This window comes from Pseudomonas sp. GW821-FHT07G10 (assembly GCF_059418545.1).
The window spans coordinates 1-112463 of the sequence record NZ_JBWKQB010000006.1 but is presented as its reverse complement, the minus strand read 5'-3'; the positions used below and the strand labels follow the sequence as shown (position 1 = coordinate 112463).

Here is a 112463-nt window from a genome sequence, read left to right as displayed (position 1 = left end):
CCTGACTTCACCGTCGCCGCCGTACTTGGCAATGGCGAGATCGTAGATAGCTTCACCCTGTCCTCGGCCATCAAAGGCAAATACGGCCTGGTGTTCTTCTACCCACTGGACTTTACCTTTGTCTGCCCGTCCGAGCTGATTGCTCTGGACCACCGCATTCCTGAATTCAAGGCGCGCAACGTTGAAGTAGTCGCTGTTTCCATCGACTCCCACTTCACCCACAACGCCTGGCGCAACACCCCGATCAATGCCGGCGGCATCGGTCAGGTTCAATACACCATGGCTGCCGACATGAAACACGAAATCTGCAAGGCCTACGACGTTGAGTCCGAAGGCGGCGTGGCCTTCCGTGGCGCATTCCTGATCGACGACAAAGGTGTTGTCCGTTCGCAAATCGTCAACGACCTGCCACTGGGCCGTAACATGGACGAACTGCTGCGTCTGGTCGATGCCCTGCAATTCCACGAAGAGCACGGCGAAGTTTGCCCGGCTAACTGGAAAAAAGGCGACAAAGGTATGACCGCTTCGCCAGAAGGCGTTGCTGCTTACCTGAGCGAGAACGCCGGCAAGCTGTAAGCTGCGCGTCACGCATAAAAAAACCGGCTGAGAGGCCGGTTTTTTTATGGGCGTGATTTCTTCAGGCGACGTGATCAGTCGTTGAAGTCTTCCCAGCCACCCATTTGTTTCCAGCGGTTGACGATGCCGCAGAACAGCTCGGCAGTCTTCTCGGTATCGTAGCGCGCCGAGTGGGCCTCGCGACCGTCGAAGTCGATATCGGCAGTCTGACAGGCCTTCGCCAGCACGGTTTGACCATACGCCAGACCGGCCAGCGTTGCAGTGTCGAAGCTGGAGAACGGGTGAAAAGGGTTGCGTTTCATGTCCAGACGCGCGACAGCGGCGTTGAGGAAGGCCAGATCGAAGCTGCTGTTATGCCCCACCAGAATCGCACGTTTGCAGCCATTGGCCTTCAGGGCCTTGCGTACACCGCGGAAGATATCGGTCAGGGCCGTTTCTTCGCTGACCGCCATGCGCAGCGGGTGATCGAGCTTGATCCCGGTGAACTCCAGAGCCGCTGCTTCGATGTTCGCGCCTTCGAAAGGCTCGACCCGGAAAAAATAGGTGTGTTCGGGGAACACGAAACCTTTTTCGTCCATGCCGATGGTGACTGCTGCGATTTCCAGCAATGCATCGGTGGCAGAGTTGAAACCACCGGTTTCAACATCGACGACTACCGGCAGGTAGCCACGAAACCTGGCCGCCATCGGATGGCGCGAACCGCCGCCACCGTTATGGCCGTCTTGGTCGTCGTCGAAATGGTCTTCACTCACGAGTGTTTCTCCAGCAGACGCCAGCGCAGTTTTTCACCGGCGCGCAGCGGGATTACAGACAGCTCGCCAAACGGCAGGCTGGTAGGGGCGGTCCACTCTTCGCGAACCAGGGTGATGCGGTCGGTGTTTGCGGGCAGGCCATAGAAGCGCGGGCCGTGCAAACTGGCGAAGCCTTCGAGCTTGTCCAGCGCATTGCGCTGTTCGAAGGCTTCGGCGTACATCTCGATCGCAGCATAAGCGGTGTAGCAACCGGCACAACCACACGCGGCTTCTTTGGCGTGTTGAGCGTGCGGTGCCGAATCGGTGCCGAGGAAGAACTTCTCGCTGCCACTGGTGGCGGCGTCGAGCAGTGCTTCCTGGTGGATATTGCGTTTGAGGATCGGCAAGCAATAGAAGTGCGGGCGAATCCCGCCAACCAGCATGTGGTTGCGGTTGTACAGCAGGTGATGGGCGGTGATGGTTGCGCCCACATTGGCGTCCGTCTCACTGACGAACTGGACGGCCTCGCGGGTGGTGATGTGTTCGAACACCACTTTGAGTGTCGGGAAGCGTTCCACGACCCGACGCAGGTGTTCGTCGATGAACAGCTTTTCACGGTCGAAGACATCGACGTCGCCGCGAGTGACTTCACCGTGAATCAGCAACGGCATCCCGACTTCGGCCATGGCCTCCAATGCGGGAAAGATCTTGTCGATGCTGGTGACACCAGAGTCCGAGTTGGTGGTCGCACCGGCCGGATAGAGCTTGGCGGCGTGGACGAAACCACTGGCCTTGGCCTCGCGAATCTCTTGAGGCTCGGTACGATCGGTCAGGTAGAGCACCATCAACGGTTCGAAACGGCTGCCGGCCGGGCGCGCAGCGAGAATGCGCTGGCGATAGGCATCGGCTTGCGCGGCGTTGCGCACCGGTGGTACCAGGTTGGGCATGATGATGGCGCGACCAAAGGTGCGCGCGACATCCGCAACAGTATTGGCTAGCACAGCACCATCGCGAAGATGTATATGCCAGTCGTCGGGACGCAGCAGGGTCAGGCGGTCGGACATTGGGGATTCCAGGCGGGTCAAACTGAAGGGAATGCTACCGGAAAAGACTCTCTCAGGCACTCGCTATCAAGTTTTGCAGCAAGCTTCCGATATCCCATAGGTGTGCTGTAAACAAGTGATATGCCGTAAACGTGTGTCGGTCTTTTGTGTAGAAGCCAGTGGAGCCTCCCGTGCGCCAGCGTTATTTAGCCTTGCTCAGTGTGTTTGTCAGCCTGCCGGCGATGGCTCTGACTTTCCAGACGCGTCTGGAGAGCATCGAGTGGAAGGTCGAAGGCGACAAGTTCGAGTGCCGTCTGACCCAACCCATTACCGATTTTGGCTCGGGTGAGTTTGTTCGGCGTGCAGGCGAACAGGCGACGTTCCGCCTCAAGGCCTACAACTCGATGCTCGGTGGCGGCTCGGCGACCTTGTTGGCGGCGGCTGCGCCCTGGCAGCCGGGGCGCGGCGACATCAATCTGGGTTCGGTGAGAGCCGGCAGCGGCGATGTACTGTTTAACAGCTCACAGGCGCAGGCCGGTCGATTGTTCAGTGGCCTGATGGATGGTCGTAGCCCGGTGGTTCGCCATTATTCCCGTGAGGGTCGTGTTTCCGAAGTTCGTTTGTTGCCGGTCAAATTCAACAAGGCCTACAGCGACTATCAAGCGTGCACAGCCAAGCTGTTGCCGATGAACTTCGAACAAGTGAAGCATGCCGAGGTCGGCTTTCCAGGCGGTGGCATCGACCTGGATGCGCAGGCCAAGGCCAGATTGCAGGTGGTGCTGGAGTTCCTCAAGGCTGATCCAACCGTCAATCACATCGAACTGGACGGTCACTCGGACAACAGCGGCAATCGTCTGACCAATCGCGATCTGTCGCGGCGCAGAGCCTTGGCGGTGATGGACTTTTTCAAGGCCAACGGCATCCAGGAGTCGCAGATCAGCATGCGATTTCACGGCGAGAGTTATCCTCTGGCGCCCAATACCAATCCCGCCAATCGGGCCAGGAATCGCCGGGTCAATGTTCAGCTTGAGCGTGTTGCACCTGCCGAAAAGCCGGCCCCCCAGATCAGCTCCACGGGCAATACCGCGGCGACGTCCTGAAACCGCTGTAATCGTCGCTCGCTCGACATAATCTGTCGCTTCATCGTCATAAGCTGTCGCGCCTCTGTAAATTATCCGGTTTGAGCGGTAGACTAGAAAGCTTTCCGTACAACCCGGTGGAGTAATGGCATGGCGGACGTAAACAAGGTCGTTCTGGCGTATTCCGGCGGCCTGGACACTTCGGTGATCCTCAAGTGGCTGCAGGATACTTATAACTGTGAAGTGGTGACCTTCACCGCTGACCTGGGTCAGGGCGAAGAGGTCGAACCTGCACGCGCCAAGGCACAAGCCATGGGCGTGAAAGAGATCTACATCGACGATCTGCGCGAAGAGTTCGTCCGCGATTTCGTTTTCCCTATGTTCCGCGCCAACACCGTTTACGAGGGCGAGTACCTGCTGGGTACCTCCATCGCTCGTCCGTTGATCGCCAAGCGCTTGATTGAAATTGCCAACGAAACCGGTGCCGACGCCATTTCCCATGGTGCAACCGGCAAAGGTAATGACCAGGTTCGTTTTGAACTGGGCGCCTATGCGTTGAAGCCTGGCGTCAAAGTCATTGCTCCATGGCGTGAATGGGATCTGCTCTCCCGTGAAAAGCTGATGGATTACGCTGAAAAGCACAACATCCCTATCGAACGCCACGGCAAGAAAAAATCCCCGTACTCGATGGATGCCAACCTGCTGCACATCTCCTATGAAGGTGGCGTGCTGGAAGACACCTGGACCGAGCACGAAGAAGATATGTGGCGCTGGACCAAGTCGCCAGAAGACGCTCCGAACGTTGCAACCTATCTTGAGTTGACCTATCGCAATGGCGATATCGTCGCTCTGGACGGCGTTGAAATGACTCCGGCCACCGTCCTGGCCACGCTGAACCGTATTGGCGGCGAAAACGGCATCGGCCGTCTGGATATCGTCGAGAACCGTTATGTCGGTATGAAGTCCCGCGGGTGCTACGAGACACCTGGTGGCACCATCATGCTGCGTGCTCACCGTGCAATCGAGTCGATCACCCTGGATCGCGAAGTCGCTCACCTTAAAGATGAGTTGATGCCTAAATACGCCAGCCTGATCTACACCGGTTACTGGTGGAGCCCTGAGCGTCTGATGCTGCAACAGATGATCGATGCCTCTCAGGCGCATGTGAATGGCGTGGTTCGTCTGAAACTGTACAAAGGCAACGTCATTGTCACCGGCCGTAAGTCCGATGAATCGTTGTTCGATGCCAATATTGCGACTTTTGAAGAGGATGGCGGCGCTTACAATCAAGCGGATGCTGCTGGCTTCATCAAGCTCAATGCATTGCGCATGCGTATTGCCGCAAACAAAGGTCGGAAATTGTTCTGATTGCCTGAATGCGACTCAAGAAAATGGCCCTGCTGCACGCAGGGCCATTTTTTTTGCATGTTATGTTTAGTTCAGGCTGCCTTGTTCGGTGTGAACGCTTGAATGACGCTTGATGTGGCGTTGTTTTTATCCTGCCTCACGCAGAATTCGGGTTGTTCTACCCTGTCTTGATTCTGCTTTTGTTGCGTTGATCTGCCGGGTATCAACGGTGTGCCAGCGGTGCAGTGCCAAGGGCAAATGAAGCGTGTGATGTGCGAATAAATTGATATGCACAAGTGCTGCTTGTCCATGGCGTGATGAGTAGCGCGACTCCTGCTGTTGGAATATGTGGCTCTGTGGCAAGCATCCAGGCATCTATGCCGGTGGGCGAAAGTCTTTCTCCTTGTCGGCGGTGTGATTTTTCTGTTTAAGTAACTCAGGGCCTGGAGGGGTGGTTTTCACTCTTTCCGGACGAGCTGCATCGTCGATGATTTTGATGAAGTGCTTTCCTTTCTCGAAATCGGAAGGCGCGTACAGTGATTTGTAGTTGAAATTCAGCGTGGCAAAGAAAAGCAGTATCAGGGCATAGGGGAAAGTAATCAGGAACCAGACATAGACTTGACGTTCCTCGTAGTCAAGAAATGGAAATGATACGGCTGCCGAAGCTTCTGTTAGCGCTGCGAAGATCGCAATGATGGTCATTGGGTTGGTTGTTTTCTTTCGGTGTCTATTCATTTTTATCTCACTTGATAGTGTTGTTTTTTATATCCTTGGTTTCACGTTGGTGGAGACGCAAGCAGCTAGATGGCTTGATTAAATGCGGCTGCCATCCAGCTCGACGTTACTTTGGGGGTTGCGTATAAATAGGGGATTCCCTTCAAGCGTTGAAGTCGGTACGGTTTGCTCATTATCGATGCTCACGATAAGTATGGGCGTTGTGCAGGTTGGTGGTTTGTTTTTCTGTTGGGTTTTTATTGCTGCTTGTAATGATTTCAGACCCGGTTTGACAACGGGCAGAGCAGACGTAATAGATGCAAGTAGGCGTCTGGCAGGTCAGTTCAGTACAGGGAGTATCCTGTGGGTTGTGCAGTGCCCATGCAGCTAGTCCGTCTTGTATTGGAAAGTTGATGCTGTGTATTACCTTGAGTGGTGAGATGCTTGAAACGGCGGATTGTTGCCTGGAGTGAATTGTTTCTTTCCATTGCTAAATACCCGTGGTTGCACTGAAGTGCAGGTGGCTGAGTGTCATTCAATAATAATCTGCCACAAAATAACTAACGACAATTCAGCCTGAATGATTCGACGAGCTTCCATTGTGGACGTCATGTGATACAAAAAAGATCGTCAAACCAAGGTGGGTAGCAGGCTGATTAAATTTTAAGACACATCCTTTTCGGTGTTTTTTTGTAGGGTAAATCCGTGTTGTTTGTAGGTATGGTCTCTGGGTGCAGGTGACCGGGGGGGGGCACGATGCCAAGGGGGAAATGACTAGGCTATTGTGCAGACTCTAAAAAATCGAACAACGAAAATTGGACTTGCCCATGAATAAAGTGCTGATCGTGGATGATCATCCCGTCATTCGTCTGGCTGTACGCATGCTGATGGAGCGCCATGGCTATGAAGTCATCGCGGAGACGGATAATGGCGTGGACGCCTTGCAGCTGGCCCGTGAGCATGTGCCGGATATTGTTATTCTGGATATCGGAATTCCAAAACTTGATGGTTTGGAAGTTGTCGCGCGTCTGACTTCAACACCCCAGCCTTTAAAAGTGCTGGTATTGACCTCGCAGGCGCCAGGACATTTTTCCATGCGTTGTATGCAGGCCGGTGCCGCCGGGTATGTGTGCAAGCAACAAGATCTGACCGAACTGCTTAGCGCGATCAAGGCAGTGCTTTCCGGTTACAGCTATTTTCCCAATCAGGCGTTGCATACTGTGCGTTCGAGTTTGGGGAATGCCAGCGAAGCGGATATGGTCAACCGTCTTTCCGGTCGGGAAATGATGGTGCTACAACAACTTGCACGAGGAAAGACCAATAAGGAGATTGCCGATGGAATGTTTCTCAGCAATAAAACAGTCAGTACATACAAGACGCGCTTGCTGTTAAAGCTCAATGCCCGCTCATTGGTTGACCTGATTGAGCTTGCACAACGCAATGGTTTGGTTTGAATCGCGATACGCGAGAATGTAATGACCGGTGTGGCGATGGCGGGTGGCATTGCGCGTTACTCGGTCTTCATCGGTTTATCCAGGTCTACCCGAGTACTCGCACAGCACGCTTTTCACTTGGCGCCCTTGCAGATGCCACCTGTTTTCCATGACCGGTACTGCTCTATCGCCGACGGGATGTCCATGGGGAAAACGGTGGTCAAGGTGCTGGGCAGCCAATAAAAAAAGCCTCCGCTTCGGGAGGCTTTCAGGTGCTAAAGATCAAAATCGTAATCGGCCAATTGCTTTTGCAGGCGGCGCTCTTCCAGAAGATTATCAATGGTGCGGCGTTTGCTCAGATTGGTCTTTGCCACCTCCACCACAGGCTCGGCATCCTCTGCTTCAACGGCGGTGAAGTCGTCTTCTACGTCCAGTTGCTCTTTACCAGCGCTCATAAGGTTAACTCCAGGCTAAGACTGCCGTTGGCGCTCCTTATAACGATAATCCGGTGGCGGGTAAAAAAGATTTTTTCAATCGATCCATCATCAAAATCTATGCTTGCTCAATCGTCAGAGGTCTTGTGCTTGTATTCGCACAGGTCTTCTATCCGGCAGCTGCCGCAGCGTGGCTTGCGAGCCTGGCATACGTAGCGTCCGTGGAGGATGAGCCAGTGGTGCGAGTCGAGCAGAAATTCCTTGGGCACGAACTTCATCAGCTGTTTTTCCACCTCGACGACATTTTTCCCCGGAGCCAGTCCCGTTCGGTTACTGACCCGAAAAATATGCGTGTCGACGGCCATGGTGAGCTGGCGAAAGGCTGTATTGAGCACCACGTTAGCGGTTTTGCGTCCCACTCCGGGGAGTGCTTCAAGCTCTTCGCGTGTTTGCGGAACCTCACTGTTATGACGCTCTACCAGTAATCGGCAGGTCTCGATCACGTTCTTCGCTTTGCTGTTGTACAGGCCGATGGTTTTGATGTATTCCGACAACCCTTCGACACCGAGGGCATAGATTGCTGCAGGTGTGTTGGCAACCGGGAATAGTTTTGCTGTGGCCTTGTTGACCCCGACGTCAGTCGCTTGGGCGGACAAAATCACTGCAATCAACAGTTCAAACGGCGAGGAATAGGCCAGCTCGGTTTTCGGTTCCGGATTGTCCTCGTGAAGCCGGCGGAATATTTCCAGACGTTTTGCAGCGTTCATGGGTAGAGCGTTTCCTTGACGGCGGTCAGTGTGGTTTCGAAGAAGCGGCCCAGGCCTGTTTCGCGGCGATCAACAACCCTAGCAGGATAAAACCACCTGGCGCCAGAGTGAGCAGGCGTGGCCCCGTATCCTGAGCCCATAACCAAAGCTGCCAATGATTATCGGTGGATCCTGCAAACCACGACAGATGGCCACCCAGGGAACCCGTTCCCAGGACTTCTCGCAGCGTGCCAAGCGCAACCAGCAGCGCGCCGAACAGGCCTGACAGTCGTAGGCGGTCAGACATAGAGCACTGTTCGAAAAAACCGTTGAGCTCAAGCAGCACGCATTGAAGGGCAATCAGCCCAAGATAAATTCCCAGACTTTGATGCAGTTCAAAAGCCCGGACTTGCAAGGCCAGTTCTGCACAACTGACGATCGTGGCAGCCAGCACGATATTGGCCATCAGGCGCAGGCTCGGGCTGAGCCAGGTCCGAATCGCTTTCATGGCCATGCCATAGATTGCGATGATCAGAATGGACATCAACCACAAACCGGTGGCCTTCACCAACGTGTCGCTGACGCCAATCAGTGGCGCGAGCGTCAGCGAATTGCGCAGTGTCGTGGTGTTAGTCATGAGCAGGCTTTCCTGTGAGTTGCGCCTGATGCTCGTCAAAATAACGCAGCGCCTCATGAATGGCACTTATCACCGACCTTGAGGTAATCGTTGCTCCGGCCATCTGATCAAACTGGCCACTGTCCTTTTTAAGTGCCCAGCCCGAATCGGGCGGATCATTGCGTGATTTGCCGGAAAAACCCTGCAGCCAAGGGTTTGGGGTCGTTGCAATTCGGCCTCCAAGCCCTGGGGTTTCTGACTGTTTGAGGGCTTTTACACCGAGTAGCTTGCCGTTTCCCCCGATCCCGATCAACAGCTCTATAGGGCCTGCATAGCCCACCGTTTGACTGTGCAGAATCACCGCGCTGGGTTGACCGGATTGAGTCGCCAGATAGCCGCCAAGCAATCGGCTACTGCCAAGCTCTACGTCCGTGAGCGAGAGCGGCAGATCCAGTGGCTGATTGTCGTAGCTTCCCTGGGGCAGCATTTCCAACAGGTTACGGTTTTGTATTGCGCGTTGTTCTGCCGCGATGCGTGGCGTGGCGACTTGTTGCACCAAGAAGGTCGCAGTTGCACCCAGACCGGCCAGTAACACCAGAATCAGTATGCCGACATTTGTGTTCATGGCGCAGAAGGCTCCGGCTGGGGAGCGAAAAGGCGCTCTAGCGCGGGTACGGTGAGGTTCATCAACAACACGGCAAACGCCACGCCGTCTGGATAACCGCCCCAAGTACGAATCAGGTAGGTCAGCAGGCCAACGCCGGCTCCGAACAGCAACCTGGCTTTGGGGCTCCTGGCGCCAGAGACCGGCTCGGTGACGATAAAGAACGCCCCCAGCATGCTCGCGCCCGTCAACAGGTGGAACAGAGGAGAACCATGGGAGTCGGAGCCCGAGCCGTTCCAGCACAGCAGACTGATGATAAACAGGCTGGCAAGCATGCCGACCGGGGCGTGCCAGCTGAATACCCGACGTTGCAGTAGAAACGCGCCGCCGGCGAGGAATGCCAGATTGACCCACTCGGCTCCTTTACCCCCAAAGTGACCGAACGTGGCATTGCCGGCGAACAGTTCGTCCATGGTCAGGCTTTTGTTGATCCGCACACTGTCCAGGGCGGTGGCCTGGACCCAGGCGTCGGGTGCCGAGCCGCTGAAACTGAAGCCCAATACCTGTTGCAAGCCACCGAGCAGATCCATGCCGTGGGAGGCCGGCCAGTGCGTCATCTGCTGCGGAAACGACACCAGGACCAGTGCGTAACCAAGCATGGCCGGATTGAACGGGTTTTTACCCACACCGCCATACAGGTGTTTTCCAAACAACAGCGCGAACGCGGTTGCGCTCAGCGTCAGCCACCATGGGCAGTAGGGCGGTAATGCCAGGGCCAGCAATGTCGCGCTGACCAGCGCGCTTCCATCGCTCAGAGAGGGCTTGAGGGGACGCCTGCGTAAACCGAGGACGGCAGCCTCAACGGCCAGCGCTGTGGAACCGGCCAGCAGCAAGTTGATCAGCACCCCCCAGCCGTATAACCACAGCAACACGAAAATCCCCGGCAGTGTTGCCAGCAGCACCAGCTTCATTGCCTGCTGAAGGCGCTCATCAACCCTTTCAAGAGGCGACATAAGCATTGACCTGACGCTCAGCTTCGCTCAGCCGGTTTCGAGCCTTGGTCAGGAGGTCTGCTGGTGTCTCGGGGTGTCGCTCAAGCTTGCTGACATCCGCTCGAGCGTAGGCCAATTCGGTTTTCAGCTGCCGCAGGCGATTATCGATGGGCCGTTTCTCGACCCGCAGCAGATCGGGAGCGGGTTGCTCACTGGCATTCTCGGCGCGGTGCAAAGCCTGCTCAGCTTCAGCCAGGGCAGTAACCAACTGCGCAATTTGCTCGATCGAGGCTTCGCTGCTCCGCGCTTTTTGCAGTTCGGCGCGGCGCATGGCCAATTGAATTTTCGCGCGCTTGAGGTCGGCGTCCTTGGCCGGAGCCGGCTGTGGCGCGAGTGTTGCGCTGCTCTCCAGCTGCGCCAGCGCAAGTTCTGCGACCTCGAACTGTTGTTGCAGAATGATCAGTTGCGACTGCTGTTCAAAGGTTGGCGGATGCCCGAAGGCTTTCAGCGACTTGTTCAGTTGTGCGCGGCTCATTGCCAGTTCGATCTTGGCCTTTTTCAAGGCCGCATCGGCAGCGGCGGCTTTCTGCGCCTGAACCCGATCGATGGCTGCTTGAACCGGGTCGACTGACACTTCGCTGTGCTGCTGGGCGCGTGCGTGGCGTTCGGCCAGCTTTTGCTCTTCTTCGCGGCGCAGACGAGCGTTACGCTGTTCGAAACGATGACGCGCGTGATTGCGCTTCTCGGTCCGGGCGCGTTGTTCTTGCGGGCTGAACGCCAGCCCTCCGACAATCGGCACCACCGTGGCCAGCGGCAATGGATGCATTTCAATGCAATCTACCGGGCAGGGCGCCACGCAGAGGTCGCAACCGGTGCATTCGTCGATGATCACTGTGTGCATCAGCTTGGCCGCGCCGACAATCGCATCCACTGGGCAGGCCTGGATGCATTTGGTGCAGCCGATGCATTCGGCTTCACGAATAAAGGCAACTTGCGCAGGGGCCGATCCACGTTCCGTGTCCAGCTCCAATACCGGTACTTTCAGAAGATCGGCCAGCGCCGAAATGGTCTCACTGCCACCCGGTGGGCACTTATTGATCGCCTCACCGTTGGCAATGCCTTCAGCGTAAGGTTTGCATCCAGGGTGGCCGCATTTACCGCATTGGGTCTGCGGCAACAGGGCATCTATGCGTTGAATCAGACTCATGTTTTGATCAGTCCGGTGAAACCGAGAAATGCCACGGCCATCAGCCCGGCGCTGATCAATTCGATCGGCAAGCCGCGAAAGGGCAGAGGGACGTCATTATTGAGGGTGCGCTGACGCAAGTCGCTGAACAGACTCAACACCAGCCAGAAGCCCACGCCTGCGCCGAGGCTCAGCGCGATCGTATAGCCCAGGCCTTTGTCGCCCTGCGTGCTGAGCAGGACCAGGCCGAGGACGCCAGCATTTCCCACCAACAGAGGCCAGAGGCTGCTCAACGGCAGCTGTGGGAAACAGCGCGAAAGCAGGCTAAGGATTGGCCTGATCAGCAAAATGCTGAGGGGCAAAAAGACAAACAAACGCAGCGACGTCAATGCCAGCGGAACCAGCAGGTAATGGTAGAGCGCATAACCGAGAACGCAGCTGATCAGCATCAGGCAGGTTGTTGCGATGCCCAAAGCATGCACTTGCTGGCGCTCGGCACCCGGTTCGTGGATTGTCTGGAGCAGCGGATCGACGCCCAGCGGCCATTGCAATACGAAATTATTGATCAGGGCAGCGCTGATAAGCGTGAGAAGAAGGTCGGTCATGATCGTGCCGGGTTGAGCGAACAGGTCTGTAGCCTAAAGATTAGGCCTTATCCGGCAAGGAGGAAGGGCCCACCGGATATGAAAATCCCCCCGCCACGAAACGACATGGCGGGGGGATCAATCCAGCGCTGAGTCTTACTTGATACGCTGGCCTGGCTTGGCGCCGCTGTCCGGGCTGAGCAGGTAGATTTCTTCACCGCCGGGACCGGCGGCCATCACCATGCCTTCGGAGATCCCGAAGCGCATTTTGCGCGGCTTGAGGTTGGCAATCATCATGGTCAAGCGGCCTTCCAGCTCGGCCGGGTTCGGGTAGGCGCTCTTGATGCCGGAGAATACGTTGCGCTGCTCGTCACCGATATCCAGGGTCAGGCGCAGCAGTTTGTCTGCACCTTCGACCGGTTCTGCCTTGAGGATCAACGCCACTCGCAAGTCCACGGCGGCAAGCGCATCGAAATCAATCTCGGCCGACAGCGGATCCTTGAGCAATTCGCCATTACCTTGCGCAGCACCGGTGTCGGTCTGGCTGGCGGCCAGGTCCTCTTTCGAGGCGTCGGTCATGGCTTGTACTTTCACTGGGTCGATCCGTGTCATCAGCGGTTTGAACTCGTTCAGCTGATGGTTGCTGAGCAGGGTCGCGTGATCGTTCCAGGTCAGTGGTGCGACGTTGAGGAACGCCTCGGCGTCGGCAGCCAGCAACGGCAGCACGGGTTTGAGGAAAATCACCAGTTGGCGGAACAGGTTGACGCCCAGGGCGCAGATCGCCTGGACTTCGTCTTGCTTGCCTTCCTGTTTGTTCAGCGACCATGGCGCCTTGTCAGCGATCCAGGCGTTGGCACGGTCGGCCAGGCCCATGATCTCGCGCATGGCACGGGCGAAGTCGCGCGCTTCGTACGCTTCAGCGATGCTTGGCGCGGCGGCCAGGAACGCTTCGGTCAGCTCGGGTGCGGCGTTACCGGCCACCAGCACGCCGGCATTGCCTTTGTGGATGAAGCCTGCACAGCGGCTGGCGATGTTGACCACTTTGCCGACCAGATCCGAATTGACCTTCTGCACGAAGTCTTCGAGGTTCAGGTCGAGGTCGTCGACACCACGGCTGAGTTTGGCCGCGTAGTAGTAACGCAGGTATTCCGGCGACAAGTGGTCCAGGTAGGTCCGGGCCTTGATGAAGGTGCCGCGGGACTTGGACATTTTCTGACCGTTGACGGTCAGGTAACCGTGTACGTTGATGCCGGTCGGCTTGCGGTAGCCGGCGCCTTCGAGCATTGCTGGCCAGAACAGTGCATGGAAGTTGACGATGTCCTTGCCGATGAAGTGGTACAGCTCGGCGGTGGAGTCCTTGGCCCAGTACGCGTCGAAGTCCAGCTCCGGACGACGGGCGCAGAGGTTCTTGAAACTCGCCATGTAGCCGATTGGCGCGTCCAGCCACACATAGAAATACTTGCCAGGCTCGCCTGGAATCTCGAAGCCGAAGTACGGCGCATCGCGGGAGATGTCCCACTGTTGCAGACCGGCGTCCAGCCATTCGGCGATCTTGTTCGCCACGGCGTCTTGCAGGGTGCCGCTGCGGGTCCAGCTCTGCAGCATTTCCTGGAAGTCCGGCAGCTTGAAGAAGAAGTGTTGCGAATCCTTGAGCACCGGTGTGGCGCCGGAGATCGCCGACTTCGGATCTTTCAGATCGGTTGGCGCGTAGGTCGCGCCACATTTTTCGCAGTTGTCGCCGTACTGGTCTTCGGTGCCGCATTTCGGGCAGGTGCCCTTGATGAAGCGGTCGGCCAGGAACATTTTCTTTTCCGGGTCGAAATACTGAGTGATCGAACGCGTGGCGATGTGCCCGGCGTCGCGCAGCTTCAGGTAGATCTGGCTCGACAGTTCGCGGTTTTCTTCGGCGTGGGTCGAGTGGAAATTATCGAAGTCCACCAGGAACTCGGCAAAGTCGGCGCTGTGTTCAGCCTGGACGTTGGCGATCAGTTGTTCCGGGGTGATGCCTTCCTTTTCCGCGCGCAACATGATCGCCGAGCCGTGAGCGTCGTCCGCGCAGACATAGATGCATTGATTGCCGCGATGCTTCTGGAAGCGCACCCACATATCGGTCTGGATGTACTCAAGCATATGGCCAAGGTGGATTGAACCATTGGCATAGGGCAGGGCGCTGGTGACGAGGATCTTGCGTGGCTCGGACATGGGGCTCGGCTACTTGATGAAACGGAGGTCGGCCACTATAAAGCGCCGGCGCACTTTTTTCACCCCGTGGAGTGTTATTCCGGTTCCTCGCAGCAGCTGGCGAAGCCTGCGTCCGGCTGTGTAGCAGTCGCAATCTGTTGATCCCGGTTTTCCTGAAGAAACCGGGATTCAGGTTTTACGACCGCTATGCGCCCGGACGCGGGCTTCGCCAGCTGCTACAAGTTATATGTCCGGCTATATGTTCCTTGTCTCATCCTGAAAGCATGCCGTCATAGCCATAGAACAGGTAGGATAGCCCCCTGATTTTCACAGTCTTGCTATCGGAGTTGCCCATGAGCGCAGTCAATCGCGCAGCGGTGGAAGCCGTCCTTCGCCAATACACCGACCCTTATCTGAACCAGGATCCGGTCAGTGCCGGTTGTGTCCGCGCCATCGATGTCCAGGGTGATCGCGTCACCGTTGAGCTTGAACTGGGTTATGCCGCCGGACTGTTCAAGAGCGGTTGGGCGCAACTGTTGCAACTGGCCATCGAAGGTCTGGATGGCGTGGTGACGGCCAGGGTCGACGTCACCAGCGTGATTGCCGCGCACAAGGCTCAGGCGCAGATTCCGGGTCTGGCCAACGTGAAAAACGTGGTGGCGGTGGCTTCCGGCAAGGGTGGCGTGGGCAAGTCCACCACTGCGGCCAACCTGGCGCTGGCGCTGGCGCGCGAAGGTGCGAAGGTCGGGATTCTCGACGCGGACATCTACGGACCGAGCCAGGGCATCATGTTCGGTATTCCGGAAGGTACCCGACCGAAGGTCAAGGATCAGAAGTGGTTCGTGCCGATTGAGTCCCACGGCGTCGAGGTCATGTCCATGGCCTTCCTGACCGATGACAACACACCGATGGTCTGGCGTGGGCCGATGGTTTCAGGCGCGTTGTTGCAGCTTGTGACACAGACAGCCTGGGGTGATCTGGATTACCTGGTTATCGACATGCCGCCAGGCACCGGTGACATTCAATTGACCCTGGCGCAGAAAGTCCCGGTGGCCGGTGCGGTAATCGTCACGACGCCGCAGGATCTGGCACTGCTGGATGCGCGCAAGGGCGTGGAGATGTTCCGCAAGGTCAACATTCCGGTGTTGGGCGTCGTGGAAAACATGGCCGTGCATATCTGCTCGAATTGCGGTCACGCCGAGCACTTGTTCGGCGAAGGCGGTGGCGAGAAGCTGGCCGCGCAATACGGGGTCGAGCTGCTGGCTTCGCTGCCGTTGTCGATAGTGATCCGCGAACAGGCCGACGGTGGCAAGCCGACGGTCATTGCCGAACCTGACAGTCAGATCGCCATGGTCTATCAACAACTGGCACGTCACGTCGGTGCGCGGATCGTTTTGCAGGAAGCCGATGCGCCGGCGATGCCGAGCATCACCGTCAGCGACGATTAAATCGCTTCTGTAGGAGCTCGGCTTGCCGGCGATGGCGTACTCAAGCCCGCTATCGCCGGCAAGCCGGGCTCCTACAAGATCGTGATTTGACTTCAGATGCGCAAACCGCCATCCAATTCCAGGATCCGGCCGGTGTAGTAGTCGTTCTCGAAGATGTAGGCCGCCGAGTGGGCGATCTCATCAGGCTTGCCCATGCGCTTGAGCGCAATACCCGACGTCATTTTCTCCAGCGCTTCGGGTTTCATGCTCAGGGTCATCTCTGTTTCGATAAAGCCTGGCGCGATACCCGCGACACGAATCCCGTAGCGCGCCAGTTCCCTGGCCCAGGTCACGGTGGCTGCGGCGACACCGGCCTTGGCGGCGGAGTAGTTGGTCTGGCCAACGTTACCAGCGCGGGAAATCGACGAGATATTGATGATCGCGCCTTGAGTCTTCAGCTCAACCATCTTCGCCGCCACTTCGCGGGTGCAAAGGAAAACACCGGTCAGGTTGACGTCGATCACCGCCTGCCATTGAGCCAGGCTCATCCTGGTCATTTCACCGTCCTTGACCTTGATCAGCAGGCCATCGCGCAGGATTCCGGCATTGTTGATCAAACCGTGAATCGCGCCAAAATCTTCGGCTACCCGAGCGACCATGTGGGTCACTTGTTCTTCATTGGCGACGTTGCAAAGATAAGCCCGGGCTTCGACGCCGGCGGCCTCGCAGGCAGCCACAGCCAGATCGAGCTTTTCCTGGTTCAAGTCGACCAGTGCCAGCTTCGCGCCCTTGGCGGCGAAATACTCGGCCATGGAACGACCTAAACCCTGGCAACCGCCAGTGATAATGATTACTTTGTCAGTGAGTTGCATTCGCGTGCCCCTGGTAGCAGGTCAGAGTGGTTTCCTTCTACAAGGCCTCTCCTGCGCGCGTGATGTGGTTCGGCTGCATATGAGAACTGCCCCCGTTGGCGTTGCTGGAACTTTGCTCCAGGCGCCTGTCCATTTTCGACGGATTCTATATAAGGAGTCATAAATTGAGCATTGAAGCCGCTAAGCGTGCACGAGAACTGCTGCTCAAGGAATACCGCGCAGTGTTGTCGACGCACTCGAAGGCCATGCCCGGTTTTCCTTTCGGCTCGGTGGTTCCTTACTGCCTGGACGAGCAGGGGCGGCCGCTGATCCTGATCAGCCGGATTGCCCAGCACACCCACAACTTGCTCAAAGATGCCAAATGTTCACTGCTGGTAGGCGAGCGTAAAGCCGAAGATGTACAAGCCGTCGGCCGCCTGACCTATCTGGCCGAGGCCGAAAAACTCAGTGAACCCGAGGTGATCGAGGCCGCCGCCGAACGCTATTACCGCTATTTCCCGGAGTCGCGCAACTATCACAAGGCCCATGACTTCGACTTTTGGGTCCTCAAACCGGTCCGCCATCGCTACATCGGTGGCTTCGGCGCGATTCACTGGGTCGATCAGCTCACCCTGGCCAACCCTTTTGCCGGCAAGGCGGAAGTAAGTATGGTCGAACATATGAACCGCGACCACGCCAAGGCTATCGCCCATTACGTCGAGTTGGCCGGATTGCCGAAAACCGTACCGGCACAACTGGCCGGAATCGACACCGAAGGCATGCATTTGCGCATCGGTCAGGGGCTGTACTGGTTGCCCTTTCAAGAGCCTTGTAATACCCCGACACAAGTTCGCGAAGCCTTGGTTTCTCTGGCTCACGCCGAGCATTGGCCAAAGAATGAAGGTGCCGATGCTTGAATTCACGAAATGGCGACGTCATCTAATGTGAACTGGAAGGCACTCTTCCGTTGAGGAACCATTTGATGCGCCCTTTTTTGTTGCTCTTTCTGCTGTTTCCGGTGCTAGAGCTGTTTGTGTTTGTCAAAGTCAGCTCCGCCATCGGCTTCTTCCCGGCGTTGCTGTTGATCATTCTCGGCTCGATGCTGGGGGTCATGGTGCTACGTGTCGCTGGTTTGGCCACGGCTCTGCGGGCACGTGAAAGCCTGAATCGCGGCGAATTGCCGGCTCAGCAAATGCTCGAAGGCCTGATGATGGCCCTGGGCGGCGGTCTGTTGATCTTGCCGGGTTTCATCAGCGACGTAGTTGGCTTGATCATGCTGCTGCCGTTCACTCGCCGGCTGCTGGCCAACAAGATGCGTCAACGTGCCGAGGAACAGGCGATTCGTCAGCGTGCCTTTGCCGAGGACATGCAGGCTCACGGCGGGCCGACTCCAAAGCCGCCCCTGGGACGCCAGCCGAACGTGATCGAAGGTGAGTTCGAGCATCGCGATTCGTAACGGGTTTTACGTGTCGGCATGGCACCTTCGGGTGCCATGTTTGTTTTCAGGCAGATGCCAGGCGTAAAAAAATTCGCTCATCAGCCCTTGTAATAAGCTTATGCGCCCTTATCTAACGTTCACCGCAAGGTTTCTGGTGGTCACGCCAGACAGACTTCCGCGGTTCGCTTGGCGAGCCGCAACCGGCACCGCCGGATTTGCTAACCTGCCGGAATAGACACCGGCCGATGAAAACCACAATTAGGAGAGATCGACAATGAAGCTTCGTCCTCTGCATGACCGCGTCGTCATCCGTCGCAGCGAAGAAGAAAAGAAAACCGCTGGCGGTATCGTTCTGCCAGGTTCGGCTGCCGAAAAAGCCAACAGCGGTGAAATCCTCGCTGTAGGTACCGGCCGCGTGCTGGACAACGGTGAAGTACGTGCGCTGGCCGTGAAAGTGGGTGACAAGGTTGTGTTCGGCCCTTACTCCGGCAGCAACACTGTGAAAGTAGACGGCGAAGACCTGTTGGTAATGAGCGAGAACGAAATCCTCGCTGTTATCGAAGGCTGATTCCCGCTCAATTTCCCGCTACTACAAAGTATTTAAGGAATAACGATCATGGCTGCTAAAGAAGTTAAATTCGGCGATTCCGCCCGTAAGAAAATGCTCGCCGGTGTCAACGTCCTGGCTGACGCAGTAAAAGCGACCCTGGGCCCTAAAGGCCGTAACGTGATCATCGAGAAGAGCTTCGGCGCTCCGACCATCACCAAGGACGGCGTTTCCGTAGCCAAAGAAATCGAGCTGAAAGATCGCTTCGAAAACATGGGCGCGCAGCTGGTCAAAGACGTTGCCTCCCGTGCCAACGATGACGCAGGCGACGGCACCACCACCGCTACCGTTCTGGCTCAATCGATCGTCAACGAAGGCCTGAAAGCCGTCGCTGCCGGCATGAACCCGATGGACCTGAAACGCGGTATCGACAAAGCGACCATCGCTATCGTCAAAGAGCTCAAAGCCCTGTCCAAGCCTTGCGCTGACACCAAGGCCATCGCTCAGGTCGGCACCATCTCTGCCAACTCCGACAGCTCCATCGGCGACATCATTGCCGAAGCCATGGAAAAAGTCGGTAAAGAAGGCGTGATCACCGTTGAAGAAGGCTCGGGCCTGGAAAACGAACTGTCGGTTGTTGAAGGCATGCAGTTCGACCGCGGTTACCTGTCCCCATACTTCATCAACAAACCAGACACCATGGTTGCCGAGCTGGACGGTCCGCTGATCCTGCTGGTCGACAAAAAGATCTCCAACATCCGCGAAATGCTGCCAGTACTGGAAGCCGTTGCCAAAGCCGGCCGTCCACTGCTGATCGTTGCCGAAGACGTTGAAGGCGAAGCCCTGGCGACTCTGGTTGTGAACAACATGCGCGGCATCGTTAAAGTTGCTGCCGTTAAAGCCCCGGGCTTTGGCGACCGTCGCAAGGCCATGCTGCAGGACATCGCTGTTCTGACTGGCGGTACCGTAATCTCCGAAGAGATCGGTCTGAGCCTGGAAAGCACTACCCTGGAACACCTGGGTAATGCCAAGCGCGTGATCCTGTCCAAAGAAAACACCACCATCATCGACGGTTCTGGCGTTGAGGCTGATATCCAGGCTCGCGTTCTGCAGATCCGCCAGCAAGTGGCTGATACTTCTTCGGACTACGACCGTGAAAAACTGCAAGAGCGTCTGGCCAAGCTGTCCGGCGGCGTTGCGGTAATCAAGGTTGGCGCTGGTTCCGAAGTTGAAATGAAAGAGAAGAAAGCCCGCGTTGAAGACGCCCTGCACGCTACCCGTGCAGCCGTTGAAGAAGGCGTGGTACCTGGCGGTGGCGTGGCACTGGTTCGTGCTCTGCAAGCGATCAGCGAACTGAAAGGCGAGAACGCTGATCAGAACGTTGGTATCGCTCTGCTGCGTCGTGCTGTCGAAGCTCCTCTGCGCCAGATCGTTGCCAACTCGGGCGACGAGCCAAGCGTAGTTGTCGACAAGGTCAAGCAAGGTGTCGGTAACTTCGGTTACAACGCTGCGACTGGCGAATACGGCGACATGATCGAAATGGGTATCCTCGACCCGGCTAAAGTGACCCGTTCGGCTCTGCAAGCGGCATCTTCGATTGCCAGCCTGATGATCACCACCGAAGCGATGATCGCCGAGATCCAGGAAGACAAACCAGCTGCTGGCGGCATGCCAGACATGGGCGGTATGGGTGGCATGGGCGGCATGATGTAAGCCAGCCTTACCCTGTACAAAAAAGCCCCGCCTGCGATAAGCAGGCGGGGCTTTTTTATACCCGCTGACTCGTCCTGAAATAGTTTTACATCTGTTTCAGGACTAGACAGTTTTGCAAGGTCCATGTCCAAAAGCGTCAATGACAGCCCTAGCCGTGAGTCATACTTGGCCTTAAGCTGCGCGAGCCAAGATGGCCGTTACTGTGTACGGAGGAGTGCCCATGCGAATTCTATTGGTTGAAGACAACCGCGATATCCTGGCGAATCTGGCCGACTACCTGGGGCTTAAAGGCTATACCGTGGATTGCGCGCAAGACGGCTTGTCAGGCCTGCACCTGGCGGCGACCGAGCACTACGACTTGATCGTGCTCGACATTATGTTGCCTGGTATCGACGGCTACACCCTGTGCAAACGGCTGCGTGAAGATGCTCGTCGCGATACCCCGGTGATCATGCTCACCGCTCGTGATCAACTGGATGATCGACTGCTGGGCTTCAAGTCCGGCGCCGATGATTACCTGGTGAAACCCTTTGCGCTGTCTGAACTGGCGGCGCGGATCGAGGCGGTCATGCGTCGTGCTCAAGGGGGCGGGCGACGGACTTTGCAGGTGGGGGATCTGAACTACGACCTCGACACCCTCGAGGTGACCCGCGAGGGACGTTTGCTCAAGCTCAATCCGGTGGGCCTCAAGTTGCTGGCGGTGCTGATGCAAAAAAGTCCTCACGTGCTGCGTCGCGAGATTCTTGAAGAAGCCCTGTGGGGCGACGACTGCCCGGACAGCGACAGTCTGCGCAGCCATGTTCACCAGTTGCGTCAGGTGATCGACAAGCCATTCGCCAAGCCGCTGTTGCAGACGGTGCATGGTGTCGGTTATCGCTTGGCCGAGGGGCGTGATGGAGTTTAAGCAGAGCCTTGCGCAACGGATCATCATCGCCTTTGCGTTGATGAGTGCATTGGTTGCAGGGACATTCGCCCTGGGCATCGTGGCAACGGTGCATCTGGTTGAAGCGAAGTTGATTTCATCAGGCCTGGGCGGTGATCTGCAGCGTCTGCTGTTGATGGACAGCATCGAGGACTGGAGCCACCGGCCGGAACCGGATCAGCTATTTTATTTCAGTGGCGGGCGTGGCGATTTTGAATTGCCCAAGGATTTGCGCAGCCTGGATGCGGGGTTTCACGAAGTATTTCGTGAGCATTTGTCGTATCACGCCATAGTCGAGATCGTCGACGGCAGGCGGTATGTGTTGCTGCAGGACCAGAGTGGTTTTGAAGACCGGGAACGGGTGCTGTTCGCTGTGGTGTTGGTGGGCTTTGTGCTGAGTCTGGCGTTAGCGGTGTTCCTTGGCTGGATCCTGGCGCGCAAGGTAATGGCACCGGTAGTGCGGCTGGCTCGCCAGGTTCGTCATCGCGATCAGTTGCTTGGCCTCGCGCCGCCATTGGCACCTGATTATGCCGCCGATGAGGTGGGTGAACTGGCGGTGGCCTTCGACGCTACCTTGGGGCGTTTACGCCAGGCGCTGAGTCGTGAGCGTCTGTTCACCAGCGACGTCAGTCACGAACTGCGCACTCCGCTGATGGTGTTGGCCAGTTCCTGTGAATTGCTGCTGGAAAATCCCTGCATCGACCAGCGTGGTCGCGCCCAGGTCGAGCGGATTGCCCGCGCCTGTGAAGACATGCGCGAGCTGGTCCAGACCTTCCTGATGCTGGCGCGTGCCCAGCGCGAAGATGCCAGCATGTCGCCCCAGCTGACCTTGAGTCGGGCAGCCGAGGATCTGATTGGTTTGTGGCGTGAACCCATTGAGGCCAAAGGGATTGAGCTGATCTATGACCCCGACAAACCGCTGGATACCCGCTATAACGCAACGTTCCTGCATGCGGTGATGGGCAACTTGTTGCGCAATGCGCTGCACTACACTGACAGTGGTTTTATCCGCCTGACCCTGGAGCCTACCGGCTTTGTGGTAGAGGACAGCGGTGTGGGGATTCCCGAAGAAAAGCGCGAGGCGATGTTCGAGCCGTTCGTGCGTGGCAACGAAAAGCGTGGCGAGGGGCTGGGCCTTGGTCTGTCACTGGTGCAGCGTATCTGTGAAAACCAGGGCTGGAGCGTCAGCCTCAGTACAATGGAACCCAATGGCTGCCGGTTCCATGTCGAGCTGAGCCAGACCAAAGTCTGATTTTTTGTCATGCCCCGGGTTCTTCGGGGCACGCGTTTACCGCAGTTGTAACCGGGTAGCAGCCCAATGCTATCTCCTGTCGGCTTGCCCTGCTGCTGGCGTTTCAGCGGGTTACCCGCGACAGCGTCATTATCTCTCGTTGGGTCGATGGCAACTTCAAGGCCTGGAAGCGTAAGCGCATGGAGCAAAAGCGCAAGCAGGAAGCCGGGCAGCAAGGTTACCAAAATCGTTTTGTGCTATCGGCAGCTACGTAGACGAAAAATTCAAGCGAGCCGGCTTTCGCGTTCAGGAATATTTGGGCTTTTTCCCGCTCTACGCCATGTGGCGAGTTCATGTATTACGCAAGATGCAACAGGATGGCAGTGGAAGATGCATCAGAAATGGACGTCGCTCCTGAGGATCGTTTCGACTATTTCTGGAGCCAGCGCGGTTAGGGTGAGGCCGCCACAGTCGAGGTGGCTTTACTGGATCTGGAGAAGTGCCGGCAACGTTTGACCCGTAAACGTGCTGCCCTCCACGACATGAAACAGCTACGCCGCCATTCGTCGTGGCGCCCTACAGACCGGCAGAAACTCAGCTATTTTTATACGACGGCGTTTGGCAGCGCTATCAAAGGTTTAGAGTAATGAAACTGGAAATTGCGCGAGGTTTGTTTTTAGCAGGAGCCTTGGCAGTTATTTCTCTGGCGGTGGCTGTTTGGGAGCAGCCACGCACCAAAGTCCTCAGTGCAGCGCACAGCGACGCGCATTGTCCCCTGCCTCGGGTAGCAAAGGCATCAGTTGCAACCATCCCCGACAATGATTTTTTGCTGTTCATGTTCGGTCTTTCTCAAGGAAAGAGGCCACAAAGTTGAAGAGAGTAAAACCCCCATAAAAGGCCTCGTATTGCGAGGCCTTTTATTTTCGGTCGATTATTTGTCCGGCCTGGCCAGCAGGGTGTAAATACAAGGCAGCACGAACAAGGTGAACAGCGTGCCAATCGACATTCCGGTAGCGATCACCGTACCGATATCGAAACGACTGACGGCGCCTGCACCGGTGGCGATGATCAACGGCACCATGCCGAACACCATCGCCGCGGTGGTCATTAACACCGGTCGCAAGCGAATTGCCGCAGCTTCTTCTACAGCTTCTCGAGGTGACAGGCCCTTGTTCTTGCGCAACTGGTTGGCAAACTCGACGATCAGAATGCCGTGCTTGCTGATCAGCCCGATCAAGGTCACCAGTCCGACCTGGGTATAGATGTTCATGCTCGACCAGCCAAGGAACAACGGGATCAGCGCGCCGCAGATCGACAGGGGGACTGTCATCAGTATCACCAGCGGATCACGGAAGCTCTCGAACTGTGCCGCCAGCACCAGGAAAATGATGGCCAGCGCCAGGGCAAAGGTCACCCACAGTGCACTGCCTTCCTGAACGAATTGCCGGGAAGAACCACCATAATCGAAGGCATAGCCCGCAGGGGCTTCTTCCCGGGCGATCTGCCGTATGGTTTCGATGGCTTCGCCCATGCTGACGACGGGAACGCCCGAGATCGTCGCCGAATTGAGCTGCTGGAACTGATTCAACTGTCTTGGGCGGGCACGGTCGGTGATGGTGATCAAGGTCGACAGCGGCAGCAGTTCACCCTTGGCATTCTTTACATAGTAGTTGCTCAGCCAGTCGGGATTGTCGCGGTAGGCTCGCTCGACCTGGGCGATGACCTTGTAGCTGCGGCCTTCGATAGTGAAACGGTTGATTTCCGCTTCACTTAGTAATATCGCCAGGGTGCCCCCCAGATCCAGCATCGAAACCCCCATTTGTGCTGCCTTGGCGCGGTCGATATCGACCACCACTTCAGGCTTGTCAAAGGCCAGATCGATGTCGAGAAAGACGAACTTGCCGGATTCCAGTGCGCGCTTTTTCACTCTATTGGCCACTTGCAGCAGCGACTCGTAATCGTTCGGGGTGTTGACGATGAATGCGAACGGCAAGCCCTCACCGGTACCCGGCAAGGACGGCAGGTTGAAACCGAACACCTGAAGCCCGGTGACGGCAGCGAGCTTGCGCTGAACTTCCGGGAGGATTTGCATCTGGGTCCGGTGGCGTTCGTTCCACGGTTTTAGCAGGAAACCCCCGATCCCTGATTGCACGCCGTTGAAGCCATTGATCTGGAACGATGAGTAGTACTCGGGAAATTTCTTGAAGATCGCAAGGAACTCATCGGTGTAGGCGTTGAGGTAGTCGAGGTTAGTCGGTTGCGGCGCGTTGGCTATCATGAAAATGACGCCCTGGTCCTCATTCGGCGCCAGTTCGGACTTGGTGAACTTCAGCAGAACCGGAATCAGGCACAGGACAATCACTGCGAACACCACCACCACCGGCCGCGTATTGAGCGTGCCATGCAGGATGCTTTGATAGTGGCGCTTGAGTCCTTCGAAGATCATATCCAGACGATGGGACAGGCCTGAGGGGTTCTCATCGTGGCGCAGGAGCAGTGCGCACATCATCGGCGAAAGGGTCAGGGCGACGACCCCGGAGATCACCACCGCACCGGCCAGGGTCAGGGCAAACTCCTTGAACAACGCTCCAGTCAGACCTGTGAGAAAACCAATCGGCGCGTAGACCGCGGCCAGCGTAATCGTCATCGAAACCACCGGAATGGCGATTTCCCGGGCACCCTCAATGGCGGCATCGAGCGGTGTCTTGCCTTCTTCGATGTGCCGGTGGATGTTTTCCACCACGACGATCGCATCGTCCACTACCAACCCGATGGCCAGCACCATTGCCAGCAGGGTCAGCAGGTTGATCGAGTAACCCATCAATTGCATGAAGAACATCACGCCGATCATCGACAGCGGAATGGTGACCACCGGAATCAATACCGAACGCAGGGAACCAAGGAACAGGAACACCACGACAATCACGATCAGCACTGCTTCAAACAGGGTTTTCACCACCTCATTGATCGATGCCTGAATAAACAGCGTGGCGTCGTAGGCGATCTCCGCTTTGAGGTTTGGTGGCAACTGGGACTCCAGCTGCGGCATGATCTTGCGCACTTCCTTGATCACGTCCAGCGGGTTGGCGGCGGGGGTGGCCTTAATGCCGATGTACACCGACGGAATGCCGCCGAAGGAGCTGATGGTGTCGTAGTTCTCTGCCCCCATTTCCACCCGTGCCACATCGCTGAGCAGTACCCGGCTGTCGCCGTCGATTTTCAGCGGGATGGCGGCGAAGGCTTCGGTGGATTTAAGCTCGGTATTGGCGTTGATACTGGTGACCACGTATTCGCCTTTCACCTCGCCAGCCGCCGAGAGAAAGTTGTAACGGCGTACCGCATCGGCCACGTCATTGGCGCTGAGGCCGTAGCCGGCAAGTTTGACCGGGTCCAGCCACAAGCGCATGGCGAACACCTGGTTGCCGAGAATCTTTGCTTCGGCCATGCCCGGCAGCGTCGCCAGTTTGGGCTGGATCACCCGCGACAGGTAGTCGGTGATCTGCGGGTTGTTCAGGTCCTTGCTGAAGAAACTGATGTACATCAGCGCCGAGGCACCCGCAGCCTCCTTGCTCAGCACCGGGTCTTCGGCGTTCTGGGGCAGTTGGTTCTTGACCTCGTTGGCCTTGGCCAGCAGCTCGGTAAACAGCCGGTCGCTGTTGGAGCCGATTCGCGCGTAGATCGAAATCACCGAGAAATTCTGGCGACTGACCGAGGTTATGTAGTCGATGCCTTCGGCACTCGCCAGGCTCTGCTGCATCGGTTGGGTGATGTAACCCTGGATGGTCTCGGCGTTAGCCCCGGGGTAGGCGGTGGTCACCGTGATCAGGGCGTTTTCCATTTGCGGATACTGGCGCAGCGGCAGCTTGCTCCAGGCCTGGAAGCCCAGCAGCACTATCAACAGACTGACCACTGTGGCGAGTACCGGGCGGCGGATGAACGGATCGGTAAAAGCCATGGGGGATTCCTTGATCAGTAGGCGCGAGGCTGACTGGTCTGCTCGGCTGGCAAGGTCTTGTCGGCGCTGATGGCGATATGGGCGTCGTTGTCCAGTTTGATCTGGCCGGCGCTGACCACTTGTTCGCCGTTCTGCAGGCCTTTGGTGATGAGCACCAGCCCGTCGCGGTGCTCGCCGGTTTCGACAAAGCGTCGCTCGGCGATCAGCACCGGTTGCCCTTGGGCATCTTTCTCGACGCTGCCGTCGGCGGCTTTTTTCTGTGCAACCACAAACAGCGAATTGCCATAGAGGGTGTAGGTGATCGCGCTTTCCGGCACCACGATCTTCGGTTGTGGATCCGGCAGCAGGACTTGCAGGTTGGCGAACATGCCCGGTAGCAACTTACCGTCTGGATTGGCCAGGGTCGCGCGCACCAGTACATTGCGGGTGGTATTTTCGACTTTTGGGTTGATTGCGCTGATGGTGCCGGGGAAGTTCTGCGTCGGATAGGCCGCGACGTTGACCTGAACCGGCTGGCCAAGGGCTATTTTCGGTACCGACTGTTCCGGTACGTAAAAGTCGACGTAGAGGCTGCTCAGGTCCTGCAAGGTGGCGATTACTGTGCCGCTGGGCAGGTAGTCGCCGACATCCACCTGACGAATACCGATGGTGCCGCTAAAAGGCGCGACGATGTGTTTTTTCTCCAGCGAAGCCTTGAGTTGATTGACCGTGGCTTTGTTCTTTTGCAATTGCGCCGTGAGCCGGTCGAATTCACCCTTGGAAATTGCCTGGCTGCCCACCAGTTGGCTGCCCCGGCCATAGTCGAGTTGGGCCAGACCGAGGTCGGCCTGAGCGGTTTCCAGCAGGGCACTTTCCACAGCGCTGTCGAGTTGCACGATAGGTTGACCGGCATTGACCTTCTGCCCGGACTGGAACTGCACGTCCTTGACCCTCCCGGCGATCTCCAGACTCAGGTTGACCCCTTGCAACGCCTTGAGGGTGCCAACCGTCGGCAGACGGTTTTGCCATGGGCGCTCAGTCGCGGTGGTCACAGCCACACTCACCGGAGGTTTCGGTACGGAGAACACCCGGATCTGCTGATAGGTGGAGAAGGCTTTGTAACCTGCGAGCAGCAGAACGATAAGCAGGACAATGCCCAGCATGTTCAGCATGCGGCGACGCAGCATGTTCCGCTTCCTCGGAAAAATAGCTGAGAACGATGAGGTCTCGGGCAGATTACTCCGACTAGGGTGGTGATTCCAGACTCGTAGCAGCAGGCTTCGCCAGCTGCTACGGGGGTTAGATCAGATGCAGGTGGTTGTCCCAGAGCCCAGCAGGTAGCTCAAGGGGCTTTGCAACAAGCTGTGGCTGCCGACAATCGTAGAAACGGCAACGTCCCTGACCCGACGTGACGACAAAACCATCGGCCACCGCACCGACCCCGGCGCAGTCTGGCAAAGGCGCATCGAGGCGCACTTGAGCAGTGTCCAGATCCCAGATAAAGAAGCGGTTGCCCCGCGGCGCAGTGAGGGCGACCAGACGCAACTCGCTATGCACGGCGACGCTGGCGGTGTAGTGCCCCATCGCCTGCAACTGGTGTTCGGCGACCGGGAAGGCGACGAAGGGCTGACCGGGACGCTTGATCGCCAGCAGTTCGGAAGATTCGTGGGCGTCGCCCATGAACTGTTGGCCGGCGACGATGGTGCCGTCGCTGGCAACACCCAGGTGGCGCACGCTGTTCATCTGCTGGGCGAGGGTATCCTTGCTCAGCAGCGTACCGTCGCGCTGCATCAGCACCAGGCTTGGCTGCATGGCATTGAGGTTCATCTCGACCCGGCTTTCGGCCTCGGTACGGATTCCGCCATTGGCCACTACCAGGGTTTCACCATCGGGCATCCACGACACTTGATGGGGCCCGATGCCGTGGGTAGAAATCTCTGCGCTGTGCACCAGTCGCTCACCTTCGAATTTGTACACGCCGAGCAGGCCGCGACCCGGATCGGTGGTGTCGTTTTCGGTGGCGTAGAGCCAGTCGCCGCTCTTGTGAATCACTGCGTGACCGTAGAAGTGCCGGTTCGGTTGTGAGACGAGCGTTTGCAACAGCGTGCCGTCCCGAAGATCGATCAAGTAGCTCTCGGTCCCGGGGCGACGGGCGACGAACAGCGCAATCGGCAGCACAGGATGATTGATGATGTCATGGCAACGCTGACCGACCCGGGTGGCGAACACCTGGGTGCCGTCCAGACGATAACCGACGGCATAGTGCTTGCCGTCGCCATCGTTGCGCGCCGAGAGCAGCAAAGGAGTTTTGTCCTTGTGCCGAAACAGCGTCCAGCCGCCCAGCGTCACTGCGCCAAGCAGCAAACTGCCTAAAGTAAGAGCCTGGCGTCGCAGCATGGAACTTACCCTCATCAGTCACCGTCGTTGGCGTTGAAGCCCAGCTGGATGCCCAGCGCCTTGGCCAGGTCGCTTTCGTGCAGGCGGTGGACGACATTGAGACTGTCGTAAAGATCATTGAGCTGTTGGCGACCGGCGTCGTCGGTCAGCATCTCGGTCAGTGAACGCTGGTTGCTGGCGAACAGTTTCAAGGAAGCGGCGTAGGCAGCATCGATCTTGTCGGCCAGCGGTTTCTGCTCGCTCGGCAACAGGCCGCGCAGGCCCTTGTTGTCGACACCGACCCAGACGGTTTGGGCGGCAGCGAGGCTGGCTTCCATGCTTTGCAGGGAGGAATGGCTGCGCCAGGCATCGGCCTGGAACGGCTGCGCAAAGCCCTTGCTCTGGCGACCCATTGGCGTGCCGAGTTTTTTCTTCAGGGTGTCCAGTGCGGTCACTTGAACCCGCAGCAGATCGGCGATCGCTTCGTGGGAGTCGGCGTAACGCTGATTCGGGAATTTGCTCAACTGCGCGAGCATGCCGTCGTTGCTGTTCCAGCGCGACAGGATCTCTTCGGCGAGGAGTTTCTGACGCTCGCCAATGGCCTTGAGCAGTGGGCAATAGCGGGCTTTCTGCGCGCTGTCGGCCATGTCGACCTTGCTGTCGAACAGAACGTATTCATAGGCCGAGAGGCCTTGCACGACAACGCTGGATTTGGCCAGAGCGGCGGCATCGATCTGCGGCTGCGCGGTCACCAGTTGCTCGACCTGACGGCCGACCAGATTCTTCTTGTCCGGCCAGAACTGCACCTGCCAGGAACGGTTACCCTCGGCCAGCGGGCCGATCAGCAGTGGCTGCAACTCGGCCCAGGCTTTTTGTGCGTGGAGGAAATCGGCGCGAGCGGTTTCCAGGCTTTCCTTGCCTTCACAGAAAGCCAGCGCACTGATTGCCAATTGGCGGTCGGCGTCGACCCAGCGGCTGTAGCTCGGCAGGATCACTTGCTTGGCGATGGCCGCCGAGGTGACTGCCTGTGGGTCCTGGGGCGAGCAGGCACCCAGGGCGAGCGCGGCAAGGCTGGTGAACAACAGTTTGGGACGGAACATTCGTGCTCCCTTCTTTTGGGGGAAAACTTATGGAAAACGCGTTATAGAGAATTCAGGAATGCCAGCAACGCGGCGCGTTGCTCGACATTGAAAGCTAAAACCTGTTGCTGAGCCGGCTGGGCTTCGCCGCCGTGCCAGAGAACGGCTTCGAGCAAATTGCGGGCGCGGCCGTCATGCAGGAACTGGGTATGGCCGCTGACCGTCTGCGTCAGGCCGATGCCCCACAACGGTGGTGTACGCCAGTCACGGCCAGTGGCCTGGAATTCGGTGCGATTGTCGGCCAGGCCGTCGCCCATGTCGTGCAGCAGCAAGTCGCTGTAGGGGCGAATGACCTGATTGGCCAGCTCAGGCTCTGCGGCATTCGCGGCAGTGGTGAATTTCGGTATGTGACAGGACTGGCAGCCCGCCTGATAGAACAGGCTTTTACCGGCCAGCACTTGCGGCGAGCTCACATCGCGGCGGGCCGGAACGGCGAGGTTGCGGCTGTAGAACAGCACCAGACGCAGGATGTTGTCGCTGACCTCCGGCTCGCCGTCCGGGCCATTTCCGTTGGGGGCTTGCAGGCAGGCGATTTGCGCAGGGGTGCAATCATCAACCGGTCTCAGGCTGGTGGTCAGGCCCATGTCACCAGAAAACGCGTGAGCGTTTTGTTGATTGAGATTGGGTTGGCCGGCTTTCCAGCCAAAACGTCCGAGAACGGTTTTTTGTTGCGCGTCATCCCAGACCCAGTTCGGTCGCCCGGCGATGCCGTTGCTTTCGTCGTCTCCCGGATCGGCATTGTGCAGAATCGCCGCATCGGGGATGGCTTCGAGCAGACCGAGGCCAATCATCGGCGGAGCTATGCGTGCAGAGAAACGCGTGTCCGGGTGCATCGGTCCGTAGCCGAGCCGGGTGATTGCAAGCCTGGGTTTACGCAACTCGACCTCGGTGCCGTCCTTGAAACGAACCGGCACGGGGTCGTAGTCGACCCGCACTTTGCCTTCCGGCGCGACGCCAGGTACCGCCATGTCTTGAAACTGTCCGCCGTAGACTGGCTCCGGCACGACACCGAGCTGCTCGATGACTTTGGCGTAGGCGGGGGCGTTGGGGATCGACAGACGTACCAGCATCGACACGGCGTTATCCGAGTCGGGTGTTGGCGGGTGACCGCGACCGTCCTTGATGTGGCAGTTTTGGCAGCCGTTGGTATTGAACAACGGACCCAGGCCATCGCGGGCGGTAGTGGTTGACGGGGCGATCACCCACGGGCTGCGAAAGAAGCTGTTGCCGACGCTGAAATCCAGACGTCGGGTGGGTGAAAGATTGGCCGAAGGCAGGGAGAAGGCGTTCTGATCGGTCTTGCTCACTGTCGCGCTGCCGCCCGAACGCGCTTCACCGGGCTCGGCCTTGGTGAAATGCGGAACGTCATCGCAGGCGCTCAGGCCCAGGGCCATGAACAGAGCGGACAAGCGAAGAGACAACGAGGGCATCAGACATCCTGCAAGACGAGCAAAACAAGGGCGCAAAGTCTATCAGGGTAGGGGAGTTTGAATAAGAGGAATTAGCGTTTGGTTTTATGTGGGGGCAGGTTTTACCTGGAGACCGAGTCACGGCCATCGCAATACCCTGTGGGAGCGAGCTTGCTCGCGATGGGGCCATCAGTGCCAACATTGATGTTGAACGTGCGACCGCTATCGCGAGCAAGCTCGCTCCCACAGTGGTCTGCGTCAGGCAGGGACAAAAAAAGGCGACTCGAAAGTCGCCTTTTTTTCACTCAGCCAGCGGTGATCAGAACTCGTGATCAGCGTTGTCCGGGTTCAGGTCGCTGATGCCCAGTTTGCCGGCCGCCTGTTCGATCGAACCGGTCTGCTTGACCAGGGATGCAATGGCGTCGCGAACGATCTGATTGCCGGCGGTGTTGCCTGCGGCGATCAGTTGGTCATAGTGCTCACCCTTGTTGGCGTGATCGACCATAACCTGGATTTTGGCTTCGGTTGCAGCCAGATCGGCCTTCAGTGCGGTGTCGGTTGCCGGGTCGATTGCCGCCACCAGCGAGGACAGGCTGGCGCCAGTCATCTTGGTGCCGTCTGCGCGGGTGTATTCACCCAGGTAGACGTTGCGAATGCCTTTGGCATCGTAGAAGTGCGAGTTGTGGGTATTGTCGCTGAAGCAGTCTTGTTCGTCTTCCGGGGAGTTGGCTTCCAGGGAGACCTTCATGCGCTCGCCGGCGAGTTCGCCGAGGGACAGGCTACCCATGCCGAAGAGCATTTTGCGCAGGCCGCTTTCGCCTGGCTCGGCTTCCAGGGTGGCGCGGTAGTTGTCGGCCACGTTCGGCTTCCAGTTACCGACCATTTCTTCCAGGTCGCTGACCAGCAGCTGGGTCACGGCTTTGAGGTAAGCGCGGCGACGATCATTGTGACCTCCAGTGGCGCCAGCGCCTTCCAGATAGTCAGAGGCCGGACGGTTGCCGGCGCCAGGGCCGGTGCCGTTCAGGTCCTGGCCCCAGAGCAGGAATTCGATGGCGTGGTAGCCGGTGGCGACGTTGGCTTCGGAGCCGCCCAGTTCATTGAGGCTGGCGAGTGTTTGCGGGGTGATGTCTTTCACGTCGACCTTGTCTTCGCCGACCTGAACTACGGTGTTGGCGATGATGTTGGCAGTCGCGCCGGGGTTGCCCAGTGCGTGTTCGTAGCTCTTGTCGACGTAGTCGATCAAACCTTCGTCCAGCGGCCAGGAGTTAACCTGTCCTTCCCAGTCGTCGATGATGGTGTTGCCGAAGCGGAATACTTCACTTTGCAGATAAGGTACGCGCGCGGCGACCCAGGCAGCGCGAGCGGCTTTCAGGGTCTCGGCGTCAGGTTTGGCAAGGAACGCGTCGATCGCGGTTTGCAGGGTTTTCGCGGTGGATTCGGCATCGCTGAAGACGGCGAAGACCATGTCGGCGTAATGCGCAACAACGGCTTTGGTCGCGGCTTCGTCAACTTTACCAGTGGTTGCGGCAGCAGCAGGGGCTGCAGTGCTGGCGGCCGGAGCAGGCGCTTGAGGAGCGGCAGCCTTGTCTTTACCTTCGCCACAACCGGCGAGGGAAATAGCGATGGCCAACAGACTGGCGGTAGCCAGAGGCATACGAATCATGGCGAACATCCTGCTTGGATAGGGGTGGACAGGCGCGGCGGGCGCGCAAAACTGCGACATAATGCGAAAGATTTGCATTATGTGTAAAGGGGCGGCGTTGGAAATATTTCTTATTCGCGCACCTGCATATGACCTGTAGCAGCTGGCGTGTGTTAGAGGATGGTTGCGTTACTGCGTTGGGCTTGCTTCAAATAAGCGCTCAACTCCCGCGCGGGCAGGGGCTTGCTGTAGAAATAGCCCTGACCTTCGTGGCAGCCTTCGCAGATGATGTAGGCCTCCTGCTCAGCGGTTTCGACGCCCTCGGCGATCACCTGCATGCCCAGGCTCTTGCCCAATTGAATGATCGCCCGAACGATGGTGGCGTCGTCGTCGTCATCGAGCAGGTCCTGGACGAAGCTCTTGTCGATCTTGATCTTGTCCAGCGGCAGGCTTTTGAGATAACTCAGGGACGAGTAGCCCGTGCCGAAGTCGTCGATGGCAATCAGCGCCCCGGAACGACGCAAACTGAGCAAGTGCTGGGCAGCAGTGCTGATGTCTTCCATCAAGCCGGTTTCGGTGACCTCCAATTCCAGGCTGCGTGGCGGCAGGCGATAGATTTGCAGCAGGTTGTTGACCACCCGTGGCAACTCGGCGTGGTGTAGTTGCACGGTGGAGAGGTTGACCGCCATGCGCAAATCCATGAAGCCCTGGTCATGCCATTCGCGTAACTGGCGGCAGGCCTGATCCAGCACCCATTCGCCGATGGCGATGATCGTGCCGTTCTGTTCGGCCAGCGGGATAAACAGGTCCGGAGGCACCAGCCCGTGTTCGGGGTGCTGCCAGCGAATCAAGGCTTCGACACCGACTACGCGGTGATCGCGGTAGCTGATTTGCGGTTGGTAGACCAGATGGAACTGCTCGCGAGTGAGGGCTTCGCGCAGGTCTTTTTCCAACTCGCGTCGGCGACGCATTTCGCTGTCGACGCTGGCGATATAAAACTGGTAACGATTGCGCGAACGAGTCTTGGCCAGGGTCATGGTCTGCTCGGCTTTCTGTAGCAGCTTCTCGGTACTGTTGCCATCCTCCGGGAACAGCGTAATGCCGATGGTCGCGCGCAGGCGAATCTCCTGATGATCGAGGGCGAACGCTGCTTCGAGGTCATCGAGAATGCTTTGTGCCAGCTCGGCGGCTTCGTAAGGCTGTTCTATATTGGCCTGAACCAGTGCGAACTGGTCGCCGCCCAAACGGGCAAGGGCCCCCAGGCGGCCGCTGTGAGCGCGCAGGCGATCGGCCAGGGCGAGTAGCAATTGATCGCCGGTCTGGTAGCTGAATTGTTCGTTGATGCCCTTGAAGTCATCGAGGCCGACACAGAGCACTGCGACCCGCCGTTGCAGGCGGCCTGCATCCACCAGAATCTTGTCCAGTTGTTGCTGTAATTGCTGACGGTTTGGCAGACCTGTAAGGAAGTCGTACTGGGCCATGCGCAGCAGACTGTTTTCCGCTTCATGGCGCAGGTGGGTGTTGCGTTCGATCGAGGCCAGCAATTGATTGGCGGTGTTGATCCAGATGCCCAGCTCGTTTTTCTCGTGGCCCTTGAGCTGCGGAATCTTGTGTTCGCTAGGGCGGTCCGGGTTTATCTCGGTCAGGTGTTCGATTATTCGCGACAGGGGCTTGGTCAGCAGCCAGTGGTAAACCAGGTACAGCACCAGGCCCATGGCCAGGGCGCGAAGAACTCCGGAAATAAAGATGATCACCGAACTGATGATAAAGCCCTGGCCGTACGTCGCAGTGTCGAGGGTTATGCTCAGGTCGCCGTAATACTCGCTGTACGGGCCGCGGCCTACCAATTGGGTGGTAAAGGTGCGTTCCTGGCCCAGGATCAGGTCGGTCAACCAGCGGCTGGGTGATTGCTGCAGTTCGCGGTTCTTTTCCGCAAGCATGGTTTCGTTGGGATGGCCGATGGACGCCATCCGCACGGCGTCATCCTGAAACAGGCCTTCGATTACTTGCATGCCCATTTCCCGATCCAGGCTGTACACCGCCTGGGTCGATGGGTCGCGGAACATGTCGAGGATGCGCTGGGCATCGTTAGCCACCGCCTGCCGTGTCTTGTAGGCATCGAAAACGATTTGCGCGCAGCTCAGAACCACGCCGACGATCAATGCCGACAGCAGCACCACCCGGAGCAACTTCACCGACAAGCTGTTTTTGAGTTCCAGCTTCAAATGGCTTTTCCTTGTTCCGTGCGGGTAGCGTCAAGATGCCGTGAGTATTGGCAATCCCGTGATGGTCGTCAAAGGGACAATCAAGCACAGGAGATTTCGCCTGTGTGCTTGGCCAAAATGCAGTTTTTGGCTTGTTCAGGCGATTAGTACTGTGTCGGTAGCAACCCTGTGCAACTTGAGGGACGTGCGAGAATTTTCCCCGAGCTTTGATGTTAGCGCGCCATGGCGCAGGGGCAAGGGCAAATTGGATCCTTGCAGGAGCGAGCTTGCTCGCGATGGTCGTTAACGATAACGCGTGTTTTCTGAATAAACGCGTCGCCCTTCAGTCCATCGCGAGCGAGCTCGCTCCTACAGGGCCGCAGCGCTCGCTTAACTGACTGGCATTAGGGCAAACCCGCTTCCACAAGGATGGTGCAGCACCGCAGAAAATGGATATGTTCCTCACCAAAAAACCATAAAAAAACCCGGCAATGCCGGGTTTTTTTGACTGCAAGCAGACTTAAGCGGTGAAGGTTTTGCCTTCGAACTGCTCAGCCACGAACTTCCAGTTGACCAGGTTCCAGAACGCTTCGACATACTTAGGACGCAGGTTGCGGTAGTCGATGTAGTAAGCGTGCTCCCAGACGTCGCAGGTCAGTAGCGGGGTGTCGCCGCTGGTCAGCGGGTTGCCGGCGCCGATGGTGCTGGCCAGGGCCAGGGAACCGTCAGCCTTTTTCACCAGCCAGCCCCAGCCGGAACCGAAGGTGCCGATGGAGGTTTTGCTGAATTCTTCTTTGAACTTGTCGAACGAACCGAAAGCCGCGTTGATGGCTTCAGCCAGTGCGCCGGTTGGTTGACCGCCGGCGTTTGGCGCCAGGCAGTTCCAGTAGAATGTGTGGTTCCAGACCTGAGCGGCGTTGTTGAAGATACCGCCCGAAGAAGTCTTGACGATTTCTTCCAGGGTCTTGCCTTCGAACTCGGTGCCTGGCACCAGGTTGTTCAGGTTCACGACATAGGTGTTGTGGTGCTTGTCGTGGTGGTATTGCAGAGTTTCCTCTGAAATGTGCGGCTGCAGGGCATTGTGTGGATAAGGCAGCGGCGGCAGTTCGAAAGCCATGATGATTCTCCTAATCAGATCAGTTGCGGTGAGCGCAAGGCCGATCACGGGCGGCCAGACAAGCGCCGGGGAGTTTGTACTCTTTGCGGCGCAGGTTTTGGATCATAGCACCGGGGGTGCGGCATAACCACGCAACAACTGTGTGGAATAGAGGTTTGAAGGGGGGCCCTTAAGCCTTTTTGAATAATCAGCCTGCCGTGATTAATTGAATGGCCACAGTGAACATCATGATTGCCACCAGCAGGTCGAGGATTCGCCAGGTGCCAGGACGCGCCAGCCATGGTGCCAGCCAGGCGGCGCCAAGGGCCAGGGTGAAGAACCACAACAATGACGCGCTGGCCGCGCCGACCACGTACGCACTTGGCACGGTTTGTTGTGCCCCGAGTGAGCCGATCAACAGCACGGTGTCCAGATACACATGAGGGTTGAGCAAGGTCACTGCCAGTGCGCTGAGCATCACCGCCCGAAGCGAACGCACCGCCTGGTTTTCGGCCTGTTTCAGACTTTGCCGGGAAAACGCCCGACGCAGCGCCAGGCTGCCGTACCACAGCAGGAAGGCCGCGCCGCCCCAGCGTGCGATCGCCAATAGCAGCGGATTCTGCGCCAGGAGGGTCGCCAGCCCAAAGACTCCGGCGGCGACCAACAAGGCATCGCAGGTCACACACAAGGCGGCCACTGGCAGGTGATGCTCGCGTCGCAGGCTTTGCGCCAGGACGAAAGCGTTTTGCGTGCCGATCGCCATGATCAGCCCCGCCGCGACCAACAGGCCGTTCACATAGCTTTGCCACATAGGGTTTACTCCGCGCCCGCCGCCAATTGCCGCAGCACCGTCATGGCGCGTTGGGCATCGGCCTGGCCGACAAACAAATGATCGTGGTAGTAACCGGCAATCACGTTGCAACTGATCCCGGCTTGCCCCAACGCACCGGCGAAAGCCGCGGTGAGGCCGACGGCTTCGAGTGCCGAGTGCACGTTCAAGGTGATCCACGCCGCTACATAATCGAAACTGAAGCCGGCCTTTTCGGCTTGCCCGCGCTCGAGGATGAGCGTCAAACCTTCCTGCTCGCGGAAACTGCCGATGACGTCGCAGTCCTTGGGCAACTGGCCGTCGCCAAGGGTGCAGAACACGTACTCGCCAGCGTTCAAATGCGGGCTCATGCTGCGCAGCAGGGTTGCCAGAGTGGTTTCACCAGCCATGAAATGTGTCCTTGATCGAAGAGGCTTGCTGGTCATTCTCCGGTCGGAAGCTGTATAAGAAAAACCAATATTGCTGATCGCTCATTAGGAAAACTGATGTTCGACTATAAATTGCTCTCCGCGCTCGCCGCGGTGGTCGAGCAGGCCGGCTTCGAACGGGCTGCTCAGGTACTGGGCTTGTCGCAATCGGCCATCTCGCAGCGGATCAAACTACTGGAAGCGCGAGTCGGTCAGCCGGTGCTGGTGAGGGTCACGCCGCCCGCGCCAACCGAGATTGGCCGACGCCTGCTCAACCATGTGCAGCAAGTGCGTTTGCTCGAGCGCGACTTGCAAACGCTGGTGCCGGCGCTGGATGAAGAAGGCTTGCCGGAACGTCTGCGCATCGCCCTTAACGCCGACAGCCTGGCGACCTGGTGGGCAGAGGCCGTGGGTGATTTTTGCGCCGAGCAGCATCTATTGCTGGATCTGGTAGTGGAAGACCAGACCGTCGGCCTCAAGCGCATGCGTGCCGGTGAAGTGGCGGCCTGTGTGTGTGCCAGCGAGCGGCCGGTGGCCGGGGCGCGCAGCCTGTTGCTGGGGGCCATGCGTTATCGTGCCCTGGCCAGTCCGGCCTTCATCGCCCGGCATTTTGCGCAGGGTGTGCGGGCTGAGCAATTGGCGCGCACACCGGCCTTGGTGTTCGGCCCCGATGATTTTCTCCAGCATCGCTACCTGGCTTCATTGGGTGTCGAGGGCGGTTTCGAGCATCATTTGTGTCCGTCATCCGAAGGGTTTATTCGACTGACCGAGGCGGGACTCGGCTGGGGGCTGGTGCCGGAGTTGCAGGTCCGTGAGCAGCTGGAGCGCGGAGTATTGGTGGAGCTTTTGCCAGATAAGCCGATTGATGTACCGCTGTACTGGCATCATTGGCGCAACGGCGGGCAATTGCTCGGGCAGTTGACCGAGCATCTGGCACGATCATCAAAGCAATGGCTGGTGCCGTTGGCGTGATTGAAAGCGTCAGGACTTCAGGTAATACGCAGTGCGGTACGCATGAAAAACGAAAGAAATCGGAGCAAGTCATGAAAATTCTGGTCACCGGCGCAAGCGGCTTCATTGGCGGGCGCTTTTCGCGTTTCGCCCTGGAGCAGGGCCTGGACGTGCGGGTCAACGGGCGTCGGGCCGAGGGTGTCGAGCATTTGGTGCGTCGAGGCGCCGAGTTTGTCCAGGGCGACTTGAGTGATCCAGAGTTGGTTCGCGATTTGTGCCGCGACGTTGACGCTGTGGTGCACTGCGCTGGCGCGGTTGGGCTGTGGGGGCGTTATCAGGATTTCCATCAGGGCAATGTGCTGGTCACCGAGAATGTGGTCGAAGCCTGTCTGAAGCAGAACGTTCGGCGGCTGGTGCATCTGTCGTCACCATCGATCTATTTCGATGGCCGTGACCATCTGGGGCTGACGGAAGAACAGGTCCCGAAACGCTTCAAGCATCCCTATGCCGCCACCAAATACCTGGCTGAGCAAAAGGTCTTCGGAGCTCAGGAGTTTGGCCTCGAAGTGCTGGCACTGCGCCCACGGTTCGTCACCGGTGCCGGTGACATGAGCATCTTCCCGCGGCTGCTGAAAATGCAACGCAAGGGTCGCTTGGCCATTGTTGGTAATGGCCTGAACAAGGTCGATTTCACCAGCGTACAGAACCTCAACGAGGCGTTGCTCAGCAGTTTGCTGGCCACAGGCTCCGCACTGGGCAAGGCCTACAACATCAGCAACGGTACGCCGGTGCCGCTGTGGGATGTGGTGAACTACGTGATGCGCCAGATGGAAGTCCCGCAAGTGACTCGTTACCGTTCCTACGGTCTGGCCTACAGTATCGCGGCGTTGAACGAAGGGTTTTGCAAGCTATGGCCAGGTCGTCCGGAGCCGACGCTGTCGCGCCTGGGCATGCAGGTGATGAGTAAAAATTTCACGCTGGACATCAGCCGCGCCCGCCATTATCTGGACTATGAGCCCAAGGTCAGCCTGTGGACGGCCCTCGATGAATTCTGCGGGTGGTGGAAGGCCCAGGACATTCGCTGAAATAAACACTGAACCGAGTTTAGTGTTCAGGGTCGATCAATGCTGCGAGTAGCGGTTTATACTCGGGGCATTAAGCCATTACTGCGGTTCAGAAAGGTTGACTCATGTCCATGCGTAACGATGCAAACGACGACTTCGATGATGTTCCAAGCCTGCGTGCCGACACCGATGATGACTTCCCGACCACCGCTGCGGCCCGCGAGCGCACCAGCGTGCATTCGCGGCCTGCTTCGGTGGTCAAGGTCAAAGGCCCGGGCACCGGGCCATTGTGGGCATTGGTCGGGGCTTTGCTCTTGGCGTTCGCCGGCCTTGCCTGGTGGAGCTTTCAGCAGATCTCGTTGATGGAGCAACAATTGGTCGCAACTCAGGAAAGTTTTGCGCGCATCAGCGAGGAAGCGGCGGGGCGTTTGCAGGCTATTTCCGGCAAGGTGGTCGCCAGCGAATCCAGCGTCAACAGCGGCAGCGAAGCGTTGAAGTTGCAGATCAAGCAGCTTGAAGGCAAATTGCTTGAGCAGAACAAGCAACAGCAGGGCGTCGCAGGTCAGGCGACTGAGCTGGACAAGCGCCTGGCGCAAATGACTGCGCAGACCACCGAGCAGCAAGCCGCCAATACCCAGTTGCAGGCCCAGGTGAAATCCCTGAGCAGCGAACTGGCCGCCCTGAAAAGCAGCCAGACCGACACGAGTAAAGTCGACGCTGAAATCAAAGCTCTCGGCGCTGACATCGCCGCGATGAAAAAACAGGGTAACCCGAGCGCCGCCATCGAGCGCCTGGAGCAGGACATGATCGTCCTCAAAAGCCAGCAGGATAACCGCCCGGCTGCGCCTCAGGGTGGCGGTAGTACCGCGGAGTTCGACACCTTCCGTGGCCAGGTCACGCGTAACATCAACACCCTGCAAAGCCAGATCCAGAATTTGCAGCAGCAAATCAACAGCCGTCCTTGAGGTGATTCGCTGAATATCTTGTGGGTGGGGGTATTACAGCTCTTGATCCAGCAGTGATTGACCGATTGCTATCGCGAGCAAGCCCGCTTCCACACTAGATCTGCTTTGGGCACAAATTGTGTGCACACTGAAGAATTAATGTGGGAGCGGGCTTGCTCGCGATGCAGGCGATGCAGTCTCTCTATCTGACCTTATCCTCCCGCCCCCGCAACACCCTATTCGGCATGGCGATCGCCGCCGCCAGCCCGAGCAGCGACACCGCCGCGCTGACCATCAGCAAATGCCGGAAGGTCAGCAGCAACTCCCCACGCAGCGCATTTCGAGCCGGACCTGGCGCGGCTTTCAAACCATCGAGCAGGACATTCCCCGAGCTGCCCTCGGCAATCGGCGCCGAGCCGGTCAGGTGGGCGAAGCTTGCGTCTTGCAGCAAGGCCAACAGCAATGCTGACATCAATGCCACGCCCACCGCACCACCCAGCGAGCGAAACAGGTTGGTGGTGCTGGTCGCCACGCCGATGTCCCGCTGCTCCACCGAATTCTGCGCGCCCACCAGTGAGGTCGGGAACTGCATGCCGGCGGCGATCCCGCAGAGCAGCATGAACAGGCTACTGAGGACTACCGCTTGTGGCGGGCTGAAGGCCATGCCGAGAATGGTGAAGGGGGTGAGCAGGGCGCCGGTGAGGATCATCGGTTTGTAGCGACCGGTCACCGACGTCCGGCGCCCGGCGAAATAGGCCCCCATCGGCAAGCCCATGGCCAGTGGCAACAGGTGCAGCGCGGCACTGTCGGCACCCGCGCCGGTGACGCTCTGAAAGCGTAACGGCATCAGCACGATCAGTGAGATGGCCTGGAAACTGGTGGAAAAAATCGTGCACCAACAGAGGACCGCGTTGCGGTTGGCAAACAAATGCATGGGTAGCAAGGGCTCGCGTGCCCGTCTCTCATGCAGGACGAACAGCGTCAGCACCACCACGGCTCCGGCCAGCAAGCCGAGCACTTCGTTGTCGCGCCAATAATGACCCTGACCGATCTCGGTGATGCCCAGCAGCAGTGAGCTCAGGCCGATGATCATCAGGATTGTGCCAAGGTAGTCGATGACCGGTTTGCGCTGTGGCACCGGCAAGCCGACCAGCGTGCGATGGGCCACCAGCCAGGCGCCGAGACCCAGCGGCAGGTTGATCAGAAACACCCAGCGCCAGGACAGGTACTCGGTCATGTAACCGCCGAGCACGGGGCCTGCGACACTGGCCACCGCGTACATGCTGCTGAAATAGCCTTGATAGCGTCCACGTTCGCGGGGAGGAATGATGTCGCCAATGATCGCCTGACTCACCGAGATCATTCCGCCAGCACCGATGCCCTGGAGTATCCGCGCCAGCACCAACTGCTCCATGCTCTGGGCCATGCCGCACAACGCCGAGGCCAGGGTGAACAGGCCCATGCCGAACAGCATCAGCCGACGGCGCCCATAAAGGTCGCCGAGCTTGCCGTAAATCGGCACCGCCACGGTCATCGCCACCATGTAGCCGGAGATGACCCAGGCCAGCAGGCTGACATCCTTGAACTGCGCCGAGATGGCCGGCATCGACACGGCGACGATGGTTTGGTCCAGCGCACCGAGGAAGATCGCCAGCATCAGGGCGATCAACACGCTGCGAATGGCCGGTTTGGTAGGCTGGTTGAGATTGGTCACAGTGAAACCTGCGGGCAGTGGTTGACCCGCAGGTTGCTCGGCAAGCGGGAGTACGCGTTAGTGTACTCGATAGGCTCCTATTCGATAGCCTCGTAAGGAAGCCCGACATAATTTTCTGCGATGGTTTTTCGACCGGCTTCGGAGCCGACAAAATACTCCAGTTCGGTCTGCGCAATACGTTGGCTGAAGGCATCCGTGTCAGGGAAATTGTGCAGAATCGAGGTCATCCACCAGGAGAAACGCTCGGCTTTCCAGACTCGTCGCAGGCAGATCCCGGAGTACTTCTCCAGCAAGTCGACGCGGCCTTCGCGGTAGACCTTGAGCAAAATGTTGAACAACGTGCTGACATCGCTGGCGGCCAGGTTCAACCCCTTGGCGCCGGTGGGCGGGACAATATGCGCCGCGTCACCGAGCAGAAACATCCGCCCATGCTGCATTGGCTCGACCACGAAACTGCGTAACGGCGCGATGCTTTTCTCGATGGACGGGCCGGTCACCAGGTCGTTGGCTAACGCCTCCGGCAGGCGGGATTTGAGCTCATCCCAGAAGCGTTGATCTGGCCAGTTCTGGACCTTCTCTTCGGCAGGTACTTGCAGGTAATAGCGGGTTCGGGTCGCCGAACGCATGCTGCACAAGGCAAAACCGCGCTCGTGCCTGGCGTACACCAGCTCATCGTTGACCGGTGGCGTGTCGGCGAGAATGCCCAACCAGCCGAAAGGGTAGACCCGTTCGAATACCTTCAGTGACTCGGCGGGAATCGACTGCCGAGCGATGCCATGAAAACCGTCGCATCCGGCGATGTAATCGCAGTCCAGGCGCCAGGTTTCTCCGTTCTTTTCGAATGTCAGATAAGGCCGGTCGGTTTTCATGTCGTGGGGCTGAACGTTGCTCGTCTCATACAGTGTCATCGCCCCCGCGGCGTGCCGTGCGGCCATCAAGTCGCGGGTGACCTCGGTCTGACCGTAGATCATTACAGTCTTGCCACCGGTGAGCGATTGCAGATCGATGTGCACCTGGCGTCCGTCGAAGGCCAGCTCGAAACCGCCATGAACCAGACCTTCTGCGTCCATTCGCTGGCCGACTCCAGCCTGACGCAGGAGCTCGACCATGCCTTGCTCCAGGACTCCGGCACGGATCCGGCCCAATACGTAGTCCGGGCATTGGCGCTCGAGAATGACGGTGTCGATACCGGCGTTGTGCAGCAACTGACCGAGCAACAGGCCGGCCGGACCGGCACCGATAATGGCAACTTGAGTCTTCAGCATTTTCATTGTTTTTATGGCTCGCAAGCTTCACACGAACAAATCGGTGAATGGGTTCTGAGTGCTTGCATTTTTCACTTCAGACCCCGTCAAATGAAGGTGAAAACTGAGCCGATAGCTGTACATTTCGCCAATCGGTGCGATTATCGCCCAACTCTCCGAGGCCTGGATTGCAGTTATGAACAAGCCTGCCCTTTCTTCGATTCCAGTGTTCAAACTCTATGGTGAAAGCCTGGACTGGCCGACACCGGATTTACTGCACTGTGAAACCATCTCCAAACGCAGCAGTGAGCATCAGTGGGAAATCAAACCGCACCGGCATGCCGATCTGTGTCAGTTGTTGTTTGTTAATAAAGGTCACGCAGAGCTTGAGATAGAGGGTAAGCGCACACTGCTGGCGAAGTCGGCGGTCCAGATTCTGCCGCCGCTGTCAGTGCATGGTTTTCGTTTTTCGCAAGACGTCGAAGGCTATGTCGTAACCCTGGCCGCGCCGCTGGTGGCGTACCTTCAGGCGCAGCTGGGCAATTCGCTGAATGCCTTGGCGGTGGCCGAAAGTTACCCGGCAGGAGCCGACAGCGACTACCTGAACAGTCTGTTTTCGGCATTGCAAAGCGAGTACGTGGGCCATCAGCCCGCGCGAGAAATGCTCATGCACTCGCTGGTCAGCGTGATCCTGGTGTGGGTCAGTCGCCAGGTGATCCAGCGCCGTACCGCGAGCCAGCGCCCACAGCGTGCGCGCGAATACCTCAATGGGTTTATCCAGCTGGTCGAAGAGCATTATCGCGAGCACGTAAAGGTCGAAGACCTGGCGCATAAACTGGGGATTTCCGTCTCGCATCTCAACGGCACCTGCCGTGAGCTGGCCGGTCAGCCTGCCTTGCAGATCATGCATGAGCGCCAGTTGCTGGAGGCCAAGCGGCTACTGACCTACACCAGCATGACCATCTACGAAATGTCCGATTTCTTGGGATTCTCCGATCCAACCAACTTCACACGCTTGTTTCGGCGGCGAGTGGGGATCTCTCCCAAAGCGTTTCGCGACAGGTTGAAGGCCGATCAGAATAGCGAAGCGTAGGCTCTCGTTATTTGAGTGCGTTCAGGGTCGCGTTGTGCGGTATGCAGCGCTCGAAGTTGCAGCTTGCCGATGCGGCCTGCGGTTGCTGACGGGCCTGTTCGACACGGTAGGCAGCGGTTCCGTACAGCACGAGCGAAGCGGTGCAGGCGATGAAGATAGCGAGGTATCTTCGGGTTTTGATGTTCATGGCGCTGACCTCTGAACGAGTACCCACCATTTAAGGGAGTACTACTATCAGCATAGGTCAGCCGCAGTGAGTTGCTATGGAGGTGGGCCACACCTTTGACGGGTGTTTAGCGCGAATCTTCAGTCTGGCATGCACTTGTGGCGAGCGGGCAAGCCCGCTCGCCGCAGGTTATGTGTTTCGATTTTATGAGCTTAAAGCCCCACATCCCACTGCGGTTGCTCCGGAAACCTCAACACCAGAAAATCCAGCATGCTGCGCAACGCCGCCGGCATGTGTTTGCGTGAGGCGTAGACCGCGTACATGTTCATTTGCCGTGGCTCGGCGCCGGGCAGCAGGCGGACCAGTTCGCCGCTGTGGATATGCACACCGGCTTGATAGCTGGGCAGCATCGAAATCCCGGCTCCGGCGATGGTCGCTCGCAGCAGGGTGCTGGCCTCGTTGGCGCTGATGTTGCCCTGCACCGGTACTGAAACCTGTTCCCCGTCCTGCTCGAAGTGCCAAAGGCTTTTGCCGAAGTAGGAGTGGGTCAGGCAATTGTGCTGGCTGAGCTCTTCCACCCGCTGCGGCGCCGGGTGCTGGCGCAGATACTCGGGGGAGGCGCAGATTACCGAGCGGCACACGGTCAGTCTGCGGGCAATCAGGTTCGGGTCCAGGTCGTTGCTGGTGCGGATCGCCAGGTCTATACGCTCATCCACCAGGTTCACCGTGCGGTCGAGCATCTGCAGGTCGATGCTGACACCGGGGTAGCGTTTGACGTACTCGGCCACGGCGTCGGCCAGTTGCGCCTGACCGAATGAAGTGCTGACGCTGATGCGCAGCAAGCCTCGCGGGGCATTGTCCGGCTCGCTGACAGCAGCCTGCATGTCGGTCGACAAATCGAGCATCTGTCGGCAGCGCGGCAGGGTTTCGCTACCGGCGGCGGTCAGGCTCAATTTGCGGGTGGTGCGGTGCATCAACCGTGCTCCGACCCAATCTTCCAGCTCCGCCAGATACCGTGAAACCACCGGCCGCGAGAGGTCCAGATGATCGGCGGCGGCCGACTGGCTGCCGAGGTCGACCACTGTGACGAAGACCCGCATTGCTTGAAGACGATCCATGATTTGCCCGCTTTCAGAAACAAACTATGTTCAAGCATCGCATTTTTTGGAGCGAGTGAGGCAACTAAGCTCTGTCCATCGTCACACACGACGAACAGATCTCAGGAGCGACACATGATCGGATTTTCTTCAATCAAGCGTATTTTGCTGGCCACCGCGACCTTGGGTTTCGTCGCCCATGCAGCGGCGGCGGAGCCGGCGCTGACCCTGGACGTCTACAACCCGGGTACGGCGGCGATCTTCCCGGTCACTTCGGTGCTGGTCAGTGGCAAGAAAGAAGCGATTCTGGTGGACGCGCAGTTCGGCAAATCCCAGGCCGAGTTGGCTCAGCTCCCTGAAAATCATCGATGGCCTGAAACCCAAGACCATTATCCCGGGCCATTACCTGGGTGAGAGCGCCCGTTCAGTCGCCGCGGTGCATTTCACCGCCGACTACATCAATGCTTTTGATGAAGAAACCGCCAAGGCCAAGAACTCGGCCGAGCTGATTGAAACGATGAAAAAGCGTTACCCGGACCTCGGCGAAGAAAGCTCCCTGGAGCTGAGCGCCAAAGTCGCTAAAGGCGAAATGAAGTGGTGAGTCGACGTACTTGATCGTTCCCTCACTCTGCGTGGGAATGCAGCCCGTGACGCTCTGCGTCACATATCGGAACTGGAGAACTGTTCATGAGCAAGATCGCAATCATTGGTGCCACCGGCCGTGCCGGCAGCCAACTGTTGGAAGAGGCTTTGCGTCGCGGTCATAGCGTTACCGCCATCGCTCGCGATACCTCAAAACTCGGCCAGCGTGCCGGTGTCATCACCAAGAACGTTGACGTTGCCGACGGCGCAGCGTTGCAAGCGGCTGTTGCCGGTCACGATGTGGTGATCAGCGCGGCACACTTTTCGACGATCCCGGCCAACGCGATTATCGAGCCTGTGAAAAAGGCTGGCGTGAAGCGTCTGCTGGTGGTCGGCGGTGCCGGCTCCCTGCTGCTGCCCAGCGGTAGCAAAGTCATCGACGGTCCGGGCTTTCCCGATGAGTACCGGGCTGAAGCCAGTGCCGGTGGTGTCTACCTCGATACCTTGCGTGAGGAAAAGGACCTGGACTGGACCTTTCTTTCACCTTCGGCGCTGTTCGTCGAAGGCGAGCGTACCGGCACCTTCCGCGTGGGCAAGGATGACCTGCTGGTGAGCGCCGAAGGCAAGAGCTGGATCAGCTTTGCCGACTACGCGATTGCGATGATCGATGAGATTGAAACCCCCGCGCATTCCCGCCAGCGGTTTACGGTTGGGTATTGATCGTTTAGGCGCCGCGTTATCTATGTAGCAGCTGGCGTAGCCTGCGTTCGGCCGCGCAGCGGTCGCATTCCGGCAAATGCGTTTTGTCTGAAGAAACGCGATGACCGGTTTTACGACGGCTGCGCAGCCGGACGCAGGCTGCGCCAGCTGCTACAAAATACGCGTCGACTCATACCTGACGCTCCTGAGCCTGCTCCACCAGCCAATCCATCAATTCGCGCAACTGCGCCGACGGCTCCGGCCGCTCCGGGTAGACCAGATAGTAGGCCTGCCCGGTGCGCACTTTCAGTTCAAATGGCATGACCAGCCGCCCGGCGCTCAGGTCTTCGCCGATCAATGACCAATCGCCGATCGCCACACCTGTTCCTTGAGAGGCGACGGACATCGCCAGGTCCAATGTATCGAAATGCTGCCCTTTGCCGATGTTGCTGACGCGGGTTCCCGCAGCCTTGAGCCAGGCTTCCCAGTCCCGCTCATCGCGAGTGGGGTGCAGCAGCATGTGCTGTTCCAGATCGGCGTGATCCTTAAGGGGGGTCGTCCCGTTGAGCAATTGCGCTGAGCAGACCGGTGTCAGTTGTTCATCGAACAGATGATGGAAGGCCGCATTGCTCGGTGCTGCACCATAGACCACTGCCGCATCGAATTCTTCGCGACGAAAGTCCACGGCGTGCTGCACGGTGGTGGTCAGCTCCACCGGCACGTCCGGGCGTTCCTTTTGCCACTGCAACAGGCGCGGCAGCAGCCAGCGCATCATGCAGGTCGGCGCCTTCAGTTGCAGGGCTTCGCGCTTGGCGCCGATGTGTTCGACGGCTTCGTCGATCAGGTTGAAGACCTGTTGAATGCGCGGATACAACTCACGTCCTTGTGCGGTCAGGCTCAGGCCTCGGGCCTGGCGCTGGAACAACGCATAACCGAGATGGCTCTCCAGTCCGGCGATCTGTCGGCTCACTGCTCCCTGAGTAATGTGCAGCAGGTCCGCCGCCCGAGTGAAGTTGCAGCACTGGGCGGTAATCAGAAAGGTATGCAGAGCAGGCAAGGGGGGAAGACGTTTCATGGGTGCTCAGGCATGAGTGGAGGACATGCCTAGTATGACTATTTTTGGTTTGTCACCGCTATACGCCGACAGTTCCAATTGCGTCACCTTTGTGCCCCGGCGCGTGCCTGAAAACGCCATCGGGGTGCAGTTTCAGCTAATAAGAAGGGCAGCAAAAATGGCGACGTGCGGCGAAGTATTGGTCAAGTTACTCGAGGGTTATGGCGTCGAGCAGGTGTTCGGCATTCCGGGTGTACACACCGTTGAGCTGTATCGCGGGCTGGCTCGCTCGAGCATCAACCACGTCACTCCACGCCACGAACAAGGCGCCGGTTTCATGGCCGATGGCTATGCCCGCACCAGTGGTAAACCGGGTGTGTGCTTCATCATCACCGGCCCTGGCATGACCAACATCACCACCGCCATGGGCCAGGCCTACGCTGACTCGATTCCGATGCTGGTGATCTCCAGCGTGCAGTCGCGCAGCCAGTTGGGCGGCGGGCGCGGCAAGCTGCATGAGCTGCCGAACCAGAGCGCGCTGGTAGGTGGTGTGGCGGCGTTTTCCCATACGCTGATGTCCGCCGCCGAATTGCCGGGTGTACTGGCGCGGGCGTTTGCCCTGTTCCAGGCCGGGCGTCCGCGTCCGGTACATATCGAAATTCCTCTCGACGTTTTGGTCGAAGACGCCGATGACTTGCTTACCAGTCAGCCCGTCAGCATCGCCCGCGCCGGTGCAGCGCCTTCAGCCGTCGCGCAGATGAGCCAATTACTGGCCACCGCCAAACGTCCGCTGATCCTCGCGGGCGGCGGTGCCATCGATGCGGCAGCCGAACTCACTCAGCTGGCCGAACTGTTGGACGCTCCGGTGGCGTTGACCATCAATGCCAAGGGCATGCTGCCCTCGCGCCATCCGCTGTTGATCGGTTCGACTCAATCGCTGGTCGCCACTCGCGCGCTGGTGGCGGATGCCGACGTAGTACTGGCGATCGGCACTGAATTGGCCGAAACCGATTACGACATCACCTTTGCCGGTGGCTTCGAAATTCCCGGCGCCTTGTTGCGCGTCGACATCGACCCGGACCAGACCGTACGCAACTACCCGCCGCAGGTCGCATTGGTGTCCGACTCGCAAACGGCGGCGCAAGCCTTGCTGACGGAACTTGGCGGACACACGCTGGCCGAGCGTCGCTCCGACTGGGGCCATGCCCGCGCAGCCACGTTGCGTGCCGAGCTTGAGAGCATCTGGGACGCACCGACCCGCGCCCAGACCCTGTTCCTGGAGACCGTTCTGCACGAGCTGCCTGAAGCGGTGTTTGTCGGCGATTCGACCCAACCGGTGTACACCGGCAACCTGACATTCAACCCTGAGCAACCGCGCCGCTGGTTCAACTCGTCCACCGGTTACGGCACCCTTGGCTACGCCTTGCCGGCAGCCATTGGCGCCTGGCTCGGTGGCGGTTCCGAGCGCATTGCGCGCAGACCCGTGGTGTGCCTGATCGGCGACGGCGGGCTGCAATTCACGTTGTCGGAACTGGCCTGCGCGGTGGAAGCGCAAACACCGGTCATCGTGTTGTTGTGGAATAACCAGGGCTACGAAGAGATCAAGAAATACATGGTCAACCGCGCCATCGAACCGGTGGGCGTGGACATCTACACCCCGGACTTCATAGGCGTGGCCAAGGCTTTGGGGTGTGCAGCAGAAGCCATCGACGGTGTCGACGCACTGCGTGCCGCGTTGCGGGCAGCCATTGATCGTCAAGGTCCGACCCTGATCGAAATCGACCAGAGCACCTGGATGCAGGCGGTGCAAGCATGAGCAGCCAGGAAATCTTGAATGGCTTGTATATCGACGGCCAATGGCGCGCGGGTAGCGAATGTTTGCCGGTGATCAACCCGGCCACGGAAGCACCGTTGGCCACCGTGAGCGGTGGCGATGGGCAAGCGGTCGAGCAAGCGGTAAATGCTGCCAGCGCTGCGTTTTTGCAGTGGGCTAAAACCCGCGGCTCTGAGCGTGGCGCAGTGCTGCGCAAGATCGCCAGCGGCGTGCAGGCACGCCGTGAGCACTTGATGCAGTTGCAGTCGAGCAACAACGGCAAACCGCTGTTCGAAGCGGGCATCGATGTCGATGACGTGATTGCTACCTTCGAGTATTACGCAGGTCTGGCCGAGGCGATGGACGCCCAGCAGGACCGCGCCGTGGCTTTGCCGAGCGAGGACTTCGCTGCCCGTGTACGCCGTGAGCCTTGCGGCGTGGTGGGCTTGATCGTGCCGTGGAACTTTCCGATGGTCACCACCGCCTGGAAGCTCGCCCCGGCGTTGGCGGCCGGTTGTTGCGTCGTGCTCAAACCGTCGGAAGTTACACCGCTGCCGGAACTGGAATTGGCAGCGATCATAGCCGAGAGCGGCTTGCCCAACGGCGTGTTCAACCTGGTCTGCGGCACCGGCCTGGCGGTCGGTGCACCGCTGGCGGCTGATTCACGAGTGGCGAAAATCTCCTTCACCGGCAGCAATGCGGTGGGCGTTCAGGTCATGCAGCGAGCGGCGGAAACCGTCAAAGGTGTGAGCCTGGAGCTGGGCGGCAAGTCTTCGCTGTTGGTGCTCGCCGATGCCGATATCGAGTTGGCGGTGGAGTTGGCCAGTGGCGGCGGATTCTTCAACGCCGGGCAGATGTGCTCGGCCACCAGCCGTGTGCTGGTGGCCGAGGAGCTGGCGGACGAATTCCTGGTGCGACTCAAGGCGCGTGCCGAAGGAATTCGCGTGGCAGACCCGTTTGACCCGGATGTCGAGATGGGCTCGCTGGTCAATCAGGCGCAATACCAGCGGGTGCTTGGGCACATCGATCGTGGGCTGAGCGCTGGCGCCAGGCTGATTTGCGGCGGTGAGCGGCCAGAAAATGTGCCGCGCGGATATTTTTTGCGGCCGACGATCTTCACCGAAGTGCCCCTCGACAGTGCGTTGTGGTGTGAAGAGATCTTTGGCCCGGTGATTTGTGTGCGCAGTTTTGCCAGCGAAGAAGAGGCGATCGACCTGGCCAATGACAGTGAATTCGGTCTGGTGGCCAGCGTGGTCAGTCGCGATGGCGAGGCTGCCGAGCGGGTCGCCAACGCCTTGCAGGCCGGGTTGGTGTGGATCAACTCGCCGCAAGTGATCTTCCCGCAGACCGCCTGGGGTGGCTACAAACAGAGCAGCATCGGCCGCGAGTTGGGGCCGTGGGGCATGCAGGCGTTTCAGGAAATAAAACACGTGATTCGCGCCATCTGACGGCCCGAAAACGGTCCACGCATGCCTCGAAACGAGGCATGCGTTTGACACATGGCTTCAATGACAAATTTTCGATTGTTGCGCGTTCTGCGCAACCTCAGGATGAACCAGCCGACTTAGCTACACCCCGTGATCTACGGGAGTTAGAGCTAGATCGATCACCGGGCGCCTGGATGCGACCAACCTCATACCTACAACTCATACCTACAAGAAGAAAGGGAGTCCGTAATGGGCGAGCATGATCTGAACAGAAGACAGTTCATCAAAACGGTGGGAGTGGCTTCGGTTGCCGCGGCAGCCATGAGCATGCCGTTTATCCGGGCCAATGCCAGCGATACGCGCTTTCAGGGCAAGACCCTGCGCCTGCTGACCTGGTCGGATGACACCGGGCTGGCGGCACTGCGCAATATTGCCGCGACCTTCGAAGCCAAGACTGGCGCCAAGGTCATTGCTGACCGTACCGGCAGCACCTCGGAAATGGTCGCCAAACTCAAGGCCGGTGGTGATCGTCCGCAATACGACATCATCACCCTGGCGGGTGTTGGCGCTGAAGGCCTGGCCGCCGCCGGTCTGCTGGAAAAACCCGATCTCAACCGCATTCCCAACCTGGTCGACGTGCCGGAGAAATACCGCACCGGTGCCAACGGCCACGGCATCGGTTACCTGCTCTGGTGCAACAGCCTGATCTACAGCACCCGCACCGTGAAGCAAGCCCCGGACAGCTACGCCTCGTTGTGGGATGCGGACATGGCGCCGAATATTTTCCTGCCGCCGCCGAACTGGACCGAGGCCATGGACCTGATCATCATCGCCGCCAAACTGGCCGGTGGTGACGAGCACAACATCGAGCCGGGCTTCAAGAAACTGGCAGAGCTCAAGAGCCGTGTGGTGACGCTGGGCGAAAACCCCAACCAGATCGCTGAATTGTTCCGCACCGGTTCGCTGGATATGGGCGGTCTTTACGCCCCGGCGTTTTTCCCTAAACAGATTCGGGATCCGGCCTACGGTCTGGGTGCCACCTTCGGCATGAAGGAAGGCTTCTACACCGACCTGATGCTCTCTGTGATGCCGAAAAATCGTCCCGGCGATACCGATCTGGCCTACGCCTTTATCAACCACTCTCTCGACCCGCTGGTGCAGGGCAAGATGGCTGAAGATATCTTCAACGGCCCGGTCAATGCCAAGGCCATCATCTCCGCCGAAGCGCGCAAGAGCCCGTACATCCTTACGCCGGAGCAGATTGCCGACAAGGCGATCATGCACGACAACGCCTTCCTGGCCACCGTGCATGACCAATGGATTCGTCGTTACACGGAAATCTTTTCTTCCTGAGCCAATAGGTCTGGATTTGTCCCGCTGACCGCGAAGCAATGAAGATCCCTTGTAGGAGCGAGCTTGCTCGCGATAGCGGACTTGCAGTCGACATCAATGTTGACTGGTAGGCAGTCATCGCGAGCAAGCTCGCTCCTACACTGCTCAGCATCAAGACAAGTCCAGTCCCCAGGTTTCCTGCTTTCCATTGACGAGATCATTGCTATGGAACACCAATCCCTGACCCACCCGGTCGGCGCCGCGAACGTGCGCCCGGCTCGCGGTGTTTCGCCGACCACCCGCGCCTGGTTTTTCCTCACACCGTCGATGCTGTTTCTCGGCGTGTTGATTGCCGCCAGCCTGCTGGTGCTGCGCATGAGCGTGGGCACCAAGGGCGCGGAATGGACCGGCTTCAGCCTGGCCAGTTATGCCCAATTGCTGGAACCCTATTATCTGAAGTCATTGGTGCTGACCTTGCGCCTGGCCTTGTTCAGCGCAGTGATCGCGGTGTTGCTGGCGATCCCGGTGGCTTACACCATGTCGCGCCTGACATCGCCTTTGGTACGCCGGATATTTCTAGCCGCGGTGCTGTTGCCATTGCTGGTCAACCTGCTGCTGCAAAGCTACGGCTGGCTGGTGATCCTCGGGCCGGGCGGGATGCTCAATCAGGCGCTGATGGGCCTGGGCCTGATCAAGCGTCCGATCATGATGTTGTACAACCAGAACGGTGTGTTGATGGGGCTGGTGCAGACCGCGTTCCCATTGGCGGTGTTGCCGATTGCCAGCGCCATGCGCGGCGTTGCCCGCACCTACGAAGAGGCCGCCGCGACCCTGGGCGCGAGCCGCTTGCAGGTGTTCCGCCAAGTGGTATTGCCCATGAGCCTGCCGGGGATTATTACCGGCGCGACGCTGGTGTTTGCCTACAACGCCAGCAGCTTCGTGGTGCCTTTGTTGCTCGGTGGTCGACGGGTGCCGATGCTGGCGGTAATGGTTCATGACCAGATTGCGCCGCTGATGAACTGGCCTGCCGCATCCGCCGCAGGGGTGGTGTTGATCGTCACCACGTTGGCAATCATGACCCTCTCCGAATACATCACGGGCCGTCGTCGGCGCATGCTGGAGGCTTCGCAATGAGCACGCTAATCAAGAAGCGCCAGTCGCTGCTTCCCGGAGACACCGGGCGGTTCGCCGGGGTCCTTTCAGGCTTCATTCTGCTGCTGGCGGTATTGCCGATCCTGACCATGATCGTCATGTCTTTCAGTGGCGCCTCGAACCTGGACTTCCCGCCCGGCAGCTACAGCCTGCAATGGTACAAGGCGGCGTGGAATACCTTTGTTTCGCCGGACACCAGCGATGTATTGAGCCTGGGCAAAGCCATGACCACCAGCCTGATGGTGGCGTGCCTGACCATGGTTTTCGCGACCGTGATCGCGGTGCCGGCGGCTTATGCATTGACCCGTTGCGAGTTCCGCGGCAAGGCCGTGGCGCTGCAGCTTATGTCTTTGCCCTTGGTGTTCCCGATGGTGGTGTTGGGGCTGGCGTTGCTGCTGGTGTTCGACAGCCTGCCCTTCCAGATGACCACCTCGCGGCTGGTGATTGCCCACGTCATTCTGGCGTTGCCGTTCGTGGTGAAAAACTGCACGGCGGCGATGCTGTCCATCGGCAGCGAAGTCGAAGAGGCCGCGCAAATGCTCGGTGCTTCACCGCTGCGGGCGATTGTCGATGTGGTGGTGCCGTTGATGAAGTCGGGGATTCTCGCCGGGATGCTGCTGGCCTTCATCGTCTCGTTCAACGAATTCACCGTGACCTATTTCCTCTACACCATCGATGTGATGACCGTGCCGATCTGGATGTACAGCCGCACCGTGTCGTCGCTGGACCCGACCGTTTTCTCGTTCGCCGTGCTGATCGTACTTATCGACTTTGTCCTGATCTGGGCACTGGAGAAACTGGTCGGTGAAGGTGGCGTTTCCTTTTGATTTGAGGTGCAACATGACTGGACTGATTCTGGAAAACGTCGAGAAACATTACGGCACGGCGTGCGCGGTAAAGGACGTCAATCTACATTTGCCCGAGGGCAAACTGGTGTGTTTTCTCGGCCCTTCGGGCTGCGGAAAAACCACCTTGCTGCGAATGATCGCCGGGCTGGAAACCCTGACTGGCGGCGAGATTCGTCTGGACGGTGAAGACATTGGCCATACCCCGGCGCACCAGCGCAACTTTGGCATGGTCTTTCAGTCCCTGGCGCTGTTCCCGCACATGACCGTTGGCGAGAACATTGCCTACCCGCTGAAACTGCGTGGGGTCAGCAAGGCCGATCAGCAGGCGCGGGTCACCGAGTTGCTGCAACTGATTCAATTGCAAGAGATGGTCGACCGGCCAGTATCGAAACTCTCCGGTGGTCAGCGCCAGCGCGTGGCGATTGCCCGGGCGATTGCCTCGCGCCCGAAAATCCTTCTGCTCGACGAGCCGCTGTCGGCACTGGACGCCAAGTTGCGCGAATCGATGCAGGTGGAAATCCGCCAGCTGCAGCAACGCCTGAACATCACCACTATCATGGTCACCCATGACCAGCGCGAAGCCATGACCATGGCCGATATCGTGGTGGTGTTGGGCGAGCATCGGGTACAGCAGGTCGGTACGCCGATCGAAATCTATCGGCATCCGGCCAACGAATTCGTCGCCGACTTTATCGGCACAGGGAACATTTTCCCCGCTACCGCGTTGGGGAATGGGCAGATAAGTTTGCCGGGCGGCGACTCGCTCAATGTGCCGATTTGCAGCAGCATCGTGGTCGGCGAGAAGGTCAAAATGCTGGTGCGCCCTGAGGATCTGCAGCTGTCGCAACCTCAGGCGACAGCGGGCAACCGCCTTCTGGGCAAGGTGACGTTCGTTCGCGATATTGGCGCGACGATTGAAACCACGGTCGAGTGTTCCGGGGTTTCGCTGACGGCGCTGAGTACACCGTGTCAGGGGATTGGCTTGAGTATCGGCAACCCGGTGTCAGTGACGATTCCGGCCGAAGCGTGTCGGGTGTTGGGGGCGTAGCCGATAATTGTATGTGGGGCTGCTGCGCAGCCCATCGCTCCTACGACCGCAACCGCGCCAAATCCCGCAACGGCGGCGCGCCGAACAACCGGCTGTATTCACGGCTGAATTGTGACGGGCTTTCATAGCCCACCCGATAGCCCGCCGCCGACGCATCCAGCCCTTCAGCCAACATCAAGCGCCGCGCCTCTTGCAGGCGCAGTTGCTTCTGATATTGCAGCGGACTCATTGCGGTCATCGCTTTGAAGCGGTGGTGCAGGGTCGACACGCTGAGGTTCACTTCCCGCGCCAGATCATCAATGCGCAAAGGCTGCTCATAATTACCGTTGAGCCATTTGATCGCTTGGCTGATTCGATGGCTCTGGCTGTTGGCGATGGCGATTTCATACAGACGATAGCCCTGATGGCTGCGCAGTAACCGATAGAGAATTTCCCGGCGAATCAGTGGCGCGAGCATGGCGATGTCTTTCGGGGTGTCGAGCAGACGGGTCAAACGCAGCACCGCGTCGAGCATCGGTTGGTCGAGTCGCTCCACATAGAGGCCACGCCCGGTGGGGCGGGTTGGCACGCCCATGGGGCCAGCATCGGCAATCAACGCGGTAATCTCTGCCGGGTCGATATCCAGGCGCAAGGCCAGGACCGGATGCTCTGGCGAAACATCGACTATCCGACCGCTCAACGGCATCGAGACCGAGACCACCAGGTAATTGAGCGGATCATAGTTGAAGTGTTCGTCAGCAAGGCGCACTTCCTTGCGGCCTTGGGCGAGGATGCACAGCGCCGGTTGGGCAAGCACCGGAGCGAAGTCGTGGGAGCAGCTATGCCGCGACACAAACAACGAGCCGATGGCCGTCGTGTAGGTGCCATCTTCACCGGTGTTGCGGCGGATGATAGTGGCCAGTTCCGCGCGCTGTTTTTCCATGTCGGCGTCCAGCGGGGCTTGGGTGTGATCGAGCGATGACATGGGTGACATCCTCTGCGAAGCTTTTCGGATGGGCACAGCTTAAGTTTGTGCAAGGCCGGGTGGTAGGCAATTGCTGCATAAAACTTGCCTGATCCTGCTTCGGGTTAAAAATCAGAGCAGATACAACGGGTTCGGCGTGGAGAAAGTTGCTTGAAACACGACTGTCACGTTTGTAGCGTGGATTTCCCACCGACCTGCGCAATCGGAGCGCTGGCGCAGGATTGTGCAATAAGCCGGCAGGAATCGACTAACGGCCCGTGCGCCGGGCGCTTAATCTTTGATCCTGTCGCAGCCCGTCTCAAGGCTGCAGATCGTCTACACCTTGGGAGGATCAACGATGTCCACGCATATTCCCGTCAGTCATATGGTTTTTGCTCGGGCCCGCGCCGGACGCTCGATGGAGTTAGGCGTGCGTTTGAGCAGCCTGATCGAAACGACCCGTCAGGCACCCGGTTGTCTGCATTTTGCCCTGCAGCATTCATTGTGCGACCCAGAGCTGTGGCTGGTGTCCGGTTTCTGGATCAACCATCAGGCCATGACTGCCTACTTCGGTACCCCTGCCATGGAGATTTTCGCCGAGTTGGTGCAGGAGTTGGTGGTCAACAGCCTGGACTTTCATACCTTCAGTGATGTCTCGACAGCTCAGGCCCAGGTTGAGTACGCGCAACTGAACTTACCTGCGATGCACAAGCTGGCCAGTTGAAGGTTTAGAATGGCCGACTTTCAATTGGCCAGGATCCGCGACATGGCACGTAAAGAGTTTGCGCAGTTCGAAGCAGTTTCCGCTGTTGTACCGGGTGAGGGTGGTTACAGCGCCGCTATCGCCGTCAAGGCCCTGGGTGGTTCAGGCACCCCGCGTTTTCATAAAGTGCTCGAAGACCAGAAATTCAAGACCGCCCATGACGCCGATCAGGCTGCCGCGCAAAAGCTTGAACAGTTGATCGACGTGAGTGAAGACGGCGAATTGTCCTGGGAAACTATTTGACCGCCCCCGGGCGGAACATTTTGAACAAGGCCTCAGGCCCCAGCTGGAAATAATCCGCCGGCCCGCCGCCGCGCAGAATCGGCTCTGCCGCGGCGGTATCGTAGACCCCATCCTTGAGCAGCCACTTGGCGATATGCACGGCGACCACTTCGCCGAGAATCAGCCAGCTGGGCACCAGCTCCTTGTCTGAGCGTTGCAGTTGAATGATCTGCGTGACCTTGCATTCGAAGGACACCGGGCTTTCGGCTACCCGTGGCACGGCGATGACTTTCGAGGCGACCGGTGTGAGCCCGGCCAGTTCGAACTCGTTCACCTCAGCGGGCACTGTCGCGCAACTCTGGTTCATCCGCTCGGCCAGCGGACGGGTCGCCAGGTTCCAGGCGAACTCGCCGGTCTGCTCGATATTGTTCAGGCTGTCTTTGCGCCCGACGCTGGAAAATCCAATGATCGGCGGAATGTAGTTGAACGCATTGAAGAAGCTGTAGGGCGCCAGGTTCAGGCGGCCTTGGGCATCCTGCGAGGAAATCCAGCCGATAGGACGGGGGCCGACGATGGCATTGAACGGGTCATGGGGCAGGCCGTGGCCCTGGGCGGGTTCGTAGTAATGGATATCGTCAGACATCGCGCGGGGTTCCTGAGGTGGGACTGGAAGGGGAGTCGGTCATAGTGCAGGGCGCCGCAGGTTTTTTCCAGCGTAGGGGGCTTCGATTGGGGGACGGTGATCTTTGTAGAGGGTGTTCATCTTTTCTATCCCCAAAAACGATTAAGCCCGGCAGAAGCCGGGCTGTGATACCGCGATTGAGTGTTAGCTGACAGTGGCAGAGCCGGTGCGGTCGTAGCCATCGGCAGCGACGGTGGCGGAACCAGTGCGGTCGTAGCCGTCAGCAGCGACGGTGGCAGAGCCAGTGCGGTCGTAGCCATCGGCAGCGACGGTAGCAGAGCCGGTGCGATCGTAGCCGTCAGCGGCGAAGGTGTTGGCAGCCAGTACGGAGAGGATAGTGGCGATGACCAATTTGGTTTTCATGGCGGTTACTCCGGTTCGTTTGCGTGTTGTACGTTGAGCATGAAATTCATACTACGCTTGTGAACTTGATTGAAAAGTGCAAATTCATGCTTAAAGCAATCGCTTTAATAGATATATGTAGTAACGCAATTGGCCGCTTTCAGATGTGGCCTGGTCAGCTAGCGTATGGCGCTCTACGTCGACTCATATCAGCCGCAGCCTGTGGTCCGGGCATTAACTGATCATTAATTGCGCAGAAATCCTTAGAATCTGTTGTTCTATGGATTTTTCATTCCGTACTTACCTATTTTTCACTGTTACCCATTCAGTCTCCGCCCGGGCCAAAACCATTGAAACTGGCTGTCTGAAATCCGAGCTCTGGAGCACTGCATCGAATGAACAAACTTCCTCAGATCACCTTGGCGTTCTGGGTCATGAAAATCTGCGCGACGACCTTGGGGGAAACCGCCGGGGATTTGCTGTCGATGACCCTGAATGTCGGCTACGCCATTAGTTCGATGATCCTGATCAGCGTGTTTCTGCTGACGCTGGTGACGCAGTTGTTTTCGAAGACCTACAACCCGGTGCTGTACTGGATCGTGATCCTTTCGACCAGTACCGCCGGCACCACCATGTCGGACTTCATGGACCGCACTTTGGGTCTGGGCTATGCCACGGGTTCGATGATCCTGATTGCGATTCTGGTGACGATCTTCGCCCTCTGGCGTCTGAGCGGCGACTCGCTGAACGTGAGCAAAATTCAGACTTTTCGTGGTGAGATGTTCTATTGGATGGCGATTCTGTTTTCCAACACCCTGGGCACTGCCCTCGGTGACTTCCTGGCCGACGACTCCGGCCTGGGTTTTGCCGGTGGAGCGCTGTTCATAGGCTCGACGATTGTGCTGGTGGTGTTGGCGCGATACTTCACCAAAATCTCGTCAGTGCTGTTGTTCTGGATTGCCTTCGTCTTGACGCGTCCGTTCGGCGCAACCCTGGGCGACTTCCTGACCAAACCCCATGAAAAGGGTGGACTGGACTTCGGCACCGTCGGTTCGTCGCTGGTGTTGGCGGGGATTCTGGTGGTGATGATCGTGGGGGCTTCGTACGTTCAGAACAAGTACGTGCGTCAGGGCGCTGCCGAGCTGTCCTGATTGGTCTGTATGACCGAGTCGTGACCATCGCGTACGGGGACCGCATGCATCTGTAGGAGCGAGCTTGCTCGCGATGAGGCCACAACAGCCACCATCAATGGTGGCTGTCAGACCGCTATCGCGAGCAAGCTCGCTCCTACATCTACATCTACATCTACATCTACATGGACACAGGTATTTTTTTACCTGTCAGTTCGTCTCGATTCGCGAGTGTTTGCGGGTTTCTTTCATGGTCACGTACACCAGCAGCGAAACGGCGATGCAGGCGGTGACGTACCAGTAGTAACCGGTTTCCATGCCGATACTCTTGAACCACAGCGCGATGTATTCAGCGGTGCCGCCGAAGATCGATACGGTCAGGGCATAAGGCAGGCCGACGCCTAGGGCGCGGATTTCGGTCGGGAACAATTCGGCTTTGACCACGGCGTTGATCGAGGTGTAGCCGCTGACGATGATCAGCGCGGCCATGATCAGGAAGAACGCGCCCCACCAGGTCTGGACCGTGTGCAGAGTGGTGAGGATCGGTACGGTGAACAAGGTGCCGAGAATGCCGAAGGCAATCAGGATCGGCCGCCGCCCGACTTTATCCGAAAGCCCGCCAACCAATGGTTGTAGACACATGAACAGGAACAATGTGGCCGCCGAGATGGTGGTGGAGTCAGAGATGCTCATGCCAACCGTGTTCACCAGGTACTTCTGCATGTAGGTGGTGTAGGTATAAAAGGCCAACGTACCACCCATGGTCAGGCCGACCACGGTCATCAGCTCTTTGGGATGGCGCAACAGGGTGCGCATCGCACTTTCTTTGGACTTCTCCTTCCTGGAGAACGACTCGGTTTCTTCCATGCCTCGACGCAGATACAGCGCGACAACCGCACACAGCGCGCCAATGGCGAACGGGATGCGCCAGCCCCAGTCGTACAGCTGTTCGGTGGTCAGGGTTTGTTGCAGCACGATCAGTACCGCCAGCGCGATGAGCTGACCGGAGATCAGCGTGACGTACTGGAAGCTGGAGAAGAAACCACGACGTTCCTTGGTTGCCATCTCGCTCAGATAGGTCGCTGAGGTACCGTACTCGCCGCCCACGGACAGGCCCTGCAGCAAGCGGGCGAACACCAGCAGAATTGGCGCGCCGACGCCGATGGTTTCATAACCGGGGCTCAAGGCGATGATCAATGAGCCGAAGCACATCAACAGCACCGAAGCCATCAACGCCGCTTTGCGGCCTTTGCGGTCGGCATACAGGCCCATCAGCCAGCCACCGATCGGGCGCATCAAAAAGCCCACGGCGAAGATCGCAGCGGTGTTCAGAAGCTGTGCAGTGGTGTCGCCTTTAGGGAAGAACGCTTTGGCGAAGTACAGCGAGAAGGCCGCGTAGACGTACCAGTCGTACCACTCGACCATGTTGCCGACAGAACCGCTGAAAATCGATTTGATACGGCTGGAAGTGGTTCTTTCTTTTGCCGGCGCAGCCGCCGACCCAAGAGGCAGGGTGTTTGAGTTATCCATAAAGGATCCTTCGTCTAATTGTTTTTGTGGAGCGCGCCGAAACGCAGCCTGGGAGGGCTATAGCAGGAGCTGTGCCAGGACGAAGAAGCTTGGTTTAGAGGGGTTGTGGTGATTTATTGAGCGGAAATCCGCTGAAGGATGACTGGGCGATGAGCGGAAATCCGCTTATCCGGCACAGATCTCTAAAGGTTGTAGCCAGCACGGGCTAATCGCGAGCAAGCTCGCTCCTACAAGGGTACGCGATTGATCGTTCCCACGCTCTGCGTGGGGATGCCTCATTGGACGCTCTGCGTCCGCTTCGGCAGTGACGCAGAGCGTCACGGGCTGCATTCCCACGCAGAGCGTGGGAACGATCGGCCCGGGAAAATCACTCATCCTTCAAAAACATCTCTCGCGCCAACCCATGGCGCTGCATTTTTTCATTGAAGGTCCGGCGTGGCAGCTGCAATTCGGCAAGTAGCGCTTTGATATCACCTTTGTGCCGTGTCATGGCAGCCCTGAGGCAGTGTGCTTCGAAGGCTTCCTGCTGGGCAGCAAGGGACTGACCCGGTTCGATGCCTTCAGGCTCCGGTTCACTGAGCCCAAGCACCTGACGTTCGGCGACGTTAGCCAGTTCACGGACGTTGCCCGGCCAGTCGTGGCTGAGCAGACGGCTCAGTTGCGGACCGCTCAGTGGCGGGAAACTGCGCCCCAAGCGTTGCGCTGCACTGTAGGCGAAATGCTCGAACAACAACGGGATGTCTTCGCGCCGTTCGCGCAAGGGCGGCAGGCGCAATTCAGCGACGTTCAGACGATAGGCCAGGTCTTCACGAAAACGCCCGGCGCGGGCTTCATCCAGCAAGTCGGGTTTGGTCGCAGCAATAATTCGCAGATCAACCCGGATGCTCTGGTTGGAGCCCAGCCGTTCCAGTTTCTGCTCCTGCAACACCCGCAGCAGTTTGACCTGCTGGGCCAGCGGCATGCTTTCGATCTCATCGAGAAACAGCGTACCGCCGTCGGCGTATTCGAGCTTGCCGATGCGCTTGCCTTGAGCGCCGGTGAAGGCGCCGCTTTCGTGGCCGAACAGCTCGGCTTCGAACAACTGCTCGGGGATCGCCGCACAGTTCAGCGCCACAAAAGGCCTGTCAGCCCTGGGGCCAAAATCGTGCAGGCAACGGGCGACCAGCTCCTTGCCGCTGCCGGTTTCGCCACGAATCAGCACGTTGACCGGCAACGCCGCGAGGTCCAGCACTTGTCGACGCAAGGTCTGCAGGCCACGGGAAACACCGAGCAGGCTGGCGTCGAGTTTGGCGCGGTTGTCGGCCTGCTCGTGCAAGGCGCGGTTTTCCAGTACCAACCGACGTTTATCCAACGCCCGGCGCAGGCTGCTGAGCAAGGTCTCGGGGCTGAAGGGTTTTTCCAGAAAATCGTAGGCGCCGTCGCGCATGGCCTCCACCGCCATCGGCACGTCGCCATGGCCGGTGAGCAGGATCAGCGGCAGATCGGGGTCCAGCGCCTGGACCTTACCGAGCAACTCCAGGCCACCCATGCCGGGCATGCGCACGTCGCTGAGAATCACCCCGGGGAAATTCCTCGGCAGTTGCGCCAGGCACTCTTCGGCGCGACTGAACAGTTGCACCACAAAACCCGAGAGGCTTAGCCATTGCTCCACGGCGCTACGGATGCTGGCTTCATCGTCGACCACAATCACCGAGTTCAACATGGGTTTTGCGCCTCCAGAGCGATAGGCAGGGTCAGGGTGAAGATCGCGCCGCCTGGGTGATTGCCGGCAGCGAGGCGACCGCCGTGTTCGTGGACGATGGCGTAAGATACTGCCAGCCCGAGACCGAGGCCGTCACCCACCGGTTTGGTGGTGAAGAACGGGTCGAAGACATTCGCCAGATTCTCTTCAGTTATACCGCCGCCGCTGTCAGCAACCGTCAACCGCCACAGAGGTGGATCGGACTCGATGCGGATTTCCAGGCGCTTGAGCGGCTTGTCCCTCATGGCATCCAGCGCATTGCGTAGCAGGTTGATCAGCACCTGCTCCAGACGAATCGCATCGCCACGTACCCAGGCCGGGCGGGTCAGGTGTAACACGCTGCTGACGTTTTCGTCGCGCATACGAGCGTCGAGCAGGTGCAAGGATTGATCGACCACCGCCGCCAGGTCCAGCCGCTCGCGCAAACCGCTGGGGCTCTTGCGGGCGAAGGTCTTGAGATGGCCGGTAAGGGCGGCCATGCGCGTCAGCATCTCATCCAGCGGGGTGATGGCTTTATAGGCGTCGTCTATCCGGCCGTGATCCAGCAGCAGGCGCAACGTCGCCAGCTGCATGCGTTGAGCGGTCAGCGGCTGGTTGATTTCATGGGCCAGCGCGGCGGACATCTGCCCGAGGGCGGCGAGTTTGGCTGATTGCACCAGGCCGTCCTGAGCGGTGCGCAAATCGCGGGTGCGTTCTTCCACCAGTTTTTCGAGTTCTTCACGGCTGCGCTGACGCAGGCGGGCCAGGCGCCAGCGCTGGTTGAGGAACAGCAGCAAAAACACCAGTGTCAGCCACAGACCGGCCGCTGCCAGCCCGGCGTTACGGCTGTCTTCGATGGCGGCCTGCGGGCGACGCAGCAGATGCAGTGTCCAGCCTTCAGCGGTCAGCGGCAGCGATTCCCACAGGTAATCGGACGTACCGTCCGGACCCTCGACACGGGCCAGGTAACTGTTTTCGTCGAAGTGCCGCAGGGCGCGGTGTTCGAGTGGGGTCAGTGGTTGCTTGTCGTATTGGCGGGTGGCTTTGAGCTCGCTGCGGTCGCTGTCCGACAGCGGCTGCAACTGGCGATAACGCCAGCCGGGCTGGTTGGCGATGAAGACGATGCCGCGGGCGTCGCTGACCAGCAGGATGTCGCTGCCCTGACGCCATTCGCGCTCAAGTTCGGGGAACTCCAGTTTCACCACCATTGCGCCGAGAAACTCGCCGCTGTCGCCGGTCACTGCGCTGGACAGAAAATAACCGGGGATGCCGCTGGTCACGCCCACCGCATAAAAGCGACCGGCGCCCTGGCTGCGGGTTTGGCTGAAGTACGGACGGAAACCATAGTTATGGCCAACATAGCTGCTCGGTAGCCGCCAGTTACTGGCGGCCACGGCCCGACCAGTGCGGTCGAGCAGTTCCAGCGTGGAAGACTGTGCGGCGCCGTTGATGCGTTCCAGTTTGCGGTTCAGCGTGTCTTGCTGGCTTGGGTTGACCGGGCCGTTTAACGCTGAACTCAGTTCCGGATCCAGTGCCAGCACGGAGGGCAGGGTGCGATAACGTTCGATCAGGGTGTGCAGGGAGTTGGCATACAGCGCCAGTTGCTCGTTGGCGCGCACGGCGTCGTCCACCAGCGCCTGGCGTTCGGCGTGACGCATGGCCAAACCGGCGGCAAGGGCTGCACCGGCGATGATCAGCAGCGTGTACAGCGCCAGGCGCAGGGAGCGGGAAGTCACGAACATACTGGATGAACAGGTGTGATAGGAGGGGGGCACCATAACATGAGCGCAGATGAAGGCCTCGTTTCGAAACCCGTAGCAGCTGACGAGCTCCGCGAGGCTGCGTTCGGCTGCGCAGCAGTCGTAGTCCGGCAGACGCGGTTTATCTGACGCACCGCAGCGCCTTGTTTACGACCGCTTCGTCCGAACGCAGCCTCGCAAAACTCGTCAGCTGCTACGTAAGTCGCGTCGGCAATGAAAAACGGCCGGGCTGTCGATGACAACAGCCCGGCCGTTTTTTAGATCTGGAGGTTTAAGTACTTATTGCACTTCTACCGCCAGGCTTTCACTGATCTTCTTCTGCCAGATGGCAGGACCAGTGATGTGCACCGACTCGCCCTTGCTGTCGACCGCAACGGTCACCGGCATGTCTTTGACGTCGAACTCGTAGATCGCTTCCATGCCCAGTTCGGCGAAGGCCACCACGCGGGATTTCTTGATCGCCTGGGCCACCAGATACGCAGCGCCGCCAACGGCCATCAAGTACACGGCTTTGTGGTCCTTGATCGCTTCGATCGCGGTCGGGCCGCGCTCGGATTTGCCGATCATGCCCAGCAGGCCGGTCTGCTCGAGGATCTGCCGGGTGAATTTGTCCATCCGCGTCGCGGTGGTCGGGCCCGCCGGGCCAACCACTTCTTCGCGCACCGGATCGACCGGGCCGACGTAGTAGATAAAACGACCCTTGAGGTCTACCGGCAAGGTTTCACCCTTGTTCAGCATCTCGACCATGCGCTTGTGCGCAGCGTCGCGACCGGTGAGCATTTTGCCGTTGAGCAGGACAGTTTCGCCCGGTTTCCAGCTCTGCACGTCTTCCGGGGTCAAGGTGTCGAGGTTGACTCGACGAGCCGACGGACCAGCTTCCCAGACGATTTCCGGGTAGGCGTCCAGCGGTGGCGCTTCCAGCGAAGCCGGGCCGGAACCGTCGAGTACGAAGTGTGCGTGACGGGTGGCGGCGCAGTTGGGGATCATGCACACCGGCAGGGACGCGGCGTGGGTCGGGTAATCCATGATCTTCACGTCGAGCACGGTGGTCAGGCCACCGAGGCCCTGGGCACCGATGCCCAGCTGGTTGACCTTCTCGAACAGCTCCAGACGCATCTCTTCGATACGGTTGGACGGGCCGCGCTTTTTCAGCTCGTGAATGTCGATGGATTCCATCAACACTTCCTTGGCCATCACCGCAGCTTTTTCGGCGGTACCGCCAATGCCGATGCCGAGCATGCCCGGTGGGCACCAGCCAGCACCCATGGTCGGGACGGTCTTCAGGACCCAGTCAACGATCGAGTCGGACGGGTTGAGCATGGCCATCTTCGATTTGTTCTCGGAGCCGCCGCCCTTGGCCGCCACGTCCACTTCCACGGTGTTACCCGGGACGATGGAGTAGTGGATGACCGCCGGGGTGTTGTCCTTGGTGTTTTTACGAGCGCCCGCCGGGTCGGCGAGGATCGAGGCACGCAGGACGTTTTCCGGCAGGTTGTAGGCGCGACGCACGCCTTCGTTGATCATGTCGTCCAGGCCCATGGTCGCGCCATCCCAGCGCACATCCATGCCAACGCGTACGAACACGGTAACGATGCCGGTGTCCTGGCAGATCGGGCGGTGGCCAGTGGCACACATGCGCGAGTTGATCAGGATTTGCGCCATGGAGTCGCGGGCTGCCGGCGACTCTTCACGCAGGTAGGCCTCGTGCATGGCCTGGATGAAATCCACGGGATGGTAGTAGGAAATGAACTGCAGGGCGTCAGCAACGCTCTGAATCAGGTCGTCTTGCTTGATCACGGTCATGAGTCGCGCTCCTCTATAAGACGGGAACATTTAATAAGGTGTCTTCAGTCTGGTTGGATCTGGTCACTGAAAACACCTTTTAAGGCACGCCGGGCATGCTGGCGCGACGCTAAAAAGGCGCGGCAGTATACCGCGCCAAACGCTTGGGCACACCCGCCGGTAGATAAACGAAAGTCGCATAAGAGAAGCTGTGGCAAGGAATGCCTATGCTAAGGATATCCCTGTAATAGAGCGATACCTGTGATGAAGGGATACCTGTGATGAAGAAATACCTGTGTTCGACCGGCCATCCAAAATTTGAATAGTCATTTTTCAACCACGACACTAAAGTGGCACGTGGCCTGTAGGGTAGGAAACCCGGTTCAGCCTCCTTTCGCACGGTGAGTCAAAGATTGACCCATAAAGCCATACAGAGTCTGTTGCTCAAGCGCTTTACCCTGGCGGCGGGTACCTATGGGCTGGCATTGCTGCTGCTTTGGCTGGCCATTCTCAGTGGTCACTACCGCGCCCCGGTGAGCGGCGCAGTGATTGCCACGGCGCTGTTGGTACTCAGTCAAGCTGCCTTGCTCGGGGTATTTCTCAGCGAACGTAACCTGTGCTTTGCCGACCCCAGCCTGACTGAGGTGCAAATAGTGCTGGGCCTGGTCTGGCAAACCTGGTTCATTACCCAGCTCGACATGGCTCGCGGCGCGTTCCTGGTGTTCTACGTGCTGATCCTGTTGTTCGGTCTGTTTCATTTGCCACGCCGGGTGTTCGTGCGCTGTGCGGCGCTGGTTTTTTTCAGTTTTGCCGGGATCAATCTCTGGGAAGGCTACCACTTCGAATTGGCCGATCCCCCGCTGGCGGCACTGCAAGTCTGCATATTGTTTGTCGTTCTGGTGTGGCTCACGCTTTATGCCAGCTACGTCCAGGCATCCCGCCAGCGCATGCGCCAACGTCGCTTCGCGTTGCAGGCCCACCAGGACACCCTGCGCGGAATGATGCGTCAGCTCGAAGATCTGGTGGCCACCGACGAACTCACCGGCTTGTTCAACCGCCGGCATTTTCTGCGCCTGGCTACCCGCGAGTTGCATAACATGGAAGTCGACGTGATCCATGGCCTGGCATTGATCGACCTGGATCATTTCAAACGAATCAATGATGTTCACGGGCATGCAGCGGGTGATCAGGTGTTGCAGGCATTTGCCGCCGTCGCCACGGCCTGCCTGCGCGATGGAGATGTACTGGCCCGTTATGGTGGTGAGGAGTTTGTCGTGTTGTTGCCCGATTGTGATGCCGAACGCCTGACCTCTTGCTGTGAGCGTCTGCGTATCGCCTTCACCGATGTCGAGTTGGTTGGTCTGAGTGTGCACGGCCTGAGCCTATCGGCGGGGATGACCCTGCTTGAACTGGGCGATGATCTGGATGATGCCCTGCAGAGTGCGGATCAGGCGCTTTATCGCGCCAAGCGCGACGGCCGCAATCGCTGCGCTGCTGCCTGGGAAAACATCGATGCCTGAGTTACGGGTAGGTGAGCGACAGTGGTCGGTGGAGGCGGGGAGTAACCTGCTTGACGCTCTGAACCAGGCCGGTGTCCGTGTCCCATACAGCTGTCGCGCCGGTAGCTGCCACGCGTGCCTGGTGCATTGCGTTCAAGGCCAGCCCAGCGACAACCGACCCGATGCATTGACCGATGACCAGCGTCAGCGTGGCTGGCGGCTGGCCTGCCAGTGTCAGGTCGTCGAGGATTTGCAGATCGAAACCTTCGACCCGGCGCGTGATGGCTTGCCGGCTAAGGTGGTGGGTATCGATTGGTTGTCCATGACGGTACTGCGCCTGCGTTTGAAACCCGAGCGACCTTTGCGCTACCGGGCCGGGCAGCATTTGGTATTGTGGACTACCGGCAATGTGGCGCGGCCGTATTCGCTGGCCAGCCTTCCGCAGGAAGATCGTTTCCTCGAATTCCACCTGGATTGCCGGCACAGCGGTGAGTTCAGTGACGCGGCCCGCCAACTCAGGATCGGTGAGCCGTTGCGCCTCGGCGAGTTGCGCGGTGGTGCCTTGCAGTACGACCCGGACTGGCAAAGCCGGCCCCTTTGGCTGCTGGCGGCAGGCACCGGTCTTGGGCCGTTGTTCGGTGTGCTGCGTGAGGCCTTGCGTCAGGATCATCAGGGCGCCATCCGCCTTATTCACCTGGCCCATGACGCCAGCGAGCATTATTTGGCCAAGCCATTGGCCGCACTGGCTGCAAACCATCCCAACCTTACGATCGAGTTGCTGACAGCGGCTGAGCTGCCTGCGGCTCTGGCGCAACTGCGGCTGGTTTCCCGGCAAACCGTGGCCTTGGTCTGCGGGAGCCCTGACAGCGTCGACGCCTTTTCCCGGCGCCTGTACCTGGCGGGGCTACCGCGCAATCAACTACTGGCCGATGTGTTCGTGCCCCGTGGTTGAGCGCTGATTGTCAATTCGATCGTTCCACTCTGCGTGGGAATGCCTCACTGGACGCTCCGCGTCCGCTTCGGCAATGACGCAGAGCGTCATGGGCTGCATTCCCACGCAGAGCGTGGGAACGATCAGATACCCAAAACCAAAAAAGCCCCGGAGTCTGCACTGCGGGGCTTTTTGTTCTCAGCGGTCTGAGTCTCAGACCATCGGGTCGCCGACGTGCAGGATCTTCATGCCGTTGGTGCCACCGGTGGTGTGGTAGCTGTCGCCTTTGGTCAGGATCACCCAGTCGCCTTTCTTGACCACTCCGAGTTTGAGCAACTCGTCGATCGCGGCCTGGCTGACTTGCTCAGGCGGCAGCGATGCCGGGTCGAACGGTACGGTGTAGACGCCACGGAACATGGCCGCACGGGCCTGGGTTTCGCGGTGTGGGGAGAACGCGTAGATCGGGATGGACGAGCGGATCCGCGACATGATCAGCGGCGTGTAGCCACTCTCGGTCAAAGCGATGATCGCTTTCACGCCCGGGAAGTGGTTGGCCGTGTACATGGCTGCCAGGGCGATACTCTGATCGCAGCTTTCGAACACTTTGCCGATGCGGTGGCTGGAAGTTTTGCTGGTCGGGTGCTTTTCAGCGCCGATGCAAATCCGTGCCATGGCCTGGACCGCTTCGAGCGGGTAAGCGCCGGCGGCACTTTCGGCCGAGAGCATCACCGCGTCGGTGTAGTCGAGCACGGCGTTGGCTACGTCGGACACTTCTGCGCGGGTCGGCATCGGGTTCTGGATCATCGACTCCATCATCTGGGTCGCAACGATTACCGCTTTGTTGTGGCGGCGTGCGTGCAGGATGATCTTCTTCTGAATGCCCACCAGCTCTGCGTCACCGATTTCCACGCCGAGGTCGCCACGGGCAACCATCACCGCATCGCTGGCGCTGATCAGGCCGTCGAGGGTTTCGTCGTCGGCCACGGCTTCAGCACGCTCGATCTTCGCCACCAGCCAGGCAGTACCGCCGGCTTCGTCGCGCAGTTGGCGAGCGTATTTCATGTCGGCTGCGTCGCGTGGGAAGGATACCGCCAGGTAATCGACTTCCATTTCCGCGGCGAGCTTGATGTCGGCCTTGTCTTTCTCGGTCAGGGCTGGAGCCGTCAGGCCACCGCCACGACGGTTGATGCCTTTGTGGTCCGACAGTGGGCCGCCGATCAACACGGTGCAATGCAGCGCATCAACGGTCGCGGTGTCGACACGCATGACCACACGGCCATCGTCGAGCAGCAGTTCGTCGCCGACGCCGCAATCCTTGACCAGGTCCGGGTAGTCGATACCGACGACTTCCTGGGTGCCTTCGGTCAGCGGATGGCTGGTGGAGAAGGTGAACGTGTCACCGACTTTCAGCTCGATGCGCTTGTTGGCGAATTTGGCGATACGGATTTTCGGACCTTGCAGGTCACCCAGTAGCGCGACGAAACGGCCGTGCTTGGCGGCGATGGAGCGCACCAGCTTGGCGCGAGCTTTATGCTCGTCGGGGGTTCCGTGGGAGAAGTTCAGCCGGGCGACGTCCAGGCCAGCCAGAATCAGCTGTTCGAGAACTTCCGGCGAGTTGCTGGCAGGGCCAAGGGTAGCGACGATTTTAGTACGACGTACGGACATGCAGAGACTCCTGAGTTCAAGCGCAACGAGAGGCTACTATGCTCCGAAGTTGTAGTCATTGTTCGTTTGCACTACTTATTCGTTTGTTTGTTGAACGAACATTCCTGAAGATTTTCGGGTGTGGGTCGATACACTGCTCAAGACAGGAGAACCCCCATGCGATTCGTACTTATTGCCGCTCTGGCCCTCAGTGTTGTCGGCTGCACCCGTTGGTCGATGGACCACCACCTGGACAATGCCTATCGCGATTATGATCGCGGTAATTGCGAGAGCGTAATGCTCGAGCTGTCCAAGGTCGACCGCGAGAGCCGCTCACGGCGCTATGTGCAGCCCGAAGTGTCGATGTTGCGCGGGCAATGCCTTGAGCGTCAGAAACTGTTTGTCGATGCCGCGCAGACCTACCAGTTCATCATTACTCAGTACCCGTACAGTGAGTACGCATTCCGCGCCCGTGCACGGCTTGAAACCTTGCAGCAGCTGGGTCATTACCCAAGCCATAGCGCCGCGCAGGTGAGTCCGGCCACGTAGTCATGATGTTTGTCATCTGAACACCTGGCCGGCGGCGAGCGTTCAGCTACCCTATCGGATAGACAGGGTTAGCAATATTCCATCTGAACGATTGCAATGCTTGGGGCGGCAGCTGTAAGGCGACAGGGCACAAGCCGCTGTGGCACCGACATCCCGAGGAGAGCGAGCCAGGCAGGCCCGTTCCGAAGCAGTAGTGCGGTCATGCTTAATGACCTTTCTATAGCGATACTCAGCATGTTCACCGACCGCCGGATCGAGCGGCATCAACTGCCGTATTTTTTAAGAGTGTTCAACAGCGTCACTGACAAACTGATTGGTTATCTGGGCAACGTTTCCGAGGACGGGCTGATGCTCATCAGCCAGTTACCGATGATGATCGGCGCCGACTTCGAACTGCGTCTGAAGATCCCGGCCAGCGACGGCTGCCTGCAGGTGATCGATGTCACGGCCTGTTGCCTGTGGTGCCATGAAGACGCAACCCCGCATCACTACGATGCCGGGTTTGTCGTACTCCAGGCCCCGGCTGAATACAGACAACTGGTCAGCGCCTTGACGCAGTATTTCAGCTTCCATTCGTTGTCGGCTTCGGCGTAAGGGCTCGATAAAGCCCCTTCAATTCCGGCGCGCCTGCGATTAACGCGGGCGCGCTCGCTCTACTTGCCTATACCTTCACCGAATGCTCGCGATCCATCATTTTTTCGACCAGCAACAACCCCAACTCCATCAGGCTATAAATCGCCAGCGCGAGGTTGCGGTGTTTGCCCTCCAGATCTTCGGAAAGGTCCAGAGTCAGGGTGCTGGCCGAGCAGAAGGTTTCGTAGGTGTGGGCCATCAAGGCTTCGGGGTTGATGTCCGGGGCGACAGTGAAGAACTGGGGCGGACGCTCGTCGCTGGAACGCGGTTTGCCTGATAGCGGCGGGGTCAGATAGTGATCGAGGGCCCGGTGTGCGGCTTGGTGGAGATTTTTCGAATCGAGGGCTTCGTAGGGCGAAACGTTTGGGGTTTCGGGTGGATTGGGGGTTACTTTGAACATCGGTTGGTTCCTTGAGTGGGGCTGCCACCGCCTCGCTACTAAACGAAGGGGTGGCGGCTGTACGCAGGTTAGTAGACCGGGGAACCAAGCAAAGCCGGCGCGCCCGAGGGCGCCCTGCGCACAGCCACCATCAAGTGCAGGCGATAGGGAAGCCTGACTGAGTGAAGCTAATGCAACTTGCCTAATTAACCACGGGCTACTAAACCCGATCGCTGATGGGCAGCGACAGGAGAACCTTAGTGGCGTGGGGCAAGGTGCACAAGCGGGGCGATTCTGGCGGATGTGTAGGCAGTGGCGCAAGGTTGTGTAGTCGCGTTTGCGAGGGGCAAACGACATAACCCTGTATGACAGACAATGTAGCTATTAACGATTGAATGCAGACATCGCTGGTCGGGCCAGCCTGTGAACGCCTAGACTTTGCCGGTCTTTAGATCAGGAATAGCCCGTGACCTCCATCTTCTGGTACGACTATGAAACCACCGGCATCAACCCGCGCTGCGACCGCCCGTTGCAAGTGGCAGGGATCCGTACTGATGCCGAGCTCAATGAGATAGGTGAGCCGGTCAATCTCTACTGCCAGCCAAGCGACGATATCCTGCCGCATCCGGCGGCCAGCATGATTACCGGCATTACCCCGAGCCGACTGGCTGAGCAGGGCCTGAGCGAAGCCGACTTCATGACCCGGGTCCATGCGCAATTGGCGGCGCCCGGTACCTGTGGTGCTGGCTACAATACGCTGCGTTTCGACGATGAAGTGACTCGCTACAGCCTGTACCGGAATTTTTTCGACCCATATGCCCGCGAGTGGCAGGGCGGTAACAGTCGCTGGGATCTGATCGATGTGGTTCGCACCGCCTATGCGCTGCGCCCGCAAGGCATTGTCTGGCCTGAGGAGGAAGGCCGTGTCACGCTGAAACTTGAGCGTCTGACGGCTGCCAACGGCATCGACCATGGTCAGGCTCACGATGCATTGTCCGATGTACGGGCGACGATTGCCCTGGCGCGGTTGATTCGCGACAAGCAGCCGAAATTGTATGACTGGTTGTTCCAGTTGCGCAGCAAGCAACGGGTCATGGACCAGATAAAGCTGTTGCAGCCGATGGTGCATATCTCGGGGCGGTTTTCCGCTGCCCGGCATTACATTGGCGTGGTTCTGCCGCTGGCCTGGCATCCGCGTAATCGTAATGCCTTGATCGTTTGCGATCTGCACCTCGATCCACAGGGGTTGATGGATCCGGACGTCGAAACCTTGCGTCAGCGGCTGTATACACGCCACGACGATCTGGCGGAAGGTGAGTTGCCCGTACCGCTCAAACTGATTCATATCAACCGTTGCCCGGTGGTGGCACCGTTATCGGTACTGCGGGCCGAAGATCGGCAGCGCCTGCAATTGGATGTGGCTGAGTATCAGGCCAGAGCGCTGCGGCTAACTGACGCACAAGAAGTTTGGCGAGATAAAGTCCAGGCTATTTATTCCAGCGAGGACTTTGTCCCTGGCCTGGACCCTGAGCAACAGTTATACGATGGCTTTATTGGTGACAGGGATCGCCGTTTATGTGAGCAAGTCAGGACTGCCGACCCTGCTCAATTAGCGCAAGAGCAATGGCCGTTCGATGATGAGCGCTTGCCGGAATTACTATTTCGCTACCGCGCCCGTAACTTTCCAGGCACCTTGAGTGGTCAGGAACAAGAGCGCTGGCGATTATTCTGTCAGCAACGTTTGTCAGCGTCTGAATGGGGTGCGCCCAATACGCTGAACGCTTTTAATGAGGCTACCGTCGAGTTATTGGCAAGTGCTACATCGGTTCAGCGCCAAGTGCTCAATGAGTGGCACGATTATGCTCAATCGTTACGCAAGCGGTTGAGTCTTTGAAATCAGTGAGTTCACTTGTCTGAACCGCGGGTATAAAAAAACGCCAGCTAGCTGGCGTTTTTTCCTGGTCGCAAAGTGGTCCGCGACGGGTGTTTCACTTAGCCCAGCAGGGTAGCCCAGCCTTCAACCACATCACCGCCCCACTTGGCTTTCCACTCTTTCAGAGTCTTGTGGTTGCCACCTTTGGTTTCAATGACTTCGCCATTGTGCGGGTTTTTGTATTGTTTAACCTTGCGAGCACGTTTGGTGCCGGTAGTTTTCACAGCACCACGCGGAGCTTTGCTGGTTTTGGATTCTGGATCCAGCAGCGCAATGATGTCGCGCAGGGATTTTGAATATTCGCCCATCAGGGTGCGCAGTTTGCCTTCGAATTCCAGCTCGGTTTGCAGTTTGTCGTCTTGGGACAGATTCTTCAAACGGGCTTGCAGCTCTTTGATAGCTTCTTCGGTGGCGCGGTATTCGTTGATCAAGGACATGAGGACTACCTATGTTGGGCACTGGATGACAAGGTTACAGTGTCTTAATGATAGGCAGGCAGTTTCGGCAAGTAAACATTTATGCGGGGTTTTACTTAATTTAATTAGAGTGGTTAGCGAAAAACTCCCGGAATCAGTTTAATGCGGTGATTGCGTTGTCACAGATGCTCACAATAGAAGCCTTGCGCAATTTTAGGAAAAGACCTCGCGGGTTTTGAACGCAGCAAAGGGGGGGCGCAACGGTAGTCCGCGTCTGACGAGCCGATCGATCAAAACGTCAGGAATACTGCAGTTTTACCGCGCAATGGCTAGAATGACCGCCTTTGCGAAGTTCTGGAGTTTCCCCCTCATGCGCACTTTTCGGCTGGTGATTGCTTGCCCGGACCGCGTCGGCATCGTTGCTAAAGTCAGTAACTTTCTGGCATCCCACAACGGCTGGATCACCGAAGCGAGCCATCACTCGGATAATCTCAGTGGTTGGTTCTTTATGCGTCACGAGATTCGTGCCGATTCGCTGCCCTTCGGGCTTGAGGCTTTTCGCGAGGCGTTTGCGCCGATTGCCGAAGAGTTCTCGATGGTCTGGCGCATCACGGATACCGAACAGAAGAAGCGTGTGGTGCTGATGGCCAGCCGTGAGTCCCATTGTCTGGCGGACCTTCTGCACCGTTGGCACAGCGACGAGCTGGACTGCGAAATTTCCTGCGTTATTTCCAACCACAACGACCTGCGCAGCATGGTCGAGTGGCACGGCATTCCTTATTACCACGTGCCGGTGAATCCGCAGGACAAAGAGCCGGCGTTTGCCGAGGTCTCGCGCCTGGTCAAACAGCACGACGCTGAAGTCGTGGTACTTGCCCGTTACATGCAGATCCTGCCGCCCGAGTTGTGCCGTGAATATGCCCACAAGGTCATCAATATTCACCACAGTTTCCTGCCGTCCTTTGTCGGCGCCAAGCCGTATCACCAAGCTTCCATGCGCGGCGTGAAGCTGATTGGCGCAACCTGCCACTATGTGACCGAAGAGCTGGATGCCGGCCCGATCATCGAGCAGGACGTGGTACGTGTCAGCCATAGCGACAGCATCGAAGACATGGTGCGTTTCGGCCGTGACGTCGAGAAGATGGTGCTGGCCCGCGGCCTGCGCTATCACCTGGAAGATCGGGTACTGGTACACGGCAACAAAACCGTGGTGTTCTGATGATCGTTCCCACGCTCTGCGTGGGAATACCGCCATGGACGCTCCGCGTCCGCTATCGAGAGTTGACGCAGAGCGGCACAGGATGCATTCCCACGCAGACGGTTCGACGTGGGAATGATCCGAATGCACCCGGTTGTGCCTGGAGGACATGAACATGGCTGATCCACTGGATAAAGCGACGTCCAAAGCTCCGGCGACAGTAGGTGAGGGTTGTTTGAGCCGCTATGACCCGGATGATCTGAGTCCGCAGGACGGCACTGACTTTCCCGGCGCCGCCGAGTTGTGGGAGCAATTACAGGATGAACCGGCGAGGGAGCCCGCCTCTAAGCCTGTTTGAGTTTCATCAGCTTGTGCAACAACGGTCGCCCGACCATCAGCAGGAATACCGGCCCGCCTGCCAATAGATAGAAGTAGTAGGTCACGGCCCGCCAGATCAGAATCGCTGCTGCCGCAGTTGACTTGCCCACCATCGGCGCCAACAGCGCTGCCGAAGTGATCTCGGCCGCACCTGCACCGCCGGGAAGCAGGCTCAATTGCCCGGCGCTGAGTGAAAGCATCTGGACCAGAAAGCTCCAGGCCCACTGCACGTCCACGCCCAGACCACGCAAGGCCAGATACAACACGCTGTAGCGTAAGGCCCAATGCAGGCAGGTCAGGGCAAACACGCGGGCCAGTGTTTGCCACGGCAATTTGAGGGTGGCGGTGAAGGCCACCAGAAAGTGGAGCAGCTTGCGTGCCCATCGACGTCGGGTAAGGGCTTTGACTTTCATGCGTTTGAGCAGCCGACCGCTGAGGCGAATCAGCAAGCGGTGGTAGCGCGCCAGGATCACGCCGCTGCACAGCCCGCCAAACATCGAGATGGCGCTCAGGGTCAGCATCCATTCGAGGTTTTGACTCAAATGCTGGAACAGCGCGTAAATCAGAATGGCGCTCAATGCGCACAGAAAGAACAGCAAATCACTCAGTTGATCCATGGCAAACACGGCACTGCCATGGGCTGGGCGCACGCCGTTGCGCGCCAGCAGAGCCATCAACGTCAATGGGCCGCCACTGCCTCCGGGCGTCGCGCACATAGCGAACTCGGTGGACATCACCACCCCGAGACTTTTCAGGCGTCCGATCTGGCCGCGCTGCTCACCCAGCAACAAGCGCAGGCGCACCGAATTCAGTACCCAGCACAGCACAATCATGCCCGGCATCGTCAGTAACAGCGCGAGCGGGAAACGCTGCACTCGCAGCCACATATCGCTACCGCCCAGCAAGAAGGGGACCAGCATGGCCAGCAATAAGGCGACGGCCAGCCAGATTGCCCTCCTCATGCGGCATACCTGGCAATCGTGGTTTGAGCTGCCAGCCAGTTGGCCTTGGTCATCGGCACGCGACCGTCAGCCAGCAAGCGCTTGAGGGTTTGTAGCCAATAGTTTCGCGAGTACCCGTGGCGCATGTCCACCGGGTGCAAGCCGAGGCGAATAACCGCTGCTTGCCGCCAACGCTGCTCGCGTTGATCGTTGAGTATCTTCGACAGACCACGGCGCCAGGCACTGCGCGAACTCCAGACCAGCCCCGGTGCATCGACCGGAGTGAAGTCCGGCAAACGATAAAGATGCTGTGGATCGCTGGTGTAGTGCAGCGGCAGTTGGCGTAGCGCCTGGCGCGTACCCTGGCTCATCAGCCAGGCCGGCGCGACGAAACCTTCCAGTGGCCAGTGATAGCGCTGGAACAGTTCGATCCCGGCGTGCAAGCGGTCAAGGGCAGCGTTTTGCGACAGTGCGTAGAATTCGCCCTCATGGGTATAAATCCGCCGCATGAACCAATCCCGTGGATTCACCGGAATGGGACTGTCGTCGCAATGAAAATAGCCGTGCAGCGCCAGCTCATCGCCCAGGGCTATGCGGCGGGTCAGCAGGGAACGAAATCCCGGATGGGCGTCCAGCGCATTGTGCTTGTGGAAGTCGGGCACCACCAACCAGGTCATGGGCACATTGCCCAGTGCATCCACCGCTTCGACAAACGGCTGATAGTCCGCCCAGGTTTGTGGCGCAACGTCATGCAGGACCAGTAACACACTGGGGGAGTTCATGGGCTCAACCATGGGCCCGCAGCGGCTGCTGGTTGCCGAGCACGGCGCGATAGTGCCCCAACAGGCTGCTGACCACTGCGTCCCAGGCATAATGCTGTTCGACATGGCGTCGGGCCTGCCGGCCGATTGTGGCGCTGCCGAAAGTGAACAGTTCACGCACGGCATTGGCCATCGCCAGCGGGTCGTCCGGTGTGCAGAGCAGACCGCAGACGGGTGTGACGATCTCTTTGAGCGCACCGGCAGCCACGGCAATAACCGGTATTCCACTGGCCATGGCTTCGAGGATCACCAGACCGAAGGTTTCCTGGTCGCCGGCGTGGAGCAGCGCATCAGAACTGGCCAACAGCCTGGCAAGCTGTTGTGCGGGGTAGAACTCACCGACTACCGTGACGTTATTCGGCACTGCGGCCGGCATGGAGGAGCCTACCAGCAGCAGGTGATAGTGGTTGCCAAGGTGTTTCATGCAACTGAGCAGAATCGGCAGATTCTTTTCCTTGGAGCCACGCCCGGCGAAGATCAGCAGGCGGGTGCTTTCGGCAATGCCCAGTTCGGCGCGTAAAGACGGGTCTCGAGCGCTCGGGTGGAAGGTTTGCAGGTCCACACCTAAATGCTGCACAAAAACGTTTTTCACCCCAAGACCGATCAGCTTGTCAGCCATGACCTGGCTGGGTGCCAATACCCGATCGAAATTGCCATACAGCTTGCGGATATACGCTTCGACATTCGGTGTGCACCAATTGCCCATGCGGTTGCTCGCCAGCAGTGGCAGGTCCGAGTGATAAAAGCCGATCACCGGTACGTCCAGTTGACGGCGAGCGTCCAGGGCGGCCCAGGCGGTGAGGTAAGGATCGCCGACCTCAATCAAGTCCGGTTGCAGGTCGCGCAGAGCATTGCGCCAGGGCGTCAGGCGCCAAGGGAAACGGTAGCCTTTACCGAAGGGCACGGCGGGAGCCGGGACTGTGTAAATACCGTCCTGCTCACCCAGATACGCCCCGGGGATCAGCAAGCTGTGACGGATACCTGGCTGACGTCCCAGGCGACGGTGTTTGGCATCCAGATAAGTGCGCACGCCACCGCTGGCAGGGGCGTAGAACATGGTTATGTCAGCGATATGCACGATGAGCATCCCTCCTATCCGGTGTTCCCTTTAGGGTTGACCTTTATGAAGGATAGATGTTCGGTGCGGGATGTGCGCAATACACAGCCCACCTGTAGGAGCGAGGCCCGCGAAACCAGCGACACGGAATTGCTGGTACACCGCGTTATCGTTCATCGCGGGCAAGCCTTGCTCCTACAGGTGAGAGCATACCTCTGTAGGAACGAGGCTTGCCCGCGATGAGGCCCAGGAGACCGCTAGATCCGGAAGCTGCCCACCAACTGCTTCAAGCGCGCCGCTTGCTGCTCCAGGTCGGAGCACGCGCGCAAGGTCGATTGCAGGTTTTCCACGCCTTCCTGGTTGAGGGTATTGATCTCGGTGATATCGACGTTGATCGATTCGACCACGGCGGTCTGTTCCTCGGTGGCGGTGGCTACTGACTGGTTCATGCCGTCGATCTCGCCGATGCGCTGGGTCACGCTGTTCAGGCGCTCGCCGGCGAGGTTGGCAATTTCCACGCTGTCGTGGCTGTGGCGCTGGCTTTCGCCCATGGTGGTTACCGACTCACGGGCCCCGACCTGCAGTTCTTCGATCATGGTCTGTACCTGTTGCGCAGACTCCTGGGTGCGATGAGCCAGGTTGCGCACCTCATCGGCGACCACCGCGAAACCACGCCCGGCTTCACCGGCTCGAGCCGCTTCGATGGCGGCGTTGAGCGCCAGCAGGTTGGTCTGTTGGGAAATGCTGGTGATCACTTCGAGAATCTGCCCGATGTTCACCGTCTTGCTATTGAGGGACTCGATGTTGGTGCTCGAAGCGCTCAGCATGTTGGACAACTGATTCATCGCCTTGATGCTTCTGTCGACCACTTGCTGACCGTCCTCGGCCAGGCTGCGTGCATCGCTGGAATGCTGCGAGGCGAGGGCGGCGTTCTGGGCGATTTCCTGGGCGGCGGCGCCGAGCTGGTTGATCGCCGCGGCAACGCTGCTGGTACGCGAAGCCTGCTGGTCGGAGTTGAACATCGACGAGTTGGAAGCGCTGACCACCCGCAAGGCCACTTCGTTGACCTGGCCGGTGGCGGAGGCTACTTCTCGAATCGAGGTGTGAATCCGCTCGACGAAGCGGTTGAATGCGGTACCGAGGATGCCGAACTCGTCCTGCGTCTGGATGGTCAGGCGCTTGGTCAGGTCGCCGTCACCTTCGGCAATGTCCTGCATCGCGCGGGTCATTGTGTGCAGTGGCTGGATCAGGATGCGAATCAGCATGCCGAGCAGGGCGATGATGATGGCCACGGCAATAATAGTGGCAACGATTGCCGAGGTGCGGAAATTGCTGAGCTTCGCGAAGGCTTTGTCCTTGTCGACGGACAGACCGATGTACCAGTTGACCGAGGACAGTCCCTTGATCTGGGTAAAAGTGACGATGCGGGTTTTACCATTGACCTCAATTTCGCTCAGGTCTTTGCTCAGGCGCGGAGTGTCTTGCGGGTAGACGTCCTTGAGCGTCTTCATCACCAAGGCCTTATCCGGGTGCACGAGAATTTTGCCGTCGGCACTTACCAGAAAGGCATACCCCATACCGCCGAAATCCAGTGCGTTGATGCTATCGGCAATCACCTGCAAGCTCAGATCGCCGCCAACCACGCCGACGTTCTGGCCACCCTTGAGCACGCTGTCGACGATGGAAATCACTAACTGGCCGGAAGCCAGATCGATGTAAGGTTCGGTCAACGCCGGGCCACTGCTGCTCTCTGCGCTCTTGTACCAGGGACGGGCGCGCGGGTCGTAGCCGTCCGGCATTTTGCTGTCCGGGCGAATGAGGAAGGTGCCGTCCTTGTTCCCTAGATAGGCGCCCATGAAACTGGAGGTTACTGCCTTCTGTTCAAGCAGATTGGCGACGTTACCCATGTCCGGGTTGAGCGCAACGGACTGTGAAAGGTTTTCGATCAACAAACTGCGGCCGGCGAGCCAGGTCTGGATATTCTTCGCTGTGACGGTGCCCATTTCCTGCAGGTAATTTTCCAGGTCCTGGCGAATCGCACTACGCTGCAAATAGTCGTTGTACAGCGTGAAGGAGGCGAAGGCGGCAATAACGATCAGGGCGGCGGCAAGCAGTATTTTATGGCTGAAGCGCAGATTTTTGTTCATGACTTGTGGTGTCCGCTAAGGTCTTAATGTCCAGGGCGAGCGGCTATGAAAGCGCGCAAAATGGGCAATGTTGAAAGTAAGCTGATATTTCCATCTCTCCTTAGGGAATTATCGGACCTCATTTTCAGTCTTCTCTTGTCTCTCGCTTTTCTATATCGACCGTGCAGGGCTAAAGATTAACCATGGGTGACAAAATGCCTGGCTCACTGCAACTCGTTATCGGTGCCGATCTTGAGGGACAACCAATTGCTCAGGCCATGCGTCTGGCCAACCGTAACGGGCTGGTGGCCGGAGCTACCGGTACGGGAAAACCGTGACCCTGCAACGTCTGGCGCAAGCCTTCAGCGATGCCGGCGTTGCAGTGTATGCCGCCGACATCAAAGGCGATTTGTGCGGTTTGGTTTGGGTGACTGCGATGGTCCGGCGGGTTCAGGTGGCTGCACCGCAATCGCGAATCGGGCCTTTGAGTGACGCCGAGCGTGCCGCCCTGATCGCCGGCTCACCGTTGGTCGGACGTTATGACAAACCGATCGATCGTGAATCGGCACTATCAAGTGCTGATGAGCCGCAAAGGGCAGGTGCCAGAGCCCGATGCGGCGTCGGGCAAGGCGGCTGAAGAGCCGGGCTTCACTGACAAGGCCGGTGAGTTTCCGGGGACGGCGGGCGGACAAAATGTTGAAGTCGGCCATGCGTCAGGCAGCCAATCAGTCGGGCTGGCAATTGGTCCGTGGTTTGGCGTGGCTGGCCAGACGCTCCAGAGCGGCGCGCAGGTTGGGGTCGCTGATACCGTCGGCGGTGGCCTGAATGGTCTCGGCGGCGTTTGTCGACAAGTCCATGGTATGGCCGGCTGCGCCTTGTTGCACAGTGGGGGGTTGAACCTTGAACAGAATACGCGTCAGGCTGGAGAATTCGTCGAACACCTGTAACTGACGCTGCAGGCGTTTTTGCTGATAGCGCAGCCGGGTCGCCCAATGACCGTCGGTTACGATCAGCAACAAACTGCCTTCACGCCAGGAAGCCACGTGGCAGTGTTCACGAGCGGCGGGTTGCAGCTGGCTTTCAAGCAAACGCTGTAAATGCGCTAAACGTTGAGCGTGGCTGAATATCGCTTTTAAAGGCTTGGCTTCGCGAAGCAGGACGGCGGGTGCTCTGGCCGTAAGAGGGCGAAATGCCATGATCAGACACCTGAAGTAACAGAGCCGCCATGGTAGCAGAAAGTGCCGGACGCGCTTGTCCCCCATTGCTTTACAGCTGGTTTACCCATTAAATCAACGAGTAACTTCTACCGCGATTGGGTTGAAGTTCAGCAAAAAGCCCCTATTTAAAGTGAGCCCCGTCACAGCGCTGTGCCAGCATCGTGGAATAACGCCACTTTCCTCACAATCGTTTCCGGGTAGAATACTCGTTCGCATGCGGCCATAAGGGCTGCACGGGCGACTCACGGGGCCGCCCTCCATCCCTATGTGTGGAAGAACCTGTCGATATGTTTGCGCCTTTGTTAAAGAAACTTTTTGGAAGCAAGAACGAGCGCGAAGTCAAACGCATGCTCAAGACGGTACAGATCGTCAATGCCTTCGAAGAGCAAATGGTGGCCCTTTCGGACGAGCAATTGCGCGCCAAGACCGAAGAGTTCAAGGCCCGCATAGCCAAAGGCGAGACCCTCGACAAGCTCCTCCCTGAAGCCTTTGCGGTTGCCCGTGAAGCCGGTAAGCGTGTCATGGGCATGCGCCACTTCGATGTGCAGTTGATCGGCGGCATGACCTTGCATGAAGGCCAGATCGCAGAAATGCGTACCGGTGAAGGCAAGACCCTGGTGGCGACACTCGGCGTTTACCTGAACGCGCTGTCCGGCAAGGGCGTGCACGTTGTAACCGTGAACGACTACCTGGCTCGTCGTGACGCCAACTGGATGCGTCCGCTCTATGAATTCCTCGGCATGACAGTCGGTGTGGTGACGCCGTTCCAGCCGCCGGAAGAGAAGCGTGCTGCCTATGCTGCCGACATCACCTACGGCACTAACAACGAATTCGGTTTCGACTACCTGCGCGACAACATGGCTTTCAGCATGGAAGAAAAATTCCAGCGTGAGCTCAATTTTGCGGTAATCGACGAAGTCGACTCGATCCTGATCGACGAAGCCCGTACCCCGCTGATCATTTCCGGTCAGGCCGAAGACAGCTCCAGGCTCTATATCGAGATCAACAAGCTGATCCCGCTCCTGGAGCTGCATGTCGAAGAAGTGGAAGGCGAAGTCACCAAGGCTGGCCACTACACCATCGACGAGAAGACCCGCCAGGTCGAGCTGAACGAAGCCGGTCACCAGTTCATCGAAGAGATGCTGACCCGCATTGGTTTGCTGGCCGAGGGCGAGAGCCTGTATTCGGCACATAACCTGGGCCTGCTGACCCACGTTTATGCCGGTCTGCGTGCGCACAAGCTGTTCCACCGCAACATCGAATACATCGTTCAGGACGGTCAGGTTGTGCTGGTCGACGAACACACCGGTCGTACCATGCCGGGACGTCGTCTCTCGGAAGGTCTGCACCAGGCCATCGAAGCCAAAGAAGGCCTGAACATCCAGGCCGAAAGCCAGACCCTGGCTTCGACCACCTTCCAGAACTACTTCCGTCTGTACAACAAACTGTCCGGCATGACCGGTACGGCCGACACCGAAGCGTTCGAATTCCACCAGATCTACGGTCTGGCGGTAATGGTCATTCCACCGAACAAACCGCTGGCGCGTAAAGACTACAACGACCTGGTGTTCCTCACTGCGGACGAGAAATACGCCGCTATCATTGCCGACATCAAGGAATGCATGACCCAGGGCCGTCCGGTGCTGGTGGGTACTGCGACCATTGAAACTTCCGAGCACATGTCCAGTCTGCTCCAGAAGGAAGGCATCGAACACAAGGTTCTGAACGCCAAGTTCCACGAAAAAGAAGCAGAAATCATCGCCCAGGCCGGTCGTCCTGGCGCACTGACCATCGCCACCAACATGGCCGGTCGTGGTACCGACATCCTGTTGGGCGGTAACTGGGAAGTGGAAGTAGCATCCCTTGAGGATCCGACCCCTGAGCAGATCGCCCAGATCAAGGCTGACTGGCAGAAACGTCACCAGCAAGTGCTCGAATCGGGCGGCTTGCAGGTCATCGCTTCCGAGCGTCACGAATCGCGCCGTATCGACAACCAGTTGCGTGGTCGTGCCGGTCGTCAGGGTGACGCTGGCTCCAGCCGTTTCTACCTGTCGCTTGAAGACAGCCTGATGCGCATCTTCGCCTCTGATCGGGTGAAGAACTTCATGAAAGCCCTGGGCATGCAGCCCGGCGAAGCAATCGAGCACCGCATGGTGACCAACGCTATCGAAAAGGCTCAGCGCAAGGTAGAAGGTCGCAACTTCGACATTCGTAAACAACTGCTCGAGTTCGATGACGTCAACAACGAACAACGTAAAGTGATCTATCACATGCGTAACAGTTTGTTGGCCGCCGATAACATCGGTGAAACCATCGCCGACTTCCGTCAGGACGTGCTCAACGCTACCGTCAGCGCACACATTCCGCCGCAGTCGCTGCCTGAGCAGTGGGATGTAGCCGGCCTTGAAGCCGCTCTGTCGAGTGACTTCGGTGTGAAACTGCCAATCCAGCAGTGGCTCGACGAAGACGATCACCTCTACGAGGAGACTCTGCGCGAGAAGCTGATGGCCGAACTGCTGGCCGCTTACAACGAGAAAGAAGAGCAAGCGAGTGCCGAAGCACTGCGCACCTTCGAGAAGCAAATCGTTCTGCGCGTGCTGGATGACCTGTGGAAAGACCACCTGTCGACCATGGATCACCTGCGCCACGGCATCCACTTGCGCGGCTATGCACAGAAGAACCCGAAGCAGGAGTACAAGCGCGAGTCCTTCACCTTGTTCTCCGAGCTGCTGGATTCGATCAAGCGCGACTCCATCCGTGTGTTGTCCCACGTACAGGTTCGCCGCGAAGATCCAATCGAAGAAGAAGCCCGTTTGCGTCAGGAAGCCGAATCCCTGGCTCAACGCATGCAGTTCGAACACGCCCAAGCCCCTGGGCTGGAGCATCCGGAAGCATTGGATGAGGGCGTTGATCTCGATGTCGCCCTTGCCGCTGCGCCGGTTCGCAATGAGCAGAAGCTGGGTCGCAACGAACTGTGCTACTGCGGTTCGGGCAAGAAGTTCAAACATTGTCACGGCCAGATCAACTAAGATTTCCGCCAGACACTGAAATACCCGCGCCGCGACCGGCATCAGCCGTCGCGGCGTTTTTCCATTTGAAACACTGTCCTTCGTGACGACAGTGCTGACATCACATTAGAGGAGCGCTTTCATGGCTGTTGGTCTTGGTCCTTTGCCAACGTTGCACCCGGTTGCCGGTTTTGAACTCGGTATTGCTTCGGCCGGCATCAAGCGCCCGGGGCGCAAGGATGTTGTGGTCATGCGCTGCGCTGAAGGCTCCACGGTTGCGGGCGTGTTCACCCTGAACGCCTTTTGCGCCGCTCCGGTGATCCTGGCCAAGCAGCGAGTGCAAGGTCCGGTGCGTTATCTGCTGACCAACACCGGTAATGCCAACGCAGGTACTGGCGAGCCAGGACTGGCCGCTGCCGCGCGTACCTGCGCCAAACTGGCTGAATTGACCGGTGTCGACGCCAATCTGGTATTGCCGTACTCCACAGGCGTGATTGGCGAGCCGCTGCCGGTCGAGAAGATCGAAGGCGCCCTGCAAGCCGCCCTCGACGATTTGTCCGTGGACAACTGGGCAGCCGCCGCCACCGGCATCATGACCACCGACACCCTGCCAAAGGGTGCGAGCCGCCAGTTTCAGCACGACGGTGTGACTGTCACTGTCACCGGCATCAGCAAAGGCGCAGGGATGATTCGCCCGAACATGGCGACCATGCTCGGCTACATCGCCACCGACGCTAAAGTCTCCCGCGATGTGTTGCAGAACCTGCTGCTGGACGGCGCCAACAAGTCGTTCAACCGCATCACTATCGATGGCGATACTTCGACCAACGATTGCTGCATGCTGATTGCCACTGGCAAGGCTGATCTGCCGCAAATTACCGAGGCCAGCGGTCCGCTGTTCGCGGCACTCAAGCAGGCGGTGTTCGAAGTCTGCATGGAGGTGGCTCAGGCCATCGTCCGTGACGGCGAGGGCGCGACCAAGTTCGTCACGGTTGAGGTAAACGGCGGCGCTAATCATCAGGAATGCCTGGATGTCGGTTACACCGTGGCTCACTCGCCGCTGATCAAGACCGCGTTGTTCGCTTCCGATCCGAACTGGGGTCGTATTCTTGCTGCCGTTGGCCGTGCTGGTGTACCGGATCTGGACGTGAGCAAGATCGACGTGTTTCTGGGTTCAGTCTGCATCGCCAGCCACGGTGCGCGCGCAGCGACTTACACCGAAGCGCAAGGCGCGGCGGTAATGCAGCAGGAAGAGATCACCATTCGCATCGAACTGGGCCGCGGGGATTGCAGTGAAACGATCTGGACCACCGACCTGTCCCACGAATACGTGAAAATCAACGCCGAATACCGTACGTAATTACGATTTCGCCAGTACCCCGTTCCCCTTGTAGGAGCGAGCTTGCTCGCGATGGACGTTAACGATAACGCGTGTTTTCTGAGTAAACACGCCGCCCTTGAGTCCATCGCGAGCAAGCTCGCTCCTACAAGGGAGTCCCGCGATTCTCCTCATTGAAGGTGTCTGAACATGAGCTTCCACCTGATCATCGGCGACAAACTCTATTCTTCCTGGTCCTTGCGTGGTGCGTTGGCGCTTGAACTGACCGGCACTACTTACACCGAAGAACTGATCAAACTGAACCAGCCTGACACCCGTCAGTTGCTCCTCAAGCATTCGCCTACCGGCAAAGTCCCTCTACTGAAAACCGAGCACGGCACCATTGCCGACTCGCTGGCGATTGCCGAATACCTGGTCGAGCGCTTTCCAGAGGTCGATTTGTGGCCGCGTGACATCGCCGCCCGTGCCCAGGCGCGATCCGCTTGCGCGCAAATGCACAGTGGTTTCTTCGGGATGCGCGGCAATATGCCGTTCGACCTGAGCCACGATGCTCCACTGTCGCCGATGCCACCTGAAGCGCAGGCCGATATCGAGCGCATGCTGGCGCTGTGGGCTGAATGCCGCGCGGCCGCTACCGAGCCCGGGCCTTTCCTGTTTGGTCGGGTCAGCCTGGCGGACGCATTCTTTGCGCCGATTGCCGTGCGTTTGCGCACCTATCGGGTGGCCTTGCCGGCGGTCGATGCGGCGTATGTCGAAACGATTTACCAATGGCCAGCCTTCAAGGCCTGGCAGAAGGCCGGTTTAGAGGAAGTAGTACGGTGAAACGAGTACATGTGGCTGCGGCCGTTATCCGTGATAGCAACGGCAAGATTCTCATCGCCCGACGTGCCGACACTCAGCATCAGGGTGGCCTTTGGGAGTTTCCCGGCGGCAAGGTCGAGGCGGACGAAGCGGTGGAGACGGCGCTTGCCCGCGAGCTGCAGGAAGAGTTGGGCATTGTGGTCAGCGCGGCTCGACCGTTGATCAAAGTGCAACATGACTACCCGGACAAGCAGGTATTGCTGGATGTCTGGGAAGTCTCAAGCTTTACCGGCGAACCTCATGGCGCCGAGGGGCAACCCTTGGCCTGGGTGGCTGCCCGGGATTTGACGGGCTATGAGTTTCCGGCTGCCAACCAGCCGATTGTCGCAGCGGCCCGTTTGCCGGGTGAATACTTGATCACCCCTGACGGTCTGGAAACCCCGGCCTTGCTACGGGGCATACAGAAAGCCATCGCCGGTGGCATCAAACTGATTCAGCTGCGTGCGCCAAACGGCTATGACCCACAGTACCGCGACCTGGCGGTGGATGCGGCGGGTCTGTGTGCGGGCAAGGCGCAATTGATGCTCAAGGGTCCGTTCGAGTGGCTGGGAGACTTCCCGTCCGCAGGTTGGCACGTGACGTCGGCACAATTGCGCAAGTACGCCAGCGCCGGTCGACCATTGCCCGCGTCGCGCTGGCTGGCGGCTTCTTGCCACAATGCCGAGGAGCTGGCCTTGGCTGAACAGATGGGCGTGGACTTCGTCACGCTGTCGCCGGTTCAGCCTACTCAGACTCACCCGGATGGGCAGCCGTTGGGTTGGGATCTGGCGGCACAGTTGATCAGAGGCTTCAACAGGCCGGTGTTTCTGCTCGGCGGTGTTGGTCCGGCCGAGCGCCAACGCGCCTGGGAAAGCGGTGCGCAGGGCGTGGCGGGGATTCGGGCGTTCTGGCCTGAGGCTTGATTCTGTGGTGTAGCCACTGGCCTCATCGCGAGCAAACGGAACGCCGCCCCTGACTAAACCTCAGGCTTCGCCGCCGCTTCCCAAAGAATCTCGGCAACACCCTGACGTTTAGCGATCAAACGAGCGGCAACAAACAGCAAGTCCGACAGCCGATTGACATACGCCAGGCCAACCCCGGTCAGCGGTTCGACGGCGTTCAAATGCTGGCAACGTCGTTCGGTACTGCGGGCCAGGCTGCGGCACATATGCGCTTGTGCGATCAACGCCGAGCCGCCGGGCAGAATGAAATTCTTCAGCGGCCCCAGCTCTTCATTCCAGCGATCGATTGCCGCCTCCAGGCGTTCGACTTCACCCAAATTGAGTGCCTGATACACCGGCATCGCCAACTCGCCACCCAGGTCGAACAAGCGATGCTGGCAGGGCGCCAGGACTTCAATCACCTCGGTCAATCCTGGACACTCGCGGCTTTGCTCGGCCAGTGCGGCCAACAACAATCCCAGCTGGCTGTTCAAGGTATCGACTTCGCCAATGGCCTCGACTCGCGGATGGTCCTTGGGCACCCGACGTCCGTCGCCCAGACCGGTTTCACCTTTGTCGCCGGTGCGTGTGTAAATCTTCGACAAGCGAAAACCCATGCTCACCTCTCCAGTTGACTGAGTTCGTGGGAGGCGAGCTGGGTGCCCGCCAATGGCAGGCGCAAGGTGACACAGGTGCCTTGGCCCAGGGTCGACTGTACTTCCATCTGACCCTTGTGGTTGTTGGTGATGATGAAGTAGGAAACCGACAGCCCAAGCCCGGTGCCCTGGCCGATTTCCTTGGTGGTGAAAAACGGTTCGAAGGTGCGCTTGCGCACGTTTTCACTCATGCCTATGCCGTTGTCTTCAACCTGAATTTCCGCCCAGGGCGGATTCAAGCGGGTGCGCAAAGTGATCCGCCCTGGTTCTCTATCGTCTTCACGCTGGTGAATGGCCTGCGCAGCGTTTTTCAGCAGGTTGAGCAGCACTTGCTCCAGCTCGTTGGCGGTGCCCGGAACCGGGCCCATCTGCGGGTCGAACTGGCGAACGATAGCTTGGCCCTTGAAGTCGAAACCGATGGTCAGATCGAAGTCGTTGCTGGCAATTTCCACCGCTTGGTCGATCAATGCCGGCAGATCGCATGGAGCCAACTGGCGGTTGCTACGGCGGCTGAAACTGAGCATGTGCGTCACGATTTTCGCTGCGCGTGCTCCGGCTTGCTGGATGCCGTCGAGTAACTGTGGCACCTCACGGCTTTGCAGATAGCGGTTGACTGTCTCCAGCTGGATGCCGATCTGCTCGGCTTGTTCGAGGTTCTTCGGCAAGTCCGACGACAAACGGCGGCGAATGTTCTGAACATTGTGCAGGATCGCCCCCAGAGGGTTGTTGATCTCGTGGGCCATGCCGGCGGCGAGGCCTCCGACCGAGAGCATCTTCTCCGATTGCACCATCATTTCTTCCAGAGACAGACGCTGGGTGATGTCATCGATCCGGATGACCACCCCGCGTCCGGCACCGCCCATCAACGGGTAGAAGGTCAGGGCGTAGTGCCTGGCTTCATCGTCCTTGACCCAGGTGACGCGCTCGATTTTGGCCACGGTGTGCTGTTCCACTGTTTCCTTGAGTTGTGGCAGGAACGGTTTTAGCGGCTCGAACGCAAGGAAGATCGGTTGATTCAGGGCTTCGTCCAGACGGGTTCCGGAAAGGGCGCTGGCTTCCTGATTCCATTGGGTCACGTAGAGTTGTTCGTCCAGCGCGATCAGCGCCGAGGGCATCGAGTCGATGATGCTGTTGAGGTAGTTTTGGAAACCAGTGAGTTTCTTCTCGATCTTGCTCCGAACCTGGACTTCCAGTTCCAGCTTGCGATTGGTGTGACGGGTCTCTTCGGCAAGTCCCTGGGCCTGGTCATAAGCTGCCTGGGAATCGTCCCGTGCACGTTTGAGCTGTTGCTCACGGGCTTCGATCCGCGAAAGCATGGTGTTGAAGGCTTCGGCGAGGCTGCCGATTTCATCGTGATTACCGCGAGCGGCGCGCAAGGCGTAGTTTTCCTCGCGGGTCACTTGTCGGGACAGCTCTTCGAGTTGGTGGATCGGCTGGGTGATCAGGCGCTTGATTTGCTGGGCGATCACCAGCCACAGCAGCACACTGAAGATCAGAATCCCAAGACTGGCAGTCAGGGTGCCTGTGTAGAACGCCATCGGCAGTTCGCTGCTGGCCACCAATAGCAAATGCCCTGGCGGCTGGCCGGGGCGGGGCAGGGTGATCAGCTGATTGCTGCGAAACTCGGTCACTTGCCAGGCTTCAATATGCCGATAACGCTCTGGTAGTTTGAGCCGTTCGCCGTGTTGCAATTGCGCCAGGCGTGCGCCTTTGCTGTCGTAGAGCGCCGCAGCGCGTAATGGCGAATAGCTGTTGAGCTCATTGAGCAGATTTTCGGCGCTTTGTGGCGAGTCCAGCGCCTGCGCGGCCAGGCTCGGATTGGAGATCAATCGACCTATGGTCTGCAAGGCCTGTGGTGCCATGCTTTCCTGGGAGATCCAGTAGGCGGCGCTGATAAACGTCAGGTTGGCGACCAGTAGCACGGTGATTAGCAGAACCAGCAGGGCCGCGAACAGTTTCTGGCCGACGGGAAGGTTTTCAAGGCGCTGGCGCAATGGCATTGAGGTTGTCACTGAAGAGGAACAAGTGGGCAGCGTAGCCGCTGCTCAGTCGCTGGGCAATCCGCGCGTGCGCAGGTGCTCGATCAGCCGCTGTTGTACCTGATTGAGGTGGGGCAGGGTCAGCTGATGTCGAGACGCAACATTGCAGGCATGACCCAGCAGGTAGCTGATTTCGGTCCTGCGGCCGTTGGCGACGTCCTGATACATCGACGAGTAATTGGCCGCAGTCGCCTGAATGACTCGCTCGACTTCGTGTTGCAGATCTTGCGCTGCTGCCGGCTGGCCGCAACGCTCCAGTAGTTCAGTCAGCTCGGCGCAGAGGGTGGCGACCTCGCAGTGATGTTGCAGCAATCCACCGTTACGGCAGTCGTGCAACACGGTCAGCGGGTTGATGGCGCAATTGAGCGCCAGTTTTCGCCAGAGCCGAGTGAGGATATCCGCGCTCCACTCATGGGGGATGCCGCCCGCGCTCAGATCATCCAGCCAGATTGGCGGGGTAGGGTGGCCGGCATCACCGAGCCATGTATAACCGTGGCCGGCGAATACCACACGCCAATCGCCATCGCGAAACGCACCTTCGGTACTGGAAGCAAAAATGCAACGCGCCTGCGGGACCCGCGCCGCGACCGCGTCCTGACTGCCCAGACCGTTCTGTAACAGAATCAGTTCGGCATCGGGAGTCAGGCGGGGCGACAGTTGTGCGACGGCTTTTTCGGCGTCGTAAGCCTTGCAGGCTACGAGCAATCGGGTGATAGGCTCGCCACTGTCGACGGTTTCACCGGGGATCTCGTAGAACTGCGCTTCACCTTGCTCCACCAGCGTGAGCCCGCCTGCTGCCCGGTAGGCCTGCAAGCGTGCCTGATCGCGCAGAATCAGTCTGACTGGCAAGCCGGCCCGGGCCAGGCGTGTAGCCCACAAGGTGCCGAGGCTGCCTGCGCCGAGAACGTGCCAGGTGGTCGACATCAGCTTTTTGCTCTGTTTGGCACACGCATGCGAGGCTCACAGTGAAGGAGAGGAAAGACCCGTTATAATGAGCCGGCACTTTAACCGCAAGCCTGGCGTACTCCATCTATATTGAGCGGCGCCCTTTTGACATTGGAGAAATTACATGCCGTCGTTCGACGTGGTATCCGAACTGGACAAACACGAAGTTACCAACGCGGTCGAGAACGCCGTCAAGGAGCTCGACCGTCGCTATGACTTGAAAGGCAAAGGCAGCTTTGAGTTCAAGGAAAAAGATCTGGTCGTCAACATGACCGCTGAAGCTGACTTTCAGTTGGAAGCAATGATCGAAATCCTCAAATTGGCGCTGGTCAAGCGCAAGATCGATGTGCAGTGCCTCGAGCTCAAGGACGCTTACGCTTCCGGCAAATTGATGAAACAGGAAGCGACCCTCAAGGAAGGTATTGATAAGGAGATGGCGAAGAAAATCGTCGCTCATGTCAAGGACGCCAAGCTCAAGGTTCAGGCGGCCATTCAAGGTGAGCAGGTGCGTATCACCGGCAAGAAGCGTGACGACTTGCAGGAAGCGATTGCCGCACTGCGTGCCAAGGAGTTCGGTATGCCGCTGCAGTTCAACAATTTCCGCGACTAGCCAGCGTTCCGGGAACCTCCTGGCGTTATCGGCGTCCGAGGCCCGTGGAATGGCAGAATCGATTGAACTCAACTAGTTTCAATCGTTCTGCCGGTCGGTATTGCGAGCCGGGGACCCGGTAATAAGGAGAGATAGATGGATTTGAATGCTGAAGTGGACAGCCTGGTCAAGGCGTCCCAGGCCTGGATTCCGAGGGTCATGGAATACGGCAGCCGTGTGCTGCTGGCGGCCATCACACTGGCGATCGGTTGGTGGTTGATTAACAAACTGACCCATAAAGTCAGCAAGCTGCTGGCCTTGCGCAATGCCGATCAGGCCTTGCAGGGTTTTATGAGCAGCCTGGCGAACATCATTCTCAAGGTACTGCTGATCGTCAGCGTGGCCTCGATGATTGGTATCGAAACCACCTCGTTCGTCGCGGCGATCGGCGCGGCGGGCCTGGCGATTGGTTTGGCATTGCAGGGCAGCCTGGCGAACTTCGCCGGCGGCGTGCTGATTCTGCTGTTCCGTCCCTTCCGTATTGGCGACTGGATCGAAGCGCAGGGTATCAGCGGCACAGTCGACAGCATTCAGATCTTCCATACCGTGTTGCGCACCGGTGACAACAAGACCGTCATCGTACCCAACGGCAACCTGTCCAACGGCATCATCACCAACTACAACCGTCAGCCGACCCGTAAGGTCGTGCTTGATGTAGGTGTTGATTACGAAGCCGACTTGCAGAAGGCTCGTGAGGTTTTGCTTGAACTGGCCAACGACGGGCGAGTGCTGACCGATCCGGCGCCAGTGGCTGTGGTATCGACGCTGGGCGACAGCTCGATCACCGTTTCTTTGCGTGTCTGGGTGAAAACCGCGGATTACTGGGATGTGCTGTTCCACTTCAATGAACAGTCCCGTGATCGCCTGAAGGCGGCGGGTATTAATGTTCCGTTCCCCCAGCGAATGATGCGTGTGGTTCAGGAAGTCGCTGCGCGGTAACGTCGCTTGTTATGACTTGGCTGTTCGGTCAAGTATCAGTGTTGAACTCAAGGGGCGATCAGCCCCTTGAGTGTTTTACCCCTCCGGTAATTGTTCCTTACAGGCAAAAACACTTTGGGTGATACCAGGCATGAAGTGTGGGCAAATGGTTTGTTCAGGAGGGGGGATGTTTGGGTTGCTGTTTTATACTTAGCTAGCTTGCTATGTAGTTGCAGCGAAGAGAACCGCAATGGCGTCGTAATAAAAAAGCCGCTCACCTGAATCAGGTGAGCGGCTTCTTAGTAGAGCCGGGCTCTAAATTGCTGTGTTGCAGGTGTTACAGGATGCTCAGCGGGTACTCAACAATCAGACGAGTGTCGTAGAGGTTGTCGCTGTAACCACGGAAAGCCTCGTTGTTGTGGTAGTTAGCGAAGCGCACACGGAAGGACAGGTCTTTGGCCGGGCCTTCTTGCAATACATACTTGGACTCGACGTTCCACTCGTACTCTTTGCCTTCACCCAGACCGTTGGTGGTGATGTTGTCACCTTTGACGTAACGGGTCATGAAGCTCAGGCCAGGAACGCCGTAGGTCGCCATGTTCAGGTCGTAGCGAGCTTGCCAGGAGCGTTCGTCACGGCCCACGAAGTCGGAGATCTGAATGGAGTTGGCTACGAAGATTGTGCTGTTACCATCGACACCGTAGTAGTAACCATTGTCACCGCTGGAGCGTTGGTGAGCGATGGTGAACTTGTGAGCGCCGAGGGTATAGGCAGCTGCCAGGCTCCACAGTTTGTTGTCTACGCCTTTGGTGCCGTCGCCGATCATGTCAACCTGGTCGCCGCGCTTGTCGCCTTCGGTTTTATAACCGTTGAAGTCGAAGTTCAGGGACTGGCTGTCTGCGATTGGCAGGGTGTAGTTCAGGTTGATGTACTGCTTCTTGAAGTACTCATCAACCTTGGAAGCAGCCAGCGCACCGGTGAAGTTATCGGTGAAGGCATAGCTTGCGCCGAAGATGTTGGCAGCAGTCAGACCTCTGCCGCCATTGCCGTTAGCATCCGCAACACCGCCGATGCTGTCCTTGCCCATGCCGGTTTGCTTGCTCAGGGCGGTGAAACGACCTGCGCTCAACTCAAGGCCTTTGATCTCTTTGCTGGTGATCAAAGTACCTTCGGCAACTTCTGGCAGCAGACGGCTGTCATCGGTAGCGAATACTGGGCTGGCAACGAATTGACGGCCGTATTTCAAGGTGGTGTCGGAGAGACGGAACTTGACTGCAGCGCCAGCCTTGGACTGGGTTTTTTGCTCTCTGCCGTCGCTACCTACCGCGAACAGGCCGTTGCCTGCGCGACCTGCGCCGCCGTCAAGTTTGGCGGAACCCATGGCCATAGCGTCAACACCGACGCCGATGGTGCCTTGAGTGAAGCCGGACTCGTAGGTCAGCAGTTCGCTGACACCCGTGTCCTGACGATAGCCACTAGTTCCCGACGTTGGGTTGCTAGCGCCGTGCTTGTAATCGCGGTTCATGTACTCCATACGAGTCTTGGCTTTCAGGCTGCTGTCTTCAACAAAGCCCTTGGCGTCGTCCTGGGAGGACGCGATTGCGAACTGCGAGGTGCCTGCTGAAACAGCCAGTGCGATCATGCTCCACTTCATCACGCGCATCGTGATTTGCTCCTTTGGTTTTTAGAAGAGTACTGCCGTCCCGCCTGTTCTATTATCCGGGCGGCTCTTTCTTTTTGTGTCGGCGCAAACTTATATCACGCTGACAATGTTGGCGATACTTACGTATCTATCCTTTTGGCTTCTTCACGAGCGTGTCGCAAAATGCTCGGTCGATGTCGCATATCTGTAGTCCCACTGTATCCGGACTGACAACTTCAGTACTGCCTTCGAAGGCCGGAGCATAGGTAAAATGGTTCTATGTCCAGGCAGTGAAATCTTCATGGGCGACCTTGCCACTATTATTATTTGTCTGAAAGTACCACTTCCAGCAGGCACCTTTTCGACGATGTGGGTGTGAATGCAACAACCGTGCACAAACACGTTTTCTGCTACCGATTTTTTCTACTACCGCGGATGGAGCTACAGAAGCCTCATGAAACCGGGGTTTCAAGATTGCTTTGTTTGAGCTTGACGGCGCTATTTTCCTCGTGTTGTACCCAATGAAAATAGCGCGGCAACCAAAAATGTTACCGGTCCACACTCTGAGTGAGTAAACGGCGGATGTTCGACGCACTCAGCGTAGACGTATTGTACGGTTTTGGTGCAAAACTTCATCAGCGGTGGGCAAGATTAATACAGGGGGGACGACAGATGCAAAGTGGCGCCCCCGGCTTCTGGTGGTCATTTTTTTAACGTGCGGCTATTCATTGATCCTTGATTGGGCGATTGGGCGAGAAATGTTCCATATTGGGGCGTCCTTGGGCTGGACGGGGAGATTGCTGTTTGCGCAAGGGCGGTTGTTCGCCGTGAAGGGCGTGCCAATCGCAGGTATGCTGCTGTTCTGTCGCTTGGCGAGCAGCCGATTGAGTTGGGCGCTAAGCTGAAAACTGATGAACTGAGCGGGAGTGCGCGCGGTGTTCGCTTTAGATCCACGACTTCAACAAGACACGGTACCGATCGGGGACTTCCCCTTGTGTCGGTTGCTGTTGTCCAACGATTCGAATTACCCCTGGTTCATCCTGGTACCGCGTCGCGAGGATATCAGTGAGTTGTTTCAGTTGGATGCGGCGGATCAACAGCAGCTATGGCAAGAAACCACGGCATTGGCAGAAATGCTCAAGGACTCGTTCGATGCGGACAAGTTGAATGTTGCAACCTTGGGTAATGTGGTCAGTCAACTGCACATGCACGTTATTGTGCGTAAGCGTGAAGATGCCGCATGGCCGGCACCGGTCTGGGGTAAACATCCGGCAAAACCTTACAGTGCAGAGCAGGTATTAGCTGTTCGCGAGCGGCTGCGATTGGTGTTGACTGATGATTTTCAGTTTCTGGAGGGCTGAGCAATGAGCTCTGAAGCGAGAATTACCGAGTTGGAAAGTCGGCAGGCTTTTCAGGATGACACGATTCAACAGTTGAGCGATGTGCTCGCCACACAGCAACGGGTGGTCGAGCGTTTGCAATTGCAGATGGCCGCGCTGCTCAAACGCCAGGAAGAAATGGCCGGGCAGTTCGAGTCTTTCGAGGAAGACGCTCCGCCGCCGCATTATTGATTGCTCTGGATGCCTCAACAGGCAGCCATAAAAAAGCCGCGAGCAGCCTGGCTGCTCGCGGTTTTCTTTTTTTGCAGGGATAGGGGGGCTGAAATCAGCGGCGCGGCAAAGCAGCGATCACGTCTTCAGCTTGAAGGCCTTTATCACGGTTCATGACGGAGAACTCCACGCGCTGGCCTTCGACCAGGACGCGATGCCCTTCACCCCGGATAGCACGGAAGTGCACGAAAATATCATCACCGGAGTCGCGGGAAATAAAACCGAAGCCTTTAGAGGTGTTGAACCACTTGACGGTGCCGGTATCGCGATTGGTCATGTCGTAACTTTGTGGGGCAGCTGCTGGCGACGGAGTATAGAAACTGATGGCCAGGTGCAGGAGAACGGCGATCAGTGCAGTCAGAAGGCTGACCAGGATGGCCGGTTGGCCACCAATTACTGGCAGAGGAGCGAGCAGCGTAAGGATTTGCAGGACGACAGCAAGCACCAGCAGAGCGCTGACCAGATTTTGCAGTTGATAACGGGGGCCTTTGTTCCAGTAAGGAATAACCGGAGCGAGGGTCAGGTTGAGCAAGCCGAAAAACGCCAGATAAAGCGCGTCGGGTTGTTGCAGGTAAGGTACGGCTTCGGATCGCAGGCTAGGGATAAAGGACAGCAGCAGGGCTGCAGCGCCCGTTAGCAGATGGACGATTTTCAACATTTTGATTAACTCACGTTAAGACGGATCACAAGGAAGAGCTGATTGCGAACGGTTCGCTTCTGAACAATATGAGGCGCTGGACACGTACGCGGCATCAGCCTATGCGCTGCAGTCAGAGAAATGGACTTCAGCGACACATCCCTATTTAACAGCAAAGCCGGGCCCTTCTCAAATCAGGCGCTGCCGCCAAATGTGCCCGTTGAACGCCGGCCTGGAAGTTGTTGCGCCCGTTTGTCTTGTAGAGGCTCGTTCTAGACGGGTGATCAGGATTTTCAGGCTGCCCGCAGTTTTTTCACCGGCAGCTGAAATCGGTCGTTGTCCTGGCGTTCAGAGGTCACAGCGCTTGCCGAGCGAATTCGGGCTCCTGGTTTTCCAGCCCCGGGATCTTCCCGTTGCTTGATAAAGCCAGTGATGAGCCGACGGCGGATCTGCTGACCCAGCGTATGCAGGTCGATGAAAAGACCGCGTGGATGCTGCGCTCGTTGCTGGGTCATGGCTGATGGTCTCAAGCGCTCTGGCGCGGTGGCCGCATAGCTTGAGCAGCAGGCGTTGCCAGCAGCTCTATAGGGATGAACGCCAACCCGTGCAGTCATACGGCTGCACAGGCTCGATTTAATGGATATAATCGCGCCCTTTGCTGCGTAGCCCGGGCTATTCGTGCGGGCGCGGGCTGTAGAATTGATTGCCGAGACAACTCCATGCCCATGTACGACTATCAATGTGCTTCCTGCGGTCATCAACTGGAAGCCATTCAAAAGATCAGCGCGGCGCCGCTGGTCGACTGCCCTGCCTGCCAGGCGCCTGAGCTGAAAAAAATGCTGTCCATGCCCGGGTTCCGCCTCAGCGGTACCGGCTGGTACGAGACTGACTTCAAGACAGGTTCGAAGAAGAATCTGGCCGGCGGCGACAAAGCTGATTAAGTTGAACGACACGCGCGAGCTCTTGCATCATCAGGCACCTTATTGAAGTGCGGTGGTGCGGCAAGACCTCCAATCGAATTTCGAATTACGAGAAGTGAAAACACTACCATGATGCGCAGCCATTATTGCGGCCAACTGAACGAAAGCCTGGAAGGTCAGGAAGTTACCCTTTGCGGATGGGTCCACCGTCGTCGTGACCACGGCGGGGTGATTTTCCTCGATATTCGTGATCGTGAAGGTCTGGCCCAGGTGGTGTTCGATCCGGATCGCGCCGAAACCTTCGCCGCCGCCGACCGTGTGCGCAGTGAGTACGTAGTCAAAATCACCGGTAAGGTGCGTCTGCGTCCGGCGGGTGCCGGCAACGCCAACATGGCTTCCGGTGCTATCGAAGTGCTGGGCTACGAGCTGGAAGTGCTGAACGAAGCGGAAACCCCGCCGTTCCCGCTCAACGAATACTCTGACGTTGGCGAAGAAACCCGCCTGCGTTATCGCTTCATCGACCTGCGTCGTCCGGAAATGGCCGAGAAGCTGCGTCTGCGTTCGCGCATGACCACCAGCATCCGTCGCTACCTGGACGAGAATGGCTTCCTTGACGTCGAGACGCCGATCCTGACCCGTGCCACGCCAGAAGGCGCACGTGACTATCTGGTGCCGAGCCGTACTCACGCAGGTAGCTTCTTCGCCTTGCCGCAATCGCCGCAGCTGTTCAAGCAACTGCTGATGGTTGCCGGCTTCGATCGTTACTACCAGATCGCCAAGTGCTTCCGTGACGAAGACCTGCGTGCCGACCGTCAGCCGGAATTCACCCAGATCGACATCGAAACCAGCTTCCTCAACGAAGCCGACATCATCGGCCTGACCGAAGGCATGATCCGCAACCTGTTCAAGGAAGTGCTGGGTCTGGAATTCGGTGAGTTCCCGCACATGACCTGGGACGAGGCCATGCGTCGTTACGGTTCCGACAAGCCGGACCTGCGTAACCCGCTGGAACTGGTTGACGTTGCCGACCAGCTCAAGGAAGTCGATTTCAAGGTCTTCAGTGGCCCGGCCAACGACCCGAAAAGCCGTATCGCCGCTCTGCGCGTTCCGGGCGGGGCGAGCATGCCGCGCAGCAAGATCGACGACTACACCAAATTCGTCGGCATCTACGGTGCCAAGGGCCTGGCGTACATCAAGGTCAACGAACGCGCCAAAGGCGTTGAAGGCCTGCAGTCGCCAATCGTCAAGAACATCCCTGAAGCCAACCTCAATGTGATCCTCGATCGCGTTGGCGCAGTTGATGGCGACATCGTGTTCTTCGGTGCCGACAAGGCCAAGATCGTCAGCGAAGCCCTGGGCGCGTTGCGGATCAAGGTCGGTCACGACCTGAACCTGCTGACCTGCGAGTGGGCACCGATGTGGGTCGTCGACTTCCCGATGTTCGAAGAGAACGACGACGGCAGCTTCACCGCATTGCACCACCCGTTCACCGCGCCGAAGTGCACGCCAGAAGAGCTCGAAGCCAACCCGGCGACCGCGCTGTCCCGTGCCTACGACATGGTGCTGAACGGCACCGAGCTGGGTGGCGGTTCGATCCGTATCCACCGCAAGGAAATGCAGCAATCGGTATTCCGTCTGTTGGGTATCAGCGAAGCGGAACAGGAAGAGAAATTCGGCTTCCTGCTCGACGCCCTGAAATACGGTGCACCACCCCACGGTGGTCTGGCTTTTGGTCTGGACCGTCTGGTGATGCTGATGACTGGCGCCCAGTCGATCCGTGAAGTGATCGCCTTCCCGAAAACCCAGAGTGCTGCCTGTGTCATGACTCAGGCACCGGGTCTGGTGGATGCCAAGGCATTGCGCGAACTGCACATCCGTCTGCGCGAACAGCCTAAGGCTGAGTAAGATCGACCACAAAGGCGTATCGATCGATGCGCCTTTGTGTCAGATCCAGATTGTGTTGCCCGCTCGCCTTCATGGGCGTGCGGGCATTGTTTTAAAGAGAATTCGGAGCGAGTTATGGCAGGTCATTCCAAGTGGGCGAACATCAAGCACCGCAAAGAACGTCAGGATGCCAAGAAGGGCAAGATTTTCACCAAGTGGATTCGTGAACTGACTGTCGCGGCCCGTCAGGGTGGCGGTGACCCGGGTTCCAACCCGCGTCTGCGTCTGGCGCTGGACAAGGCCCTTGGCGCGAATATGAGCCGTGACATTATCGATCGCGCGGTTGCCCGTGGTGCCGGCGCTGCCGACACCGATGACATGGTCGAGCTGAGCTACGAAGGCTATGGCCCGGGCGGCGTAGCGGTGATGGTCGAGTGCATGACCGACAACCGCAATCGTACCGCAGCGGCTGTACGCCATGCGTTCAGCAAATGCGGCGGCAACCTGGGGACCGACGGTTCGGTGGCTTATCTGTTCGAACGCAAGGGGCAGATTTCCTTTGCGCCAGGCGTTGATGAAGATGCGCTCATGGAGGCAGCCATGGAAGCCGACGCTGATGACGTGGTCACCAACGAGGACGGCTCGATTGACGTGTTTACCTCGTTCGCCGGTTTCTACTCCGTGCGTAATGCCTTGGAAACGGCCGGTTTCAAAGGTAATGACGCGGAAATCGTGATGTTGCCGACCACCAGCGCCGAACTGGACCTGGAAGGTGCCGAAAAAGTCCTCAAGCTGATCGATATGCTTGAAGACCTGGATGACGTGCAGAACGTGTACTCCAACGCGGACATCCCGGAATCGGTGGCCCAACAGCTCGGCTGATCGACCCCGTCACTGCAGGAGCCTGGCTTGCCAGCGATGAGGCCCTTGAGCCTTGCGCCGGTCTTCAGATTGCCATCGCTGGCAAGCCAGGCTCCTACGGGTCAAGTGTCGGTCTTCCGTTATGTTTCGCCGACGCTGCCTGTTCCATGTCGGCCTCATTCTCTAAACCCGCAGGCGTTATGACTTTAATTCTTGGTATCGACCCCGGTTCACGCATTACCGGTTATGGCGTGGTACGCGATACCGGCCGTGGCTGCGTGTACGTGGCCTCGGGCTGTATTCGTACCGGCAGCGGCGAGTTACATGAACGGTTGCAAATTGTTTATCGCGGTGTGCGCGAAGTCATTCAGACCTACGGTCCGGTCACCATGGGGATCGAAAAGGTCTTTATGGCCCGCAATGCTGACTCGGCCCTGAAGCTCGGCCAGGCTCGCGGCGCCGCCATTGTCGCCGGTGCCGAAGAAAGCCTGGAAATCGCCGAATACACCGCAACCCAGGTCAAGCAGGCGGTAACCGGGACCGGTTCGGCGAATAAAGAGCAGGTGCAGATGATGGTCATGCACATGCTGAAACTGACCAGCAAACCGCAAATCGATGCCTCGGACGCCCTGGCAATCGCCATTTGTCATGCCCACACCCGCTCCAGTCTGTTACCTCATGGTCTGGGCACGGCTCGCAGTCGCGGCGGTCGCCTTCGCCTCTGATCTGATAGCATCAGCCCACTCATTTTGTCCGCTGAGCGTTTTGCGCCTGTCCTGTCGGCGATCACGCTCACTTTGTTACCCGTAAGCCAGATCTGGCCAACGCTTAAGGATTTGAAACGTGATTGGACGTTTGCGCGGCACCTTGGCTGAGAAACAGCCGCCGCACCTGATTCTGGATGTAAACGGCCTGGGCTATGAGCTGGAAGTGCCGATGACCACGCTCTATCGACTGCCGTCGGTCGGAGAGACGATCGCCTTGCACACCCATTTGGTCGTGCGCGAAGACGCCCAATTGCTCTACGGTTTCATTGGCAAGCGTGATCGCGATTTTTTCCGTGAGCTGATCCGCCTCAATGGCGTGGGCCCCAAGCTGGCGTTGGCCTTGATGTCGAGCCTTGAAGTCGATGAATTGGTGCGCTGCGTGCAAGCGCAGGACACTTCAGCGCTGACCAAAGTGCCGGGAGTCGGCAAGAAGACCGCCGAGCGTCTGCTGGTGGAGCTCAAGGATCGTTTCAAAGCCTGGGAAACCGTGCCGAGCATGTTCGCGCTGGTGCCAAACCAGCCGGACGCGCCCGTACCCGTTGCCACCGCCGAAAACGATGCGGTCGCCGCGCTGATCTCCCTGGGCTACAAACCACAGGAAGCCAGCAAGGCAGTTTCCGCCATCAAGGAAAAAGGTTTGAGCAGTGAAGACATGATTCGCCGAGCCCTGAAGGGAATGATTTAAGTGATTGAAGCTGATCGTCTGATCGCCGCCACGGGTGGCCCCCGTGACCGCGAAGAAGTCCAGGACCGGGCGATTCGTCCCGTCAGCCTGGCCGAGTACATCGGCCAACCGACCGTTCGCGAGCAAATGGAACTGTTTATCCAGGCCGCCCGTGGGCGCAACGAGTCGCTCGATCACACGCTGATCTTCGGCCCGCCGGGTCTGGGTAAAACCACCCTGGCCAACATCATCGCCCAGGAAATGGGCGTGTCGATCAAAAGCACCTCGGGTCCGGTACTTGAGCGTCCGGGTGACCTGGCGGCGCTGTTGACCAATCTTGAACCCCATGACGTGCTGTTCATCGATGAGATCCATCGGCTGTCGCCCATCGTCGAGGAAGTGTTGTACCCGGCCATGGAAGACTTCCAGCTCGACATCATGATCGGCGAAGGGCCGGCGGCGCGTTCGATCAAACTCGACCTGCCGCCATTCACCCTGGTCGGTGCCACCACTCGCGCCGGGATGCTGACCAACCCGTTGCGTGACCGCTTTGGTATCGTTCAGCGTCTGGAGTTCTATAGCACTGCGGATCTGGCCACTATTGTCGGTCGCTCGGCCGGGATTCTCGGCTTGCCGCTGGACCCGGAAGGCGCGTTCGAAATCGCTCGCCGGGCCCGCGGTACGCCGCGGATCGCCAACCGTTTGCTGCGCCGGGTGCGGGATTTCGCGGAAGTGCGGGCCAAGGGGCACATCACCAAGCCGATTGCCGACCTGGCGTTGAACCTGCTGGATGTCGATGAGCGTGGTTTCGACCATCAGGACCGACGCCTGTTATTGACCATGATCGAGAAGTTCGATGGTGGCCCGGTGGGGGTGGACAGTCTCGCGGCGGCCATCAGCGAAGAGCGGCATACCATCGAGGATGTGCTTGAGCCATATCTGATCCAGCAGGGCTACATCATGCGCACCCCGCGTGGGCGAGTGGTGACCCGGCATGCGTACCTGCATTTCGGTTTGAACACTCCTGCGCGCATGGGTGAGATGCCCGTGGCAGACGAGTTTCTGGATGCCATAGACGATTAATGAACCCTTCGCGTTGATTTTTTCGCCGATTGCGTGGTCCCAAAGGCTGGCATCGCGATGATTTTGCAAGAAAACGCGTTCGAAAATGAAAAACAGTTGCCTGGCCGGATTGGCAACCTGAGGAGTAAGCACTAGAGTATGCGCGCGCAAAACGGGCTGGAGTCGTTCGCACATCGTTGTCGCGTTTATTACGAGGACACCGATGCCGGCGGCATCGTGTATTACGTTAATTACCTTAAGTTTATGGAACGGGCTCGAACCGAGCGGCTACGCGAACTGGGCTTTGCCCAATCGCAGCTTGCAGGGGAGGACCTGTTGTTCGTCGTGCATTCCAGCGAAGCGCGCTATCACGCGCCGGCGCGACTGGATGACGAGCTTCTGGTAAGTGCTGAAGTAATCGAATTGAACCGCGTCAGCCTGCGCTTTAAACAGCAAGTCAGGCGGGCTACGGATAATGCACTGCTCTGCGAAGGGCAGTTTTTGGTGGCCTGTGTGCGCACCCATAGTTTGAAACCCCGGGCCATTCCCGAAGCTCTACGTGCGGCCTTTGCCGACGTGAGCGGCGCGGGTACACACTCAGAGCAGGAGATAAAGCGTGGAAGCTAACGTCGTCGACCATACCTCCATGTGGAGCCTGGTCAGCAATGCCAGCGTCGTGGTGCAGTTGGTAATGCTGATCCTGGTAGCCGCATCGGTGACCTCGTGGATCATGATCTTTCAGCGCAGCAACCTGTTGCGCGCCGGTCGCCGTGCCCTGGAGGGCTTTGAGGAGCGCTTCTGGTCGGGTATCGACCTGTCGAAACTCTATCGTCAGGCCGGTAGCAACCCGGACCCGGACTCAGGCGTAGAGCAGATTTTCCGTGCCGGTTTCAAGGAGTTCTCCCGTCTGCGTCAGCAGCCAGGCGTTGATCCGGAAGCGGTCATGGAAGGCGTGGCGCGTGCCATGCGCGTGGCCATTTCCCGCGAAGAAGAAAAGCTCGAGCAGAGCCTGCCGTTCCTCGCCACCGTGGGTTCCGTCAGCCCGTACATCGGTCTGTTCGGTACGGTCTGGGGCATCATGAACTCCTTCCGTGGTCTGGCGGCTGCCCAGCAAGCGACCCTGGCCACTGTGGCTCCAGGTATCGCCGAAGCGCTGGTCGCGACCGCTATCGGTCTGTTCGCAGCCATTCCTGCGGTAATCGCTTACAACCGTTTCGCCGCTCGCAGCGAAACCTTGATCGGCCGTTACTACACCTTCGCCGATGAGTTCCAGGCGATCCTGCACCGTAAAGTGCACACCAGCGAAGAATAAGCAGGTAATTCCCAATGGCTTTAATCGCTCGAGCTCGCAAAAAGCGCAAGCCGGTTGCCGAGATGAACGTAGTGCCTTACATCGACGTGATGCTGGTGCTGCTGGTCATCTTCATGGTGACCGCACCGATGCTCAATCAGGGCGTGAAAGTTGATCTGCCCAAGGTTTCCAGCGAAGCCTTGCCGCAAGACAACAACACTCAGGTCCTGACCATTTCGATCAAGGCTGACAAGACCTATTACTGGAACCTTGGCAGCGAAGTCAACACCGACAAGCAGCAGGACAAGGCGATGACCTTGCCGCAGATGACCGACGCCGTGACCAAGATCATTCGCGCCGGTACAGAAGGTGGCAAGCGTACCCAGGTCTTCATCCGCGGCGATAAAACCGTCGATTACGGCTCCGTGATGGGGGCAATGGGTGGGCTGCAGAAAGCCGGGGTCGGTAATGTTGGCTTGATTACCGAGGCGCCCTGATGCACCAACAGCGAGAGCCGTCCGCCTCGGAAAGCTACTTCTGGCCTAGCGTTTGGGCATTAGCCCTGCACGTTCTGGTGTTTGGCATGCTGTTCGTCAGTTTCGCCATGACCCCGGACTTGCCGCCAGCCAAGCCGATTGTCCAGGCGACCCTGTATCAACTGAAATCGAAAAGTCAGGCAACTACCCAGACCAATCAGAAGATTGCGGGTGAGGCGAAGAAATCCGCCGCACGTCAGACCGAAGTCGAGCAGATGGAACAGAAGAAGGTTGAGCAGGAAGCGGTAAAGGCTGCGGAACAAAAGAAAGAAGAGTCAGCTCAAAAGGCCGAGGAAGCGAAAAAGGCCGACGAGGCCAAGAAGGCGGATGAAGCCAAGAAGGCGGATGAGGCGAAGAAGGCTGAACAAGCCAAGAAAGCCGACGATGCCAAGAAGGCTGCAGAAGCAAAAAAGGTTGAAGAGAAACAATTGGCTGATATAGCCAAGAAGAAGGCTGAAGAGGAAGCCAAGAAAGAGGCTGAAGAAGAGGCCAAGAAAAAGGTCGCTGAGGAAGCCAAGAAAAAAATTGTCGAAGACGCGAAGAAGAAAGCCGCGGACGACGCCAAGAAGAAAGCTGAAGCGGACGAGGCGAAGAAGAAAATCGCCGAGGATGCGAAGAAGAAAGCTACTGCCGATGCTGCCAAGAAAAAGGCAACTGACGCGGCGCGTAAATCGACCGAAGAGAAAAAGGCTCAGGCCCTGGCTGATTTGCTTTCCGACAAACCACAGCGTCAACAAGCCCTGGCCGATGAGCGGGGCGATGAAGTCGCCGGCAGTTTCGACGATCTGATTCGTGCTCGGGCAGCGGAAGGTTGGGCACGACCTCCTTCGGCACGCAAGAACATGACGGTAGTACTGCAGATTGGCATGTTGCCGGACGGCACGGTGACTTCGGTGACTGTGGCCAGGTCCAGTGGTGATGGTCCGTTCGACAGTTCTGCTGTAGCGGCGGTCAAGAACATTGGTCGTTTGACAGAAATGCAGGGAATGAAACCGAGCGATTTCGCTCCCTATCGTTCATTCAAGATGACATTCACACCTGAGGATCTAGCCTTGTGAGAAACCTTCTTCGAGGATTGCTTGTCGTTATTTGCTGCATGGCAGGGATAGCGGCAGCGGATGAAAAAAACATTCTGGTCACCAGTGGCAGTGACCGGGCCACGCCGATTGCAGTAGTGCCATTCGGCTGGCAGGGCGGCAGCGTGCTGCCGGACGACATGGCGGAAATCATCGGTAATGACCTGCGCAACTCGGGTTATTACTCGCCAATACCGAAGCAGAACATGATCGGTCTGCCGACTCAGGCCAGCGAAGTCATTTATCGTGACTGGAAGGCTCTTGGTGCCCAGTACATCATGGTCGGTAGCATTGTTCCTGCCGGCGGTCGCCTGCAGGTGCAGTACGCACTGTTCAACGTCGCCACCGAGCAGCAAGTGCTGACCGGCAGCGTGTCAGGCAGCGTCGATCAACTGCGCGACATGTCTCACTACATTGCTGACCAGTCGTTCGAGAAGCTTACCGGCATCAAAGGTGCTTTCTCGACGCGCATGCTGTACGTGACTGCCGAGCGTTTTTCGGTGAGCAACACGCGTTACACCTTGCAGCGTTCCGACTATGACGGCGCGCGCGCAGTGACCTTGTTGCAATCGCGCGAGCCAATCCTGTCGCCGCGTTTCGCACCTGATGGCAAGCGTATTGCCTACGTGTCGTTCGAACAGAAGCGCCCGCGCATCTTCGTTCAGCACATCGATACCGGTCGCCGCGAGCAGATCACCAATTTTGAAGGCCTCAATGGCGCGCCAGCCTGGTCGCCGGATGGCACGAGACTGGCTTTTGTACTGTCCAAAGACGGTAACCCGGATGTTTATGTAATGAATCTGGGGTCGCGTCAGATCACTCGCGTCACCAGTGGTCCAGGCATTAATACCGAGCCGTTCTGGGGTAAGGATGGTTCAACCATCTACTTCACGTCGGACCGTGGCGGCAAGCCGCAGATCTACAAAACCAGCGCAGGTGGCGGCGGTGCGGAGCGTGTGACCTTTATCGGTAACTACAACGCCAACCCGAAATTGTCAGCAGACGAGAAGACGCTTGTCATGATTCACCGTCAGGATGGCTTCACCAATTTCAAGGTGGCGGCTCAGGATTTGCAACGCGGTAGCGTAAAAATCCTAACTGATAGCACTCTGGACGAGTCGCCTACTGTCGCGCCCAACGGCACCATGGTAATCTACGCCACCCGCCAGCAGGGCCGGGGAGTCTTGATGCTCGTGTCCATTAATGGACGCGTAAGGCTCCCGCTTCCTACCGCTCAAGGCGAAGTCAGAGAACCTTCCTGGTCCCCTTACCTGAACTGACGCGGCGCTACACGTTGTACTTAACACATTGGGGTTCATTAGGAGTTTCACGATGGAAATGCTGAAGTTTGGTAAGTTTGCTGCGCTGGCTCTGGCCATGGCTGTAGCTGTAGGTTGCTCGTCCAAAGGCGGCGACAACGCCGGTGCAGGCGCTGTTGATCCAAACGCTGGTTACGGCGCTAACACTGGTGCTGTGGATGGCTCCCTGAGCGAAGAAGCTGCTCTGCGCGCAATCACTACCTTCTACTTCGAATACGACAGCTCGGACCTGAAGCCAGAAGCCATGCGCGCTCTGGACGTTCACGCCAAAGACCTGAAAGCAAACGGCGCTCGCGTTGTTCTGGAAGGCAACACCGACGAACGTGGTACTCGTGAGTACAACATGGCACTGGGCGAGCGTCGTGCGAAAGCCGTTCAGCGCTACCTGGTACTGCAAGGTGTTTCCCCAGCTCAGCTGGAACTGGTTTCCTACGGCGAAGAGCGTCCAGTTGCTACCGGCAACGACGAGCAGTCCTGGGCTCAAAACCGTCGCGTCGAACTGCGTAAGTAATTCGTCATGCGAACGTGCCGTCGTGCTGTAACTGTTTTGGCTCTCAGCCTCATGCCGCTTGCGGTGTGGGCTGCGGTTCCTGTGGTCGATGACAACAACTCCGGTTATAACAATAGCGGGAGCAGTTATCCGCCTGCGGGTTACGGTACGAACGGCGCCTATGCCGGGGGAGGGGTTTCGGCTCCTGTCTCGGCACAGGGTGAGCTGTTCAACCAACTGCAACAAATGCAGGAGCAAATCGCCCGGCAACAAGGTGTGATTGAAGTTCTGCAAAATGATATTGCGCGCATGAAGCAGGAAAACCTGGAGCGATACCAGGATCTTGATCGGCGTATTGGAACCGGCGGCGCACCTGCCGCGGCTCCTGATAATTCTTCTGCTGGTGGCGATGTCAATGCCGCCGGTGCAGCTGCAGCGCCTGCCACTCAGGCTCCTGCGGCAAGTAGCGAACCGGGCGATCCGGCGAAGGAAAAGCTGTATTACGATGCAGCCTTCGACCTGATCAAGGCCAAGGATTTCGACAAGGCCAGCCAAGCCTTCGCCGCATTCCTGCGCAAATACCCGAACAGCCAGTATGCGGGCAACGCTCAATACTGGTTGGGTGAAGTGAACCTGGCCAAGGGCGACCTGCAAGGTGCCGGTCAGGCTTTTGCCAAGGTTAGCCAGCTGTACCCCAAGCATGCCAAAGTGCCGGATTCTCTGTACAAGCTTGCTGATGTAGAGCGCCGACTGGGTCACACCGATAAGGTCAAAGGCATTCTGCAGCAGGTTGTGAGCCAGTATCCGGGCACTTCCGCCGCTCAGCTGGCCCAGCGTGACCTGCAACGTATGTAAGCGTGTAGCTTGTAGAACGTGTAGAAATAGTTACGCCGTTTTGAAGAAACCCGCGCCCATCGCGGGTTTTTTCGTTAGAATTCATACCCTTTTTATGAAACACGCTTCTTGGGATTCGCGCGGTTGCGGGGTTCCTTGAAGTGCCTGACGGAGGCGGACAGCCTGTTTAGCTGTTACGCCCGTGGCGACTATGCAAGACACATTGAGAATCACCGAAGTCTTTTACTCGTTGCAGGGTGAAACGCGGACTGCCGGGCTGCCCACAGTATTTGTGCGTCTGACCGGTTGCCCATTGCGTTGTCAGTACTGCGACAGCGCCTACGCTTTCAGCGGTGGCTCGATCATGTCCCTGGACAGCATCCTCGAACAGGTTGCCGGCTACCGCCCGCGCTATGTCTGTGTGACCGGCGGTGAGCCGTTGGCGCAACCCAATGCCATTCCTTTGCTCAAGCAGCTGTGTGATGCCGGATACCAGGTGTCGCTGGAAACCAGTGGCGCTCTGGATATTTCTGCGGTCGATCTGCGGGTCAGTCGGGTTGTCGACTTGAAAACACCTGGCTCCAAAGAGGCTCAGCGTAACCGCTATGAAAACATCGAGCTGCTGACGCCAAACGATCAGGTCAAATTTGTCATCTGTTCTCGTGAAGACTACGACTGGGCAGTGTCCAAACTGATTCAGTACGGTCTGGATCGGCGTGCCGGCGAAGTATTGTTCTCGCCCAGCCATCATGACTTGAATGCTCGCGACCTGGCTGACTGGGTTGTTGCGGACAACCTGCCAGTGCGCCTGCAACTGCAGCTGCATAAATATCTTTGGAATGACGAGCCGGGGCGCTGAAATGACTGAGCAAATGAATCAACAGCTATCTAATGAGAAGCGTGCGGTAATTCTGCTGTCTGGCGGCCTTGACTCGGCAACTGTCGTGGCCATGGCACGCGCCGACGGTTACAGCTGCTACACCATGAGCTTCGACTACGGTCAGCGTCATCGGGCCGAGCTGGATGCCGCTGCTCGGGTCGCCCGGGATCTTGGCGTCGTCGAGCATAAGGTGATCGGTCTGAATCTGAACGGCATTGGTGGCTCGGCTCTGACCGACAGCTCTATCGATGTGCCGCAAGCGCCAAGCGAAGGCATTCCGGTGACTTACGTGCCGGCGCGCAATACCGTGTTCCTCTCGCTCGCTCTTGGCTGGGCGGAAGTGCTCGGCGCGCGGGACATCTTTATAGGCGTCAATGCGGTGGACTATTCCGGTTACCCGGATTGTCGTCCAGAGTTCATCGAGGCATTCGAGCGTATGGCTAACCTGGCGACAAAGGCCGGGGTAGAAGGGCAGGGCTTCCGTATCCAGGCACCGCTGCAGAACTTGAGCAAGGCCGATATCGTCAAGGCAGGTGTACGACTTGGCGTCGACTACGGGCTGACGGTGTCCTGCTATCAGGCGGATGATAACGGTCGCGCATGTGGGAAATGTGACAGTTGCCGTCTGCGTGCTGAAGGCTTCTCTGCGGCGGGAATCAGCGACCCAACACGTTATTTTTGATTTATTTCATTTAGGGTGTTGAATTCCCGTTAAAAATCAGTATTATACGCGCCACCACACAGCGGGTCGTTAGCTCAGTTGGTAGAGCAGTTGGCTTTTAACCAATTGGTCGTAGGTTCGAATCCCACACGACCCACCATTTTTAGATGTAGATGTTTGAAAATCTGGAAGGCCCACGAAAGTGAGGATTTCCAGATTTTTTTTTGCCCTGGATTTTATCGCTGTCCAATCAGGGCGCTTCACTGTTTTACGCAGGTCAGAATCATCTTTTGAATCCAGCGGATATTCTGTAGCCTTGCGCAGCTGCAATACTGTCCATGCCTGATGGACCCACTCTCCCGGCGGTACCCTGAACGGTCCAGAGCCGGTGGTATACTCGACTTTCGCGCACTAGCGCTTGCAGGTCTTGCGAACATGACGCAAATTTCCGAACGCCTTCTGGTTCAAGCCCACCTCGACGCCAAACAGCCCAAACCGCTAAGCGCCGAAGAGGAAGCCTATTACCGTGCTGCCATCGCTGCTGAGCTCAAGGCTCAGGACGCTGTACTGGTTGCCCACTTCTATTGCGATCCGGTCATTCAGGCTCTGGCCGAAGAAACCGGCGGCTGTGTGTCCGACTCGTTGGAGATGGCCCGCTTCGGCAACGCCCATCCGGCCAAGACTGTGGTGGTCGCCGGAGTGAAATTCATGGGCGAGACCGCGAAAATCCTCAATCCGGAAAAGCGTGTGCTGATGCCGACCCTGGAAGCGACCTGCTCGCTGGACCTGGGTTGCCCGGTGGACGAGTTCTCGGCGTTTTGTGATCAGCACCCTGAGCGCACGGTGGTGGTGTATGCCAACACTTCAGCGGCCGTCAAAGCCCGCGCTGACTGGGTCGTGACCTCCAGCTGTGCACTGGAAATCGTCGAGAGCCTGATGGATAACGGTGAGACGATCATTTGGGGCCCGGACAAGCATCTGGGCACTTATATCCAGCGCCAAACCGGTGCCGACATGTTGCTCTGGGACGGTGCCTGCATCGTTCACGAAGAGTTCAAGTCCAAGCAGCTCGAAGACATGAAGGCGCTGTATCCGGATGCGGCGATTCTGGTTCATCCCGAGTCGCCGACTTCGGTCATCGAACTGGCCGATGCAGTGGGTTCTACCAGTCAGCTCATTGCAGCTGCGCAAAAACTGCCGAACAAGACGTTTATCGTGGCCACCGACCGCGGCATTTTCTACAAAATGCAGCAGCTGTGCCCCGATAAGGTCTTCATCGAGGCGCCAACGGCCGGTAACGGTGCGACATGCCGCAGTTGCGCGCATTGCCCGTGGATGGCGATGAATACCCTTGAGCGCACGCTACAGGCCCTGCGAGAGGGGGCCAACGAGATCTTCGTTGACCCGGCGCTGATTCCCCAGGCCATTCGTCCGCTCAAGCGCATGCTCGATTTTACCCAGGCTGCACGCATGAAGCTGGCGGGCAATGCCTGATCCCTGTAGGAGCCGAGCTTGCTCGCGATGGCGGCCTGACAGCGGGCCTGGCTTCTGCGGATGTACACTGATCCACTGTGTGACTGGCTTGCTGAAGGCGGCCTTACAGCCGGCCTGGCTCTTGAAGGTGTACATATCCATTCCTGCGGTAACGGCTACTTAAGGTTCCGCCCTTATGTATGGACTCGCCCACACTGGCTACCCGCTTTTCAAACACTGCTACCCGGTTGCATTTATGTATAAGG

General features: G+C 58.3%; 104 protein-coding genes, 1 tRNA gene and 7 pseudogenes (1 of these 112 running past the window's edge). 65 read left to right on the top strand and 47 right to left on the bottom strand.

Features of this window, described 5'->3' with window-relative positions; genetic code table 11:
- Window positions 1-576, top strand: the 3' portion of a protein-coding gene (locus AC07O1_RS10550) for a peroxiredoxin (protein ID WP_494992008.1). It extends 27 nt beyond the left edge of the window; the window shows 576 of its 603 coding nt (coding positions 28-603); its start codon lies beyond the left edge, outside the window; the stop codon is at window positions 574-576.
- A 74-nt stretch (window positions 577-650) separates the two neighbouring features.
- On the opposite strand, the gene rnt is transcribed toward AC07O1_RS10550, so the two are convergent.
- Window positions 651-1328: a ribonuclease T gene (rnt, locus tag AC07O1_RS10545; protein WP_494992009.1), complete on the bottom strand. Its 678-nt coding sequence runs from the start codon at window positions 1326-1328 to the stop codon at window positions 651-653.
- Window positions 1325-2371, bottom strand: coding sequence for a dihydroorotase (gene pyrC / locus AC07O1_RS10540; RefSeq protein WP_495088724.1), 1047 nt, complete (start codon window positions 2369-2371; stop codon window positions 1325-1327). The genes rnt and pyrC overlap by 4 nt, the downstream gene beginning before the upstream one ends.
- A 170-nt stretch (window positions 2372-2541) precedes the next feature.
- Between pyrC and AC07O1_RS10535 the strand changes: the two genes are divergently transcribed.
- Both AC07O1_RS10535 and AC07O1_RS10530 read left to right on the top strand, forming a co-directional pair.
- Window positions 2542-3450, top strand: a complete 909-nt coding sequence (locus AC07O1_RS10535) for a flagellar protein MotY (RefSeq protein WP_494992011.1) — start codon at window positions 2542-2544, stop codon at window positions 3448-3450.
- A gap of 129 nt (window positions 3451-3579) precedes the next feature.
- A complete protein-coding gene (locus tag AC07O1_RS10530) occupies window positions 3580-4797 on the top strand; it encodes an argininosuccinate synthase (protein ID WP_480413230.1) in 1218 nt (405 codons plus the stop codon).
- Between the two features lie 441 nt (window positions 4798-5238).
- Here the strand turns inward: AC07O1_RS10530 and AC07O1_RS10525 are convergent.
- Window positions 5239-5511 (bottom strand): annotated as a pseudogene (locus tag AC07O1_RS10525) (hypothetical protein); the annotation flags it as partial.
- 806 nt (window positions 5512-6317) lie between these two features.
- Between AC07O1_RS10525 and AC07O1_RS10520 the strand changes: the two are divergent.
- The gene (locus tag AC07O1_RS10520) at window positions 6318-6944 is read left to right on the top strand and encodes a response regulator (protein ID WP_495088723.1); all 627 of its coding nucleotides are present in this window, start codon (window positions 6318-6320) and stop codon (window positions 6942-6944) included.
- A gap of 21 nt (window positions 6945-6965) precedes the next feature.
- Complete coding sequence (locus AC07O1_RS10515) at window positions 6966-7166, top strand: hypothetical protein (RefSeq protein ID WP_495088722.1); 201 nt, start codon at window positions 6966-6968, stop codon at window positions 7164-7166.
- Window positions 7167-7198: 32 nt separating this feature from the next.
- Here the strand turns inward: AC07O1_RS10515 and AC07O1_RS10510 are convergent, their stop codons facing one another.
- The 8 genes from AC07O1_RS10510 to metG all read right to left on the bottom strand — a co-directional run bounded on the left by AC07O1_RS10510 (window position 7199) and on the right by metG (window position 14287).
- Window positions 7199-7378: a PA3496 family putative envelope integrity protein gene (locus AC07O1_RS10510; RefSeq protein ID WP_494992015.1), complete on the bottom strand. Its 180-nt coding sequence runs from the start codon at window positions 7376-7378 to the stop codon at window positions 7199-7201.
- A gap of 107 nt (window positions 7379-7485) precedes the next feature.
- Entirely contained in the window at window positions 7486-8124 is a 639-nt protein-coding gene (gene nth / locus AC07O1_RS10505) for an endonuclease III (protein ID WP_489071710.1), read from the bottom strand.
- A gap of 25 nt (window positions 8125-8149) precedes the next feature.
- The gene (locus AC07O1_RS10500) at window positions 8150-8740 is read right to left on the bottom strand and encodes an Rnf-Nqr domain containing protein (RefSeq protein WP_495088721.1); all 591 of its coding nucleotides are present in this window, start codon (window positions 8738-8740) and stop codon (window positions 8150-8152) included.
- Window positions 8733-9344 (bottom strand): RnfABCDGE type electron transport complex subunit G, encoded by a 612-nt coding sequence (locus tag AC07O1_RS10495; protein WP_495088720.1) that lies wholly within the window; start codon window positions 9342-9344, stop codon window positions 8733-8735. Before AC07O1_RS10495 ends, AC07O1_RS10500 begins: the two co-directional genes overlap by 8 nt.
- Window positions 9341-10336: an RnfABCDGE type electron transport complex subunit D gene (locus tag AC07O1_RS10490; protein ID WP_495088719.1), complete on the bottom strand. Its 996-nt coding sequence runs from the start codon at window positions 10334-10336 to the stop codon at window positions 9341-9343. The genes AC07O1_RS10495 and AC07O1_RS10490 overlap by 4 nt, the downstream gene beginning before the upstream one ends.
- A complete protein-coding gene (gene rsxB, locus AC07O1_RS10485) occupies window positions 10323-11522 on the bottom strand; it encodes an electron transport complex subunit RsxB (protein WP_495088718.1) in 1200 nt (399 codons plus the stop codon). Before rsxB ends, AC07O1_RS10490 begins: the two co-directional genes overlap by 14 nt.
- Entirely contained in the window at window positions 11519-12106 is a 588-nt protein-coding gene (locus tag AC07O1_RS10480) for an Rnf-Nqr domain containing protein (protein WP_495088717.1), read from the bottom strand. The genes rsxB and AC07O1_RS10480 overlap by 4 nt, the downstream gene beginning before the upstream one ends.
- 135 nt (window positions 12107-12241) lie before the next feature.
- On the bottom strand, window positions 12242-14287 hold the full coding sequence (gene metG, locus AC07O1_RS10475) for a methionine--tRNA ligase (RefSeq protein ID WP_495088716.1): 2046 nt from the start codon (window positions 14285-14287) through the stop codon (window positions 12242-12244).
- Window positions 14288-14619: 332 nt separating this feature from the next.
- On the opposite strand from metG, the gene apbC reads away from it, so the two are divergent.
- Window positions 14620-15714, top strand: coding sequence for an iron-sulfur cluster carrier protein ApbC (apbC, locus tag AC07O1_RS10470; RefSeq protein ID WP_494992022.1), 1095 nt, complete (start codon window positions 14620-14622; stop codon window positions 15712-15714).
- A gap of 92 nt (window positions 15715-15806) precedes the next feature.
- Here apbC and AC07O1_RS10465 read toward each other — a convergent pair whose 3' ends face one another.
- Window positions 15807-16565 (bottom strand): SDR family oxidoreductase, encoded by a 759-nt coding sequence (locus AC07O1_RS10465; protein ID WP_495012916.1) that lies wholly within the window; start codon window positions 16563-16565, stop codon window positions 15807-15809.
- A gap of 164 nt (window positions 16566-16729) precedes the next feature.
- Between AC07O1_RS10465 and AC07O1_RS10460 the strand changes: the two genes are divergently transcribed.
- The 9 genes and pseudogenes from AC07O1_RS10460 (at window position 16730) to AC07O1_RS10420 (ending at window position 23269) form a co-directional block, all read left to right on the top strand.
- On the top strand, window positions 16730-17461 hold the full coding sequence (locus AC07O1_RS10460; protein WP_495088715.1) for a HugZ family pyridoxamine 5'-phosphate oxidase: 732 nt from the start codon (window positions 16730-16732) through the stop codon (window positions 17459-17461).
- 65 nt (window positions 17462-17526) lie between these two features.
- Window positions 17527-18000 carry an FxsA family protein gene (locus AC07O1_RS10455; protein WP_495088714.1) on the top strand — a complete coding sequence of 158 codons (474 nt, stop codon included), beginning with the start codon at window positions 17527-17529 and terminating at the stop codon, window positions 17998-18000.
- 256 nt (window positions 18001-18256) lie between these two features.
- The gene (locus AC07O1_RS10450) at window positions 18257-18550 is read left to right on the top strand and encodes a co-chaperone GroES (protein WP_047532658.1); all 294 of its coding nucleotides are present in this window, start codon (window positions 18257-18259) and stop codon (window positions 18548-18550) included.
- Window positions 18551-18598: 48 nt separating this feature from the next.
- Window positions 18599-20242 carry a chaperonin GroEL gene (groL, locus tag AC07O1_RS10445; protein WP_495024501.1) on the top strand — a complete coding sequence of 548 codons (1644 nt, stop codon included), beginning with the start codon at window positions 18599-18601 and terminating at the stop codon, window positions 20240-20242.
- A gap of 220 nt (window positions 20243-20462) precedes the next feature.
- A complete protein-coding gene (colR, locus tag AC07O1_RS10440) occupies window positions 20463-21146 on the top strand; it encodes a two-component system response regulator ColR (protein WP_489071723.1) in 684 nt (227 codons plus the stop codon).
- A complete protein-coding gene (locus AC07O1_RS10435; protein ID WP_495088713.1) occupies window positions 21136-22416 on the top strand; it encodes a sensor histidine kinase in 1281 nt (426 codons plus the stop codon). The genes colR and AC07O1_RS10435 overlap by 11 nt, the downstream gene beginning before the upstream one ends.
- A 74-nt stretch (window positions 22417-22490) precedes the next feature.
- Window positions 22491-22813, top strand: a pseudogene (locus AC07O1_RS10430) (hypothetical protein); the annotation flags it as partial.
- Window positions 22814-22850: 37 nt separating this feature from the next.
- Window positions 22851-23042 (top strand): annotated as a pseudogene (locus AC07O1_RS10425) (lipopolysaccharide kinase InaA family protein); the annotation flags it as partial.
- Window positions 23042-23269 (top strand): hypothetical protein, encoded by a 228-nt coding sequence (locus tag AC07O1_RS10420; protein ID WP_495088712.1) that lies wholly within the window; start codon window positions 23042-23044, stop codon window positions 23267-23269. The pseudogene AC07O1_RS10425 and the gene AC07O1_RS10420, both read left to right, overlap by 1 nt.
- 57 nt (window positions 23270-23326) lie before the next feature.
- Here the strand turns inward: AC07O1_RS10420 and AC07O1_RS10415 are convergent, their stop codons facing one another.
- The 10 genes from AC07O1_RS10415 to AC07O1_RS10370 form a co-directional block, all read right to left on the bottom strand.
- A complete protein-coding gene (locus tag AC07O1_RS10415) occupies window positions 23327-26350 on the bottom strand; it encodes a multidrug efflux RND transporter permease subunit (RefSeq protein ID WP_495088711.1) in 3024 nt (1007 codons plus the stop codon).
- Between the two features lie 14 nt (window positions 26351-26364).
- On the bottom strand, window positions 26365-27516 hold the full coding sequence (locus AC07O1_RS10410) for an efflux RND transporter periplasmic adaptor subunit (RefSeq protein WP_495088710.1): 1152 nt from the start codon (window positions 27514-27516) through the stop codon (window positions 26365-26367).
- 112 nt (window positions 27517-27628) lie between these two features.
- Window positions 27629-28726, bottom strand: coding sequence for a DUF1513 domain-containing protein (locus AC07O1_RS10405; protein ID WP_495088709.1), 1098 nt, complete (start codon window positions 28724-28726; stop codon window positions 27629-27631).
- Window positions 28727-28740: 14 nt separating this feature from the next.
- Window positions 28741-29805: an imelysin family protein gene (locus AC07O1_RS10400; RefSeq protein ID WP_494992032.1), complete on the bottom strand. Its 1065-nt coding sequence runs from the start codon at window positions 29803-29805 to the stop codon at window positions 28741-28743.
- 41 nt (window positions 29806-29846) lie between these two features.
- Complete coding sequence (locus AC07O1_RS10395) at window positions 29847-31274, bottom strand: di-heme oxidoreductase family protein (protein WP_495088708.1); 1428 nt, start codon at window positions 31272-31274, stop codon at window positions 29847-29849.
- A gap of 298 nt (window positions 31275-31572) precedes the next feature.
- Entirely contained in the window at window positions 31573-32916 is a 1344-nt protein-coding gene (locus AC07O1_RS10390) for an imelysin family protein (RefSeq protein WP_495088707.1), read from the bottom strand.
- Window positions 32917-33068: 152 nt separating this feature from the next.
- Window positions 33069-35120, bottom strand: coding sequence for a putative bifunctional diguanylate cyclase/phosphodiesterase (locus tag AC07O1_RS10385; RefSeq protein ID WP_495088706.1), 2052 nt, complete (start codon window positions 35118-35120; stop codon window positions 33069-33071).
- A gap of 499 nt (window positions 35121-35619) precedes the next feature.
- Entirely contained in the window at window positions 35620-36216 is a 597-nt protein-coding gene (locus AC07O1_RS10380) for a superoxide dismutase (protein WP_494992036.1), read from the bottom strand.
- Between the two features lie 187 nt (window positions 36217-36403).
- Window positions 36404-37006, bottom strand: coding sequence for a LysE/ArgO family amino acid transporter (locus AC07O1_RS10375; protein WP_495088705.1), 603 nt, complete (start codon window positions 37004-37006; stop codon window positions 36404-36406).
- A gap of 5 nt (window positions 37007-37011) precedes the next feature.
- The gene (locus tag AC07O1_RS10370) at window positions 37012-37413 is read right to left on the bottom strand and encodes an ACT domain-containing protein (RefSeq protein ID WP_494992038.1); all 402 of its coding nucleotides are present in this window, start codon (window positions 37411-37413) and stop codon (window positions 37012-37014) included.
- Window positions 37414-37509: 96 nt separating this feature from the next.
- Here AC07O1_RS10370 and AC07O1_RS10365 point away from each other — a divergent pair, with 96 nt between their 5' ends.
- From AC07O1_RS10365 to AC07O1_RS10355, 3 genes are all read left to right on the top strand, one after another.
- On the top strand, window positions 37510-38403 hold the full coding sequence (locus AC07O1_RS10365) for a LysR family transcriptional regulator ArgP (RefSeq protein ID WP_495088704.1): 894 nt from the start codon (window positions 37510-37512) through the stop codon (window positions 38401-38403).
- A gap of 71 nt (window positions 38404-38474) precedes the next feature.
- Window positions 38475-39467: an NAD-dependent epimerase/dehydratase family protein gene (locus AC07O1_RS10360; protein WP_494992040.1), complete on the top strand. Its 993-nt coding sequence runs from the start codon at window positions 38475-38477 to the stop codon at window positions 39465-39467.
- A gap of 110 nt (window positions 39468-39577) precedes the next feature.
- Complete coding sequence (locus tag AC07O1_RS10355) at window positions 39578-40411, top strand: ATPase (RefSeq protein WP_495088762.1); 834 nt, start codon at window positions 39578-39580, stop codon at window positions 40409-40411.
- 181 nt (window positions 40412-40592) lie between these two features.
- Here AC07O1_RS10355 and AC07O1_RS10350 read toward each other — a convergent pair whose 3' ends face one another.
- Together AC07O1_RS10350 and pobA are read right to left on the bottom strand one after the other, a co-directional pair.
- Window positions 40593-42104 carry an MDR family MFS transporter gene (locus AC07O1_RS10350; protein WP_495088703.1) on the bottom strand — a complete coding sequence of 504 codons (1512 nt, stop codon included), beginning with the start codon at window positions 42102-42104 and terminating at the stop codon, window positions 40593-40595.
- A gap of 77 nt (window positions 42105-42181) precedes the next feature.
- On the bottom strand, window positions 42182-43366 hold the full coding sequence (pobA, locus tag AC07O1_RS10345; RefSeq protein ID WP_495088761.1) for a 4-hydroxybenzoate 3-monooxygenase: 1185 nt from the start codon (window positions 43364-43366) through the stop codon (window positions 42182-42184).
- A 178-nt stretch (window positions 43367-43544) separates the two neighbouring features.
- Between pobA and AC07O1_RS10340 the strand changes: the two genes are divergently transcribed.
- Window positions 43545-44441: a helix-turn-helix domain-containing protein gene (locus tag AC07O1_RS10340; protein ID WP_495088702.1), complete on the top strand. Its 897-nt coding sequence runs from the start codon at window positions 43545-43547 to the stop codon at window positions 44439-44441.
- Between the two features lie 7 nt (window positions 44442-44448).
- Here the strand turns inward: AC07O1_RS10340 and AC07O1_RS10335 are convergent, their stop codons facing one another.
- Together AC07O1_RS10335 and AC07O1_RS10330 are read right to left on the bottom strand one after the other, a co-directional pair.
- Window positions 44449-44628 carry a hypothetical protein gene (locus AC07O1_RS10335; protein WP_494992044.1) on the bottom strand — a complete coding sequence of 60 codons (180 nt, stop codon included), beginning with the start codon at window positions 44626-44628 and terminating at the stop codon, window positions 44449-44451.
- 191 nt (window positions 44629-44819) lie between these two features.
- Window positions 44820-45725: a LysR family transcriptional regulator gene (locus tag AC07O1_RS10330; RefSeq protein ID WP_495024508.1), complete on the bottom strand. Its 906-nt coding sequence runs from the start codon at window positions 45723-45725 to the stop codon at window positions 44820-44822.
- A 114-nt stretch (window positions 45726-45839) separates the two neighbouring features.
- On the opposite strand from AC07O1_RS10330, the pseudogene AC07O1_RS10325 reads away from it, so the two are divergent.
- Window positions 45840-46305: pseudogene (locus tag AC07O1_RS10325) on the top strand (hypothetical protein).
- A gap of 86 nt (window positions 46306-46391) precedes the next feature.
- Window positions 46392-47006: an NAD(P)-dependent oxidoreductase gene (locus AC07O1_RS10320; protein WP_495012928.1), complete on the top strand. Its 615-nt coding sequence runs from the start codon at window positions 46392-46394 to the stop codon at window positions 47004-47006.
- A 169-nt stretch (window positions 47007-47175) separates the two neighbouring features.
- On the opposite strand, the gene AC07O1_RS10315 is transcribed toward AC07O1_RS10320, so the two are convergent.
- Window positions 47176-48060, bottom strand: a complete 885-nt coding sequence (locus tag AC07O1_RS10315) for a LysR substrate-binding domain-containing protein (protein WP_495088701.1) — start codon at window positions 48058-48060, stop codon at window positions 47176-47178.
- A 157-nt stretch (window positions 48061-48217) separates the two neighbouring features.
- On the opposite strand from AC07O1_RS10315, the gene AC07O1_RS10310 reads away from it, so the two are divergent.
- The 6 genes from AC07O1_RS10310 (at window position 48218) to AC07O1_RS10285 (ending at window position 55659) form a co-directional block, all read left to right on the top strand.
- Window positions 48218-49855, top strand: coding sequence for a 5-guanidino-2-oxopentanoate decarboxylase (locus AC07O1_RS10310; protein ID WP_495088760.1), 1638 nt, complete (start codon window positions 48218-48220; stop codon window positions 49853-49855).
- A complete protein-coding gene (locus AC07O1_RS10305) occupies window positions 49852-51300 on the top strand; it encodes an aldehyde dehydrogenase family protein (RefSeq protein WP_495088700.1) in 1449 nt (482 codons plus the stop codon). Before AC07O1_RS10310 ends, AC07O1_RS10305 begins: the two co-directional genes overlap by 4 nt.
- A gap of 228 nt (window positions 51301-51528) precedes the next feature.
- The gene (locus tag AC07O1_RS10300; protein ID WP_494992049.1) at window positions 51529-52632 is read left to right on the top strand and encodes an ABC transporter substrate-binding protein; all 1104 of its coding nucleotides are present in this window, start codon (window positions 51529-51531) and stop codon (window positions 52630-52632) included.
- Between the two features lie 204 nt (window positions 52633-52836).
- Window positions 52837-53745, top strand: a complete 909-nt coding sequence (locus AC07O1_RS10295; RefSeq protein ID WP_495088699.1) for an ABC transporter permease — start codon at window positions 52837-52839, stop codon at window positions 53743-53745.
- Window positions 53742-54590 carry an ABC transporter permease gene (locus AC07O1_RS10290; RefSeq protein WP_494992051.1) on the top strand — a complete coding sequence of 283 codons (849 nt, stop codon included), beginning with the start codon at window positions 53742-53744 and terminating at the stop codon, window positions 54588-54590. The genes AC07O1_RS10295 and AC07O1_RS10290 overlap by 4 nt, the downstream gene beginning before the upstream one ends.
- Before the next feature lie 13 nt (window positions 54591-54603).
- Window positions 54604-55659 carry an ABC transporter ATP-binding protein gene (locus AC07O1_RS10285; RefSeq protein WP_494992052.1) on the top strand — a complete coding sequence of 352 codons (1056 nt, stop codon included), beginning with the start codon at window positions 54604-54606 and terminating at the stop codon, window positions 55657-55659.
- Between the two features lie 40 nt (window positions 55660-55699).
- On the opposite strand, the gene AC07O1_RS10280 is transcribed toward AC07O1_RS10285, so the two are convergent.
- A complete protein-coding gene (locus AC07O1_RS10280; RefSeq protein WP_495088698.1) occupies window positions 55700-56623 on the bottom strand; it encodes an AraC family transcriptional regulator in 924 nt (307 codons plus the stop codon).
- Window positions 56624-56960: 337 nt separating this feature from the next.
- Here AC07O1_RS10280 and AC07O1_RS10275 point away from each other — a divergent pair, with 337 nt between their 5' ends.
- Together AC07O1_RS10275 and AC07O1_RS10270 are read left to right on the top strand one after the other, a co-directional pair.
- Entirely contained in the window at window positions 56961-57326 is a 366-nt protein-coding gene (locus AC07O1_RS10275) for a putative quinol monooxygenase (protein WP_494992054.1), read from the top strand.
- Window positions 57327-57335: 9 nt separating this feature from the next.
- A complete protein-coding gene (locus AC07O1_RS10270) occupies window positions 57336-57608 on the top strand; it encodes a hypothetical protein (RefSeq protein WP_495088697.1) in 273 nt (90 codons plus the stop codon).
- Here the strand turns inward: AC07O1_RS10270 and AC07O1_RS10265 are convergent.
- Together AC07O1_RS10265 and AC07O1_RS10260 are read right to left on the bottom strand one after the other, a co-directional pair.
- On the bottom strand, window positions 57601-58230 hold the full coding sequence (locus tag AC07O1_RS10265) for a flavin reductase family protein (protein WP_495088696.1): 630 nt from the start codon (window positions 58228-58230) through the stop codon (window positions 57601-57603). The two genes, AC07O1_RS10270 and AC07O1_RS10265, sit on opposite strands and share 8 nt — an antisense overlap.
- A gap of 183 nt (window positions 58231-58413) precedes the next feature.
- A complete protein-coding gene (locus AC07O1_RS10260; RefSeq protein ID WP_495088695.1) occupies window positions 58414-58632 on the bottom strand; it encodes a hypothetical protein in 219 nt (72 codons plus the stop codon).
- A gap of 374 nt (window positions 58633-59006) precedes the next feature.
- On the opposite strand from AC07O1_RS10260, the gene AC07O1_RS10255 reads away from it, so the two are divergent.
- Window positions 59007-59762 carry a COG4705 family protein gene (locus AC07O1_RS10255; protein ID WP_495088694.1) on the top strand — a complete coding sequence of 252 codons (756 nt, stop codon included), beginning with the start codon at window positions 59007-59009 and terminating at the stop codon, window positions 59760-59762.
- A gap of 189 nt (window positions 59763-59951) precedes the next feature.
- On the opposite strand, the gene AC07O1_RS10250 is transcribed toward AC07O1_RS10255, so the two are convergent.
- The 4 genes from AC07O1_RS10250 to AC07O1_RS10235 form a co-directional block, all read right to left on the bottom strand.
- Window positions 59952-61271, bottom strand: a complete 1320-nt coding sequence (locus tag AC07O1_RS10250) for an MFS transporter (protein ID WP_495088693.1) — start codon at window positions 61269-61271, stop codon at window positions 59952-59954.
- 367 nt (window positions 61272-61638) lie between these two features.
- Window positions 61639-62973, bottom strand: a complete 1335-nt coding sequence (locus tag AC07O1_RS10245) for a sigma-54-dependent transcriptional regulator (protein WP_495088692.1) — start codon at window positions 62971-62973, stop codon at window positions 61639-61641.
- Window positions 62967-64733 (bottom strand): sensor histidine kinase, encoded by a 1767-nt coding sequence (locus AC07O1_RS10240; RefSeq protein WP_495088691.1) that lies wholly within the window; start codon window positions 64731-64733, stop codon window positions 62967-62969. The genes AC07O1_RS10245 and AC07O1_RS10240 overlap by 7 nt, the downstream gene beginning before the upstream one ends.
- Window positions 64734-65030: 297 nt before the next feature.
- Complete coding sequence (locus tag AC07O1_RS10235; protein WP_057960547.1) at window positions 65031-66554, bottom strand: fumarate hydratase; 1524 nt, start codon at window positions 66552-66554, stop codon at window positions 65031-65033.
- A 392-nt stretch (window positions 66555-66946) separates the two neighbouring features.
- Between AC07O1_RS10235 and AC07O1_RS10230 the strand changes: the two genes are divergently transcribed.
- Together AC07O1_RS10230 and AC07O1_RS10225 are read left to right on the top strand one after the other, a co-directional pair.
- Window positions 66947-68053 carry a GGDEF domain-containing protein gene (locus AC07O1_RS10230; protein ID WP_495088690.1) on the top strand — a complete coding sequence of 369 codons (1107 nt, stop codon included), beginning with the start codon at window positions 66947-66949 and terminating at the stop codon, window positions 68051-68053.
- On the top strand, window positions 68046-68984 hold the full coding sequence (locus AC07O1_RS10225) for an iron-sulfur-binding ferredoxin reductase (protein ID WP_495088689.1): 939 nt from the start codon (window positions 68046-68048) through the stop codon (window positions 68982-68984). Before AC07O1_RS10230 ends, AC07O1_RS10225 begins: the two co-directional genes overlap by 8 nt.
- A gap of 192 nt (window positions 68985-69176) precedes the next feature.
- Here the strand turns inward: AC07O1_RS10225 and pyk are convergent, their stop codons facing one another.
- Window positions 69177-70628: a pyruvate kinase gene (gene pyk / locus AC07O1_RS10220; RefSeq protein WP_495088688.1), complete on the bottom strand. Its 1452-nt coding sequence runs from the start codon at window positions 70626-70628 to the stop codon at window positions 69177-69179.
- 156 nt (window positions 70629-70784) lie between these two features.
- On the opposite strand from pyk, the gene AC07O1_RS10215 reads away from it, so the two are divergent.
- Entirely contained in the window at window positions 70785-71156 is a 372-nt protein-coding gene (locus AC07O1_RS10215; protein WP_495012936.1) for a tetratricopeptide repeat protein, read from the top strand.
- A 234-nt stretch (window positions 71157-71390) separates the two neighbouring features.
- Window positions 71391-71750 carry a PilZ domain-containing protein gene (locus AC07O1_RS10210; protein WP_494992149.1) on the top strand — a complete coding sequence of 120 codons (360 nt, stop codon included), beginning with the start codon at window positions 71391-71393 and terminating at the stop codon, window positions 71748-71750.
- 67 nt (window positions 71751-71817) lie between these two features.
- Here AC07O1_RS10210 and AC07O1_RS10205 read toward each other — a convergent pair whose 3' ends face one another.
- Window positions 71818-72189 carry a DUF6124 family protein gene (locus AC07O1_RS10205; protein WP_495088687.1) on the bottom strand — a complete coding sequence of 124 codons (372 nt, stop codon included), beginning with the start codon at window positions 72187-72189 and terminating at the stop codon, window positions 71818-71820.
- A 445-nt stretch (window positions 72190-72634) separates the two neighbouring features.
- Between AC07O1_RS10205 and sbcB the strand changes: the two genes are divergently transcribed.
- The gene (sbcB, locus tag AC07O1_RS10200) at window positions 72635-74062 is read left to right on the top strand and encodes an exodeoxyribonuclease I (protein WP_495024514.1); all 1428 of its coding nucleotides are present in this window, start codon (window positions 72635-72637) and stop codon (window positions 74060-74062) included.
- Between the two features lie 98 nt (window positions 74063-74160).
- Here the strand turns inward: sbcB and mvaT are convergent, their stop codons facing one another.
- Window positions 74161-74538 (bottom strand): histone-like nucleoid-structuring protein MvaT, encoded by a 378-nt coding sequence (gene mvaT / locus AC07O1_RS10195; protein WP_494992068.1) that lies wholly within the window; start codon window positions 74536-74538, stop codon window positions 74161-74163.
- Window positions 74539-74887: 349 nt separating this feature from the next.
- Between mvaT and purU the strand changes: the two genes are divergently transcribed.
- Both purU and AC07O1_RS10185 read left to right on the top strand, forming a co-directional pair.
- Window positions 74888-75736, top strand: a complete 849-nt coding sequence (gene purU, locus AC07O1_RS10190; protein WP_494992069.1) for a formyltetrahydrofolate deformylase — start codon at window positions 74888-74890, stop codon at window positions 75734-75736.
- A gap of 154 nt (window positions 75737-75890) precedes the next feature.
- Complete coding sequence (locus AC07O1_RS10185; protein WP_495088686.1) at window positions 75891-76073, top strand: hypothetical protein; 183 nt, start codon at window positions 75891-75893, stop codon at window positions 76071-76073.
- Here AC07O1_RS10185 and gpgF read toward each other — a convergent pair.
- From gpgF to AC07O1_RS10165, 4 genes are all read right to left on the bottom strand, one after another.
- A complete protein-coding gene (gene gpgF / locus AC07O1_RS10180; protein WP_495088685.1) occupies window positions 76060-77055 on the bottom strand; it encodes a glucosaminyl phosphatidylglycerol flippase in 996 nt (331 codons plus the stop codon). The two genes, AC07O1_RS10185 and gpgF, sit on opposite strands and share 14 nt — an antisense overlap.
- Window positions 77052-77828 carry an N-acetylglucosaminyl phosphatidylglycerol deacetylase gene (gpgD, locus tag AC07O1_RS10175; RefSeq protein WP_495088684.1) on the bottom strand — a complete coding sequence of 259 codons (777 nt, stop codon included), beginning with the start codon at window positions 77826-77828 and terminating at the stop codon, window positions 77052-77054. The genes gpgF and gpgD overlap by 4 nt, the downstream gene beginning before the upstream one ends.
- On the bottom strand, window positions 77821-78942 hold the full coding sequence (gpgS, locus tag AC07O1_RS10170; protein ID WP_495088683.1) for an N-acetylglucosaminyl phosphatidylglycerol synthase: 1122 nt from the start codon (window positions 78940-78942) through the stop codon (window positions 77821-77823). The genes gpgD and gpgS overlap by 8 nt, the downstream gene beginning before the upstream one ends.
- 227 nt (window positions 78943-79169) lie before the next feature.
- Entirely contained in the window at window positions 79170-81059 is a 1890-nt protein-coding gene (locus AC07O1_RS10165; protein ID WP_495088682.1) for a methyl-accepting chemotaxis protein, read from the bottom strand.
- Window positions 81060-81253: 194 nt separating this feature from the next.
- Here AC07O1_RS10165 and AC07O1_RS10160 point away from each other — a divergent pair.
- Together AC07O1_RS10160 and AC07O1_RS10155 are read left to right on the top strand one after the other, a co-directional pair.
- Window positions 81254-81459 (top strand): annotated as a pseudogene (locus AC07O1_RS10160) (helicase HerA-like domain-containing protein); the annotation flags it as partial.
- Between the two features lie 15 nt (window positions 81460-81474).
- Window positions 81475-81863, top strand: a pseudogene (locus AC07O1_RS10155) (helicase HerA-like domain-containing protein); the annotation flags it as partial.
- Here the strand turns inward: AC07O1_RS10155 and AC07O1_RS10150 are convergent.
- Window positions 81764-82234 carry a DUF721 domain-containing protein gene (locus AC07O1_RS10150; RefSeq protein ID WP_495088681.1) on the bottom strand — a complete coding sequence of 157 codons (471 nt, stop codon included), beginning with the start codon at window positions 82232-82234 and terminating at the stop codon, window positions 81764-81766. The pseudogene AC07O1_RS10155 and the gene AC07O1_RS10150 sit on opposite strands and share 100 nt — an antisense overlap.
- 308 nt (window positions 82235-82542) lie before the next feature.
- Here AC07O1_RS10150 and secA point away from each other — a divergent pair, with 308 nt between their 5' ends.
- From secA to AC07O1_RS10130, 4 genes are all read left to right on the top strand, one after another.
- Complete coding sequence (gene secA, locus AC07O1_RS10145) at window positions 82543-85284, top strand: preprotein translocase subunit SecA (RefSeq protein WP_494992075.1); 2742 nt, start codon at window positions 82543-82545, stop codon at window positions 85282-85284.
- A 121-nt stretch (window positions 85285-85405) separates the two neighbouring features.
- Window positions 85406-86623, top strand: coding sequence for a bifunctional glutamate N-acetyltransferase/amino-acid acetyltransferase ArgJ (gene argJ, locus AC07O1_RS10140; RefSeq protein ID WP_494992076.1), 1218 nt, complete (start codon window positions 85406-85408; stop codon window positions 86621-86623).
- 168 nt (window positions 86624-86791) lie between these two features.
- A complete protein-coding gene (locus tag AC07O1_RS10135; RefSeq protein ID WP_495012941.1) occupies window positions 86792-87424 on the top strand; it encodes a glutathione S-transferase family protein in 633 nt (210 codons plus the stop codon).
- Window positions 87421-88365: a Nudix family hydrolase gene (locus tag AC07O1_RS10130; protein ID WP_494992078.1), complete on the top strand. Its 945-nt coding sequence runs from the start codon at window positions 87421-87423 to the stop codon at window positions 88363-88365. Before AC07O1_RS10135 ends, AC07O1_RS10130 begins: the two co-directional genes overlap by 4 nt.
- Window positions 88366-88418: 53 nt before the next feature.
- On the opposite strand, the gene AC07O1_RS10125 is transcribed toward AC07O1_RS10130, so the two are convergent.
- From AC07O1_RS10125 to AC07O1_RS10115, 3 genes are read right to left on the bottom strand one after another with little or no spacing between them, the layout of a single operon-like run.
- The gene (locus AC07O1_RS10125) at window positions 88419-89000 is read right to left on the bottom strand and encodes a cob(I)yrinic acid a,c-diamide adenosyltransferase (protein WP_495088680.1); all 582 of its coding nucleotides are present in this window, start codon (window positions 88998-89000) and stop codon (window positions 88419-88421) included.
- A gap of 2 nt (window positions 89001-89002) precedes the next feature.
- Window positions 89003-91039, bottom strand: coding sequence for a sensor histidine kinase (locus tag AC07O1_RS10120; protein WP_494992080.1), 2037 nt, complete (start codon window positions 91037-91039; stop codon window positions 89003-89005).
- Window positions 91040-91084: 45 nt separating this feature from the next.
- Window positions 91085-92002, bottom strand: a complete 918-nt coding sequence (locus AC07O1_RS10115) for a putative 2-dehydropantoate 2-reductase (protein ID WP_495088679.1) — start codon at window positions 92000-92002, stop codon at window positions 91085-91087.
- A gap of 145 nt (window positions 92003-92147) precedes the next feature.
- On the opposite strand from AC07O1_RS10115, the gene AC07O1_RS10110 reads away from it, so the two are divergent.
- Together AC07O1_RS10110 and AC07O1_RS10105 are read left to right on the top strand one after the other, a co-directional pair.
- Entirely contained in the window at window positions 92148-92633 is a 486-nt protein-coding gene (locus AC07O1_RS10110; protein ID WP_489073061.1) for a YajQ family cyclic di-GMP-binding protein, read from the top strand.
- Window positions 92634-92768: 135 nt separating this feature from the next.
- On the top strand, window positions 92769-93611 hold the full coding sequence (locus tag AC07O1_RS10105; protein WP_495088678.1) for a mechanosensitive ion channel family protein: 843 nt from the start codon (window positions 92769-92771) through the stop codon (window positions 93609-93611).
- Between the two features lie 316 nt (window positions 93612-93927).
- On the opposite strand, the gene AC07O1_RS10100 is transcribed toward AC07O1_RS10105, so the two are convergent.
- Window positions 93928-95253 carry an OprD family porin gene (locus AC07O1_RS10100; protein ID WP_495088677.1) on the bottom strand — a complete coding sequence of 442 codons (1326 nt, stop codon included), beginning with the start codon at window positions 95251-95253 and terminating at the stop codon, window positions 93928-93930.
- Window positions 95254-96167: 914 nt separating this feature from the next.
- On the opposite strand from AC07O1_RS10100, the gene AC07O1_RS10095 reads away from it, so the two are divergent.
- Together AC07O1_RS10095 and AC07O1_RS10090 are read left to right on the top strand one after the other, a co-directional pair.
- Entirely contained in the window at window positions 96168-96593 is a 426-nt protein-coding gene (locus AC07O1_RS10095; protein ID WP_495088676.1) for an HIT family protein, read from the top strand.
- 3 nt (window positions 96594-96596) lie between these two features.
- On the top strand, window positions 96597-96803 hold the full coding sequence (locus tag AC07O1_RS10090; protein WP_489073069.1) for a SlyX family protein: 207 nt from the start codon (window positions 96597-96599) through the stop codon (window positions 96801-96803).
- Between the two features lie 94 nt (window positions 96804-96897).
- Here AC07O1_RS10090 and AC07O1_RS10085 read toward each other — a convergent pair whose 3' ends face one another.
- Window positions 96898-97500 carry a cold-shock protein gene (locus AC07O1_RS10085; RefSeq protein ID WP_495088675.1) on the bottom strand — a complete coding sequence of 201 codons (603 nt, stop codon included), beginning with the start codon at window positions 97498-97500 and terminating at the stop codon, window positions 96898-96900.
- A gap of 383 nt (window positions 97501-97883) precedes the next feature.
- Between AC07O1_RS10085 and AC07O1_RS10080 the strand changes: the two are divergent.
- From AC07O1_RS10080 to nadA, 18 genes and pseudogenes are all read left to right on the top strand, one after another.
- Window positions 97884-98000 (top strand): annotated as a pseudogene (locus AC07O1_RS10080) (DNA starvation/stationary phase protection protein); the annotation flags it as partial.
- Between the two features lie 198 nt (window positions 98001-98198).
- Window positions 98199-98420: an FmdB family zinc ribbon protein gene (locus AC07O1_RS10075; RefSeq protein WP_010457489.1), complete on the top strand. Its 222-nt coding sequence runs from the start codon at window positions 98199-98201 to the stop codon at window positions 98418-98420.
- Window positions 98421-98528: 108 nt separating this feature from the next.
- Window positions 98529-100304, top strand: a complete 1776-nt coding sequence (aspS, locus tag AC07O1_RS10070; protein WP_494992086.1) for an aspartate--tRNA ligase — start codon at window positions 98529-98531, stop codon at window positions 100302-100304.
- Between the two features lie 114 nt (window positions 100305-100418).
- Window positions 100419-101165 (top strand): YebC/PmpR family DNA-binding transcriptional regulator, encoded by a 747-nt coding sequence (locus tag AC07O1_RS10065; protein WP_495088674.1) that lies wholly within the window; start codon window positions 100419-100421, stop codon window positions 101163-101165.
- Between the two features lie 179 nt (window positions 101166-101344).
- Window positions 101345-101869 (top strand): crossover junction endodeoxyribonuclease RuvC, encoded by a 525-nt coding sequence (ruvC, locus tag AC07O1_RS10060; protein WP_258699405.1) that lies wholly within the window; start codon window positions 101345-101347, stop codon window positions 101867-101869.
- 118 nt (window positions 101870-101987) lie between these two features.
- Complete coding sequence (gene ruvA, locus AC07O1_RS10055) at window positions 101988-102596, top strand: Holliday junction branch migration protein RuvA (protein ID WP_495088673.1); 609 nt, start codon at window positions 101988-101990, stop codon at window positions 102594-102596.
- Complete coding sequence (gene ruvB / locus AC07O1_RS10050; RefSeq protein ID WP_494992087.1) at window positions 102597-103658, top strand: Holliday junction branch migration DNA helicase RuvB; 1062 nt, start codon at window positions 102597-102599, stop codon at window positions 103656-103658.
- A 138-nt stretch (window positions 103659-103796) separates the two neighbouring features.
- The gene (gene ybgC, locus AC07O1_RS10045; RefSeq protein ID WP_494992088.1) at window positions 103797-104264 is read left to right on the top strand and encodes a tol-pal system-associated acyl-CoA thioesterase; all 468 of its coding nucleotides are present in this window, start codon (window positions 103797-103799) and stop codon (window positions 104262-104264) included.
- The gene (gene tolQ / locus AC07O1_RS10040; RefSeq protein WP_494992089.1) at window positions 104254-104949 is read left to right on the top strand and encodes a protein TolQ; all 696 of its coding nucleotides are present in this window, start codon (window positions 104254-104256) and stop codon (window positions 104947-104949) included. The genes ybgC and tolQ overlap by 11 nt, the downstream gene beginning before the upstream one ends.
- Window positions 104950-104972: 23 nt before the next feature.
- Window positions 104973-105425 (top strand): protein TolR, encoded by a 453-nt coding sequence (tolR, locus tag AC07O1_RS10035; RefSeq protein ID WP_494992151.1) that lies wholly within the window; start codon window positions 104973-104975, stop codon window positions 105423-105425.
- Window positions 105425-106522, top strand: a complete 1098-nt coding sequence (gene tolA, locus AC07O1_RS10030) for a cell envelope integrity protein TolA (protein WP_495012947.1) — start codon at window positions 105425-105427, stop codon at window positions 106520-106522. Before tolR ends, tolA begins: the two co-directional genes overlap by 1 nt.
- A gap of 38 nt (window positions 106523-106560) precedes the next feature.
- A complete protein-coding gene (gene tolB, locus AC07O1_RS10025; protein ID WP_494992152.1) occupies window positions 106561-107820 on the top strand; it encodes a Tol-Pal system beta propeller repeat protein TolB in 1260 nt (419 codons plus the stop codon).
- Window positions 107821-107872: 52 nt separating this feature from the next.
- Window positions 107873-108370 carry a peptidoglycan-associated lipoprotein Pal gene (gene pal / locus AC07O1_RS10020; RefSeq protein ID WP_123426662.1) on the top strand — a complete coding sequence of 166 codons (498 nt, stop codon included), beginning with the start codon at window positions 107873-107875 and terminating at the stop codon, window positions 108368-108370.
- A gap of 6 nt (window positions 108371-108376) precedes the next feature.
- A complete protein-coding gene (gene ybgF, locus AC07O1_RS10015) occupies window positions 108377-109204 on the top strand; it encodes a tol-pal system protein YbgF (RefSeq protein WP_495088672.1) in 828 nt (275 codons plus the stop codon).
- 190 nt (window positions 109205-109394) lie between these two features.
- The gene (gene queE / locus AC07O1_RS10010; protein WP_494992092.1) at window positions 109395-110042 is read left to right on the top strand and encodes a 7-carboxy-7-deazaguanine synthase QueE; all 648 of its coding nucleotides are present in this window, start codon (window positions 109395-109397) and stop codon (window positions 110040-110042) included.
- Window positions 110043-110055: 13 nt separating this feature from the next.
- Complete coding sequence (gene queC, locus AC07O1_RS10005; RefSeq protein ID WP_494992093.1) at window positions 110056-110745, top strand: 7-cyano-7-deazaguanine synthase QueC; 690 nt, start codon at window positions 110056-110058, stop codon at window positions 110743-110745.
- 63 nt (window positions 110746-110808) lie between these two features.
- Window positions 110809-110884, top strand: a tRNA-Lys gene (locus AC07O1_RS10000).
- 275 nt (window positions 110885-111159) lie between these two features.
- The gene (gene nadA / locus AC07O1_RS09995; protein ID WP_494992094.1) at window positions 111160-112218 is read left to right on the top strand and encodes a quinolinate synthase NadA; all 1059 of its coding nucleotides are present in this window, start codon (window positions 111160-111162) and stop codon (window positions 112216-112218) included.
- Window positions 112219-112463 lie beyond the last annotated feature (245 nt).

What these genes read in the sequence shown, in the direction of transcription:
- AC07O1_RS10335 (WP_494992044.1), bottom strand. Translation starts at nt 44,628, where the DNA reads ATGAACATCAAAACCCGAAGATACCTCGCTATCTTCATCGCCTGCACC.
- ybgC (WP_494992088.1), top strand. Translation starts at nt 103,797, where the DNA reads ATGCGCGCGCAAAACGGGCTGGAGTCGTTCGCACATCGTTGTCGCGTT.
- AC07O1_RS10255 (WP_495088694.1), top strand. Translation starts at nt 59,007, where the DNA reads ATGAACAAACTTCCTCAGATCACCTTGGCGTTCTGGGTCATGAAAATC.
- AC07O1_RS10305 (WP_495088700.1), top strand. Translation starts at nt 49,852, where the DNA reads ATGAGCAGCCAGGAAATCTTGAATGGCTTGTATATCGACGGCCAATGG.
- AC07O1_RS10245 (WP_495088692.1), bottom strand. Translation starts at nt 62,973, where the DNA reads ATGTTGAACTCGGTGATTGTGGTCGACGATGAAGCCAGCATCCGTAGC.
- AC07O1_RS10090 (WP_489073069.1), top strand. Translation starts at nt 96,597, where the DNA reads ATGAGCTCTGAAGCGAGAATTACCGAGTTGGAAAGTCGGCAGGCTTTT.
- queC (WP_494992093.1), top strand. Translation starts at nt 110,056, where the DNA reads ATGAATCAACAGCTATCTAATGAGAAGCGTGCGGTAATTCTGCTGTCT.
- AC07O1_RS10270 (WP_495088697.1), top strand. Translation starts at nt 57,336, where the DNA reads ATGGCCGACTTTCAATTGGCCAGGATCCGCGACATGGCACGTAAAGAG.
- AC07O1_RS10295 (WP_495088699.1), top strand. Translation starts at nt 52,837, where the DNA reads ATGGAACACCAATCCCTGACCCACCCGGTCGGCGCCGCGAACGTGCGC.
- AC07O1_RS10370 (WP_494992038.1), bottom strand. Translation starts at nt 37,413, where the DNA reads ATGGCTGGTGAAACCACTCTGGCAACCCTGCTGCGCAGCATGAGCCCG.
- AC07O1_RS10340 (WP_495088702.1), top strand. Translation starts at nt 43,545, where the DNA reads ATGAACAAGCCTGCCCTTTCTTCGATTCCAGTGTTCAAACTCTATGGT.
- AC07O1_RS10280 (WP_495088698.1), bottom strand. Translation starts at nt 56,623, where the DNA reads ATGTCATCGCTCGATCACACCCAAGCCCCGCTGGACGCCGACATGGAA.
- AC07O1_RS10205 (WP_495088687.1), bottom strand. Translation starts at nt 72,189, where the DNA reads ATGTTCAAAGTAACCCCCAATCCACCCGAAACCCCAAACGTTTCGCCC.
- AC07O1_RS10365 (WP_495088704.1), top strand. Translation starts at nt 37,510, where the DNA reads ATGTTCGACTATAAATTGCTCTCCGCGCTCGCCGCGGTGGTCGAGCAG.
- AC07O1_RS10380 (WP_494992036.1), bottom strand. Translation starts at nt 36,216, where the DNA reads ATGGCTTTCGAACTGCCGCCGCTGCCTTATCCACACAATGCCCTGCAG.
- AC07O1_RS10515 (WP_495088722.1), top strand. Translation starts at nt 6,966, where the DNA reads ATGACCGGTGTGGCGATGGCGGGTGGCATTGCGCGTTACTCGGTCTTC.
- AC07O1_RS10215 (WP_495012936.1), top strand. Translation starts at nt 70,785, where the DNA reads ATGCGATTCGTACTTATTGCCGCTCTGGCCCTCAGTGTTGTCGGCTGC.
- groL (WP_495024501.1), top strand. Translation starts at nt 18,599, where the DNA reads ATGGCTGCTAAAGAAGTTAAATTCGGCGATTCCGCCCGTAAGAAAATG.
- AC07O1_RS10225 (WP_495088689.1), top strand. Translation starts at nt 68,046, where the DNA reads ATGCCTGAGTTACGGGTAGGTGAGCGACAGTGGTCGGTGGAGGCGGGG.
- AC07O1_RS10265 (WP_495088696.1), bottom strand. Translation starts at nt 58,230, where the DNA reads ATGTCTGACGATATCCATTACTACGAACCCGCCCAGGGCCACGGCCTG.
- pal (WP_123426662.1), top strand. Translation starts at nt 107,873, where the DNA reads ATGGAAATGCTGAAGTTTGGTAAGTTTGCTGCGCTGGCTCTGGCCATG.
- AC07O1_RS10165 (WP_495088682.1), bottom strand. Translation starts at nt 81,059, where the DNA reads ATGAACAAAAATCTGCGCTTCAGCCATAAAATACTGCTTGCCGCCGCC.
- AC07O1_RS10300 (WP_494992049.1), top strand. Translation starts at nt 51,529, where the DNA reads ATGGGCGAGCATGATCTGAACAGAAGACAGTTCATCAAAACGGTGGGA.
- AC07O1_RS10495 (WP_495088720.1), bottom strand. Translation starts at nt 9,344, where the DNA reads ATGAACACAAATGTCGGCATACTGATTCTGGTGTTACTGGCCGGTCTG.
- AC07O1_RS10410 (WP_495088710.1), bottom strand. Translation starts at nt 27,516, where the DNA reads ATGCTGCGTCGCCGCATGCTGAACATGCTGGGCATTGTCCTGCTTATC.
- apbC (WP_494992022.1), top strand. Translation starts at nt 14,620, where the DNA reads ATGAGCGCAGTCAATCGCGCAGCGGTGGAAGCCGTCCTTCGCCAATAC.
- AC07O1_RS10420 (WP_495088712.1), top strand. Translation starts at nt 23,042, where the DNA reads ATGAAACTGGAAATTGCGCGAGGTTTGTTTTTAGCAGGAGCCTTGGCA.
- purU (WP_494992069.1), top strand. Translation starts at nt 74,888, where the DNA reads ATGCGCACTTTTCGGCTGGTGATTGCTTGCCCGGACCGCGTCGGCATC.
- AC07O1_RS10510 (WP_494992015.1), bottom strand. Translation starts at nt 7,378, where the DNA reads ATGAGCGCTGGTAAAGAGCAACTGGACGTAGAAGACGACTTCACCGCC.
- AC07O1_RS10405 (WP_495088709.1), bottom strand. Translation starts at nt 28,726, where the DNA reads ATGCTGCGACGCCAGGCTCTTACTTTAGGCAGTTTGCTGCTTGGCGCA.
- AC07O1_RS10135 (WP_495012941.1), top strand. Translation starts at nt 86,792, where the DNA reads ATGAGCTTCCACCTGATCATCGGCGACAAACTCTATTCTTCCTGGTCC.
- AC07O1_RS10100 (WP_495088677.1), bottom strand. Translation starts at nt 95,253, where the DNA reads ATGCGCGTGATGAAGTGGAGCATGATCGCACTGGCTGTTTCAGCAGGC.
- AC07O1_RS10400 (WP_494992032.1), bottom strand. Translation starts at nt 29,805, where the DNA reads ATGTTCCGTCCCAAACTGTTGTTCACCAGCCTTGCCGCGCTCGCCCTG.
- AC07O1_RS10450 (WP_047532658.1), top strand. Translation starts at nt 18,257, where the DNA reads ATGAAGCTTCGTCCTCTGCATGACCGCGTCGTCATCCGTCGCAGCGAA.
- AC07O1_RS10415 (WP_495088711.1), bottom strand. Translation starts at nt 26,350, where the DNA reads ATGGCTTTTACCGATCCGTTCATCCGCCGCCCGGTACTCGCCACAGTG.
- nadA (WP_494992094.1), top strand. Translation starts at nt 111,160, where the DNA reads ATGACGCAAATTTCCGAACGCCTTCTGGTTCAAGCCCACCTCGACGCC.
- AC07O1_RS10520 (WP_495088723.1), top strand. Translation starts at nt 6,318, where the DNA reads ATGAATAAAGTGCTGATCGTGGATGATCATCCCGTCATTCGTCTGGCT.
- AC07O1_RS10235 (WP_057960547.1), bottom strand. Translation starts at nt 66,554, where the DNA reads ATGACCGTGATCAAGCAAGACGACCTGATTCAGAGCGTTGCTGACGCC.
- gpgF (WP_495088685.1), bottom strand. Translation starts at nt 77,055, where the DNA reads ATGAGGAGGGCAATCTGGCTGGCCGTCGCCTTATTGCTGGCCATGCTG.
- ruvC (WP_258699405.1), top strand. Translation starts at nt 101,345, where the DNA reads ATGACTTTAATTCTTGGTATCGACCCCGGTTCACGCATTACCGGTTAT.
- AC07O1_RS10390 (WP_495088707.1), bottom strand. Translation starts at nt 32,916, where the DNA reads ATGATTCGTATGCCTCTGGCTACCGCCAGTCTGTTGGCCATCGCTATT.
- metG (WP_495088716.1), bottom strand. Translation starts at nt 14,287, where the DNA reads ATGTCCGAGCCACGCAAGATCCTCGTCACCAGCGCCCTGCCCTATGCC.
- AC07O1_RS10065 (WP_495088674.1), top strand. Translation starts at nt 100,419, where the DNA reads ATGGCAGGTCATTCCAAGTGGGCGAACATCAAGCACCGCAAAGAACGT.
- pyrC (WP_495088724.1), bottom strand. Translation starts at nt 2,371, where the DNA reads ATGTCCGACCGCCTGACCCTGCTGCGTCCCGACGACTGGCATATACAT.
- AC07O1_RS10115 (WP_495088679.1), bottom strand. Translation starts at nt 92,002, where the DNA reads ATGTCGACCACCTGGCACGTTCTCGGCGCAGGCAGCCTCGGCACCTTG.
- AC07O1_RS10120 (WP_494992080.1), bottom strand. Translation starts at nt 91,039, where the DNA reads ATGCCATTGCGCCAGCGCCTTGAAAACCTTCCCGTCGGCCAGAAACTG.
- argJ (WP_494992076.1), top strand. Translation starts at nt 85,406, where the DNA reads ATGGCTGTTGGTCTTGGTCCTTTGCCAACGTTGCACCCGGTTGCCGGT.
- rsxB (WP_495088718.1), bottom strand. Translation starts at nt 11,522, where the DNA reads ATGAGTCTGATTCAACGCATAGATGCCCTGTTGCCGCAGACCCAATGC.
- AC07O1_RS10210 (WP_494992149.1), top strand. Translation starts at nt 71,391, where the DNA reads ATGTTCACCGACCGCCGGATCGAGCGGCATCAACTGCCGTATTTTTTA.
- tolA (WP_495012947.1), top strand. Translation starts at nt 105,425, where the DNA reads ATGCACCAACAGCGAGAGCCGTCCGCCTCGGAAAGCTACTTCTGGCCT.
- AC07O1_RS10360 (WP_494992040.1), top strand. Translation starts at nt 38,475, where the DNA reads ATGAAAATTCTGGTCACCGGCGCAAGCGGCTTCATTGGCGGGCGCTTT.
- AC07O1_RS10240 (WP_495088691.1), bottom strand. Translation starts at nt 64,733, where the DNA reads ATGTTCGTGACTTCCCGCTCCCTGCGCCTGGCGCTGTACACGCTGCTG.
- AC07O1_RS10290 (WP_494992051.1), top strand. Translation starts at nt 53,742, where the DNA reads ATGAGCACGCTAATCAAGAAGCGCCAGTCGCTGCTTCCCGGAGACACC.
- AC07O1_RS10315 (WP_495088701.1), bottom strand. Translation starts at nt 48,060, where the DNA reads ATGAAACGTCTTCCCCCCTTGCCTGCTCTGCATACCTTTCTGATTACC.
- AC07O1_RS10465 (WP_495012916.1), bottom strand. Translation starts at nt 16,565, where the DNA reads ATGCAACTCACTGACAAAGTAATCATTATCACTGGCGGTTGCCAGGGT.
- AC07O1_RS10395 (WP_495088708.1), bottom strand. Translation starts at nt 31,274, where the DNA reads ATGCCCTCGTTGTCTCTTCGCTTGTCCGCTCTGTTCATGGCCCTGGGC.
- aspS (WP_494992086.1), top strand. Translation starts at nt 98,529, where the DNA reads ATGATGCGCAGCCATTATTGCGGCCAACTGAACGAAAGCCTGGAAGGT.
- tolB (WP_494992152.1), top strand. Translation starts at nt 106,561, where the DNA reads ATGGCAGGGATAGCGGCAGCGGATGAAAAAAACATTCTGGTCACCAGT.
- AC07O1_RS10310 (WP_495088760.1), top strand. Translation starts at nt 48,218, where the DNA reads ATGGCGACGTGCGGCGAAGTATTGGTCAAGTTACTCGAGGGTTATGGC.
- AC07O1_RS10250 (WP_495088693.1), bottom strand. Translation starts at nt 61,271, where the DNA reads ATGGATAACTCAAACACCCTGCCTCTTGGGTCGGCGGCTGCGCCGGCA.
- AC07O1_RS10530 (WP_480413230.1), top strand. Translation starts at nt 3,580, where the DNA reads ATGGCGGACGTAAACAAGGTCGTTCTGGCGTATTCCGGCGGCCTGGAC.
- AC07O1_RS10285 (WP_494992052.1), top strand. Translation starts at nt 54,604, where the DNA reads ATGACTGGACTGATTCTGGAAAACGTCGAGAAACATTACGGCACGGCG.
- pyk (WP_495088688.1), bottom strand. Translation starts at nt 70,628, where the DNA reads ATGTCCGTACGTCGTACTAAAATCGTCGCTACCCTTGGCCCTGCCAGC.
- AC07O1_RS10260 (WP_495088695.1), bottom strand. Translation starts at nt 58,632, where the DNA reads ATGAAAACCAAATTGGTCATCGCCACTATCCTCTCCGTACTGGCTGCC.
- AC07O1_RS10105 (WP_495088678.1), top strand. Translation starts at nt 92,769, where the DNA reads ATGGATTTGAATGCTGAAGTGGACAGCCTGGTCAAGGCGTCCCAGGCC.
- AC07O1_RS10490 (WP_495088719.1), bottom strand. Translation starts at nt 10,336, where the DNA reads ATGTCGCCTCTTGAAAGGGTTGATGAGCGCCTTCAGCAGGCAATGAAG.
- AC07O1_RS10075 (WP_010457489.1), top strand. Translation starts at nt 98,199, where the DNA reads ATGCCCATGTACGACTATCAATGTGCTTCCTGCGGTCATCAACTGGAA.
- AC07O1_RS10375 (WP_495088705.1), bottom strand. Translation starts at nt 37,006, where the DNA reads ATGTGGCAAAGCTATGTGAACGGCCTGTTGGTCGCGGCGGGGCTGATC.
- AC07O1_RS10355 (WP_495088762.1), top strand. Translation starts at nt 39,578, where the DNA reads ATGCGTAACGATGCAAACGACGACTTCGATGATGTTCCAAGCCTGCGT.
- AC07O1_RS10455 (WP_495088714.1), top strand. Translation starts at nt 17,527, where the DNA reads ATGCGCCCTTTTTTGTTGCTCTTTCTGCTGTTTCCGGTGCTAGAGCTG.
- AC07O1_RS10435 (WP_495088713.1), top strand. Translation starts at nt 21,136, where the DNA reads ATGGAGTTTAAGCAGAGCCTTGCGCAACGGATCATCATCGCCTTTGCG.
- AC07O1_RS10185 (WP_495088686.1), top strand. Translation starts at nt 75,891, where the DNA reads ATGGCTGATCCACTGGATAAAGCGACGTCCAAAGCTCCGGCGACAGTA.
- AC07O1_RS10500 (WP_495088721.1), bottom strand. Translation starts at nt 8,740, where the DNA reads ATGACTAACACCACGACACTGCGCAATTCGCTGACGCTCGCGCCACTG.
- gpgS (WP_495088683.1), bottom strand. Translation starts at nt 78,942, where the DNA reads ATGCTCATCGTGCATATCGCTGACATAACCATGTTCTACGCCCCTGCC.
- ybgF (WP_495088672.1), top strand. Translation starts at nt 108,377, where the DNA reads ATGCGAACGTGCCGTCGTGCTGTAACTGTTTTGGCTCTCAGCCTCATG.
- AC07O1_RS10150 (WP_495088681.1), bottom strand. Translation starts at nt 82,234, where the DNA reads ATGGCATTTCGCCCTCTTACGGCCAGAGCACCCGCCGTCCTGCTTCGC.
- gpgD (WP_495088684.1), bottom strand. Translation starts at nt 77,828, where the DNA reads ATGGTTGAGCCCATGAACTCCCCCAGTGTGTTACTGGTCCTGCATGAC.
- AC07O1_RS10320 (WP_495012928.1), top strand. Translation starts at nt 46,392, where the DNA reads ATGAGCAAGATCGCAATCATTGGTGCCACCGGCCGTGCCGGCAGCCAA.
- colR (WP_489071723.1), top strand. Translation starts at nt 20,463, where the DNA reads ATGCGAATTCTATTGGTTGAAGACAACCGCGATATCCTGGCGAATCTG.
- AC07O1_RS10110 (WP_489073061.1), top strand. Translation starts at nt 92,148, where the DNA reads ATGCCGTCGTTCGACGTGGTATCCGAACTGGACAAACACGAAGTTACC.
- AC07O1_RS10275 (WP_494992054.1), top strand. Translation starts at nt 56,961, where the DNA reads ATGTCCACGCATATTCCCGTCAGTCATATGGTTTTTGCTCGGGCCCGC.
- AC07O1_RS10330 (WP_495024508.1), bottom strand. Translation starts at nt 45,725, where the DNA reads ATGGATCGTCTTCAAGCAATGCGGGTCTTCGTCACAGTGGTCGACCTC.
- mvaT (WP_494992068.1), bottom strand. Translation starts at nt 74,538, where the DNA reads ATGTCCTTGATCAACGAATACCGCGCCACCGAAGAAGCTATCAAAGAG.
- nth (WP_489071710.1), bottom strand. Translation starts at nt 8,124, where the DNA reads ATGAACGCTGCAAAACGTCTGGAAATATTCCGCCGGCTTCACGAGGAC.
- AC07O1_RS10085 (WP_495088675.1), bottom strand. Translation starts at nt 97,500, where the DNA reads ATGTTGAAAATCGTCCATCTGCTAACGGGCGCTGCAGCCCTGCTGCTG.
- AC07O1_RS10125 (WP_495088680.1), bottom strand. Translation starts at nt 89,000, where the DNA reads ATGGGTTTTCGCTTGTCGAAGATTTACACACGCACCGGCGACAAAGGT.
- secA (WP_494992075.1), top strand. Translation starts at nt 82,543, where the DNA reads ATGTTTGCGCCTTTGTTAAAGAAACTTTTTGGAAGCAAGAACGAGCGC.
- AC07O1_RS10480 (WP_495088717.1), bottom strand. Translation starts at nt 12,106, where the DNA reads ATGACCGACCTTCTTCTCACGCTTATCAGCGCTGCCCTGATCAATAAT.
- queE (WP_494992092.1), top strand. Translation starts at nt 109,395, where the DNA reads ATGCAAGACACATTGAGAATCACCGAAGTCTTTTACTCGTTGCAGGGT.